This window comes from Nonomuraea sp. ZG12, from assembly GCF_052068115.1.
Classification (GTDB): Bacteria; Actinomycetota; Actinomycetes; order Streptosporangiales; family Streptosporangiaceae; genus Nonomuraea.
The window spans coordinates 1-112720 of record NZ_JBQHCW010000024.1 but is presented as its reverse complement, the minus strand read 5'-3'; the positions used below and the strand labels follow the sequence as shown (position 1 = coordinate 112720).

106 protein-coding genes (1 of these 106 cut by a window edge) are annotated in these 112720 nt (G+C 71.0%); 30 read left to right on the top strand and 76 right to left on the bottom strand.

Annotated features, from left to right (window positions below; genetic code table 11):
* The 5 genes in view from ACTMTF_RS39775 to ACTMTF_RS39755 are tightly spaced (at most 34 nt apart) and all read right to left on the bottom strand, a layout consistent with a single transcriptional unit that may run on beyond the window.
* A protein-coding gene (locus ACTMTF_RS39775; protein ID WP_441115283.1) for a sulfatase-like hydrolase/transferase crosses the window boundary here: on the bottom strand, window positions 1-822 show its 5' portion. 648 nt of this gene lie to the left of the window's left edge; only the first 822 of its 1470 coding nucleotides appear in the window; it begins with the start codon at window positions 820-822; the stop codon falls past the left edge of the window.
* Window positions 819-1787, bottom strand: coding sequence for an aliphatic sulfonate ABC transporter substrate-binding protein (locus tag ACTMTF_RS39770; protein WP_397016840.1), 969 nt, complete (start codon window positions 1785-1787; stop codon window positions 819-821). The genes ACTMTF_RS39775 and ACTMTF_RS39770 overlap by 4 nt, the downstream gene beginning before the upstream one ends.
* 34 nt (window positions 1788-1821) lie before the next feature.
* Entirely contained in the window at window positions 1822-2601 is a 780-nt protein-coding gene (locus tag ACTMTF_RS39765) for an ABC transporter ATP-binding protein (protein ID WP_397016838.1), read from the bottom strand.
* On the bottom strand, window positions 2598-3374 hold the full coding sequence (locus ACTMTF_RS39760; protein ID WP_441115282.1) for an ABC transporter permease: 777 nt from the start codon (window positions 3372-3374) through the stop codon (window positions 2598-2600). Before ACTMTF_RS39760 ends, ACTMTF_RS39765 begins: the two co-directional genes overlap by 4 nt.
* A 29-nt stretch (window positions 3375-3403) precedes the next feature.
* Complete coding sequence (locus tag ACTMTF_RS39755) at window positions 3404-4618, bottom strand: ROK family protein (RefSeq protein ID WP_441115281.1); 1215 nt, start codon at window positions 4616-4618, stop codon at window positions 3404-3406.
* Window positions 4619-4930: 312 nt separating this feature from the next.
* Between ACTMTF_RS39755 and ACTMTF_RS39750 the strand changes: the two genes are divergently transcribed.
* Entirely contained in the window at window positions 4931-6025 is a 1095-nt protein-coding gene (locus ACTMTF_RS39750) for a hypothetical protein (RefSeq protein WP_441115280.1), read from the top strand.
* 55 nt (window positions 6026-6080) lie between these two features.
* On the opposite strand, the gene ACTMTF_RS39745 is transcribed toward ACTMTF_RS39750, so the two are convergent.
* The gene (locus ACTMTF_RS39745; RefSeq protein WP_397016830.1) at window positions 6081-6314 is read right to left on the bottom strand and encodes a hypothetical protein; all 234 of its coding nucleotides are present in this window, start codon (window positions 6312-6314) and stop codon (window positions 6081-6083) included.
* Between the two features lie 91 nt (window positions 6315-6405).
* Between ACTMTF_RS39745 and ACTMTF_RS39740 the strand changes: the two genes are divergently transcribed.
* The gene (locus ACTMTF_RS39740) at window positions 6406-7011 is read left to right on the top strand and encodes a Uma2 family endonuclease (protein ID WP_441115279.1); all 606 of its coding nucleotides are present in this window, start codon (window positions 6406-6408) and stop codon (window positions 7009-7011) included.
* A gap of 54 nt (window positions 7012-7065) precedes the next feature.
* Here ACTMTF_RS39740 and ACTMTF_RS39735 read toward each other — a convergent pair whose 3' ends face one another.
* The 7 genes from ACTMTF_RS39735 to infC form a co-directional block, all read right to left on the bottom strand.
* Window positions 7066-9621: a phenylalanine--tRNA ligase subunit beta gene (locus ACTMTF_RS39735; protein ID WP_441115278.1), complete on the bottom strand. Its 2556-nt coding sequence runs from the start codon at window positions 9619-9621 to the stop codon at window positions 7066-7068.
* Entirely contained in the window at window positions 9621-10661 is a 1041-nt protein-coding gene (gene pheS / locus ACTMTF_RS39730; protein ID WP_397016888.1) for a phenylalanine--tRNA ligase subunit alpha, read from the bottom strand. Before pheS ends, ACTMTF_RS39735 begins: the two co-directional genes overlap by 1 nt.
* A 131-nt stretch (window positions 10662-10792) precedes the next feature.
* Window positions 10793-11875 (bottom strand): ATP-binding protein, encoded by a 1083-nt coding sequence (locus ACTMTF_RS39725; RefSeq protein WP_441115277.1) that lies wholly within the window; start codon window positions 11873-11875, stop codon window positions 10793-10795.
* 50 nt (window positions 11876-11925) lie between these two features.
* Window positions 11926-12729, bottom strand: a complete 804-nt coding sequence (locus ACTMTF_RS39720; protein WP_441115276.1) for a TrmH family RNA methyltransferase — start codon at window positions 12727-12729, stop codon at window positions 11926-11928.
* A 115-nt stretch (window positions 12730-12844) separates the two neighbouring features.
* The gene (rplT, locus tag ACTMTF_RS39715) at window positions 12845-13228 is read right to left on the bottom strand and encodes a 50S ribosomal protein L20 (RefSeq protein ID WP_336212696.1); all 384 of its coding nucleotides are present in this window, start codon (window positions 13226-13228) and stop codon (window positions 12845-12847) included.
* A 24-nt stretch (window positions 13229-13252) separates the two neighbouring features.
* Window positions 13253-13447: a 50S ribosomal protein L35 gene (gene rpmI, locus ACTMTF_RS39710; RefSeq protein ID WP_049568545.1), complete on the bottom strand. Its 195-nt coding sequence runs from the start codon at window positions 13445-13447 to the stop codon at window positions 13253-13255.
* A gap of 124 nt (window positions 13448-13571) precedes the next feature.
* The gene (infC, locus tag ACTMTF_RS39705; protein ID WP_441115275.1) at window positions 13572-14243 is read right to left on the bottom strand and encodes a translation initiation factor IF-3; all 672 of its coding nucleotides are present in this window, start codon (window positions 14241-14243) and stop codon (window positions 13572-13574) included.
* 241 nt (window positions 14244-14484) lie between these two features.
* On the opposite strand from infC, the gene ACTMTF_RS39700 reads away from it, so the two are divergent.
* Window positions 14485-14763: a type II toxin-antitoxin system Phd/YefM family antitoxin gene (locus tag ACTMTF_RS39700; protein WP_441115274.1), complete on the top strand. Its 279-nt coding sequence runs from the start codon at window positions 14485-14487 to the stop codon at window positions 14761-14763.
* Window positions 14760-15176: a type II toxin-antitoxin system VapC family toxin gene (locus tag ACTMTF_RS39695; protein WP_441115273.1), complete on the top strand. Its 417-nt coding sequence runs from the start codon at window positions 14760-14762 to the stop codon at window positions 15174-15176. Before ACTMTF_RS39700 ends, ACTMTF_RS39695 begins: the two co-directional genes overlap by 4 nt.
* On the opposite strand, the gene ACTMTF_RS39690 is transcribed toward ACTMTF_RS39695, so the two are convergent.
* From ACTMTF_RS39690 to ACTMTF_RS39650, 9 genes are all read right to left on the bottom strand, one after another.
* The gene (locus ACTMTF_RS39690; protein ID WP_441115272.1) at window positions 15151-16005 is read right to left on the bottom strand and encodes a shikimate dehydrogenase; all 855 of its coding nucleotides are present in this window, start codon (window positions 16003-16005) and stop codon (window positions 15151-15153) included. The genes ACTMTF_RS39695 and ACTMTF_RS39690 overlap by 26 nt on opposite strands.
* A 6-nt stretch (window positions 16006-16011) precedes the next feature.
* Window positions 16012-17160, bottom strand: coding sequence for an endolytic transglycosylase MltG (gene mltG, locus ACTMTF_RS39685; protein ID WP_441115271.1), 1149 nt, complete (start codon window positions 17158-17160; stop codon window positions 16012-16014).
* A 247-nt stretch (window positions 17161-17407) separates the two neighbouring features.
* The gene (mltG, locus tag ACTMTF_RS39680) at window positions 17408-18463 is read right to left on the bottom strand and encodes an endolytic transglycosylase MltG (RefSeq protein ID WP_441115270.1); all 1056 of its coding nucleotides are present in this window, start codon (window positions 18461-18463) and stop codon (window positions 17408-17410) included.
* The gene (gene ruvX, locus ACTMTF_RS39675; RefSeq protein WP_441115269.1) at window positions 18460-18942 is read right to left on the bottom strand and encodes a Holliday junction resolvase RuvX; all 483 of its coding nucleotides are present in this window, start codon (window positions 18940-18942) and stop codon (window positions 18460-18462) included. The genes mltG (ACTMTF_RS39680) and ruvX overlap by 4 nt, the downstream gene beginning before the upstream one ends.
* Window position 18943: 1 nt before the next feature.
* Window positions 18944-21616, bottom strand: a complete 2673-nt coding sequence (gene alaS / locus ACTMTF_RS39670) for an alanine--tRNA ligase (protein ID WP_441115268.1) — start codon at window positions 21614-21616, stop codon at window positions 18944-18946.
* A 17-nt stretch (window positions 21617-21633) separates the two neighbouring features.
* Entirely contained in the window at window positions 21634-21864 is a 231-nt protein-coding gene (locus tag ACTMTF_RS39665) for a hypothetical protein (RefSeq protein ID WP_397016804.1), read from the bottom strand.
* The gene (locus ACTMTF_RS39660; RefSeq protein ID WP_441115267.1) at window positions 21861-22223 is read right to left on the bottom strand and encodes a DUF948 domain-containing protein; all 363 of its coding nucleotides are present in this window, start codon (window positions 22221-22223) and stop codon (window positions 21861-21863) included. The genes ACTMTF_RS39665 and ACTMTF_RS39660 overlap by 4 nt, the downstream gene beginning before the upstream one ends.
* Before the next feature lie 158 nt (window positions 22224-22381).
* Window positions 22382-23683, bottom strand: a complete 1302-nt coding sequence (locus tag ACTMTF_RS39655) for a replication-associated recombination protein A (RefSeq protein WP_441115266.1) — start codon at window positions 23681-23683, stop codon at window positions 22382-22384.
* Window positions 23684-23692: 9 nt separating this feature from the next.
* On the bottom strand, window positions 23693-24151 hold the full coding sequence (locus tag ACTMTF_RS39650) for a DUF2231 domain-containing protein (protein WP_441115265.1): 459 nt from the start codon (window positions 24149-24151) through the stop codon (window positions 23693-23695).
* Window positions 24152-24318: 167 nt separating this feature from the next.
* Here ACTMTF_RS39650 and ACTMTF_RS39645 point away from each other — a divergent pair, with 167 nt between their 5' ends.
* Window positions 24319-25206 (top strand): peptidylprolyl isomerase, encoded by an 888-nt coding sequence (locus ACTMTF_RS39645; RefSeq protein WP_441115264.1) that lies wholly within the window; start codon window positions 24319-24321, stop codon window positions 25204-25206.
* Between the two features lie 63 nt (window positions 25207-25269).
* Here the strand turns inward: ACTMTF_RS39645 and aspS are convergent, their stop codons facing one another.
* Genes aspS through ACTMTF_RS39630 form a run of 3 tightly spaced genes read right to left on the bottom strand, consistent with a single transcriptional unit; the run spans window position 25270 to window position 28942 of the window.
* Window positions 25270-27006 carry an aspartate--tRNA ligase gene (gene aspS, locus ACTMTF_RS39640; protein WP_441115263.1) on the bottom strand — a complete coding sequence of 579 codons (1737 nt, stop codon included), beginning with the start codon at window positions 27004-27006 and terminating at the stop codon, window positions 25270-25272.
* Window positions 27003-28262, bottom strand: coding sequence for a histidine--tRNA ligase (hisS, locus tag ACTMTF_RS39635; protein ID WP_441115262.1), 1260 nt, complete (start codon window positions 28260-28262; stop codon window positions 27003-27005). Before hisS ends, aspS begins: the two co-directional genes overlap by 4 nt.
* The gene (locus ACTMTF_RS39630) at window positions 28262-28942 is read right to left on the bottom strand and encodes an MBL fold metallo-hydrolase (protein WP_397016790.1); all 681 of its coding nucleotides are present in this window, start codon (window positions 28940-28942) and stop codon (window positions 28262-28264) included. The genes hisS and ACTMTF_RS39630 overlap by 1 nt, the downstream gene beginning before the upstream one ends.
* Before the next feature lie 139 nt (window positions 28943-29081).
* On the opposite strand from ACTMTF_RS39630, the gene ACTMTF_RS39625 reads away from it, so the two are divergent.
* The 3 genes from ACTMTF_RS39625 to ACTMTF_RS39615 all read left to right on the top strand — a co-directional run bounded on the left by ACTMTF_RS39625 (window position 29082) and on the right by ACTMTF_RS39615 (window position 32544).
* Window positions 29082-29957, top strand: coding sequence for a peptidylprolyl isomerase (locus ACTMTF_RS39625; protein ID WP_441115261.1), 876 nt, complete (start codon window positions 29082-29084; stop codon window positions 29955-29957).
* Window positions 29958-30018: 61 nt separating this feature from the next.
* Window positions 30019-31248, top strand: a complete 1230-nt coding sequence (locus ACTMTF_RS39620) for a DUF349 domain-containing protein (protein WP_397016786.1) — start codon at window positions 30019-30021, stop codon at window positions 31246-31248.
* A 198-nt stretch (window positions 31249-31446) separates the two neighbouring features.
* Entirely contained in the window at window positions 31447-32544 is a 1098-nt protein-coding gene (locus tag ACTMTF_RS39615) for a cupin domain-containing protein (RefSeq protein ID WP_441115260.1), read from the top strand.
* A gap of 392 nt (window positions 32545-32936) precedes the next feature.
* On the opposite strand, the gene ACTMTF_RS39610 is transcribed toward ACTMTF_RS39615, so the two are convergent.
* From ACTMTF_RS39610 to pgsA, 19 genes are all read right to left on the bottom strand, one after another.
* Window positions 32937-35126: a RelA/SpoT family protein gene (locus tag ACTMTF_RS39610; RefSeq protein WP_397016782.1), complete on the bottom strand. Its 2190-nt coding sequence runs from the start codon at window positions 35124-35126 to the stop codon at window positions 32937-32939.
* A 174-nt stretch (window positions 35127-35300) separates the two neighbouring features.
* Window positions 35301-35822: an adenine phosphoribosyltransferase gene (locus ACTMTF_RS39605; protein WP_441115259.1), complete on the bottom strand. Its 522-nt coding sequence runs from the start codon at window positions 35820-35822 to the stop codon at window positions 35301-35303.
* A gap of 184 nt (window positions 35823-36006) precedes the next feature.
* Window positions 36007-37002 carry a protein translocase subunit SecF gene (gene secF, locus ACTMTF_RS39600; protein ID WP_441115258.1) on the bottom strand — a complete coding sequence of 332 codons (996 nt, stop codon included), beginning with the start codon at window positions 37000-37002 and terminating at the stop codon, window positions 36007-36009.
* 1 nt (window position 37003) lies between these two features.
* A complete protein-coding gene (secD, locus tag ACTMTF_RS39595) occupies window positions 37004-38794 on the bottom strand; it encodes a protein translocase subunit SecD (protein ID WP_441115257.1) in 1791 nt (596 codons plus the stop codon).
* 43 nt (window positions 38795-38837) lie between these two features.
* A complete protein-coding gene (gene yajC, locus ACTMTF_RS39590) occupies window positions 38838-39203 on the bottom strand; it encodes a preprotein translocase subunit YajC (RefSeq protein ID WP_441115256.1) in 366 nt (121 codons plus the stop codon).
* 212 nt (window positions 39204-39415) lie between these two features.
* Window positions 39416-40447 (bottom strand): Holliday junction branch migration DNA helicase RuvB, encoded by a 1032-nt coding sequence (ruvB, locus tag ACTMTF_RS39585; RefSeq protein ID WP_441115255.1) that lies wholly within the window; start codon window positions 40445-40447, stop codon window positions 39416-39418.
* 16 nt (window positions 40448-40463) lie between these two features.
* Window positions 40464-41084 (bottom strand): Holliday junction branch migration protein RuvA, encoded by a 621-nt coding sequence (ruvA, locus tag ACTMTF_RS39580; protein WP_441115254.1) that lies wholly within the window; start codon window positions 41082-41084, stop codon window positions 40464-40466.
* Entirely contained in the window at window positions 41081-41626 is a 546-nt protein-coding gene (ruvC, locus tag ACTMTF_RS39575; protein ID WP_441115302.1) for a crossover junction endodeoxyribonuclease RuvC, read from the bottom strand. The genes ruvA and ruvC overlap by 4 nt, the downstream gene beginning before the upstream one ends.
* Window positions 41627-41711: 85 nt before the next feature.
* Entirely contained in the window at window positions 41712-42866 is a 1155-nt protein-coding gene (locus ACTMTF_RS39570; protein WP_441115253.1) for a GNAT family N-acetyltransferase, read from the bottom strand.
* An 11-nt stretch (window positions 42867-42877) separates the two neighbouring features.
* Window positions 42878-44665 (bottom strand): carbohydrate ABC transporter permease, encoded by a 1788-nt coding sequence (locus ACTMTF_RS39565; protein ID WP_441115252.1) that lies wholly within the window; start codon window positions 44663-44665, stop codon window positions 42878-42880.
* Window positions 44666-44830: 165 nt separating this feature from the next.
* Window positions 44831-45583: a YebC/PmpR family DNA-binding transcriptional regulator gene (locus ACTMTF_RS39560; RefSeq protein ID WP_397016764.1), complete on the bottom strand. Its 753-nt coding sequence runs from the start codon at window positions 45581-45583 to the stop codon at window positions 44831-44833.
* A 3-nt stretch (window positions 45584-45586) separates the two neighbouring features.
* Window positions 45587-46177 carry a pyridoxal 5'-phosphate synthase glutaminase subunit PdxT gene (gene pdxT, locus ACTMTF_RS39555; protein WP_397016762.1) on the bottom strand — a complete coding sequence of 197 codons (591 nt, stop codon included), beginning with the start codon at window positions 46175-46177 and terminating at the stop codon, window positions 45587-45589.
* A gap of 129 nt (window positions 46178-46306) precedes the next feature.
* The gene (locus ACTMTF_RS39550) at window positions 46307-48001 is read right to left on the bottom strand and encodes an alkaline phosphatase D family protein (RefSeq protein WP_441115251.1); all 1695 of its coding nucleotides are present in this window, start codon (window positions 47999-48001) and stop codon (window positions 46307-46309) included.
* Between the two features lie 228 nt (window positions 48002-48229).
* On the bottom strand, window positions 48230-49150 hold the full coding sequence (pdxS, locus tag ACTMTF_RS39545) for a pyridoxal 5'-phosphate synthase lyase subunit PdxS (RefSeq protein WP_397016759.1): 921 nt from the start codon (window positions 49148-49150) through the stop codon (window positions 48230-48232).
* Window positions 49151-49262: 112 nt separating this feature from the next.
* Window positions 49263-50240 (bottom strand): DUF3048 domain-containing protein, encoded by a 978-nt coding sequence (locus ACTMTF_RS39540; RefSeq protein ID WP_441115250.1) that lies wholly within the window; start codon window positions 50238-50240, stop codon window positions 49263-49265.
* 100 nt (window positions 50241-50340) lie between these two features.
* A complete protein-coding gene (locus ACTMTF_RS39535) occupies window positions 50341-50883 on the bottom strand; it encodes a hypothetical protein (protein ID WP_397016755.1) in 543 nt (180 codons plus the stop codon).
* Window positions 50880-52010 carry a glycosyltransferase family 4 protein gene (locus ACTMTF_RS39530; protein ID WP_441115249.1) on the bottom strand — a complete coding sequence of 377 codons (1131 nt, stop codon included), beginning with the start codon at window positions 52008-52010 and terminating at the stop codon, window positions 50880-50882. The genes ACTMTF_RS39535 and ACTMTF_RS39530 overlap by 4 nt, the downstream gene beginning before the upstream one ends.
* A complete protein-coding gene (locus ACTMTF_RS39525) occupies window positions 52007-52915 on the bottom strand; it encodes a phosphatidylinositol mannoside acyltransferase (RefSeq protein ID WP_441115248.1) in 909 nt (302 codons plus the stop codon). The genes ACTMTF_RS39530 and ACTMTF_RS39525 overlap by 4 nt, the downstream gene beginning before the upstream one ends.
* Complete coding sequence (pgsA, locus tag ACTMTF_RS39520; RefSeq protein WP_397016749.1) at window positions 52912-53514, bottom strand: phosphatidylinositol phosphate synthase; 603 nt, start codon at window positions 53512-53514, stop codon at window positions 52912-52914. The genes ACTMTF_RS39525 and pgsA overlap by 4 nt, the downstream gene beginning before the upstream one ends.
* Window positions 53515-53680: 166 nt before the next feature.
* Between pgsA and ACTMTF_RS39515 the strand changes: the two genes are divergently transcribed.
* Both ACTMTF_RS39515 and ACTMTF_RS39510 read left to right on the top strand, forming a co-directional pair.
* Complete coding sequence (locus tag ACTMTF_RS39515; protein WP_441115247.1) at window positions 53681-55819, top strand: elongation factor G-like protein EF-G2; 2139 nt, start codon at window positions 53681-53683, stop codon at window positions 55817-55819.
* Between the two features lie 121 nt (window positions 55820-55940).
* A complete protein-coding gene (locus ACTMTF_RS39510) occupies window positions 55941-57506 on the top strand; it encodes a glycoside hydrolase family 10 protein (RefSeq protein ID WP_441115246.1) in 1566 nt (521 codons plus the stop codon).
* Window positions 57507-57519: 13 nt separating this feature from the next.
* On the opposite strand, the gene ACTMTF_RS39505 is transcribed toward ACTMTF_RS39510, so the two are convergent.
* Window positions 57520-58050, bottom strand: coding sequence for an HIT family protein (locus ACTMTF_RS39505; RefSeq protein WP_397016743.1), 531 nt, complete (start codon window positions 58048-58050; stop codon window positions 57520-57522).
* Between the two features lie 82 nt (window positions 58051-58132).
* On the opposite strand from ACTMTF_RS39505, the gene ACTMTF_RS39500 reads away from it, so the two are divergent.
* Entirely contained in the window at window positions 58133-58705 is a 573-nt protein-coding gene (locus ACTMTF_RS39500; RefSeq protein ID WP_441115245.1) for an Asp23/Gls24 family envelope stress response protein, read from the top strand.
* 25 nt (window positions 58706-58730) lie between these two features.
* Here ACTMTF_RS39500 and ACTMTF_RS39495 read toward each other — a convergent pair whose 3' ends face one another.
* Window positions 58731-59195, bottom strand: a complete 465-nt coding sequence (locus ACTMTF_RS39495) for a hypothetical protein (protein WP_441115244.1) — start codon at window positions 59193-59195, stop codon at window positions 58731-58733.
* A gap of 111 nt (window positions 59196-59306) precedes the next feature.
* A complete protein-coding gene (locus ACTMTF_RS39490; RefSeq protein WP_441115243.1) occupies window positions 59307-60332 on the bottom strand; it encodes an RNA polymerase subunit sigma-70 in 1026 nt (341 codons plus the stop codon).
* A 91-nt stretch (window positions 60333-60423) separates the two neighbouring features.
* Between ACTMTF_RS39490 and ACTMTF_RS39485 the strand changes: the two genes are divergently transcribed.
* Window positions 60424-61146: a PIG-L deacetylase family protein gene (locus ACTMTF_RS39485; protein ID WP_441115242.1), complete on the top strand. Its 723-nt coding sequence runs from the start codon at window positions 60424-60426 to the stop codon at window positions 61144-61146.
* A 120-nt stretch (window positions 61147-61266) separates the two neighbouring features.
* Here ACTMTF_RS39485 and thrS read toward each other — a convergent pair whose 3' ends face one another.
* From thrS to ACTMTF_RS39470, 3 genes are read right to left on the bottom strand one after another with little or no spacing between them, the layout of a single operon-like run.
* The gene (gene thrS, locus ACTMTF_RS39480; protein WP_441115241.1) at window positions 61267-63231 is read right to left on the bottom strand and encodes a threonine--tRNA ligase; all 1965 of its coding nucleotides are present in this window, start codon (window positions 63229-63231) and stop codon (window positions 61267-61269) included.
* Between the two features lie 38 nt (window positions 63232-63269).
* Window positions 63270-63875 carry a glycoside hydrolase family 25 protein gene (locus tag ACTMTF_RS39475; RefSeq protein WP_441115240.1) on the bottom strand — a complete coding sequence of 202 codons (606 nt, stop codon included), beginning with the start codon at window positions 63873-63875 and terminating at the stop codon, window positions 63270-63272.
* Window positions 63876-63905: 30 nt separating this feature from the next.
* Window positions 63906-64802 carry a TIGR03564 family F420-dependent LLM class oxidoreductase gene (locus ACTMTF_RS39470; RefSeq protein ID WP_441115239.1) on the bottom strand — a complete coding sequence of 299 codons (897 nt, stop codon included), beginning with the start codon at window positions 64800-64802 and terminating at the stop codon, window positions 63906-63908.
* Window positions 64803-64906: 104 nt separating this feature from the next.
* Between ACTMTF_RS39470 and pgm the strand changes: the two genes are divergently transcribed.
* Window positions 64907-66538: a phosphoglucomutase (alpha-D-glucose-1,6-bisphosphate-dependent) gene (gene pgm, locus ACTMTF_RS39465; RefSeq protein WP_441115238.1), complete on the top strand. Its 1632-nt coding sequence runs from the start codon at window positions 64907-64909 to the stop codon at window positions 66536-66538.
* 64 nt (window positions 66539-66602) lie between these two features.
* Here the strand turns inward: pgm and ACTMTF_RS39460 are convergent, their stop codons facing one another.
* Together ACTMTF_RS39460 and ACTMTF_RS39455 are read right to left on the bottom strand one after the other, a co-directional pair.
* Entirely contained in the window at window positions 66603-67292 is a 690-nt protein-coding gene (locus ACTMTF_RS39460) for a DUF2786 domain-containing protein (protein ID WP_441115237.1), read from the bottom strand.
* 25 nt (window positions 67293-67317) lie between these two features.
* Window positions 67318-68556: a hypothetical protein gene (locus ACTMTF_RS39455; protein WP_441115236.1), complete on the bottom strand. Its 1239-nt coding sequence runs from the start codon at window positions 68554-68556 to the stop codon at window positions 67318-67320.
* A gap of 232 nt (window positions 68557-68788) precedes the next feature.
* Here ACTMTF_RS39455 and ACTMTF_RS39450 point away from each other — a divergent pair, with 232 nt between their 5' ends.
* From ACTMTF_RS39450 to ACTMTF_RS39435, 4 genes are all read left to right on the top strand, one after another.
* Entirely contained in the window at window positions 68789-69076 is a 288-nt protein-coding gene (locus ACTMTF_RS39450) for a hypothetical protein (RefSeq protein WP_441115235.1), read from the top strand.
* A gap of 108 nt (window positions 69077-69184) precedes the next feature.
* Complete coding sequence (locus ACTMTF_RS39445) at window positions 69185-70354, top strand: cytochrome P450 (RefSeq protein WP_441115234.1); 1170 nt, start codon at window positions 69185-69187, stop codon at window positions 70352-70354.
* A gap of 18 nt (window positions 70355-70372) precedes the next feature.
* The gene (locus ACTMTF_RS39440) at window positions 70373-71191 is read left to right on the top strand and encodes an HAD family hydrolase (RefSeq protein WP_441115233.1); all 819 of its coding nucleotides are present in this window, start codon (window positions 70373-70375) and stop codon (window positions 71189-71191) included.
* A 34-nt stretch (window positions 71192-71225) separates the two neighbouring features.
* Complete coding sequence (locus tag ACTMTF_RS39435; protein ID WP_441115232.1) at window positions 71226-71501, top strand: DUF4031 domain-containing protein; 276 nt, start codon at window positions 71226-71228, stop codon at window positions 71499-71501.
* Window positions 71502-71733: 232 nt separating this feature from the next.
* Here the strand turns inward: ACTMTF_RS39435 and ACTMTF_RS39430 are convergent, their stop codons facing one another.
* Window positions 71734-72336, bottom strand: a complete 603-nt coding sequence (locus tag ACTMTF_RS39430; RefSeq protein ID WP_441115231.1) for an HD domain-containing protein — start codon at window positions 72334-72336, stop codon at window positions 71734-71736.
* Window positions 72337-72419: 83 nt separating this feature from the next.
* Here ACTMTF_RS39430 and ACTMTF_RS39425 point away from each other — a divergent pair, with 83 nt between their 5' ends.
* Window positions 72420-73655: an alpha-hydroxy acid oxidase gene (locus ACTMTF_RS39425; protein WP_441115230.1), complete on the top strand. Its 1236-nt coding sequence runs from the start codon at window positions 72420-72422 to the stop codon at window positions 73653-73655.
* 19 nt (window positions 73656-73674) lie between these two features.
* Here the strand turns inward: ACTMTF_RS39425 and ACTMTF_RS39420 are convergent, their stop codons facing one another.
* Genes ACTMTF_RS39420 through ACTMTF_RS39410 form a run of 3 tightly spaced genes read right to left on the bottom strand, consistent with a single transcriptional unit; the run spans window position 73675 to window position 75324 of the window.
* The gene (locus ACTMTF_RS39420) at window positions 73675-74394 is read right to left on the bottom strand and encodes a hemerythrin domain-containing protein (RefSeq protein WP_441115229.1); all 720 of its coding nucleotides are present in this window, start codon (window positions 74392-74394) and stop codon (window positions 73675-73677) included.
* The gene (locus tag ACTMTF_RS39415; protein WP_441115228.1) at window positions 74391-75194 is read right to left on the bottom strand and encodes a slipin family protein; all 804 of its coding nucleotides are present in this window, start codon (window positions 75192-75194) and stop codon (window positions 74391-74393) included. The genes ACTMTF_RS39420 and ACTMTF_RS39415 overlap by 4 nt, the downstream gene beginning before the upstream one ends.
* 1 nt (window position 75195) lies before the next feature.
* Window positions 75196-75324 (bottom strand): hypothetical protein, encoded by a 129-nt coding sequence (locus tag ACTMTF_RS39410; protein ID WP_441115227.1) that lies wholly within the window; start codon window positions 75322-75324, stop codon window positions 75196-75198.
* Window positions 75325-75423: 99 nt separating this feature from the next.
* Here ACTMTF_RS39410 and ACTMTF_RS39405 point away from each other — a divergent pair, with 99 nt between their 5' ends.
* From ACTMTF_RS39405 to ACTMTF_RS39390, 4 genes are all read left to right on the top strand, one after another.
* Window positions 75424-75861 (top strand): MarR family winged helix-turn-helix transcriptional regulator, encoded by a 438-nt coding sequence (locus ACTMTF_RS39405; protein ID WP_441115226.1) that lies wholly within the window; start codon window positions 75424-75426, stop codon window positions 75859-75861.
* A 48-nt stretch (window positions 75862-75909) separates the two neighbouring features.
* Window positions 75910-76479, top strand: coding sequence for an MFS transporter (locus ACTMTF_RS39400; protein WP_441115225.1), 570 nt, complete (start codon window positions 75910-75912; stop codon window positions 76477-76479).
* 95 nt (window positions 76480-76574) lie between these two features.
* Window positions 76575-78014 carry a PepSY-associated TM helix domain-containing protein gene (locus ACTMTF_RS39395; protein WP_441115224.1) on the top strand — a complete coding sequence of 480 codons (1440 nt, stop codon included), beginning with the start codon at window positions 76575-76577 and terminating at the stop codon, window positions 78012-78014.
* Between the two features lie 156 nt (window positions 78015-78170).
* Entirely contained in the window at window positions 78171-79892 is a 1722-nt protein-coding gene (locus ACTMTF_RS39390) for a S8 family serine peptidase (protein WP_441115223.1), read from the top strand.
* 55 nt (window positions 79893-79947) lie between these two features.
* Here the strand turns inward: ACTMTF_RS39390 and ACTMTF_RS39385 are convergent, their stop codons facing one another.
* From ACTMTF_RS39385 to ACTMTF_RS39370, 4 genes are all read right to left on the bottom strand, one after another.
* Complete coding sequence (locus tag ACTMTF_RS39385; RefSeq protein ID WP_441115222.1) at window positions 79948-80307, bottom strand: hypothetical protein; 360 nt, start codon at window positions 80305-80307, stop codon at window positions 79948-79950.
* Between the two features lie 109 nt (window positions 80308-80416).
* Complete coding sequence (locus ACTMTF_RS39380; RefSeq protein WP_441115221.1) at window positions 80417-81574, bottom strand: acetyl-CoA C-acetyltransferase; 1158 nt, start codon at window positions 81572-81574, stop codon at window positions 80417-80419.
* A gap of 10 nt (window positions 81575-81584) precedes the next feature.
* Window positions 81585-82202 (bottom strand): TetR/AcrR family transcriptional regulator, encoded by a 618-nt coding sequence (locus tag ACTMTF_RS39375; protein WP_397016693.1) that lies wholly within the window; start codon window positions 82200-82202, stop codon window positions 81585-81587.
* A 15-nt stretch (window positions 82203-82217) separates the two neighbouring features.
* On the bottom strand, window positions 82218-83009 hold the full coding sequence (locus ACTMTF_RS39370; protein WP_441115220.1) for an SDR family oxidoreductase: 792 nt from the start codon (window positions 83007-83009) through the stop codon (window positions 82218-82220).
* Between the two features lie 46 nt (window positions 83010-83055).
* On the opposite strand from ACTMTF_RS39370, the gene ACTMTF_RS39365 reads away from it, so the two are divergent.
* Genes ACTMTF_RS39365 through ACTMTF_RS39355 form a run of 3 tightly spaced genes read left to right on the top strand, consistent with a single transcriptional unit; the run spans window position 83056 to window position 86118 of the window.
* A complete protein-coding gene (locus ACTMTF_RS39365; RefSeq protein WP_441115219.1) occupies window positions 83056-83895 on the top strand; it encodes an enoyl-CoA hydratase in 840 nt (279 codons plus the stop codon).
* Entirely contained in the window at window positions 83885-85015 is a 1131-nt protein-coding gene (locus tag ACTMTF_RS39360; protein ID WP_441115218.1) for an acyl-CoA dehydrogenase family protein, read from the top strand. The genes ACTMTF_RS39365 and ACTMTF_RS39360 overlap by 11 nt, the downstream gene beginning before the upstream one ends.
* The gene (locus tag ACTMTF_RS39355) at window positions 85012-86118 is read left to right on the top strand and encodes an acyl-CoA dehydrogenase family protein (protein ID WP_441115217.1); all 1107 of its coding nucleotides are present in this window, start codon (window positions 85012-85014) and stop codon (window positions 86116-86118) included. Before ACTMTF_RS39360 ends, ACTMTF_RS39355 begins: the two co-directional genes overlap by 4 nt.
* Window positions 86119-86190: 72 nt before the next feature.
* On the opposite strand, the gene ACTMTF_RS39350 is transcribed toward ACTMTF_RS39355, so the two are convergent.
* The 4 genes from ACTMTF_RS39350 to ACTMTF_RS39335 all read right to left on the bottom strand — a co-directional run bounded on the left by ACTMTF_RS39350 (window position 86191) and on the right by ACTMTF_RS39335 (window position 89669).
* On the bottom strand, window positions 86191-87252 hold the full coding sequence (locus tag ACTMTF_RS39350) for an NAD(P)H-dependent flavin oxidoreductase (RefSeq protein WP_441115301.1): 1062 nt from the start codon (window positions 87250-87252) through the stop codon (window positions 86191-86193).
* Window positions 87253-87316: 64 nt separating this feature from the next.
* A complete protein-coding gene (locus tag ACTMTF_RS39345; protein ID WP_441115216.1) occupies window positions 87317-88069 on the bottom strand; it encodes a CoA-transferase subunit beta in 753 nt (250 codons plus the stop codon).
* Window positions 88066-88920: a CoA transferase subunit A gene (locus ACTMTF_RS39340; RefSeq protein ID WP_441115215.1), complete on the bottom strand. Its 855-nt coding sequence runs from the start codon at window positions 88918-88920 to the stop codon at window positions 88066-88068. Before ACTMTF_RS39340 ends, ACTMTF_RS39345 begins: the two co-directional genes overlap by 4 nt.
* Window positions 88920-89669 (bottom strand): enoyl-CoA hydratase family protein, encoded by a 750-nt coding sequence (locus ACTMTF_RS39335; protein WP_441115214.1) that lies wholly within the window; start codon window positions 89667-89669, stop codon window positions 88920-88922. Before ACTMTF_RS39335 ends, ACTMTF_RS39340 begins: the two co-directional genes overlap by 1 nt.
* A 72-nt stretch (window positions 89670-89741) precedes the next feature.
* Between ACTMTF_RS39335 and ACTMTF_RS39330 the strand changes: the two genes are divergently transcribed.
* Window positions 89742-90512, top strand: a complete 771-nt coding sequence (locus ACTMTF_RS39330; protein ID WP_441115213.1) for an SDR family oxidoreductase — start codon at window positions 89742-89744, stop codon at window positions 90510-90512.
* A gap of 9 nt (window positions 90513-90521) precedes the next feature.
* Here the strand turns inward: ACTMTF_RS39330 and ACTMTF_RS39325 are convergent, their stop codons facing one another.
* Window positions 90522-91664, bottom strand: coding sequence for an acyl-CoA dehydrogenase family protein (locus tag ACTMTF_RS39325; RefSeq protein WP_441115212.1), 1143 nt, complete (start codon window positions 91662-91664; stop codon window positions 90522-90524).
* 39 nt (window positions 91665-91703) lie between these two features.
* Here ACTMTF_RS39325 and ACTMTF_RS39320 point away from each other — a divergent pair, with 39 nt between their 5' ends.
* Window positions 91704-92846 (top strand): acyl-CoA dehydrogenase family protein, encoded by a 1143-nt coding sequence (locus ACTMTF_RS39320; protein WP_441115211.1) that lies wholly within the window; start codon window positions 91704-91706, stop codon window positions 92844-92846.
* Window positions 92847-92850: 4 nt separating this feature from the next.
* Here ACTMTF_RS39320 and ACTMTF_RS39315 read toward each other — a convergent pair whose 3' ends face one another.
* From ACTMTF_RS39315 to ACTMTF_RS39270, 10 genes are all read right to left on the bottom strand, one after another.
* Window positions 92851-93540, bottom strand: coding sequence for a 3-oxoacid CoA-transferase subunit B (locus ACTMTF_RS39315; RefSeq protein WP_441115210.1), 690 nt, complete (start codon window positions 93538-93540; stop codon window positions 92851-92853).
* Window positions 93537-94214, bottom strand: coding sequence for a 3-oxoacid CoA-transferase subunit A (locus ACTMTF_RS39310; RefSeq protein WP_441115209.1), 678 nt, complete (start codon window positions 94212-94214; stop codon window positions 93537-93539). Before ACTMTF_RS39310 ends, ACTMTF_RS39315 begins: the two co-directional genes overlap by 4 nt.
* Entirely contained in the window at window positions 94211-95398 is a 1188-nt protein-coding gene (locus ACTMTF_RS39305) for a thiolase family protein (protein WP_441115208.1), read from the bottom strand. The genes ACTMTF_RS39310 and ACTMTF_RS39305 overlap by 4 nt, the downstream gene beginning before the upstream one ends.
* 154 nt (window positions 95399-95552) lie before the next feature.
* Window positions 95553-96452 carry a hypothetical protein gene (locus ACTMTF_RS39300; RefSeq protein WP_441115207.1) on the bottom strand — a complete coding sequence of 300 codons (900 nt, stop codon included), beginning with the start codon at window positions 96450-96452 and terminating at the stop codon, window positions 95553-95555.
* A 7-nt stretch (window positions 96453-96459) separates the two neighbouring features.
* On the bottom strand, window positions 96460-97137 hold the full coding sequence (locus tag ACTMTF_RS39295) for a 4'-phosphopantetheinyl transferase family protein (RefSeq protein WP_441115206.1): 678 nt from the start codon (window positions 97135-97137) through the stop codon (window positions 96460-96462).
* A 34-nt stretch (window positions 97138-97171) separates the two neighbouring features.
* A complete protein-coding gene (locus tag ACTMTF_RS39290; RefSeq protein ID WP_441115205.1) occupies window positions 97172-97930 on the bottom strand; it encodes a thioesterase II family protein in 759 nt (252 codons plus the stop codon).
* A gap of 93 nt (window positions 97931-98023) precedes the next feature.
* Window positions 98024-98272 (bottom strand): biotin/lipoyl-binding carrier protein, encoded by a 249-nt coding sequence (locus tag ACTMTF_RS39285; protein ID WP_441115204.1) that lies wholly within the window; start codon window positions 98270-98272, stop codon window positions 98024-98026.
* Window positions 98272-98499 carry a DUF5988 family protein gene (locus tag ACTMTF_RS39280; protein WP_441115203.1) on the bottom strand — a complete coding sequence of 76 codons (228 nt, stop codon included), beginning with the start codon at window positions 98497-98499 and terminating at the stop codon, window positions 98272-98274. Before ACTMTF_RS39280 ends, ACTMTF_RS39285 begins: the two co-directional genes overlap by 1 nt.
* Before the next feature lie 47 nt (window positions 98500-98546).
* On the bottom strand, window positions 98547-100034 hold the full coding sequence (locus ACTMTF_RS39275) for an acyl-CoA carboxylase subunit beta (RefSeq protein ID WP_441115202.1): 1488 nt from the start codon (window positions 100032-100034) through the stop codon (window positions 98547-98549).
* A 170-nt stretch (window positions 100035-100204) separates the two neighbouring features.
* Complete coding sequence (locus tag ACTMTF_RS39270; RefSeq protein WP_441115201.1) at window positions 100205-100540, bottom strand: hypothetical protein; 336 nt, start codon at window positions 100538-100540, stop codon at window positions 100205-100207.
* 966 nt (window positions 100541-101506) lie between these two features.
* Between ACTMTF_RS39270 and ACTMTF_RS39265 the strand changes: the two genes are divergently transcribed.
* The 3 genes from ACTMTF_RS39265 (at window position 101507) to ACTMTF_RS39255 (ending at window position 105600) form a co-directional block, all read left to right on the top strand.
* A complete protein-coding gene (locus tag ACTMTF_RS39265; protein WP_441115200.1) occupies window positions 101507-102490 on the top strand; it encodes a ParB/RepB/Spo0J family partition protein in 984 nt (327 codons plus the stop codon).
* 151 nt (window positions 102491-102641) lie between these two features.
* Window positions 102642-104276: an alpha/beta fold hydrolase gene (locus ACTMTF_RS39260; protein ID WP_441115199.1), complete on the top strand. Its 1635-nt coding sequence runs from the start codon at window positions 102642-102644 to the stop codon at window positions 104274-104276.
* Window positions 104277-104418: 142 nt separating this feature from the next.
* Window positions 104419-105600, top strand: a complete 1182-nt coding sequence (locus ACTMTF_RS39255) for a cytochrome P450 (RefSeq protein WP_441115198.1) — start codon at window positions 104419-104421, stop codon at window positions 105598-105600.
* Between the two features lie 229 nt (window positions 105601-105829).
* Here ACTMTF_RS39255 and ACTMTF_RS39250 read toward each other — a convergent pair whose 3' ends face one another.
* Window positions 105830-112711 carry an SDR family NAD(P)-dependent oxidoreductase gene (locus tag ACTMTF_RS39250; RefSeq protein WP_441115197.1) on the bottom strand — a complete coding sequence of 2294 codons (6882 nt, stop codon included), beginning with the start codon at window positions 112709-112711 and terminating at the stop codon, window positions 105830-105832.
* Window positions 112712-112720: the final 9 nt, after the last annotated feature.

Sequence of the window (112720 nt, the reverse complement as noted above, 5' to 3'; positions counted from 1 at the left end):
CGTGACGTAACCCCAGTAGACCGCGATCAGCTTGCGGGTGACCTCGATCGGGATCGTGTCGAACGTCCAGTGCGCGCTGTAGTTGCGCTGCACGGGAGGCTTGCCCTCGAAGGTCTCCGCGATCGACGGCGGCAACTCGACCAGGGCGGGATCGTACCGGTCGAAGTACTCGTCCGGCAGCAGATAGGGCAGGTGCGGCCCGAAGAAGTGGGTGGCGAGGAAGAACGGCCGCCCGTCCTCGGCGTAGCGGTCCAGCTGCTCGATCGCCCGGGTCGCCAGATAGTGCTCGAACGTCGCCTCGACCGGCTGGTGCAGCCGGGCGGCCAGCAGGTTGCCGGGATTGCCGTTGGGCGTGGTGCCGCGGATCAGGTCGGAGATCCGGTACGGCGGCAGCCCCCGCTCGGCCAGGTAGGCCAGGTAGTCGGGGTGGTCGACGGGATTGTGCCAGCCCGGCAGGTCGGGACCGTCGAAGCCGTACGACGCGGCGTTGCGGTGGGTGCCGCCGTGCCACTTGCCGATCAGGCCCAGCTGGTAGTCCCGCTCCCGCAGCGCGTCGGGAAAGGTGAAGGCATCGGCCCGCAGGTCTTCGAGATAACCGACGTTGCGCTCGTAGTTCGCCAGGAGCCGGTGCCGGAACGGCGCCTGCCCGGTGAGCAGGCTGGCGCGCGCCGGCGTGCAGATGGCCGTCGGCGTGTAGAACCGATCGAATCGCGTACCGGTCGCGGCCAGCCTGTCGAGGTGCGGCGTGGCGACGTGCGGGTTGCCGTAGCAGCCCAGCGTGTCGACGCGATGCTGATCGGTCATCAGGAACAGCAGGTTCACTTGCTGAAGGCCTTCGTGTAGAGGTCACCGGTGTAGTAGGTGGCCGGGTCGGGGGCCGACGGGAGCTGGCCCGTGCTGACGAAGAAGTCACCCAGGCTGTTGAGCCATTTGCCGACGCTGCCGTCCTTGGTCTTGGCGACCAGGTCGGCGGTCGTCATGGTCTCCACGTTGGCCGCGTCCGCCTGGACCTTGGCCTTGTCGAGCTTGAGCAGGGCGGCGGCTTCGGCGATCGCCTCGTCCGGATGGGCGGCCCGCCAGTCGTTGGCGTCCTGCAGCACCTTGATCACCTTTTCGGTGAGCTCGGGCGCCACCTGGGTGCCGCCGACGAAAGCCGTCGGGAAGGAGTTGTCGGGGAACTCCTTGGTGCTGGCGAGCTCCACCGTCCCGGGCACCTTCGCCTTGATGTTGTCGATCAGGGGGTACCAGATACCGGCGCCGTCGATCTGGCCGGCGACGAACGCGGAGACGACGGTGGCCGGGTCCATGGGCACCTTCTCGATGTCCTCGGCCGTCATGCCCGCCTTGCGCAGGGCCAGGTTGAGCACCATGTCGCCGGAGGTCCCCTCGGGGACGCCGACCTTCTTGCCCTTGAGCTGCTGCATCGTGGTGATGCCGGGCCTGGCGATGACGCGGTCGGCGTACGCGAGCGTGTTGATCGCGACGACCTTGGCCTTGCCCGACGCGGGCAGCCACATGGCTCCGGGGCCGATGTAGCCGAAGTCGAGGTCGCCCGCGCCGAGCGCCTGGATCTGCAGCGGGCCGTTGGTGAAGACCTTGATGTCGGGAGTGAGCCCCTGCTTCTCCCACATGCCCTGCTTCTCGGCGATGGCGAGGAGGCTGGCGCCGTTGTAGTCGCTGATGTAGCCGAATCGGACCGTGGAGCCGTCGGAGGAGCAGGCGGTCACGGACAGCGAGAGCATGGTCACCGCTGCGGCGGTGGTCAGGGCGCGTCGAAGTACACGCATGGCGGTACGTCCTTTCTGGGGGGGTGGGTGGGCGTCAGGCCGCGGGGGCGGCCGGTGCCTGGTGGTAGACGGAGTGCCAGACCTCGTTACGGATCCGGCCGAACTCCTGGGAGAGCCGCATCTCCTCGGTCCGGGGGTAGGGCAGGTCCACGTCGACGATCTGCTGGACGCGGCCCGGCCTGGCGGCCATCACGATCACCCGGCTGGCGAGGTAGACGGCCTCGTCGACGTCGTGCGTGATGAACATGACCGTGCGCTGCTCCTGGCTCCAGGTGTGCAGCAGCTGGTCCTGCAGCTGCACCCGGGTCAGCGCGTCCAGCGCGCCGAACGGCTCGTCCATGAGCAGGACCTGCGGGTTGACCGCGTACGCGCGGGCGATGGCGCATCGCTGCTTCATCCCGCCCGACAGCGTCTTGGGCAGCGCGTCGGCGAAGTCGGTCAGCCCGACGAGCTCGATGGCCCGCTCGGCTCGCCGCCTGCGCTCCTCGGCGGAGATCGCGGTCAGCTTGAGCCCGAACTCGACGTTCTTGCGGACCGTCAGCCAGGGGAAGAGCGCGTACTGCTGGAAGATCACCCCGCGGTCGGGACCGGGGCCGGTGACCGGCACTCCGTCCACCAGCACCTCCCCCTCTGTGGGCCCGACGAGTCCGGCGGCCATGCTCATCAGCGTGCTCTTGCCGCAGCCCGAGGGGCCGACGACCGTGACGAACTCCTGGTCGGCGATGTCCAGGCGGACACGATCGAGGGCGACGAAGGTGCCGTCCCGCATCGGGTAGGTCTTGACCACGTCCCGGAACGAGATCTTGTTGTTCATCGGCGCTCCTGCCAGTCGGTGAGGCGTCGGTCGGCCAGCAGCAGCAGCCGGTCCATCAGCAGGCCGAGCACGCCGATGGCGATCAGCCCGACGAAGATCGTGGAGAGGTCGTAGTAGAGCTGGGCCTGCTGCATGCGGAAGCCGAGGCCCTCCTGCGCGGCGATCAGCTCGGCGGCGACCAGGGTCCCCCAGGCCGAGCCGAGCCCGACCCGCATGCCGACCAGGATGAACGGGGTGGACGCCGGCACCACGACCTTGAGGAAGATGGTCCGGTCGGAGGCCCCGAGCACGCGCGCGGCGTTGATCAGCGTCTTGTCCACGTCCACGACGCCCTGGAACGTGGCCACCACGCTGGACAGGAACGAGGCCAGGAAGATGACGAAGACCTTCGGCACCTCGCCGATGCCCAGCAGCACGATCGCCAGCGGGATGATCGCCAGCGGCGGGATCGTCCTGAAGAACTGCACGTACGGCTCCAGGAGCCCGCGGGCGGTGGCGTACCAGCCCATCAGGAACCCGACGGGGACGGCCAGCAGGGTGCCGAGGACGAAGCCGAGCAGCACCCGGCGCAGGCTGGCCGCCGCGTCCAGGAGCAGCGTGCCGTCGGCGATCAGCTCGCCGCCCTTCGCCGCCACCGCGAGCGGGCCCGGCAGGCCCTGCACGCCGATCGATGACAGCAGCGTCCAGAGGGCGAGGCCGAGGGCGACCGCGATCAGGTTGAGCACCACGGCACGCCGCGGCCGGTACGCGCCGGCGCGCCTGTCGGGCGGCATGGACGTCTTCTCTGACGTGATGATCGCGGTCATGGCCGTGCCAATCGGTTCATGTGGGGGTCCTCCGCTTGGTCCGGCTCCGCCGGATAGCGCGACAGCAGTGGTGACTCGTGCAGCACCAGCGCGATGCCGCCGAGGGCGCCGGCGACCTCGCCGAGCGTGGCCTGGCGCAGGCTCACCCGGTTCCGGGCGATCGGCATGATCTGCGCGCCCAGCGTCGCCTCGATCGGCTCCAGGAGTGCGGGGCCGGCCTCGGCCAGCTCACCGCCGATGACGATCATGCTGGGGCCGATCGCGTTGCAGAGCGCGGCGAGCACCGCGCCGATCCGCGACCCGACGTCCCCGAGCAGGTCGAGCGCGGCCCGGTCACCGGACCGGACCGCCTTCACCAGCTCGGCGACGTCGTCGGCGTGCCCGCCCGCGGCGCGATAGGCGTCGAGGACGGATCGGATCGAGGCCACGGTCTCCAGGCATCCCGTGCCACCGCAGTCGCATCGGGACCCGTGCGGATCGACCGTGATGTGCCCGAACTCGCCCGACAGCCCGTACGCGCCCCGGTGCAGGGCCCCGCCGACCACCAGGCCGCCGCCGACGCCGTGGGACAGGCGCAGGTAGAGCACGTCCGCGCCGCCCGCGGCCGCCCCCCAGATCGACTCGGCGAGCGCGGCCAGCCTGGTGTTGTTGTCGCTCATCACCGGCACGCCGAAGCGCTCACGCAGCAGGTCTTCGACCCGGTGGCGGTCCGCCTGCTCCTCTTCGGGGTCGCCGACCGGGCCCACCACACCCACGCCCATCGCGCTGAGCGCGCCCAGCCGCAGGATGCCGCCGGTGTGGTTGCCGGTCAGGCCGCCGACGAGCCGGCCGGCGAGCTCCACCTTGCCCTCCCAGGACAGGTCGGCCGGGTGCGGCTCGCTGGCCGAGCCGACGATCTCGTGGGCGACGTTGACGGCGGCCACGTGCACCGCGCGCCGGGCGAAGTCGATGCCGATCGCCTGGCCGGCGTCGGGGTTGAGCGTCAGCGTCTCGGCCGGGCGGCCTCGCCCGCGCGGAGCCTCCTGCGAGGTCGCGGTGACGACCGCGCCGCTGGTGACCAGCTCGGCGAGGATGTCGTACAGGGTCGTACGGGACAGCCCGCAGCGCTTGCCGAGCTCGCCGCGGCTGAGCGGGCCGTGTTTGCGCAGCAGCCCGAGCACGAGCTCTTCGTGCCCGCGCCGCAGTTGTGAGAGGGGACCGAGGTGACGCATGCCGCTGAGTCTGCCGACGGCCGGTCATTTTGGTCAATAACCCGGAAAAATGGCCGTCCGGGTGCCGATCACGGCTTTGACCAGGCAATACACGGCGATTAGGGCACTTGAGGGGGTCGTAACATTCGCGTAACGACAGCGGCGCGCCGTCCCTTCTCGCTCACCTGGTGTTTGACCTGCGGCCATGGACCGGCCAGACAGGAGTCTGTCAGGATCTCACCAGACACCCTAATGTCCTCCTTTATCACCAGAAATCCATGGAAGGTAAGAGAAGAACACATGCGGGTTGCATACGTGGTTGCTACGGCTTTGATGGCTTCTGCCCTGATTACCTCTCCTACGCACGCCTCCGGCAAGCCGGAGTTCCCGGCTGAGGTGTACGGCGGAGCGTGGCCGTCGGGCCATGTGCAGGGGATCGCGGTCGACGAGAAGAAGGGGTTCATGTACTTCTCCTTCACCAACCTCCTCGTCAAGACGGACCTGACCGGTCGCCCCGTGGGCTCCGTCACCGGCTTCACCGGCCACCTCGGTGACCTCGACTTCAACGCCAAGGACGGACGGGTCTACGGCTCCCTGGAGTACAAGGACGCGCAGGCCTTCTACATCGCCATCTTCGACGTCGACCGGATCACCAGCCTCGACATGAACGCCGAGACCTCCGAGGTGGTGACCGCCGTCTACCTCAAGGAGGTCGTGGCGGACTACAGCGCCGACATGAACGGCGACGGCAAGTTCGACGGCAACGTCGGCAACACCCCGGACCACCGCTACGGCTGCAGCGGCATCGACGGCGTCGCCTTCGGCCCCTCGTTCGGCAAGCGGCACGGCAAGCAGAAGCTGACCGTCGCCTACGGCGTCTACTCCAACACCGGCCGCCAGGACAACGACCACCAGGTGCTGCTGCAGTACGACATCACCAAGTGGCGCGGGTTCGAGCGCCCGCTCACCCAGGCCGACCCGCACACCTCCGGCCCCGCCCGCCCCGACGGCAAGTACTTCGCGCACACCGGCAACACCACCTACGGCGTGCAGAACCTGGAGTACGACGGCTACACCGGCAAGTGGCTCATGGCGGCCTACAAGGGCGTCAAGCCGCAGTTCCCCAACTACTCCCTCTTCACCGTCGACGGTTCCGAGCGTCCCACCCGGGGTCCCGTCAAGGGGCAGCCGCAGCCGGAGCAGGGCGACCTGCTCGCCCTCTCCCCCGAAGGCCTGCACCACCCGGAGAGCGGCGTCCGGGGCTGGGAGTCCGGCGGGCAGTACGGCCTGGCGTCACTGGACGACGGCCGCTTCTACGTGACGCAGGACGGCAAGATCGTCGAGGACGGCGTGACCAAGCAGACCGCCCACTCCCGGCTCCACCGCTGGACCGGCCAGACCCCGACCCCGTTCGAGCGCATCCAGTAGCCCTCCGGCCCTCGGCGTCGGACCGTGCCACTCCGGCATGCTCCGACGCCGGGGCTCAGCCCCGCTCGCGCCAGCCGTCGTAGCGCTCCACCAGCTCATCGACCTTCGCCAGGCCACCCTCGTCGAGCCCCTCGGCCACGACCAGCCACTGCGCGTCCTCGGCGTCGTCCTCCCCCGCCAGCGTCTCCCGGACCACCCGCGGCATCCCGAGCCCGGGAAACCATTCGGCCAACGTCTCGGCGACCTCCTCGGCATCGTCCCGCTCACCGAACACGAGTAGCTGCCTCATGGATCGGCATTCTGCCAGCCGTCCGCCGAGGCGCCGAACTGTACGGGATCGTTCACAGACAGTGAACGCGATAGCTTGCTATCGTACGACCATGACGGCCGAAGCGGTGAGTATTGACATGAGAGAGTCCTCGCTGCCCGACTGGATCTTCCCTCCGCCGGAGGGCTTCGTGGCGGAAGACCTCGATCACATTACGGATCTGCCTGCGCACACAGAGTTGATTGACGGAAGCTTGGTCTTCGTGAGTCCACAGGCTTCTTTCCATATGCGCATGGTCGACCTTCTGGTCCTCTCCCTGCGCCGCACCGTTCCGGATGATTTCCGGATACGTCGGGAAATGAGCGTCATCCTCGCCAAGGATCAGCGTCCTGAGCCGGACGTGTGCGTCATCCGCGCCGGCGCGGACCAGAGCCCGGAGCAGACCTACTACCATGCCCAGGACGTCACGCTCGTCGTCGAAGTGGTCTCCCCCGAGTCCAGGTCACGGGATCGCAAGCGGAAGCCGGCGCTCTACGCGGAGGCCGGGATCCCGCACTTCTGGCGCGTCGAGAGCAGCGCCGGCCGGCCCGTGGTCTACGTCCATGAGCTCGACCCGCCGACCTCCATCTACGTCCCCACCGGCATCCACCACGAACGCCTCAAGACCACCGTCCCCTTCGACATCGACCTCGACCTCACCGAGATCGACCGCCTCTGACACACGAGGAAAGGGCCGGTACGGAAGCCGTACCGGCCCTTGTCGTCGTGCTTGTCAGGCGCTGCGGAGCTGAGCCCCGACGCGGTCGGCCGCCAGGGCGACGGCGGCGTCGCGGGCGGCGGTCGTCTCCTCGGCCGTCAGCGTGCGGTCCGGCGCCCGGAAGCGCAGGGTGTACGCCAGGGACTTGTTGCCCTCGCCCACCTGCTCACCGGTGTAGACGTCGAACAGCCGGATGGACTCCAGCAGCTCTCCCGCGCCGTCGCGCAGCGCCGCCTCCACGTCGGCCACCGGTGTGAAGTCCGGCACGAGGAGCGCCACGTCCTGGGTCGCCACCGGGTAGCCGGAGATGGCCGGCGCCTGGACGGGGCCGGGCATGGCCGCCTGCAGGCGGGTCAACTCCAGCTCCATCGCGGCCGTGCGCGGCGGCAGGCCGTAGGCCTCGATGACACGCGGGTGGAGCTCGCCGGCGTGGCCGACGAGGGTGTCGCCGACGTACAGAGCGGCGCACCTGCCGGGGTGCCAGGGCTCGTGCTGGTCGGCGGAGATCGACAGCTCCAGCCGCGCCTCGCCCGCCACCAGCCGCGCGGCCTGCACCGCGTCGGCCCAGGAGGCCTGGCGGCCGGCGCCCCACCAGCCGGAGCGGTCGAACTCGCCGGCGAGCACGACGGCGACCCGGATCGGCTGGTCGGGCAGCGCCTCCTCGATCGAGGCCAGCTCCTCGGCCGTCGGCCTGCGCTCGACGCCGAGCACCGGCGCGGTCGCGGGGGCGCCCTCACGCGGCCGGTAGACGGCTCCGGTCTCGAACAGCGCCACGTCGGTGAAGCCGCGCCCAGCGTTGCGGACCAGGGTCTTGAGCAGCCCCGGCAGCAGCGTCGTGCGCATCAGCGGCTCGTCCTCGGCCATCGGGTTGGACAGCCGCATGGCGCGCCGCCGCGCGTCGTCGGCCGGCAACTGCAGGTGGTCGAAGTCGTCGGCGCTGATGAACGGGTAGGCGAGCACCTCGACGTAACCGGCCTCGGCGAGCGCCCGGCCGACCCGCCGATGCAGCCGCTGCCCTTCGGTGAGCCCGGCGCCGGCCGGGGCCTTGGGCAGGATCGAGGGCAGGTTCTCGTAGCCTTCGAGCCTGATGACCTCTTCGGCCAGGTCGCTGGGGTCGGTGATGTCCGGCCGCCACGAGGGCGGCGTCACCGTGATCATGTCGTCGCCGGCGACGGCCAGCCTGGCCGCCAGCTCGCCGCCCGTCACGACGCCGGTCGGGTCCACGCCGCCCCTGCGCACGGCGGGGTCGTCGCCGTCGACGACGGTGCAGCCGACCTGCTCCAGCCGCTGGACGACGGTCTCCTTGGAGTAGGGGACGCCGGCCACGTCGCCGGGATGGCTCGCCGGGATGGCGATGCGGGCCGGCTGGACGTCCACCTCCGCGTGCGTGACCCCGGGGTGGACGGTGGCGCCGCCCAGCTCGGCCAGCAGTTGCACGGCTCGCCACGAGGCGACCAGCGGCAGCTCCCTGTCGACGCCCCGCTCGAACCGCTTGGAGGCCTCCGACACCAGGTTGTGCCTGCGCGACTCGCGGGAGATGCCGGTCGCCGAGAAGTGCGCGGCCTCGATCACGATGTCGGTCGAGACGCCGGAGATCTCGGTCGCCAGGCCGCCCATGGTGCCGGCCATCGAGATCGGGCCCGAGTCGTCGGTGATCAGGATATCGTCGGGGTCGAGGTCGCGCACGACGTGGTCGAGCGTCTCCAGCCGCTCCCCCTGCCGGGCCCTGCGCACGACGATCTCGCCGGTCAGCCTGCCGGTGTCGAAGGCGTGCAGCGGCTGGCCGAGCTCCAGCATCAGGTAGTTGGTGATGTCGACGGCCAGCGACACCGGGCGCATGCCGGCCCGGGACAGGCGCACCCGCATCCACAGCGGGCTCTGCGCGTCAGGGTCGAATCCGCTCACCTGACGGAGCACGAACCTGTCGCACGCGGTCGGGTCGGCGATCGAGGCGGGCCACGAGGACTCCGCCGGCTCGGGCAGCTCGATGTCGGCGGGGTCGCGGAAGGGCACGCCGAAGCCGGTCGCGGCCTCGCGGGCCACTCCCCTGATCGACAGCGCGTAGCCGATGTCGGGGGTGATCTCCAGCTCGATGACGTCGTCACGCAGGCCGAGCAGCTCGACCACGTCGACGCCGATGGGCGTGCCGGGCGGCAGCACCATGATGCCGTTGTGGTCCTCGCCCAGCCCGAGCTCGCGCTCGGAGCAGATCATGCCCTCGGACAGACGGCCGTAGGTCTTACGCGCGCCGACCTCGAACCCGCCGGGCAGCACTCCGCCCGGGAGCACGACCGGCACCCGGTCGCCGACGGCGAAGTTGACGGCGCCGCAGACGATCTCGCGCGGCGTCGCCTCGCCCACCTCGACCTTGCAGTGCCGGATCGGCTTCTTGAACCCGGTCAGCTCCTCGATCTCCAGCACCTCGCCGACCACGACGTTCTTGACGTCGTAGCCGTGGGAGGTGATGGACTCCAGCTTGAGCCCTGCCGCGGTGAGCTTGTCGGCCACCTCGTGCGCGGTGACCGCCGGGAGATCGACACACTCCCGCAGCCAGGAAAGCGGGACCTTCATCAGATCTCCATTCCGAACGGGAGCGTGAAGCGCACGTCTCCCTCGATCATGTCGCGCATGTCCTCGGCGTTGTGGCGGAACATCAGCGTCCGCTCGATGCCCATGCCGAACGCGAACCCGGAGTAGACGGACGGGTCGACACCGCAGGCGACGAGCACCCGCGGGTTGACCATGCCGCAGCCGCCCCACTCGATCCAGCCCTCGCTCTTGCAGGTGCGGCAGGGCGGGCTGCCGGGCACGGCGGAGGCGCCGCGGCAGACGAAGCACTTGAGGTCCATCTCGGCCGACGGCTCGGTGAACGGGAAGTAGTTGGGCCGGAACCGGGTGGTGATGCCCTCGCCGAACATGACCTCGGCGAACCGGTCGAGCGTGCCCTTGAGGTGGGCCATCGTCAGGCCCTTGTCGACGGCCAGGCCCTCGGTCTGGTGGAAGACCGGGGTGTGGGTGGCGTCGAGCTCGTCGGTGCGGAAGGTCTTGCCGGGCGCGATCGCGTAGCAGGGGGCGCCCCGCTCCAGCAGCGCGCGGATCTGCAGCGGCGAGGTCTGGGTGCGCAGCACCATGCCCGAGTCCGCGGAGCCGACGAAGAACGTGTCGTGCTCGGAGCGGGCCGGGTGGTCCTTGGCGATGTTGAGCGCCTCGAAGTTGAACCATTCGGCTTCGAGCTCGGGGCCCTCGACCACCTCGTAGCCCATCGCGACGAAGCTGTCCTCGATGCGCTCCTGCATGGTGGTCAGCGGGTGGCGGGCGCCGCGGGGTCGCCGGTCCCAGGGCTGGGTGACGTCGACGGCCTCCTCGACGAGCACGCGGGCGTCGCGCTCGGCCTCCAGCTCGGCCTGGCGGGCGGCGAGCGCCTCGCTGATGGCCTTACGGGCACCGCCGACGCGCTTGCCCGCCTCGGCGCGGGCGGCCGGCGGCAGGGCGCCGATCTCGCGGTTGGCGAGCGCGATGGGCGAGCGGTCACCGGCGTGCGCCAGCCTGGCCTGCTTGAGTGCATCGAGGCTGTCGGCCGTCTTGATCGCCGCCAGGGCGTCGGCCTCCATGCGGGACACCTCGTCGGCGTGCAAGGGTGTGACCTCGACCGGGTCGTAGTCAGACAAGAGTGAGCTCCGTATTCAGGGCTTGAGCGGAAAAGTCTAGTGGGGCCCGGACGCCCCAGCCCACCGGTCCTGCTCTACGCGAAGTCAGGGGTGCCGGTGGGCATGGTAAATCGGAAATCCGCCCCGCCCTCGGGCGCCTGCTGCACGATGATGGTGCCGCCGTGGGCCTCGACCAGCCCCTTGACGATGAACAGACCGAGACCGGTGCCGCCGCGCCTGCGGCTGTTGCCCCGCCAGAACTGCCTGAAGACGCGCGGGGCCAACTCGGGCTTGACGCCCTCGCCCTGGTCGCGCACCGACACGGCAACTCCCCATCCCACGGATTCGATCTCTGTCGTCACGGTGCCGCGCCCATGGCGCACCGCATTTTCCACCAGATTAGCGAGGATCTGGTCAACCTTGTCCTGGTCGAGCCACATCTCGGGGAGATTGTCGCCCACGATCAGCTGGAAGCGCTCCTCCTGCTCACCGGCCGCGACCCGGCCCGCGATGATGCGCCGCACCCTGGCCGGCACGTCGACGATCTGCCGGTGCACCTCCATGCGGCCGGACTCGATCCGGGAGACGTCGAGCAGCTCGGTGATGAGCCGGGTGACGCGATCGGCGTCGTTGTTGACGGTCTCGAGCATGACGCGCTTCTGCTCGTCGGTGAAGCGGGTCCACTTCGCCAGCAGCGTCGCGGTGAAGCCCTTGACGCTGGTCAGCGGTGAGCGCAGCTCGTGGGCGACCGTGGAGACCAGGTCGGCGCGGCTGCGCTCCAGCCGGGCGCGGGCGCCGCCGTCGCGCAGGGTGATCGCCACCCGCTCGACGTCGCCGGACCGCTCGGGCTCGCGCACCAGCCTGGCCGCGACGTACAGCTCCTGACCGCCCGGCAGGTGGAGCGGACGCTCCGGCACTCTGGCGCGGGTGCGCAGGCCGCCCTCGGGATCGAGGGCCTTCCACCACTCGCGGCCGTCGTTGTCGCGCAGCGGGAACACGTCGTTCATGTCCCTGCCGATCGCGCGCTCCGCGGGCACCTTGGTGAGCCGGGCGGCGGCGCGATTGACGGCGAGCACGCGGCCGAACCGGTCGGTCACGATGAGGCCGTCGGGAAGGTCGTCGATGGCTATCGTGCACGCGGCGGCCACTACTCGCCCGTCGGTGTCCTCGCCGTGCACGACCTCGCCTCCTCCGCCTACAGGGCCGACAATAGCGGGTTTCACGCCGCCTAGGACACTCGCTGAGCCCTTGCGGACGAGTAAAGGCAGACCGCCGCGGCGGTCGCCAGGTTGAGGCTTTCGGCCCGGCCGTAGATGGGCACCCGGACCACCTCGTCGGCCTGTCCGAGCACCTCGTCGGGGAGCCCCCACGCCTCGTTGCCGAAGATCCACCCGGCGGGTCCGGAAAGATCCACGTCATCGAGGGTGTGCTTGCCCGCGCCGTCCGCGGCGAGCATCCGCAGGCCGCGCTCCCTGAGCACGCCGACCGCCCGCGCCACCGGGACGCCGATCACCACGGGCAGATGGAAGAGGCTGCCCGCGCTGGCCCGTACGCACTTGCCGTTGTACGGATCGACGGAGGCGTCGGTGAAGATGACGGCGTCCGCGCCGGCGGCGTCGGCGGCCCGCATCACGGTGCCCGCGTTGCCCGGATCGCGCACGTGCGCCAGCACGGCGACCAGGCGGGGCGCGGCGGGCAGGGCCTCGTCGAGAGACACGTGCACCAGCCGGCAGACGGCCAGCAGCCCCTGCGGGGTGACGGTCTGGGACAGCTGCGCCATGATCTCGCCGCTGGCGCGGTGGACCGGCACGCCCTGGAGCGTGGCCTCGGTGACGAGCTCGGGGTGGCGCAGCTCGGCCTCGGCGGTGACGAACAGCTCCAGCGTCACGCCGTCGAGCTTGAGCGCCTCGCGCACGGCCTGCGGGCCCTCGGCGAGGAACTTGCGGTCCTGCTCGCGGTAGGCGCGCTTGGTGAGCCTGCGCGCCGCCTTCACCCGCGGCGACCGCACGTTGGTCAGCTCGGTTCCGGCCATCTCTCCCCCTGCTCGCGCGTACGGGACGCCGCACGCCTGCCCTGCAACATGCCGAGGGGCCCACCTGAACGGTGGGCCCCTCGACTCACAAGCCCGGCCGGGCTTGTCGAACGGCTCAGCTCGCGGCCGGCGCGTTCACGTCCGCCGGCAGCGCCTTCTTGGCGGCCTCGACGAGCGTGGCGAAGGTCTGGCTGTCGTTGACCGCGAGGTCGGCCAGGATCTTACGGTCCACCTCGATGTTGGCCAGTCGAAGGCCCTGGATCAGGCGGTTGTAGGTCATGCCGTTCTGGCGGGCGGCGGCGTTGATCCGCTGGATCCAGAGACGACGGAAAGCGCCCTTACGGTCCTTGCGGTCCCTGTAGGCGTACGTCATCGAGTGGAGCATCTGCTCCTTGGCCTTGCGGTACAGCCGCGACCGCTGGCCACGGTAACCGCTCGCCCGATCGAGGACGACCTTGCGCTTCTTCTTGGCGTTGAGCGCCCGCTTCACGCGTGCCATGATTCTTCTCCCCGGGGGTTCGCGTTACTTGGCGAGCAGTTTCTTGATCTTCTTGGAGTCTGCGTCCGAAAGGACGACCTCGTTCTTGAGACGGCGCGTCAGCGTGGACGACTTCCACTCGTTGTAGTGCGCGCGGCTGGCGCGGCGGCGCATGACCTTGCCGGAGCCGGTAAGCCGGAACCGCTTCTTCGCACCGCTGTGCGTCTTCATCTTCGGCATGTCGCCGTCTCTCCTCAATTCGGTCGTGCCGGTGGCCGGGTCGGGGGTGGGCCGACCCGGTCGCGGCGTCTTCGTCGGGCGGTGGCTGCTCGGGATGCCCGGTAAGGCTAACCCGAACTGCGGGTCACGCTTCCTGTGGGGAAGGCTCCTCGCTGCCACTCTGTGCCTTGGCGGCGGCCTTCTCGGCCTTGGCCTCAGCCTTCTTCTTGTGCGGACCGATCACCATGATCATGTTTCGGCCGTCCTGCTTCGGCTGGGATTCGACGAACCCGAGCTCCTGGACGTCCTCGGCCAGCCGCTGCAGGAGCCGGAAACCGAGCTCCGGGCGGGACTGCTCGCGACCACGGAACATGATCGTGACTTTGACCTTGTCCCCCGCCTTGAGGAACCGCACCACGTGACCCTTCTTGGTCTCGTAGTCGTGCGGGTCGATCTTCGGCCGGAGCTTGATCTCCTTGATGATCGTGTGCGCTTGATTCTTGCGCGCCTCGCGCGCCTTCATCGCGGACTCGTACTTGAATTTGCCGTAGTCCATGAGCTTGCACACGGGCGGTCGAGCCGTCGCCGCGACCTCGACGAGGTCAAGGTCGGCTTCCTGGGCGAGCTTGAGCGCATCGTGAATCGACACGATGCCCACCTGCTCACCGTTCGGGCCCACAAGGCGAACCTCGGGAACTCGGATACGCTCGTTGATGCGGGGCTCAGTGCTGATGGGGCCTCCTAGGTTTGCGATCCCTACGTGCTCGTCGTGCCGGAGAGCTTTCGCAGAACGCGAAAAGCCCCGCACGTCGCGCATGCGGGGCCACTGAGCTCTTCGGCGTCGCGGCCTTAAGCTCCCCGGAGAGTCCGGCGTGATCCGTTACCCGGCCGCCTTTCGGCGACTCAGGTGGGAGGGAGACCTCCGCTTGCGCGTCCAGCAGTCATGCCGGACCGATCAGAGAGCTACATTACCACAACCACGAGACTTCCTCGAATCATCCCCGCAGGCCAGAATCCCTCGGCTAGAATTCTGTCCAGAATAGTCAGAAGGGGATCTTATGTCCGTAAATCAGGTGGAAGCCACGAAGTGGCAGCTCCAAGAGGCCAAACAGCGCTTCAGCGAGGTCGTCCGCCGGGCCCACGACGAAGGCCCGCAGATCGTCACCCGGCACGGGCAGGACGTCGCGGTGATCATCGACATGGAGGAGTACCGCCAGCTCAAAGGCGGAGAACCGGACTTCAAGGAGTTTCTGCTCAACGGTCCCGACCTCAGCGAGCTCGACCTGACCCGGGACAAGAGCACGATGCGGGAGATCGACCTGGGAGACGACTGGTGAGCTACGTCCTCGACACCAACATCGTCTCGGAGATGACCAAGCGCACGAGAGACCCCGGCGTGCAGGCATGGCTCGACACCATCACTGGGCCCAACCTGTACCTGAGCGTCATGGTCTTCGGTGAGATCCGCAAGGGCGTCGAACTCCTGCGCCGGCGCGATCCGACGCAGGCGTCAGGCTACGAGTCCTGGCTGGACCATCTCCTGCAGGAGTTCAGGACACGGATCCTTCCTGTCACCACCACCGTGGCCGAAGAATGGGGGCGGATGCACGCCAAGCGCCCGCTTCCGGCCGTCGATGGCCTCATCGCGGCCACCGCCCGCACCCAAGGGTGGATCCTCGTGACACGCAACGTGAAGGACTTCGCCGGGCTCGACGTCAAGATGGTCAACCCGTTCGACTGGCCCGTCTGAGGATCTCCGCCTCGCCGGCGGCGCGCATGGCCGCCACCGGCACGTCCGTCCGGCCCGTCATCAGCTCCACCTGCCGCACCGCCTGGTGCAGCAGCATCTCGAACCCGCCGACCACGGTGCCGCCCGCAGTTCGTACGGCCACCGCCGCGCTGGTCGGCCAGGGCGAGTAGACCACGTCGAAGAGCGCGGGCACCCCCGCCAGCCGGTCGGCGAACACGTCCGCCGCGCCACCCGGCAGCGTGGACACCACCAGGTCGACGTTCGTGAGCGCGTCGAGCTTGTCGAACGTCCGCACCGACAGCGCCACGCCGAGCCGCTCGGCCACCTCCGCCGTCTCCCCCGCCCTGGCCGGATCGCGCACGACCAGCGTCACGGCGAACAGCCCGAGGTCGCGCAGCGCAGCCACCGCCGAGCCGGCCGTCGCCCCGCCGCCCAGCACGGTCGCCGACCGTGGCGCCGGCACCCCGGCCTCCGACAGCGCCCGCCTGATGCCGTACACGTCGGTGTTCTCGCCGTGCGCGGCACCCTCCGCGAACACCACCGTGTTGGCGCCGCCCACCTCGACGGCGAGCTCCGAGACGGTGTCGAGCAGGGGCAGCACGGCTCGCTTGAGCGGCATGGTGAGCGACAGGCCCGCCCACGTGCCCGCCGTGTCCGGCCCCTCGCCCCGCACCGGACGCAGCTCGCGCAGCATCCCGGGCAGCCGCTCCTCGTCGCACTCGAACGACTCGTAGCTCCAGCCGGTCACCCCCATCTCCCGGTAGGCCGCCCGGTGCAGGAACGGCGAGAGGGAGTGGGCGATCGGCGATCCCAGCACGGCGGCACGCATCGGCGCTCAGCCTCCGTTGCGGCGGAGCTTGGCCTCCAGGACCTGGAACTCCGCTTCGGTGGTGGCGAACTCGGTGACGTTGCTCTTCGGGTCCGTCGCCACGAAGAAGAGCCAGGTGCCCTTGGCCGGGTTCAGCGCCGCCTCGATCGCGTGATCACCGGGGTTGGTGATCGGGCCGGGCGGCAGGCCGAGGTTCTTGTAGGTGTTGTACGGGGACTTGATCTCCAGCTCGGCGTGCGTGGCCGTGGTCCGGTAGCGCTTCCAGGCGTACATCACGGTGCTGTCCATCGACAGCGTCATCGGCGGCTTGCGGTTCAGCCGGTTGTAGATGACGCGGGCGATCTTGGGCATGTCCTCGTGGCGACCGGCTTCGGCCTGGATGATGCTGGCGATGGTGATGATCTCGTGCGGCGTGTGGCCGAGGCTCTTGGCTCCGCCCTCCAGGTCGACCTTCTCCGCCGCCTGGTGGAACCGCTGGACCATCCGCGACAGTATGTCGCCGGCCGTGGCCTTGGGCGGGAAGTCGTAGGTCGCGGGGAAGGCGTAGCCCTCGAGCTTGCCCCTGGCGTAGGCCGGCAGGTCGAGTTTGTCGGTGTTCTTGGCCGCGGCCTCGAACTTCTTGCGGTCCAGGCCGGTCTGCTCGGCGAGCTTGGTGTAGGTGTCGGACAGCCGCAGGCCCTCCGCGAGCCGCACCTTCGTGAGCACCCGCTGTTTCGGGTCGAGGAGCAGCTTCACCACGTCGGCGGCCGGCATCTGCTTGCGCACCTTGTACGTGCCGGGCTGGAGCGCGGCGCTCTTGCCGGCGTTGCCGATGGCGTTGGTGAAGGCTCTGGCGCTGGCCACGACCCCCTGCCGCTCCAGTTCCTGAGCCACGTCCGAGGCGATCTGGCCTTCCTTGACCTCGAAGACGATCTCTTCCGTGCCCTGGCCGGTGTAGTCGTCGGGCACGAGAGCGTCGTTGGCCCACCGGTAGCCGTAGTAGCCGCCGCCGCCGATGATGCCGGCCAGGATGATGAAGGCCAGCAGCGGGGCGAGCAGGCCGCCGCGGTTACGGCGCCTGCGCCGCCTGCGGCCGCCGCCGCCTCGCTTGCCGGAGCCTCTGGTGCGGCGTCCGCCCCGGCCGTCGTCGTCCTCGGCGCCGAGGAGGAAGTCCATGTCGAGATCGTTCATAGCTGAGCTGGCCAATCTCCCGGTACAGCGAACCCGGCGTCGATTGGATGCACCGGGCGGTGGGGGGGCACCGAGCGGACGAGGGGGCTGCGCCGGACGTGGCGTGACGGCCGGCGGGAGTCACTGTGGGTAGCCATGCTAGAGGACGGAAAGAGGGTGTGTGTCCCGGATCGGAAGTGCCGCACAGGGGCGACGGCGATCTCCCGCGCGGCGGTGAGCGGCCCGATGAGCATCAGTTCGTCCCGAGGTTCTCGTTCAACTCTTTCCGGTATCTCACGAACTCGCTCTCTTTGTTGGTGAATTTGGTGATTCTATGCACCGGATCCGTCGTAACGAACCAGCGCCAATCACCCTTCGCCGGGTACAGCGCCGCCATCAGCGCCCTCTCTCCCGGATTGGCGATAGGGCCCGGCGGCAGTCCCTTGCGGGCGAAGGTGTCGTACGGCGAGTCACTCCGCGTGACGTTGACGGCCCGGCCGTCCTGGGCGTACGCGAGGGTGCTGTCCAGCCGGAGCGGCAGGCCGCGCCTGAGCCGGTTGTAGATCACTCTAGCGATCTTCGGATAGTCCGGCTCCGCGCAGGCCTCAACCTGGACGATGCTCGCCACCGTGACGGCCTCCAACGGCGTGAGATGCACCCGCGCCGCCCGCTGCCGCAGCCGCAGCTGCCTGGCGGTGACGCCGAACCGCTCCACCATCGAAGCCAGCACGTCCACGCCCCTGGCCGCGGGCTCCACCTCGTACGTCGCCGGAAAGAGGAACCCCTCCAGCCCCGCGGCGTACGCCGGCAGCCCCACCAGGGCGGGATCGACCCCGCGCAGCTCGTCCAGCGGCAGCCCGGAATGCGCGGCGACCCGCCGCAGCGTCTCCGCCACCCGCAGACCTTCTGGTACGGTCACCCGCCGGACGACGCGTGAACCAGGAGCCAGCAGCAGGTCGAGCGCCGCCGCCGCGGCCATGCCCCGGCGCAGCCGGTAATGGCCCGGCCTGAGCCGGGAGGCCATCGAGCGCCGCTCGGCCACGTTGACGAAGGATCGCGCGCTGGCCACTACCCCGGCCCCGGCCAGCGTGGAGGCCACGTCGGCGGCGGTCGCGCCGGGCGCGATCCGCACGGTCACCGCCTCGCCGCCGCCACCGTCGAAGTCCTCGGGGTCGACGTACGGCTTGAGCACCGCGTAACCGCCGGCGCCCAGGGCGAGCACCGAGGCTGTCAGCCCCAGCGCGAGCGCCTTCGACCGGCGCCGCGCGGGCAGCGTGGGCAGGGTGGAGCCGACAGGGCCGCCGGTCATGAGCCGGAGCCGTCGGCCGCCTCGGATGGCGGGTCGACAGGCCTGCCCGGCGGCCGGTCCGTGACGCGTTCGGAGTCGAGGGCGTCCTGCAGCAGCACCACCGCGGCCGCCTGGTCGATGACGCCGCGCTGCTTCTTGGCCCGCACGCCGCTGGCCCGCAGGCTCTGCTGGGCGGCCACGGTGGTGAGCCGCTCGTCGAACAGCCGGACCGGCGTCGGCGCGAGCCGGCCGGCGAGGAGGACGGCGAACTCGCGCGCCAGCTCCGCGGCCCGCCCCTCCCTGCCGGACAGCGAGGTGGGCAGCCCCACCACCACCTCGATCGCCTCATGCTCCGCGGCGATCGCGGCGATGCGGTCAAGATCACCCTGACCCCGCCTGACCGTCTCCACCGGCGTGGCCAGCGTCCCCGAAGGGTCGCTGCGTGCCACGCCGATGCGTACGGACCCGACGTCGACGCCGAGGCGCGAACCGAACCTCATATCAGCCGAGCTGCTCCGTGACGGCCTGCTCGACCTGCCGCAACGCGTCGTCGATCGCATCCGGGCGGGTCCCGCCGCCCTGCGCGACGTCGTCCTTGCCGCCACCGCCACCCCCCAGCGCCTTGGCGGCGACGCCGACCAGTCTCCCGGCCTTGAGCCCCCGCTCACGCCCCGCCTCGTTCACCGCGGCAACCACCACGGGCCGGTCGGAGGGGACACCAGCGATCACGATCACCGCCGGTCGGTCGGCCGGGAACCTGCCACGCACGTCAAGCGCGAGCTTACGCAGGTCGTCGGCGGTGGTGCCATCAGGCGCGCGGTGTGTCACCGCGGAGACTCCGGCCAGGTCACGAGCCTGGGCGGCGAGCTCGCCCGCCACCTGGAGCACCTGCGCCGAGCGGATCTTGTCGAGATCCTTCTCGGCGGCGCGGAGCCGGGTGACGATGCCCTCGATGCGCTCGGGCAGCTCCTCGCGGCGCACCTTGAGCTGCTCGGTGAGCTGCGCGACCAGCAGGCTCTCGCGCGCCAGGAAGCGAAAGGCGTCGATGCCGACCAGCGCCTCGACCCGGCGCACGCCCGCGCCGACCGACTGCTCGCCGAGCACCTTGACCAGGCCGAGCTGACCGGAGCTGTGCACGTGGGTGCCGCCGCAGAGCTCGCGGGAGTAGTCGCCGATCTCGACCACGCGGACCTCGTCGCCGTACTTCTCGCCGAACATCGCCAGCGCGCCCATCGCCCTGGCCTCCGCCTGCGAGGTGTAGAAGGCGTTGACCTTGAGGTCGTTGATGAGGACCGCGTTGACCTCGTCCTCGACGTCACGCAGCACGCTCGGCGGGACCGCGCCCGCCGCGGTGAAGTCGAAGCGGAAGCGGCCGGGCGAGTTCTCCGAGCCCGCCTGCGCCGCCGACTCGCCCAGCGCGTTCTTGAAGCCGCGGTGGACCAGGTGGGTGGCGCTGTGGCTGCGCGAGATCGCGCGGCGGCGCTCCAGGTCGATCTCCGCGCGCGCCTCGTCGCCGACCTTGATCTCGCCGCTGCGGACCTTGCCGCGGTGCACGACCAGGCCGGCGAGCGGCGTCTGCACGTCGACGATCTCCACTTCGGCGCCCGCCGTGCGGATCACGCCCTGGTCGGCGAGCTGGCCGCCGCCCTCCGCGTAGAAGGGGGTGCGGCCGAGCACGACCTCGACCGTGCTGCCCGCACCCGCCGCAGGGACCGGCACCCCGTCGACCAGCACGCCGATCACGCTGGTGTCGGACTCGATCTCGTCGTAGCCGAGGAACTCGACCTTGCCCGCCTTCTCCAGCAGCTCACCGAAGACCGAGATGTCGGCGTTGCCGGTCTTCTTGGCCGCGGAGTCGGCCTTCGCCCGCTCGCGCTGCTCCTTCATCAACCGGCGGAAGCCCTCTTCGTCGACCTTGAGCCCCTGCTCGGACGCCATCTCAAGGGTGAGGTCGATCGGGAAGCCGTAGGTGTCGTGCAGCTGGAAGGCCTGCGCGCCCGAGATCGCGTGGTGGGACGAGCGCTTGGTCTCCTCGACCGCCACGTCGAAGATCGCGGTGCCGGTGCGGAGCGTGCCGAGGAAGGACGCTTCCTCGGCGTCGATGACCCCGTGGATCTGCGGCGCGTCGGCCTTGAGCTCGGGATACTGCTCGGCCATCACGCCGATCGCGACGTCGGTCAGCGTGTGCATGTGGCGCTCGTCGCCGGAGCCGAGCAGGCGCAGGTTACGCACCGAGCGGCGCAGGATGCGGCGCAGGACGTAGCCGCGGCCCTCGTTGCCGGGCATGACGCCGTCGGCGACCAGCATGGTGCCGGTGCGGACGTGGTCGGCGATGACGCGCAGGTTGACGTCGGTGCGCGGGTCGTGACCGTAGCGGGTCCCGGTGAGCTCCGCCGCCTTGTCCAGGATCTTGTAGGTGGTGTCGATCTCGTAGATGTTGTCGACGCCCTGCAGGATCGCCGCCATGCGCTCCAGGCCCATGCCGGTGTCGATGTTCTTGCTCGGCAGGTCTCCCGCGATGTCGAAGTCGACCTTGCTGCGCACCTGGCTGAGCTGGTACTGCATGAAGACGAGGTTCCACACCTCGAGGTAGCGGTCCTCGTCGGCGATCGGCCCGCCCTCGCGGCCGTACTCCGGGCCGCGGTCGTAGTAGATCTCCGAGCAGGGGCCGCCGGGGCCGGGCACGCCCATGTGCCAGTAGTTGTCCTCCAGGCCGCGACGCTGGATCCGCTCGGCGGGCAGGCCGACCTTGTTGCGCCAGATGTCGTAGCCCTCGTCGTCCTCGAGGTAGACCGTCGCCCAGAGCCGGTCCTCGGGGAAGCCGAAGCCGCCGTCGGACTCGGACCTGGTGAGCAGCTCCCAGGCGAACGGGATCACCTCGGCCTTGAAGTAGTCGCCGAAGGAGAAGTTGCCGAGCATCTGGAAGAAGGTGGCGTGCCGGGTGGTCTTGCCGACCTCTTCGATGTCGGGGGTCCGCACGCACTTCTGCGCGGTGGCCAGCCGTGACCCCGGAGGCCTGCGCTGCCCCAGGAAGTACGGCTTGAACGGCACCATACCCGCGTTGACCAGGAGAAGCGTTGGGTCCTCAGCGATCAGGCTGGCCGAGGGCACGATCTTGTGCCCACGCTCCTCGAAGAAGCGCAGGAAGCGGCGCGCGATCTCTGCCGACTCCATGGTGGCCATCCTTTGCTTTAGTCGTTGGTTTCAGCGTTGCCGAGGCCGAAGTGGGCCCGCAACTCGGTTTCGCGGCCGGCTGCCTCGCCGAGCGCGTCCGATGTAAAGTCTCTCACCCGCGTGAGCATGTCCGCCGCGCCGCCGACGGTCCGGCGGGCCACATGGGTCGGATGCAGCGCCTGGAGCCTGCGCATCACCCACAGGGTGAGGAGCGCGCCGAGCGACATGTAGAACAGCCGCCTGATCATCGCCGCACCGCCCTGCGGGCCTCGATGGCCCGGCGCACGCCGTGACCGAGGGCGGAGACCTTGATCAGCGGCCCGGTGAAGATGGTCTGCGTCACGGCGCTGAGCTTGGCGGCGTGCCCGCTGACCTGCTTGACGTCCCGCGCGATGGCCTCCACCGCGGCGAGTCGCCTGTTGGTCTCGTTGACCGTCACGCTCATGTCGTCGAGCAGCGGCGTCAGGCGTGCGTTGAGCTCGGAGACGGCCTTGGTGGTCTCGTTGAGCAGCCTGGCGAGCTTGACGAGCACCATGACGAGCACGCAGACCAGGACCACCCAGCCCGCGGCGGCGATCAGACCGGCGACCTCTCCAGCGGTAAGCATCCGCTCATCTCCCTCGTACGCTGGGCCGGAACGGCAAGACCCTATCGCGTCCTGGCGACAAGGTCGGTGAGGCCGACGCAAACTCGGCATCCCGCCACGCTCTTCTCCGGTGCGGCGGGTCACGGCGGCCCACCGCGGGTGTCACCTCGTGGGGGAGGTCAGGCGCCCCGGAGGAAATCGCGGATCTTCGCCCAGCGCTCGGCGACCGGGCCTTCCGCCCCGTGGGTGGTGGGCTCGTAGTAGCGCCGGTCACGGACCTGCTCGGGGGCGTAGTCCTGGCGCACCAGACCGTGGTCGAAGTCGTGCGGGTACTTGTAGCCGTCACCGTGGCCGAGCTTGGCCGCCCCCGGGTAGTGGCCGTCGCGCAGGTGGCCGGGGACCTGGCCGATGAGGCCCCGGCGCACGTCGCCGACGGCCGCCCCGATGGCCTTGACGACGGCGTTGGACTTGGGCGCCAGCGCGCAATGGATGACGGCGTGCGCGAGGTTGATCTGCCCCTCGGGCAGGCCGATGAGCTGCACCGCCTGGGCCGTGGCGACCGCGGTCTGCAGGCAGGTGGGGTCGGCCAGGCCGACGTCCTCGGAGGCGAAGATCACGATGCGGCGGGCGATAAAGCGGGGGTCCTCGCCCGCCTCGATCATGCGGGCGAGGTAGTGCAGGGCCGCGTCGGCGTCGGAGCCGCGCATCGACTTGATGAAGGCGCTGATCACGTCGTAGTGCTGGTCGCCCTGCCGGTCGTAGCGGACGGCCGCCTTGTCGACGGCCTTCTCCACCGCCTCGATCGTGATGTCGTCGGCGAGCAGGGCCGCCGCCTCCAGGTAGGTCAGCGATCGGCGGGCGTCCCCGCCGGCCAGCCGGACGAGGTGGTCGAGGGCCTCGGGGGCGAGGGTGCCGCGCCCGCCGAGCCCGCGCTCGTCCGACACCGCGCGCCGCAGGACGGCGCCGATGTCGTCGTCGGTCAGCGACTCCAGCGTGAGCAGCAGCGAGCGTGACAGCAGGGGCGAGATGACGGAGAAGAACGGGTTCTCGGTCGTGGCGCCGATGAAGGTGACCCAGCGGTTCTCGACGGCGGGCAGCAGGGCGTCCTGCTGGGCCTTGTTGAAGCGATGGACCTCGTCGACGAAGAGCACCGTCTGGCGGCCGCTCATGCCGAGCTCGCGCCGGGCGTTGTCGATGGCGGCCCGGACGTCCTTGACGCCCGCCGAGACGGCGGAGATCTCGACGAAGCGGCGCTTGGTCACGTTGGACACCACGTAGGCGAGTGTCGTCTTGCCGGTGCCCGGAGGCCCCCACAGGAAGAGCGACATCGGCGCCTCGCTCTCGACCAGCCGGCGCAGCGGGGTGCCGGGGCCGAGCAGGTGCCGCTGGCCGATCACCTCGTCGAGCGTGCGGGGGCGCATGCGGACGGCCAGCGGCTGCGGTGTGGCGTCCTCAGCCGCCGCGTCGAACAAACTCTCCACAACGTGAGGCTACCCCCACACGGCCCTTGCTCCGGAGTCGCCGGCGCGGAAGACGTAGTAGGCGGCGGCCAGGGCCAGCACCACGGTCACGCCCGACAGCACCGTCGTGCCGGACTTGCCGAAGCGGTCGCCGCGCGAGGCGTACACCAGAATCAGCGAGGCGGCGCCGAGCCCGAGGACCGACAGCAGCAGCGGGACGGCGAAGGACGCGTGCGTGGCGATGTTCCCGGCCAGCGTTCCCTCGGCGGTGGCGAAGCGCGCCTCCAGCAGCCTGGGACCGCTCGCGAAGGAGGCGAAGACCGCCACGGGCGAGGCCAGCGCGAGCAGGATCACCGCCCATGCCGTGGACGGGCGCCAGCGGGGCACGAGGGCGTACGCTACGGCCACCGCGACGAGTAATGGGGTCAGCACCACCGCGAAGTGGACGACCAGTGCGTGGACCGGCAGACCGAAGATCTCATCGAACATGTCGGGGCTCCTTAGTTTCAATTTGAACTAGTCTCCCCGAACCTTACGGCTCCCGAGCGGTCTCGCCACAATGGTCACTTTCTGTCACTTACGTGCAGCACATTTCAGGGCCGGTAGCATTCCCGTGTTGTTCGGGTCATGTGTAGGCAAAGATGGAGGACATACCGGTGAGCGGCGACGACGACCGCCAGAGCGAATTGGCGCGGGAGCACAAGGAACGGCAGGCGCAGCGCGCCACCGAACAGGCCGCCAAAGCGAGGCGCAACACCTTCATCGGCGCGGGCGTGGCCGTAGCGGTGGTGGCAGGCGGGATCTTCGCCGTCACCACGATGGTCGGCGGCGAGCCGTCCAAGCCCGTGGCCGCCGAGACCTCGGCCTCCGCCACACCTTCGGCCCCGCTGCCGGCCGCGACGACCCCGGCGCCCACGAAGACCGGCCCGGTGACGTGCACGTACAAGCGGGACACCTCGGACGTGCCGATGAAGTACGTCGGCATGCCGCCGAAGAAGCCCAACATGAAGCTCAAGAAGATGACCATCACCACCAACCATGGTGACATCGTCATCGACGTCGACCCGGCCGTCTCCCCGTGTTCGGTGAACTCGATGGCCTTCCTGGCCAAGAAGAAGTTCTACGACAACACGAAGTGCCACCGCCTGGCCAAGCCCGAGACGACGGGGCTGTACCTGCTGCAGTGCGGCGACCCGAAGGCCAAGGCCGACGGCAAGAACCCCACCGACGGCCAGGGCACGGCCGGCTACGTCTTCGGCGACGAGGCCGTCGGCATCGTCCCCTACGCGCGCGGCGTGGTGTTCCTGACGCAGGCCCCGGACGCGGTCGGGCAGAACAGCAGCCAGTTCGCCATCTCCATGTCGGACGAGAACACCCAGATCGATCCGGCGTACTCGGTGCTCGGCATGGTCAGCAAGGGCCTGGAGATCATCGACAAGGTCGCCGAGAACGGCGTGATCGTCAACGAGGACGACATCACCGGCGACGGCGGCTCCTCGCCCCCGAAGACCCCCATCATCATCAAGAAGGTCACGCTCTCCTGACGAGTACGGCAGGCGTCCCGTGGACGCCTGCCGTAGCCCTGACCGCTTCGACCGGGGAAGCCGTTACGCCTCCGTCTTCGGCCGGGCGTCGACGCCCGCCTCCTTGCGCTGGCCCGCCGTGATCGGCGTGGGCGCGCCGGTGAGCGGGTCGAATCCCGAAGCCGTCTTCGGGAACGCGATCACGTCACGGATGGACTCGCCGTCCGACAGCAGCATGCAGATCCGGTCCCAGCCGTAGGCGATGCCTCCGTGCGGGGGCGGGCCGTAGTTGAACGCCTCCAGCAGGAAGCCGAACTTGCTCTCCGCCTCCTCCTTGGAGATGCCGAGCACGTCGAAGACGCGCTGCTGCATCTCGGCGCGGTGGATACGGATCGAGCCGCCGCCGATCTCCATGCCGTTGCAGACCATGTCGTAGGCGTAGGCCAGCGCCTCGCCCGGATGGTCCTGGAAGGTGTCGGCCCACTCGGGCTTGGGACCGGTGAACGGGTGGTGCACGGCGGTCCAGCCGCCCTCCCCGTCCTCCTCGAACATCGGCGCGTCGACCACCCACAGGAACGACCACTGCGAGAAGTCGATGAGGCCGCAGCGGCGGCCGATCTCCAGCCTGGCCGCGCCCAGCAGGTCGCGCGAGGCGCTCCTGGCCCCGGCGGCGAAGAACACCGCGTCGCCCGGCTGGGCGCCGACCTTGGCCGCCAGACCCGAGGTCTCCGTCTCCGACAGGTTCTTGGCCACCGGGCCGCCGAGTGTGCCGTCCTGCTGGACCAGCACGTAAGCCAGGCCCTTGGCGCCGCGGCTGCGCGCCCACTCCTGCCAGCCGTCGAGCTCCTTACGGGTCTGCGACGCCCCGCCGGGCATCACCACGGCCCCCACGTAGTCGGCCTGGAAGACGCGGAAGGAGGTCTCGGCGAAGTAGTCCGTCATCTCCACGAGCTCCTGGCCGAAGCGCAGGTCGGGCTTGTCGGAGCCGTAACGGGCCATCGCGTCGGCGTAGGTCATGCGCGGCAGCGGCAGCGGGATCTCGTAGCCGAGGATCTCCCGCCAGAGCCGCCCGATCAGCTTCTCGCCGACCTCGATGACGTCCTCCTGGTCGACGAAGGACATCTCCACGTCGATCTGGGTGAACTCCGGCTGGCGGTCGGCCCGCAGGTCCTCGTCGCGGTAGCACTTGGCCAGCTGGTAGTAGCGCTCCAGGCCGCCCACCTGCAGCAACTGCTTGAACAGCTGCGGCGACTGCGGCAGGGCGTACCAGCTGCCGGGCTGCAGCCGGACGGGCACCAGGAAGTCGCGGGCGCCCTCGGGCGTCGAGCGGGTCAGCGTCGGCGTCTCGACGTAGACGAAGTCGAGCTCGTGCATCACCTCGTTGGCCAGGTAGGTGGCCTTGGACCGGGTGCGCATCGCCTGGGCCACCTGCTGGCGGCGGATGTCGAGGTAGCGGTACTTCAGCCGCGCCTCCTCCGACACGCCCACATTCCCCTCGATCGGGAACGGCAGCGGCGCCGACTCGCTGAGCACCTCGACCGTGTCGGCCACGACCTCGATCGCGCCGGTGGCCAGCTCGGGGTTCTCGTTGCCCTCGGGTCGCACCCGGACCTGGCCGACGACCTTCACGCAGTACTCGGCGCGCAGGTCGTGGGCGTGGTCCTCCTCGCGGAAGACCACCTGCGCCGAGCCCGAGGCGTCGCGCAGGTCGATGAAGACCACGCCGCCATGGTCACGGCGGCGGGCCACCCATCCTGCGAGCGTCACCTGCTGCCCGGCGTGCTCCTTGCGGAGCGACCCGGCCGTATGCGTGCGGATCACTGCACTTTCCCCTTCAAGACGTCAACGACCTGGGCCAGCGGCACCTCGGTCTGCTCAGCGGTGGTCAGGTCCTTCAGCTGTACGGCTCGCGCCGCCAGGTCACGCTCGCCCAGGATCAGCGCGAACCGCGCCCCGGAGCGGTCAGCGCCCTTCATCGCGCCCTTGAGCCCCTTGCCGCCGAAGGCCATGTCGGCGCTGACACCCGCCTGGCGCAGCTCGTGAACGAGCAGGAACATCCGGCGGCGGGCGTCCTCACCCAGCGCGACACCGTACACCTGGACGCGGCCAGGTGTGGCTTCGGCGATCAGCCCCTCGGCCTCCATGGCCAGGAACGTGCGGTCGACGCCGAGCGCCCAGCCGACGCTGGGCAGCGGCGGCCCGCCCAGCATCTCGCTCAGCCCGTCGTAGCGGCCGCCACCGCCGATGGCCGACTGGGAGCCGAGCCCGCCGTGCAGGAACTCGAACGTGGTGCGGGTGTAGTAATCCAGGCCGCGCACGAGCCGCGGGTCGTCCTCGAAGGTGACGCCGGCGGCGGTCAGCAGGGCGCGGACCTCCTCGTGGTAGCTCTTGCAGGCGGCGCAGAGGTGGTCGACCACCAGGGGCGCGCCGCCGAGCTGGGCCTGCACCTCGGGCCGCTTGTCGTCGAGCACCCGCAACGGGTTGATCTCGATTCGGGCCCTGGTGTCCTCGTCGAGGTCGAGGGCGCGCAGGAACTCCTGGAGCGCCGCCCGGTAGGCGGGGCGGCAGGTCCGGTCGCCGAGCGAGTTGAGCAGCAGCCGTACGTCCTTCAGGCCGAGCGCGGCGAAGCCCTGGGCGGCGAGCACGATGAGCTCCGCGTCGAGCGCCGGGTCCTCGGAGCCGAGCGCCTCGGCTCCGACCTGCCAGAAGTGGCGGTAGCGGCCCTTCTGGGCACGCTCGTAGCGGAACTGGCTGCCTGAGTACCACAGCTTCACCGGGAGCTGCCCGTTGTGCAGGTTGTGCTGGAGCACGGCGCGCACCACGGACGCGGTGCCCTCGGGGCGCAGGGTCAGCGAACGGCCGGCCTTGTCGGGGAAGGTGTACATCTCCTTGGAGACGATGTCGGTCGACTCCCCCACGCCTCTGGCGAACAGCTGCGTGTCCTCGAAGACGGGCGTCTCGATGTAGCCGTAGCCCGCTCGCCGTACCGGGGCGACGAGAGCCTCGCGGACGGCGAGGACCTGCTCGGAGCGGGGTGGCAGCCAGTCGAAGGTGCCCTTGGGTGCTTGGAAGCTCATTAGATCCCTCGTGTGGGACCGGCGTGCGGCGCGGCCTCCTTGAGATAAGGATTGGTGGCGCGCTCGTGGCCGATCGTGGTCTGTGGTCCGTGGCCCGGTAGGACGACCGTATCGTCCGGCAGCGGCAGACACTTGGCCGCCAGGCTGCGCAGGATCGTCGGGAAGTCGCCGCCCGGCAGGTCGGTGCGGCCGATGGAGCCGGCGAACAGCAGGTCACCCGCGAACATGATGTCCTCGGCGGGCAGCCGGAAGCTCACCGACCCCCTGGTATGGCCGGGCGTGTGATCGACCACCAGCTCCATCCCGGCGAGCCGCAGCGTGGCCCCGTCGGAGAGCTCGCGCACGTCGTCGGGCTCACTGAGGGTGAGACCGCCGAACATCGAGGCGCTGCCCGGCGACAGTCCCGCGGAGGGATCGCTCAGCAGGTGGCGGTCGTCGGGGTGGATCCAGGCGGGGATGTCGCGCGCGCCGCAGACGGGCGCCACCGACCAGACGTGGTCGAGGTGGCCGTGCGTCAGCAGGACCGCGACCGGCTTGAGCCGGTGCTCCCGCACCATCTCCTCAATCCCCTCCACGGCGTCCTGACCAGGGTCGACGATCACGCACTCCTCGCCCGCGGCGGGCGCGACGGCGTAACAATTGGTCTGGAAGGCCCCTGCGGGGAAGCCTGCGATGAGCATCTGCCTCAGCTGATCTCGTCAAAAAAGCCAATGGGAATGTAACCGAAGGGTACCGGTGCGGGTCGCCGGGCTGCGAATCATTACCCGTTGGCCGATACGATTCGCCCACCTCAGTTGATTCACTATGGGAGGCAAAGCGGTGGCCACGGGGAAGGACCGGCAGAAGCAGCTGGCACGCGAGCACCATGAGCGGCAGCTCCAGCGCCGTCTCGAGCGCGAGCAGCGTAACAAGCGCACGGCCATCATCGGCTCCACGGTGGGAGTCGTCGTGGTGGTGGGCGGCATCGTCGCCGCGGTCGCGCTGCTGGGCGGCGGCGACGAGCCGACCGACGCGGCCGCCTCGCCGACGGCCTCGGTGCCACAGGACACCGCCTCGGCGGCGCCTGCGGCCCAGCCCAAGCCGTACGATGCCGCGACCGGCACCTGCGGGTACGTCGCCGACACCACGGGCGGCAACGTCAAGGACGTCGGCATGCCGCCGGCGAAGGTCAAGCTCAAGCCCGCCACGAAGACCATGACGCTCGACACCAACCTCGGCGACATCGTGGTGGAGCTCGACAACGCCAAGGCGCCCTGCACGGTCAACTCGCTGCAGCACCTGGCGGCCAAGAAGTTCTACGACGGCAGCAAGTGCCACCGGCTGGGCAACGCCAAGTTCCCGATGCTGCAGTGCGGCGACCCGACGGCCAAGGCCGACGGCAAGGGCGCGCAGGACGGCTCCGGCGGCCCCGGCTACGTGATGGTCGAGGAGAACCTCAAGGGCGCCGCCTACAAGCGCGGGGTGATGGCCATGGCCAAGACCTCAGCGCCGGGCTCGACAGGAAGCCAGTTCTTCCTGGTATATGGCGACATCGGGCTCACCCCCGATTACACGCCGGTGGGTACGATCACCAAGGGACTCGACATCCTGGACAAGGTAAACAAGGCGGGCGTCATCGGCGATTCGGGCGATGGCACCGGAGCACCGAAGGAAACCGTCGAAATCAAAGACGTGACAATCAGCGGCAAGAGCTGACGTAATACAAACTAGGGGCGAGTAGTCCCGAAGGGTCTGATGGAAAGTGCGGGAGGACACGGTGAGCACCGACCCGTGGGGCCGGGTAGACGACGACGGCACCGTCTACGTGCGTACGGCTGAGGGAGAGCGGGCCGTCGGGTCCTGGCAGGCCGGTGAGCCCGAAGAGGCACTGGCCTATTTCCATCGCAAGTACGACGAGTTGGCCGGACAGGTCCAACTGCTGGAGCAGCGGGTCAAGGGCACCGACCTGGCTCCGGCGCAGGCGGAGGCCAGCATCGTCAAGCTGCGCGAAGCCGTGGCCGACGCGCACGCCATCGGCGACCTGGCGGCTCTGACAGCACGTCTCGACGGGCTGACGGAGCTGGTCGCCAAGCGCCGCGAGGAGGTCAAGGCCGCCCGCGAGCAGGCACGCGCCGAGGCCAGGACGATAAAGGAAGGCATCGTCGCCGAGGCCGAGCGCATCGCCGAGGAGACCACCCACTGGAAGTCGGGTGGCGAGCGGCTGCGCCAGCTGGTCGAGGAGTGGAAGGCCGCCGACCGCATCGACCGGGTCACCGAGGCCGCGCTCTGGAAGCGGCTGTCGGCCGCCCGCACCGCCTTCGCCAAGCGGCGCAAGGTCTACTTCGCGGGCCTCGACGAGCAGCGTGAGGGGATTCGGGCCGCCAAGGAGGCGATCGTCGCCGAGGCGGAGGCGATCGCGGACTCCACCGACTGGGCGCAGACGGCGGCCGTCTACCGGGACCTCATGCAGCGCTGGAAGACGGCGGGCAGGGCCTCGCGCGAGGTGGAGGACGAGCTGTGGGCGCGCTTCAAGGGCGCCCAGGACCAGTTCTTCCAGGCACGCTCGGCCGTCTTCGCCGAGCGTGACGCCTCGCTCGCGGCCAACGCCGAGGTGAAGGAGGAGCTGCTGATCGAGGCCGAGAAGCTGCTGCCCGTCACCGACGCGCGCACCGCCAGGGCGACGCTGCGCAACCTCCTGGAGCGCTGGGAGGCCGCCGGGCCGGTGCCGCGCGAGCAGCGTGACCGGCTCGAAGGCGGGCTCCGCAAGGTGGACGAGGCCGTGCGCAAGGCCGAGGACGCCGAGTGGAAGCGCTCCAACCCCGAGGCCAGGGCCCGCGCGCAGAGCACGGTCGACCAGCTCCGCACCTCGATCGAGCAGCTGGAGAAGCGCCGGGCCAAGGCGGAGGCCGCCGGCCGGGCCAAGGACGTCAAGGAGGCCGAGGAGGCCATCACGGCCCGCCTCTCCTGGCTCCAGGAGGCCGAGCGCACCCTGGCGGAGTTCAGCTGACGCCTGACGGGCCGGTGTCCGCCGGGCGCCGCCGTAAGGGCCGGTGTCCGGCCCCGTGATCGGGGACGGACACCGGCCCTGACGATCTGCGGGACGGGCGGCCCGCGGGTTCGGCGTGCGTTTCGGGCCGCAGCGGGTCGGCGTCGGCGTGGGCTTCGGGCTGCGGCGGACGGGCGTCGGCGTGTCTAGGGTGGTCGTATGGATGCCGTGACAGACGCGCGAGCCCTCGTCGACGAGCTGTTCCCGGACGCGCTGTACGCCTTTCTGGGCGGCAGCGTGGTGAACGGGCGCCGCACCGCCACCTCGGACCTGGACGTGGTGGTCGTGCTCGACGGCCTCGTCCGGCCGCAGCGGGAGTCACGCCGGTGGCGGGACTGGCCGGTGGAGCTGTTCACGCACAGCCAGACCAGCCTCACCGCCTACCTGGATCAGGACGCCGAGCGCCGCCGGCCGACACTTCTGCGCATGTGCGCGGACGGGGTCGTGCTCGTCGACCGGGGCGGCGGCCGCGCCACCGCGCTCCAGCAGGAACTACGCGCCCGCCTGACCGCCGGGCCGGCCGCTCAGGAGCCGGCGGAGCTGGACCGGGCCCGCTACGTCCTGACGGACCTCCTGGACGACCTGTCGGGGGCGACGGATCCGGGCGAGCGGGCGTTCATCGGCTGGAACGCCGTCCAGGAGACCGCCAAACTGGCGCTGTCCCTGGCGGGCGGCTGGCACGGCAGCGGCAAGTGGCTGCTGCGCGAGCTGCGTGCCCACGATCCCGTGCTCGCCGAAGAGCTCCTCGCCGCACGTGAGAACCCCGGGGCGTTGGCCGCCGTGGCCTCCCGTGTCCTCGATCGGGCGGGCGGCCGCCTGTGGGAGGGCTACCAGGTCACCGGGGACGCCTTCCACCGGCCGCTGCGCCACATCACCGCAGCCCAGCTGTCGGGCCGGACGGCGCAGACGTCGGGCATGCGCAGGCTGGCCGCGATCGGCCGGAGCACGACGGGCGCGCGGCGACTCTGGATGGGCCAGACCCATGTCGCTCCCGCCTCCCGATCCGCCGACCACCATCACGGCAGATCGGAGACCGCGATCTACGTGGTGGACGGGACCCCGTCGTTCGTCTTCCTGGACCCGGACAGCGGACAGGAGACGCGGATCGACACCGAGCCGGGCGACTACATCTTCGTACCGCCCTATGTCCCCCATCGGGAGGAAAATCCGGACCCGTCTCGAGAAGCGGTCGTCGTCATCGCCCGCAGCACCCAAGAGGCCATCGTCATCAACCTCCCCGACCTCAGACACCACTGACCCCAAACACCGACCAGCCCCCCGTAAGGCCGACGGATTGACGGCAGCACGGGCTGACGGTGGACGAAACTGACGGGCTGACGGGCTGGACCTTGGTGCTGGACGGATGACAAGTCACCCGGTGCGTGGGCAACCATGGGCTCGCGTTACGGCGGCCCGCCGTCATCCGGTCAGCGGCCGTTCCCCTGGAGGCCCTCAGCCCCGTGCGTCGGGCGGCCGAACCAGGCCCGCCGTACAAGAAAGAAGACGCACCCGACCAGCCGGCCGCGACAAGCCCTCAACCCTGTACGGCGAGCGCCCGAACCAAGCCGGCGGCGAACAAGCAGACCCACGACAGGTCCGGCGGCCGTTCGTACGGCGAGCGGCCGAACCGGCCGGAAAAGGCGGCTCGCTCAGCTGCCGGCGCCGCTCACCCGGTAGACGTCGAAGACGCCCTGGATGCCGCGCACGGCCTTGAGGACGTGCCCCAGGTGCTTCGGGTCGCCCATCTCGAAGGTGAACTTGCTGATCGCCACCCGGTCGCGCGAGGTGGTGACCGACGCGCTCAGGATGTTGACGTGCTGGTCGGACAGGGTGCGGGTGACGTCGGACAGCAGGCGGGGCCGGTCGAGCGCCTCCACCTGGATCGCCACCAGGAACACGCTGTCGTCCCCGGGCGACCAGCTCACCTCCACCAGCCGGTCCGGCTGCTCCCTGAGCTGCTCCACGTTGGTGCAGTCGGCGCGGTGCACGGACACGCCGTGGCCGCGGGTGACGAAGCCGACGATCTCGTCGCCCGGCACCGGGGTGCAGCACTTGGACAGGCGTACCCACACGTCGGCGTCGCCCGCCACCACGACTCCCGCGCCGCCGCCCCGGGGGCGGCCACGCAGGCGGGTCGGCAGCGAGGTCTCGGCGATGTCCTCCTCGGCGCTGTCGACCCCGCCGATGGACGCCACGAGCTTCTGGACGACCGTCTGCGCGGCCGTGTGGCCCTCGCCCACGGCGGCGTACAGGGCCGACACGTCGGGGTAGCGCAGGTCGCGCGCCAGCGCCAGCAGCGCCTCACCGGACATCAGCCGCTGCAGCGGCAGGCCCTGCTTGCGCATGGCCCGGCCGATGGCCTCCTTGCCCGCCTCGATCGCGGTCTCGCGGCGCTCCTTGGAGAACCACTGGCGGATCTTGTTACGGGCGCGGCCGGACTTGACGAACTTCAGCCAGTCCCGTGAGGGGCCCGCGTCGGGCGACTTGGAGGTGAAGATCTCCACGGTGTCGCCGTTGCCGAGCCGCGACTCCAGCGGCACCAGCCGGCCGTTGACGCGGGCACCGATGCAGCGGTGGCCGACCTCGGTGTGCACGGCGTAGGCGAAGTCGACCGGCGTGCCGCCCTCGGGCAGGGCGATGACCTGGCCCTTCGGGGTGAAGACGTAGACCTCCGACACCGACAGGTCGAAGCGCAGCGACTCCAGGAACTCGCCGGGGTCGGACGTCTCCTTCTGCCAGTCGAGCAGCTGGCGCAGCCAGGCCATGTCACTGCCCGGCTTGACCTTGCCCGTGGGGCCGGGCCCGCCGACCTCCTCTTTGTACTTCCAGTGGGCGGCCACGCCGTACTCGGCCCGGTGGTGCATGCCGTGGGTGCGGATCTGCAGCTCCACCGGCTTGCCCTCGGGACCGATCACCGTCGTGTGCAGCGACTGGTACATGTTGAACTTGGGCATCGCGATGTAGTCCTTGAACCGGCCGGGGACCGGATTCCAGCGCGCGTGGATCGTGCCGAGCGCCGCGTAGCAGTCGCGCACGCTGTCGACGAGGACCCGGATGCCCACCAGGTCGTAGATGTCGTCGAAGGCCACGTCGCGGGCGATCATCTTCTGGTAGACCGAGTAGTAGTGCTTGGGCCTGCCCTTGACCACGGCGCGGATCTTCGCCTCGCGCAGGTCGCCGGACACCTTCTCGATGACCTCCTGCAGGAACAGGTCCCGGCGCGGGGCCCGCTCCGACACCATCCGGGCGATCTCGTCGTAGCGCTTGGGGTAGAGCATGGCGAAGGCCAGGTCCTCGAGCTCCCACTTGATCGTGTTCATGCCGAGGCGGTGGGCCAGCGGCGCGAAGATCTCCAGGGTCTCGCGGGACTTCTGGTGGCGCTTGTGCTCGGGCAGGTAGCGCATGGTGCGCATGTTGTGCAGCCGGTCGGCCAGCTTGATGATGAGCACCCGGATGTCGCGCGACATGGCGACGACCATCTTGCGCACCGTCTCGGCCTGCGCCGCGTCGCCGAACTTGACCTTGTCCAGCTTGGTGACGCCGTCGACCAGCGACATGATCGTGTCGCCGAAGTCGGCGCGGAGCTCGTCGAGGCTGTAGGCGGTGTCCTCGACCGTGTCGTGCAGCAGGGCGGCGCAGAGCGTCTCGTCGTCGGTGCCGAGCTCGGCCAGGATCGTCGCCACGGCCAGCGGGTGCGTGATGTACGGGTCGCCGCTCTTACGCTTCTGGTCGCGGTGGTGGTAGGCCGCCACGTCGTAGGCGCGCTCGATCAGCCGCAGGTCGGCCTTGGGGTGAGTGGCCCGGACCGTCCTGAAGAGCGGCTCCAGCACCGGATTCATGGCCCCACCCCCAAAGCGCCTGCGACGTGCGGTGGGCGCGCCGGAGACCGTCTCGGCACTGCCTGCGTCCGTTACGTCGGGCACGACCACATCACGGGGCACACAGACTCCTTACGTTCGAGTCCAGATCCCCCAGTGTATCCAGGCGGCGAACCTGGCCCGCCGCGGGCCCGCTCAGACGATCACCAGGGAGTGGATCTCCACTCCTGTCAGCCGCTCGCGCCCCTTGAGGAAGGCGAGTTCCATCAGCACCGCGAAGCACACCACCTCCGCGCCGGCCCTGCGCACCAGCTCCACGGTCGCCGCCGCGGTGCCGCCCGTGGCGAGCACGTCGTCGATGATCAGCACTCGTTCGCCCGGCTCGAAGGCGTCGTGGTGCACCTCGATGGTGGCGGAGCCGTACTCCAGATCGTAGGACTCCGCCAGGGTCGCGGCAGGAAGTTTGCCCTTCTTCCTGACCGGCACGAATCCGGCGCCGCTGCGGTAGGCGACCGGGGCGGCCAGGATGAACCCGCGTGCCTCGATTCCCACGATCTTGTCCACCTCGTGCAGCCCGGCCAGCTCGTCCACCACGGCCGCGAACGCCACGGGGTCGCCGAGCAGGGGGGTGATGTCCTTGAACAGCACTCCCGGCTGGGGGTAGTCCGGCACGTCCCGGATGCGCTCCAGGATCGTCGTGCTCAGCTCGCTCATCACCGTTTCTCCTCGGGCAGGTCCCACGCCTGACGGGCTCCATGATGGCCCATGACGGCCCTTGCTCCGACCACCTGCCCCGATTCCCCGTCCCGGGCCGCCAGGGGCGCACACGCCCGCTGAGGGGCGGCCGGGCATGACGACGCCCCCGCCCTGGACCTGGACGGGGGCGTCGGTGCGGAACAGGTCAGCCCTTGGCCGCCGCGGCGCTCTTGGAGCCCTTGGCTCCCTTGGCGCCGCTGGTGGAGGCGATCCTCCTGGCGATGGCCTGATACTTCGGCTCCCGCTCCTTGAGCGTCACCAGCAACGGGGTGGCGACGCACAGGGAGGAGTAGGTGCCGACGATCATGCCGACGAACAGGGCCAGCGACAGGTCCTTCAGCGTCCCCGCGCCCAGCACCGTGGTGCCGATGAACAGGATCGCCGCGACCGGCAGGATCGCGACCAGCGAGGTGTTCAGCGATCGGATCAGGGTGTGGTTGAGGGCGTCGTTGGCCGCCATCGAGTACGTCTGCTTCGAGGTGGCGCCCAGCTTGGCCGTGACTTCCTTGATCATGTCGAACACCACGACCGCGTCGTAGAGCGAGTAACCGAGGATGGTCAGGAAGCCCAGCAGGGTCGCCGGCGTGACCTCGAAGCCCGACCAGGCGTAGACGCCCGCGGTGATGACGAGGTCGTGCACGAGCGCGACGATCGCCGCCACGGCCATCTTCGGCTCGAACGCCATCGACAGGTACAGGATGATCGCCAGCATGAACACGCCCAGGCCGATCCAGGCCTTCTCCGAGACCTCACCGCCCCAGGACGCGCCGATCGACTGGATGTTGACGTCCTTGACCGGGACGCCGTACTCCTTCGCGATCACATCCTGCATCTTGAGCGTGGTGCTCTCGGAGAGGGTCTCGGTGGTGACCCGGTAGCGCACTCCCGCGGTCTGCACGATCGGCTGGTGCACGCCCTGCTCGCTGAAGGTGCTGCGCACCTCCTCGACGCTGACGCTGGACTGCGGCTGGAAGGAGAAGACCGACCCGCCCTTGAACTCGACGCCCAGGTTGAGGCCGTTGACCAGCAAGCCCGCGAGCGAGATCACCAGCAGCAGGCCGGAGAGGCTGTACCACAGCTTCCACTGGCCGACGAAGTCGACATCGATCTCGCCGCGGTAGAGGCGACGCCCTAGTCCCATCTCAGGCCTCCTGCGGGGTGGTCTTGCGGCCGGCGGCGCCGGACGACGGGCTGACGCTCATGCGCTCGGCGTCGAGGCCGGACAGCGGATGCCCCTTGGCGAAGAACTTCATTCTCGCCAGCAGCGCGATGAACGGCTTCGTGAACATGAACACCACCACGATGTCGATCAGTGTGGTCAGGCCCATCGCGAACGCGAACCCGGCCACACCGCCCACGGCCAGGACGTAGAGCACGACCGCGGCGATGAACATGACGGCGTCGGCGATCAGGATCGTGCGCCGGGCGCGGACCCAGGCCACCTCGACGGCCGCGCGCAGTGTCCGCCGGCCTTCCTTCATCTCGTCACGGATGCGCTCGAAGTAGACGATGAAGGAGTCGGCGGTGATGCCGATGGACACCACCAGGCCGATGATGTGCGGCAGCGACAGCCGGAATCCGGCGTTCTGGCCGAGCACCACCACGGCCGTGTAGGTGAGGATCGAGGCGACCACGAGGCTCAGCACGGCCACGATGCCCAGGCCGCGGTAGTAGAGCAGTGAGTAGACGACCACGAGCGCCAGGCCGATGATGCCGGAGATCAGGCCGCCTCGGAGCTGGTCCTGGCCGAGGGTCGAGGAGACCGTCTCGATGGAGCTGCGCTCGAACTTCAGCGGCAGCGCACCGTACTTGAGCTGCTCGGCCAGCTCACCCGCGCTCTTCTGGTTGAAGCCGCCGGTGATCTCGGCGCGCCCGCCGGGGATCGGGCTGATGATGTTGGGGGCGGTGATCACGACGCCGTCGAGGACGACCGCGACCTTGTTGCGCGGCTCCTGCGAGTTGAACGCCGTGGAGGTCAGCTTGCTCCACTCGGTGGCGCCCTTGCTCTTGAAGTCGAGCTGGACGACCCACTCGGTGCTGCCCTGCTGGACGCCCGAGGAGGCGGTGTCGATGTCGGTGCCGACCACCTTGGCCACGTCGAGGACGTACTTGAAGGTGCCGTCGGACTCGCATCCGGCGTACTGCTTGTTGGGGTCGTCCTGGACGCCCTGGCCGCGCTTCTTCGGGTCGGTGCAGTCAAGCTCGTGGAACTGCTTGAGCACCGCCGGGTCGATGCCCGTGGTGTCGATGCCGGCGTTGGGGTCCTGCTCGGGTTGAGCGGACGGGCTCGGCGTCGGCGTCGCCTTCCTGCCGTTGTCGCCCTTGTTGGGCTGCTTCTTCGTCTCGGTCGCCGTCGGGGCCGGGGCGGGCGAGGTCAGGGCCGACGACAGCGCCTTGCCCGTGGGAGAGGTCGAGGGCCGCGCGGCCGGTGACGCGCTCGACTGGGGCTGGACCGACTTCGTCGGCGTGGACGACGAGGAGGAGCTCGGCGCGGCGGACGGCGAGGTGCCGGGTGTCGGAGCCTCGGTCGCCAGCTGATCCTGCAGCAGCTGCGTCGCCTCCATGGCCATCACCTGACGGAAGCGGAGCTCCGCGGTGGTGGCGACCAGCGCGATGGCCTCGCTCTGCCCGACGCCGGGGATGGAGATGATGATGTTGTCGCCTGATTTGGCGACTTCCGCGTCGGAGATGCCGGTCCCGTTGACCCGGGTCCGGATGATGTTGACCGCGCGGTCCAAAATCTCCTCAGGTGGAGCCGCACCGTTCTGGGTGACGGGAGAGAGTGTCACCGTCGTGCCACCGGCGAGGTCTAGCCCCAGCTTCGGCGTGAACGCCTGCTGCAGGAACATCGTCCCGCCCAGGGCGAGGATGAGCGCCAGGAGCAGCAGGAGCGTGCGCCCCGGCTTGCTGTGGCTGCTGGTCGGTCGGGCCACTGGTCGTCAGTTCTTTCAGATAGGAGTCGGGTGGAGAGCCTAGTCAGGATTGCTTACTGCTGGAGTCCTGATCGCCGTTGGGCTCCACACTTGTATCCTTCTCGTCGTCCGTGTCGCTGTCGACCTTGTCCACGGGCTCGTCACCGGGGGTGACGACCCGACCGATGGCCGCCTTGACCCAGCGGGTCTCGATGCCGGGCGCCACTTCCAGGATGACGTCCTCGTTCTCTACGGCGACCACGGTGGCGAACAGGCCCGTCGTCGTCATGACGCGAGCGCCGGGCGCCAGGGAGTTCTGCATCTTGAGCGCTTCCTGCTGCCGCTTGCGCTGAGGACGGATCAGCAGGAAGTAGAACACCACCACCAGCAGAATCAGCGGCAGGATGCTGCTGAGTTGTCCCATGTCCATAAGAGGGCGACCTTCCATCGTCGTACAAGAAGTTGACACCGGCCTCGCGCCGGAAATTCCGTGCGTTGCTTCGGGCCGCGCCGCTCAGCCCGTCAGCCTACACAGCCAGCCAAGGCACGGAGTGTAGGCGGTTGTTGCGAAACGCGGCAACGAAGCAGCGTTTCGGCGCGCGGGGAAGTTCCCGATTTGAAATGGTTGCAACCATTCTGTAATCAGTCGAAAAGTGTAGCTCCGAACGCATCCGGCGGAGCCGTCAAGCCCAGGTGCGCCCACGCCGCGGCGGTCGCGACCCGGCCGCGCGGGGTGCGCGCGAGCAGGCCCTGACGCACCAGGAACGGCTCGGCCACCACCTCAACGGTCTCCGGCTCCTCCCCCACGGCCACGGCCAGGGTGGACAGCCCGACGGGCCCGCCGCCGAACTTGCGCAGCAGCGCGTCGAGCACCGCCCGGTCGAGCCGGTCGAGCCCTTCGGCGTCGACTTCATAAAGATTGAGCGCCGCCGCCGCGATTTCACGATTTATCACGCCATCGGCCCGCACATCGGCGAAGTCACGCACGCGGCGCAGCAGCCGGTTGGCGATGCGGGGCGTGCCACGCGAGCGCCTGGCGACCTCGTGCGCCCCCTCCGCGGGCAGCGTCACGCCCAGCAGTCTGGCGGAGCGCTCCAGCACCCGCTCGAGCTCCTCGACGTCGTAGAAGTCCATGTGCGCGGTGAAGCCGAACCGGTCGCGCAGCGGCGCGGGCAGCAGCCCCGCCCTGGTGGTGGCGCCCACCAGGGTGAACGGCGCGATCTCGAGCGGGATGGCGGTGGCGCCCGGCCCCTTGCCGACGATGATGTCGACCCGGAAGTCCTCCATCGCGAGATAGAGCATCTCCTCGGCGGGCCTGGCCATCCGATGGATCTCGTCGATGAACAGCACCTCGCCCTCGGCCAGCGTGGACAGGATGGCGGCGAGGTCGCCGGCGCGCTCCAGGGCGGGCCCCGAGGTGATGCGCAGCGGCGCGTTCAGCTCGGCTGCGATGATCATGGCCAGGGTGGTCTTGCCGAGCCCCGGCGAGCCGTTCATCAGCACGTGGTCGGGCGGCCGCTGCCGGCGCAGCGCGCTCTCCAGGACCAGCGAGAGCTGCTCGCGCACCCGCGCCTGCCCGATGAACTCCGCCAGCCGCTTGGGCCGCAGGGCCGCCTCGATCTGCAGATCGTCGCTCTCGGCGGCCGGCGACACCAGCTCACGTTCGTAGCTCACCCGCCCACCCGCGCTCTCATCGGACGCTCAGCGCACGCAGCGCGGCCTTCAGCAGGCTCGCCACCTGAGGCTGGCGGCCTGCGGCGAGATCGGCCTCGGCCTCCGGCTCCACCACGGCGATCGCCTCGTCGGCGTCCTTGCTGGAGTAGCCGAGCCCGACCAGCCCGGAGTGCACCTGATCGCGCCAGACGGCGACCCGCCGGCCGCCGTTGAGCGCGGCGTTGACCGCCTCCTCGGGCGTGCCGAGCCGGTCCTTGAGCTCCAGCACGATCCGCTGGGCGCCCTTCTGGCCGATGCCGGGGACCCGGGTGAGCGCCTTGAGGTCCGCGCCGGCGACGGCGACCCGAAGGGCCTGGGGCGAGTGCACGGCGAGCATGGCCAAGGCCAGCTTGGGGCCGACGCCGCTGGCCGTCTGCAGCAGCTCGAACACGGTCCGCTCGTCGTCGGTGGCGAAGCCGTACAGCGTGAGCGACTCCTCGCGCACCACCAGGCTGGTGGCCAGGCGCGTCTGCTCCCCCACCTTGAGCGTGGCCAGCGTGCCGGGGGTGCAGTGGGTCAGGATGCCGATCCCGCCGACCTCCACGACCGCCCCGTCAGGGGCGATCGCGATCACCCGTCCGGTCACCGACGCGATCACAGCCGCGGGTCCTTTCGTGCGCGGGCGTCCGTCTTGGCGCGGGCCACGGCCTCGGCCAGGCGGTGCTGGACGCCGCCGCGCCAGACGTGGCAGATGGCCAGCGCCAGGGCGTCGGCGGCGTCGGCGGGCTTGGGCATCTCGGTCAGCCGCAGCAGCCGGGTCACCATGGCGCCGATCTGCTTCTTGTCGGCGGTGCCGCTGCCGGTGACGGCGGCCTTGACCTCGGAGGGCGTGTGCAGCGCGACCGGCAGGCCGCGCCGGGCGGCGCACAGAACGGCGATGCCGGCGGCCTGCGCGGTGCCCATCACGGTGCGGACGTTGTGCTGGCTGAAAACCCGCTCCACCGCGACCGCGTCGGGCCGCACGTCGTCGAGCCACTGCTCGATGCCGGCCTCGATGCCGACGAGCCGGGCGCCGAGCTCCTCGTCGGCCCCGGTGCGGACCACTCCGACGGCCACCAGGCTGAGCGGCGCGCCGGGGCGCCCCTCGACGGCGCCGAGGCCGCACCGGGTCAGTCCTGGATCGACGCCCATCACCCGCACCCGCATGCCTCCCCGCGCCCGCCGAACACCTGTTCGGCACGAGACTCTACCCCTGCCCGCGCGGTCTCGCATCGGGAAACGCCCGTCAGAAGTGGTCGAGCATGTACGGCCTGGCAGCGAAGGCAGCGTCGAGCACCTCGTCGTATCGCTCATCGCCCGACATGAGCCCGCCGCCGCGCAGCGTGGCCGTGGGAATCCCGGCGTACAGCGCGGAGAAGGCATTGACGGTGAGCACCGGCCCCGCCGCGTCCCCCTCCAGGGCGGTCGCCGAGCCCGCGCCCTCGGCGAACTCCAGCCGCCAACGGCCGGTGTTGCCCTCCAGCAGCGGATCGTCCACCTGGACGACCGCGGTCGCGGTCACGACCTCCGGATAGCCCCTGCGCCGCACGGCCGCGGGCAGGTCGAGCACCCGGAACATCCACGGATCGCGGGTGATCTGATCCTTGGTCCGCTCACGCAGCAGCCACAGCACCGGGTCGTCGGGGGCGACGGTGGCGGTGATCCGCTTGGCGACCGAGGAGGAGCTGCCGACGATCGACCACAGCGCCCTGGCGGTATCGGCGGAGCCCGCGACGAGGTTGTCCACCTCCATGTCGGGGCCGTCCCAGCGGTAGACGAGGAAGCCGTCGTCGGCCAGGTAGAGGAAGTCGTCCTTGTCGGCGAGCCAGAGCCGCCAGATGTCCTCGCCCCAGGACATCGGCCCGCTGGCGCGGGTCGCGGCGTGCACCCGGTGGAGCACGGAGACGACCTCCGCGGCGTCGCCGGGGCCCATCCTGCGCAGCTTGACCTGCTGGGACGGCACCACGGCGCGCAGCGCCTCCGCCGGCAGGCTCACCTGGTAGCGGGCCCCGGCGTGCTCGAAGCCGAGCGAGCGGTAGATCGGCGTGGTGGCCGGGAAGAGCGCCGACACGGCGTCGCCGAACGACACGGCCCGCGCCACCGCCGCGCGCATGATCGTGGTGCCGAGGCCGCGCCCCCTGTCCTCGGGGCTGACGGTGACGCCCGCCACGCCGGCCATCGGCTGCGGCCTGCCGTGCCACCACTGGGTGAACGGCCGCAGCCGCGCGGTCGCCACCAGCCGGTCGCCGTCGAAGGCGCCCAGGTAGCGGCCCTGCGCCAGGGTCGGCAGCACCGAGGCGCGCCAGGTCTCCGCGTCAGCGACCGCCAGCAGGCCGAAGGAACGCTTGCGAATGTCGAGTACGGCGTCCAGATCGTCGGCCGTCAGGTCACGAATTTCCACAATGACCAAACTTACGCAGGTGGCGCGGGCACTCGCGACCGGGTGTCGCCGCCGACCGTGATGGCCAGCCGGTCCAGGTAGAGCAGTTGCGCGGCGACCACGGCGGCCAGCGCGAGCCCGACCACGACCAGCGGGGTGGTGACGCCCACCTCGGCGGCCCCGCCGCCGAACCCGTTGAGCGGCATCAGCTGGGCGACGGGGGCGGTGGCCAGCTCTCTGTCCTGCGCGACCAGCAGGGGCCAGAGCAGGTCCTGGGCGTTCACCAGCGTCACGGCGCCGGCCAGGATGCCCGCCATGGGCAGCGAGGGCAGGACCACGCCGCTCAGGAAGTCCCGGTCGGTCCGCGTGGCCAGTCCCTTGCACAACAGGGTCAGGACGAACAGCGCGGGCACGCTGATCAGCAGCGGCGGGATCAGCGCCACGAAGGTGTCGATCAGGCCGAGGCCGCGCAGATTGTTCCAGTTGGCGACGCTCAGCGGGCCGGCGCCGACCAGCAGCCAGGGGGCGAACGGGAGCAGCAGCCACTCGCTGCGGCGGCCCAGCGGGCGCAGGCCGCCGATGCCGAGCGCTCCCAGGTAGGCGACGCCCACGGAGACCAGGGCGCCCAGAAGGGCGGGCACCCACGTGTTCAGCTGGACGCGCAACCCGGAAGGCGCCGGGGAGGCCTCCCCGGAAGGCGTGAACAGGGCCGCCAGCCACGGCCAGGCCCAGATGACCATGATCACGGCGACGACCAGCAGCGCCAGCACCCCGACCACGACCGCCACAGCCGAGGGCCGCCGCGCGGAACCGGCGGACGCCCCGCCGTCCGCCTGCCCGCCCGGCGGGTGGGCCTGCCCGGCCTGCGGGTACGCCTGCCCGCCCTGAGCCGGCCACCCGGCCGGAGGGTGCTGACCGGCCGGAGGCTGCTGACCGACGTGCGCGTACGCCTGCTTTCCGTACGACGGCGCCTGGTCCGTCGCGGGCGGTGCGGTGAGGGCGATCCGCATGCCGCTGATCACCACGATGAGCGCGGCGGCGATGCCCAGCGCGCCGAGGATCACCCCCGTCGCGGTCGCGATGGTGGCGCCCACCCCGAGCCGGGCCACCTGGAAGACGACGGTGTACTGCAGGAGCGCGAGCGTCATCGTCGAGTCGAGCGGGCCACCACGGGTGAGCGCCAGGCTCAGCGTGAACATCTGCAGGCCGGTGGCGACGGCGGCCAGCGCGACGACGCCCGCCACCGCGAACATGGCCCCGGTCACGGTGCCGCCGCGCAGGGCGGGCAGGAAGGCCAGCACGGCCAGGGCGCACACCAGCCCGAACGTCGTGGCGGCGACGACCAGCCGGAAGGTGCCCGGAGCCGAATCCGGCTCGGTGAACGCGCGCACCATCGTGGCCAGGCCGCCCACCGCAGGATCGAGCCCGCGCAGCCACGACACGGCCACGGCGGCCGGCGAGAAGGTCACCAGGGACAGCGACAGCACGATCCGGCCGGCCCGTCTGGGCCAGGTGCCGGCCCGGTCGAGCGCCAGCGCCAGCAGCGGGCCGACCACCAGGGCGACGAGCAGCGGCATGATCGTGAGCGACAGGGTGAAGCCCAGCGCGGGCCAGAGCGAGCCGGCCGCGCCCAGGACTGTGTCGTAGTTCTTCAGGCCTACCGACTCCGACGGGCCGACGAGCCCGCCCGACCTGAAGCTGAACGCGATCGTCTGCACGGTGGGCAGGACCAGCGTGATCAGGGTGCCGAACACGGCCGGCATGAGGAGCAGCCAGCCGAGCGCCGGCGAGGGGGTCTGGGGTGCTGTGCGGGAGGTCACGACGCCCGACCTTACGCCGACTCCTGTGTACCCGGCCAACTGGAAGCCGGGAACGGTGAAACCCTCAGATGCCGCCAGATCGGCCCCACGGCAGGAGGAGGCCCGGATCAACGGGCACCTGCCTGTACTCGCCGTACCGGCGCTCTGAGAAGCGCCTGGAGGGCGTCAGACGTCGAGCTTCTCCATGACGTCGTCCGACACGTCGAAGTTCGCCCACACGTTCTGCACGTCGTCGCTGTCCTCGAGCGCGTCGATGAGGCGGAACACCTTCTTGGCCGCCTCCTCGTCCAGCGGCACGCTCATCGTCGGCAGGAAGCTGGACTCGGCCGAGTCGTAGTCGATGCCGGCCTCCTGCAGCGCCTTGCGGACCGGCACCAGGTCGCCGGCCTCGGAGACGACCTCGAAGGAGTCGCCGAGGTCGTTGACCTCCTCGGCGCCCGCGTCGAGGACGGCCATCAGGACGGTGTCCTCGTCGAGGCCGCCCTTGGGCACGAGCACGACGCCCTTGCGGTTGAACATGTAGGACACCGAGCCGGGGTCGGCCAGCGAGCCGCCGTTACGGGTGAGCGCGACGCGCACCTCCGAGGCGGCGCGGTTGCGGTTGTCGGTCAGACACTCGATGAGCACCGCGACGCCGCCGGGCGCGTAGCCCTCGTAGGTGATGGTCTGCCAGTCGGCGCCGCCGGCCTCCAGGCCGCCGCCGCGCTTGCGGGCGCGCTCGATGTTGTCGTTGGGCACGGAGCTCTTCTTGGCCTTGAAGATGGCGTCGAAGAGGGTGGGGTTGGCATCCGGGTCAGGGCCACCGGTCCGGGCCGCCACCTCGATGTTCTTGATGAGCTTCGCGAAAAGCTTGCCGCGCTTGGCATCGACCACGGCCTTCTTGTGCTTCGTCGTCGCCCATTTGGAGTGGCCGGACATTGGCTACTGATCCCTCACTGTGTTGACAACCATGTCTACGAAGTAACGGTGCACCCGCGGGTCCCCGGTCAGCTCCGGGTGGAACGAGGTCGCGAGCAACGGTCCTTGGCGAACCGCGACGATCCTATCGCCAGGCTCGGCCGTGCCCAGCACATCGACGTCCGCGCCGACCGATTCGACCCACGGCGCGCGGATGAACACGGCGTGCAGCGGCGAGCCGGCGAAGTCGAGGTCGGCCTCGAAGGAGTCGATCTGGCGGCCGAAGGCGTTGCGCCTGACGACCATGTCGATGCCGCCGATGGTTTGCTGACCGGCGGCGCCGTCCTCGATCCGGTCGGCCAGCATGATCATGCCGGCGCAGGATCCGTAGGCGGGCATGCCTTCCTTGATCCGCATGCGCAGCGGCTGGAGCAGGTCGAAGGTCTCGGCGAGTTTCCCCATGGTGGTCGACTCACCGCCGGGGATGACCAGCCCGTCGACCGCGTCGAGCTCGCCGGGCCGGCGAATGGCCGTGGCCGAGGCGCCTGCCTCCTGGAGCATGCGCACATGCTCGCGCACGTCTCCCTGCAGCGCGAGTACACCGATCGCGGGCAACGTTCATCCTTCCGTCAGGTTGCGGGTGCAGTCGATTCAACACCACGTCCGCCTGACATCTTCCTACAGACCCGCGGAAAGACGAGAAAGGCGGCACCCGTCCGGATGCCGCCCCGCCGTCGTCCGGGGTCAGGGACGCTCGGTCTCCAGGCGTACGGTCTCCTCCACGGTCATCTCGGTGCGCAGGCGCAGCGTCGGGTCGATCGGGCGCAGGTAGGTCTGCTTCACGCCCGGCACCCGGTCCTCGATCACGAACGTGGCCTTGGTGTGCGCCTCCGCGCCGGGCTCACGTACCTGGGGCACCACCTTGAAGTCGGCGGTGAGCAGGTCGCGATCGATCTTCGTCAGCACGTAGCCGCGCTGGTTGTTGTAGAACTTCAGGTGCGGGTTGACCTGCAGGAACGGGTGGGCGGCCGGGTCGGAGTCGCCGCCGTCGCCGCCGGTGGAGATCGAGCTCGCCACCAGCTCCGAGCCGACCGACGGCCCGGTGGGGTCGTCGTAGTCGAGCTTGAGGTCGCTGGCCCAGTGCGCGTGCACGTCGCCGGTGAGCACGACGGGGTTGCGCACCTCGGCGTCGATCCAGCCCTGGGTGATGCGGCGGCGGGAGGCGACGTAGCCGTCCCAGGCGTCCTGGCTGGTGATCTTCGCGGGGCCGGCGTTGTTGTCACGCTGGGCGAAGAAGACCTGCTGGCCGATGATGTCCCATTGGGCCTGCGAGCGGCGGAAGCCGTCGAGCAGCCACGCCTCCTGCTCCGCCCCGGTGATCGACCGGGTCGGGTCGACGGCGGCCGGGCAGTCCCGGTAGCCGTCGCCGCAGCCCTGGTCGTCACGGTACTGGCGGGTGTCGAGCATGTGGAAGGTGGCCGTCCGGCCCCACCGGACCCGCCGGTAGAGCTGCATGTCGATGCCGCGCGGGATGGAGGTGCGGCGCAGCGGCATGTTCTCGTAGTACGCCCGGAAGGCGGCCTCACGCCGGGACAGGAAGCCCGGCTGCGGCACCTCGGGCTTCTCCGGCACCTCGTCGGCCCAGTTGTTGTCGAGCTCGTGGTCGTCCCACACGACCAGCCACGGCGCGGCGGCGTGCGCGGCCTGCAGGTCGGGGTCGGCCTTGTACTGGGCGTGGCGCTGGCGGTAGTTGGCCAGCGTCTCGGTCTCCGGCCCCTCGTGGTGGCGGATGTTGCCGCCGGGGCTGTTGTAGGTGTTCTTGGTGTACTCGTAGGTGTAGTCGCCCAGGTGCAGGACGACGTCCGGGTGCTCCTCGGCCAGCCTGCGGTAGGAGGTGAAGTAGCCGTGCTCGTACTGCGCGCACGAGACGAAGGCCATCGCCAGCGGCCCGCCGTACGAGCGCGGGTGCGGCGCGGTGAGCGCCCTTCCCACCGGGGAGATGTACGGGCCGACGCGGAAGCGGTACCAGTATTCGCGGCCCGCGCTCAGGTGGTCCACCTCGACATGCACGCTGTGGCCCCACTGCGGCGCCGCCACGGTCACGCCGGAGCGGACCAGGCGGCGGCAGCGCTCGTCGGCGTAGATCTGCCACAGCACCGGGAACGGGCGCTGCGGCATGCCGCCGAGGCCGTCCTCGGCCAGCGGCTCCTGGGCCAGCCTGGTCCACAGGACGAAGCCGCGGTGGTCCGGGTCGCCGGAGGCGACGCCGAGGGTGAAGGGGTCGGCGCGCAGCCCGCGCGAGGCCAGGCTCTGCGCGGTCTCGGCGGCGGGGTCGGCGGCAGGGCCGGGGTCCGCGTGCGCGGCGCCGGTCGGGACGGTCGCGGCGGCGCCTGCCGCTAACCCGGTGACGAGGAAGTGCCGGCGGTTGAGCTCGGGCATGGGTGCTCCTGGGACGATCATGGCCGGGGGACGATCGACAGCCTGACTCGGCACCATGACCACGGAGTTAACTCCACCCAACACGAAAAAGGCGACATCCTTCGTGGATGTCGCCTTCTTCGGAAATTTCTACCGTCACACCACGACGCCCCCGCCAGACGGCCTGGGCCGCCCACCGCGGACGATCATGTCATGCGGCGTGACGGGCCCCCGGACGGGACGCGCCGATCACCAGCCGCGCTCGGCCAGGCGGTGGGGCTGCGGGATCTCGTCGACGTTGATGCCGACCATGGCCTCGCCCAGGCCGCGCGACACCTTGGCGATGACGTCGGGGTCGTCGTAGAAGGTGGTGGCCTTGACGATGGCGGCGGCGCGCTTGGCCGGGTCACCGGACTTGAAGATGCCGGAGCCGACGAACACGCCCTCGGCGCCGAGGTGCATCATCATCGCGGCGTCGGCCGGGGTGGCGATGCCGCCCGCGGTGAACAGCACGACCGGGAGCTTGCCGGCGCGGGCCACCTCGACGACCAGCTCGTAGGGCGCCTGCAGCTCCTTGGCCGCGACGTACAGCTCGTCCTCGGGCAGCGAGGACAGCCGCTTGAGCTCGGCGCGGATGGTGCGCATGTGGGTGACGGCGTTGGAGACGTCGCCGGTGCCGGCCTCACCCTTGGAGCGGATCATGGCCGCGCCCTCGGTGATGCGGCGCAGCGCCTCGCCCAGGTTGGTCGCGCCGCACACGAAGGGCACCGTGAACTGCCACTTGTCGATGTGGTTGGCGTAGTCGGCCGGGGTGAGCACCTCGGACTCGTCGACGTAGTCCACGCCGAGCGCCTGCAGCACGCGGGCCTCGACGAAGTGACCGATGCGGGCCTTGGCCATGACCGGGATCGAGACGGCGGCCACGATGCCGTCGATCATGTCAGGGTCGCTCATCCTGGAGACGCCGCCCTGCGCGCGGATGTCGGCGGGCACCCGCTCCAGAGCCATGACGGCGACCGCCCCGGCGTCCTCGGCGATCTTGGCCTGCTCCGCGGTGACGACGTCCATGATGACGCCGCCCTTGAGCATCTCGGCCATGCCTCGCTTGACCCGGGCGGTGCCGGTGACGGGGCCGGTGGTTGAAGCGGTTTCGGGCGTGCTGCTGGACACGGTCTTCCTTCACGAGCTCTGGGGGGACGGTACGTTATCAAACCCATCGTAGGTCCTGAGGCGCTCATTCCCCGCATATCACCATGTCAGCGATGGCGAGGAATTTCGTACGTCAAGGAATCACGGGCTTGCGGCTGGCGAGCGCCACCCACACCTGGCCGGGCGCGAAGTTCATCGGCTCGCCGCTCTGTGTGGTGAACGTCGTGCCCCCGTCCTCGGATTCCCGCTCCCACTTCGCCTTGTACGCCTGGCCGTCGCGCAGCACGATCGCCGAGCCCTTGCCGGTGGTGTGCACCAGGGGGGTGTAGCTCTGGTTGCTGTCGTGGAACTCGGAGCGCTCGGTCTTGGTGTACTGGATGACGATCGTGGGCGCGCCCAGCTGGCCGCCCTCGGCGGCCATGTCCTTCTTGCCGTCCTGCCAGATCAGCCACTGCTTCTTGGCCTCGGACCAGGTGAAAGTGAAGCGGGCGGCGGGCCATTTGACCGTGTACGACTTCCGCGCGACCCCGCCCTCGGCCGGCGGGTCGCCGAAGGTGAAGCCCACGTCCTTGGCCTTGCTCGCCTTGGGCGCGGCGGATATCAGCTTCTTGGTGTCGGCGAACAGGTTGTAGGGGGCGAAGCGGCCGGGCTGGCGGAAGTAGGCGCCCGGCACCCTGCTGTCGGAGACGTCGAACAGCGACGCCTCGGCGATGAACGGCAGCATCTTGGTCTGCGCGCCGGAGTAGGCGAACGCGGGCTTGCCGAACATCGGCGCGATGTGCAGGTCGGAGATGCGGGCGCTGCGGACCGGGCCCACCTTGGGCGGGATCTTCGAGGAGAAGATCGCCATCAGGCGGGTCAGACCGGCCTCGACCTGTTCGATGTAGACGATGTCGGCGCTTTTGAGCCCGAGCTGCGGCTTGCCCGCCGCGGTGTTCTCGATCTTCACGGCGACCACGCGTTTGGCCGCGGTGTAGGGCTTGCCGGTGAAGGGGTGCAGCTTCTCCGGCGTCGGCTCCTCGATCGGGCCGGTGGAGACGCTGGCCTCAGGCGCCTGACCGGCGGCGGGCTCGTCGGACGAGCAGGCCGCGGTGGGTATCAAGATAGCCACTCCGGCAAGCGTCACCGTGATCATCCGGGGTAGCCGCACGTGTCCACTCCTCCGCTTTTGCCCAGAACGGATGGAAGCTTACCGGTCTATACAAATCGGGTCATTCAGTTGCCATGGCCACAGGTGGATTGTCATCAATCTCGAAGAATTGGGGATATTCGGTGTGGCCGGCCAACCGCAGCGTCCGAGCCAGCCACCGGCGCTGCGCCGTACGCGTGACCCCCACCGCGTTGTTGTAGAAGCGGCGCGAGTAGACGACCTTGGCCACGGCCGCGTCGAGTTCCTCCAGCAGATCCTGGCCGCCGGGCGACTCCGACAGCTTCTCCCGGAACCGCTCCTGGTCCACCGCCGCGCGCAGCGCGCCCGACAGATCGCTCTCGGCGTGCTCGCGCTCCTCCGGGCCCGCCATCCTGGCCTCGTGCGCCGCCGCCGCGAGCACCAGCGAGGTCGCCGGGTCGAGCAGCCGCGAGCCCGCCAGCTCCAGCACCACCGCCCGGCGCCGCACCAGCGCCGCCTCCAGCGCCTCGCGGGCCAGCTCCAGCCTGATGTGCAGCCGGTCCAGGCGGCCGGCCCGCCAGGAGATGTAGACGGCCGTGAGCACCACGACGATGCCCACGATCAGGAAGATCATGGTGGATGTCACAGGTCTTCCTCCACCCTCCCGGCGCCACCGGCCGTCACGGTCTCGTACACCCGCACCACGTCACGCGCCACCGTCGACCAGTCGTACTTCATCACCGCGACCAGCGCCTCCTCCGCCAGCTTGGCCCGCCGCTCCGGCGCGTCGAGCAGTGCTCCCGCCTCGCGCGCGAGCGAGGCGGGGTCGCCGTTGGCGAACAGCGCGCCCGCCTGGCCGTCGCCGAGCACCCGCCGGAACGCGGGGATGTCACTGGCCAGCACCGTTGCGCCCGAGGCCATCGCCTCGGCCAGCACGATGCCGAAGCTCTCGCCCCGCGTGTTGGGCGCGCAGAAGACGTCGACCGAATGGTAGGCGCGGATCTTGTCGGCCTCGCTCACCATGCCGAGCACCGTGACCCGGTCATGGAAACGCTTGGGCACCCGGTCGTAGACGTCCTTGGCGTCACCCGGCCCGGCGATCAGCAGCTTGAGCTCCGGCCGGTCGGCGGCCAGCAGTTTGTACGCCTCCAGCAGGATCGGCAGGCCCTTGCGCTCCTCGTCCATCCGGCCCAGGAAACCGATCGTCGCGCCGTCGGCCCCCCAGCCGTCGAGCGGCTCGGCGCTGGTGTAGCGGCCGACCGTCACCCCGTTGGGAATCAGCACCGTGTCGCCGCCGAACTGCTCGACCAGGCTCTTCCTGGCCGCGTCGGAGACCGCGATGCGCCCGCTCAGCTTCTCCAGCGCGCTGCGCAGTAACGGCTCGGCCACCGCGATCGCCCGCGAGCGCACCCACGAGGCGTGGAAGGTCGCCACGATCGGCCCCTTGGCCGCCCAGCAGGCCAGCACGCCCAGGCTCGGCACCAGCGGCTCGTGGATGTGCAGCACGTCGAAGCCGCCGTCGCGCACCCAGCGCCGCACCCGCGCGGCCGAGATGAACCCGAACGACATCCTGGCCACCGACCCGTTGTAGGGCACCGGCACCGCCCGGCCGGCTCCGGTCACGTACGGGGGCAGGTCGTCGTCCTCGCTGGCCGGCGCGATCACCGAGACGTCGTGCCCGTGCGCGATCAGTGCCTGGGCCAGGTCGTCGACGTGCTGCTTGACGCCGCCCGGCATGTCCCAGGAATACGGGCAGACGATGCCGACCTTCATGGGCGCAGGTCCTCCAGCCACAGCCGCTGCAGCATGTGCCAGTCCTCAGGGTGCTCGGCGATGCCCTTCTCGAACACGCCGACCAGCCCCTGCGCCACGGCCGTGACCTTCTCCTGCCGGGTGCCCTCGGCCGGGACCGGGACCTCCTCGTGGATGTGGATCCCCCAGTCGTCGCCGACGGAGTAGACGATGGCCGGCAGCAGCGCCGCGCCCGTCTGCACGGCCAGCAGCGGCGGCCCGGCGGGCACCTTGGTGGTCGCGCCGAAGAACTCCACCTCTACGCCGCTCTTGGTCAGGTCGCGCTCGGCCGGCAGGCAGACCACGCCGCCCTTGCGCACGCGGGTGGCCAGGGTGCCGAAGTTGTGCCCGTCGCCGCCGGTCAGCGGCAGCACCTCCATGCCGAGGCTCTCGCGGAAGCGCACGTAGCGGCGGAACAGCGACTCCGGCTTGAGCCGCTCGGCGACCGTGGTGAACGGGTGTCCCACTCCCACCAGCCAGGCGCCCGCCTGGTCCCAGTTGCCCATGTGCGGCAGCGCGAGCACCACGCCGCGGCCCGCGGCCACGTTGTCGTGCACGTGCTCGGCACCGATCACGTGGCTGCGCCGGACGATCTCCTCGGTGCTCATCTTCGGCAACCGGAAGATTTCATGAAAATAACGGAAATAAGAGCGCATGCCGGCTTTACTCAGCTCGCGGAGCTCACGACTGCCGGGCGCCAGCCCCGTCACCCTGGCGAGGTTGGTCTCCAGCCGGCTCACGGATCTGCCGCCCTTGCGCCACACCCGATCGGCCATGAACCTGAACACCGCGGCCGTCGGCCGCTCGGGCAGCAGCGGGACCAGCGTCCAGCCGGCCGCGAACCCCGCGGCCACGACGCGATCGCTGACTGACGGCTTGTCGCTCATCGCTCCCTCGCCTGCCGGTAGACATGGACAACACGCTGTACAACGGTGACGCCACTGGCCACCGCGAGCAACCACATGCCGGCCGCCAGGATGTAGGGCACGCCCAGCCCGCCGAAGCAGGTGGCGACCAGCACCACCACCAGCCGCTCCGGCCGCTCGGCCAGGCCCACGTCACAGGTGAGCCCGAGCCCCTCGGCCCGCGCCTTCGCATACGACACCAGCAGGCCGGCCACCAGGCAGAACAGCGTCACCGCGGTCAGCAGCCCGTCACCGGTGGACACGAAGTAGAGGATCAGCCCGGCGAAGATGGCCGCGTCGGCCACCCGGTCGAGCGTGGAGTCCAGGAACGCGCCCCAGGTGCTGCCCCCTCCCCCGCCCATCCGCGCCACCAGGCCGTCGAGCAGGTCGAACAGCACGAAGACCGTGATCACGACAGCGCCCACGGGCAGCTGTCCCAACGGGAAGAAGAGCAGGGCGGAGACGACGGTGCCCAGGGTGCCGATCGCCGTGACGGCGTTCGGGCCGATCCCGCGGCGGACCAGTGCCCTGCCCAGCGGGGTGAGTATCCGGGTCATGGCCGGGCGCAGGAGTTTCAGCATCGCGCTGTCGATCGTAGGCCATCCGGCGGCCGACGACTTTCTTTGCTTCACCCCTCTTGTGATATCCGCCACAGGGGTATTTGGTGAACACACCGCGTCCATGCGGTCCTGATCCCCTCCGTGCGGGCGCGGCGTTGGCACGCACAACGACGACGCGGGAGGCGATGTGGCGGACAAGAACGCAACCAGTGCCATGGGAGCCGCGGGCAGGGCACCAGCGGCCGACAAGGCGGACGCGATACGCAATGTCGTCCTGGTCGGCCACTCAGGATCGGGCAAGACCACCCTGGTCGAGCAGCTCCTGGCCGCCACCGGCACCATCCAGCGGCCCGGCCGGGTGGAGGACGGCAACACCGTCAGCGACTTCGACGAGGTCGAGGTCCGCCAGCAGCGCTCGGTCAACCTCACGCTGGCACCGATCACGCACACCGGCATCAAGATCAATCTGCTGGACACCCCCGGTTACGCCGACTTCGTCGGAGACCTGCGCGCCGGGCTGCGCGCCGCCGACGCAGCCCTGTTCGTCGTGTCCGCCTGCGACGGCGTCGACGGCCTGACACAGATGCTGTGGGAGGAGTGCGCCCAGGTCGGCATGCCCCGGGCCGTCGTGATCACCAAGATCGACCACCAGCGGGCGGACTTCGACGACGTGCTCGCCACCTGCCAGGATATCTTCGGCGACGGCGTCGCCCCTCTCTACCTGCCGGTGATCACCAACGGGCATGTGAACGGGCTGATCGGGCTGCTGACGCAGAAGTTCTACAACTACGCCACCGGCTCCCGCACCGAGAAGGAGCCGGGCACGGAGTACCAGACCCAGATCGAGGAGCACCGCGGCGTCCTGCTCGAAGGCATCATCCAGGAGAGCGAGGACGAGTCGCTCATGGAGCGCTACCTCGAAGGTGAGGACATCGACACCGGCGTCCTCATCGACGACCTGGAGAAGGCCGTCGCCCGGGGCAGCTTCTACCCCGTGCTCTGCACCGGGCTCGGCGTCGGCGCCACCGAGCTGCTGGAGCTCATCACCCAGGGCTTCCCCTCCCCGCTCGAACACCCGATGCCCGAGATCACCACCCTCGACGGCAAGCCGGTCCAGGGCATCGCCTGCGACGCCGACGGCCCGCTGGTCGCCGAGGTCGTCAAGACCACCAGCGACCCGTACGTGGGCCGCATCAGCCTGGTCCGCGTCTTCTCCGGCACCCTGCGGCCGGACATGACCGTGCACGTCTCCGGCCACGGCCTGGCCGACCGCGGGCACGAGGACCATGACCTCGACGAGCGCATCGGCGCCCTGACCTGCCCTCTGGGCAAGCAGCAGCGCGGCGCCGCCAAGGGCGTGGCCGGCGACATCGTCGCCGTCGCCAAGCTGTCCAGGGCCGAGACCGGCGACACGCTCTCCGACGTCGACCGGCCCCTGCTGATGACCCCCTGGAGCATGCCCGAGCCGCTGCTGCCGATCGCGATCCGCGCCCGATCCAAGGCCGACGAGGACAAGCTGTCCCAGGCGCTGGGCCGCCTGGTGGCCGAGGACCCGACCCTGCGCCTGGAGAACAACCCCGAGACCCGGCAGCTCGTGCTGTGGTGCATGGGCGAGGCCCACACCGACGTGCTGCTGGACCGCCTGTCCAAGCGCCACGGCGTCGAGGTCGAGCGGGTCGAGCTGCGCGTGCCGCTGCGCGAGACGTTCGGCGGCAAATGCCAGGCGATGGGCCGCAACGTCAAACAGACCGGCGGCCACGGCCAGTACGCCATCTGCCACCTGGAGGTCGAGCCACTGCCGTCCGGCGGCGGGTTCCAGTTCGTCGACAAGATCGTCGGCGGCGTGGTGCCCAGGCAGTTCATCCCGTCGGTGGAGAAGGGCGTGCGAGCGCAGATGGAGCGGGGCGTCGTCGCCGGCTACCCGATGGTCGACGTGCGCGTCACCCTGTACGACGGCAAGGCGCACTCGGTGGACTCCTCCGACATGGCCTTCCAGATCGCCGGTCAGCTCGCGCTGAAGGAGGCCGCCGCGAAGGTGCCGACGCTGCTGCTGGAGCCGGTGGACGAGCTGTCGGTGCTGGTCGCCGACGACCACGTCGGCGCGGTGATGTCCGACCTCTCCGCACGCCGCGGGCGGGTGCTCGGGACCGAGCCGGTCGGCACCGGCCGCACGCTGGTCAAGGCCGAGGTGCCGGAGCTGGAGCTCACCCGCTACGCGATCGACCTGCGGTCCATGTCGCACGGCACCGGGACCTTCCACCGCGCGTTCCTGCGCTACGAGCCGCTGCCGCCGCATCTGGTGGGCAAGGTCGCGGAGACGGAGTGAGGCGGGGCCGGGAGATTCGCCCCTCCCGGCACAGCGCCACCGTTCATCACAATGGCATCACAAGTCGATTTCCTTTTTCCGTACGGAGCACGCCGGAGCTGATGTCACACTGGGTAGCATTATGCGAACCGGACGCCCACTCCTAGCCGTTGCCGCCCTCGCGATCGTCTCCACCGGTGCCGCCTACACCTTCGGCCCCGGAGCTGACCAGAGCACGGCGGCCACCGCGGCCAAGAAGAAGACGACCGAGACGGTCGAGACCGCCGCCTGCACGGCCGACGCCCGATATCCCAAGCGGCAGCTGCGCGGTGTGTGGATCGCCACCGTCCAGAACATCGACTGGCCCTCCCGCACGGGCCTGACGGTCGAGCGCCAGAAGGCCGAGTACGTCAAGCTGCTCGACGCCGCCGCCAAGCGCAGGCTCAACGCGGTCTTCGTCCAGGTGCGGCCGGCCGCCGACGCGATCTACAAGTCGTCGATCGAGCCGTGGTCGCGCTTCCTCACCGGCACCGCGGGCAAGGACCCGGGCTGGGACCCGCTGCCGTTCCTCATCCAGGAGTCGCACAAGCGGGGCATGGAGTTTCACGCCTGGTTCAACCCGTACCGCGCCTCCTACGACGCGAACGTCTCCAAGCTCCCGTCGAACCACCCCGCGCGCCGCCATCCGGCCTGGACCGTCAAGTACGGCGACCGCGTCTACTTCAACCCCGGCCTGCCCCAGGTCCGCGACCATGTCACCAAGGTCGTCACCGACGTGGTGAAGCGCTACGACATCGACGGCGTGCACTTCGACGACTACTTCTACCCCTACCCGGGTGGGGGCGGCACGTTCGACGACGCCGCCGCCTTTACAAAGTATGGCAAGGGCAAGAAGCTGGCCGACTGGCGCCGCCAGAACGTCAACAAGCTGATCGCCGAGGTCGACGAGGCCGTCCACGCCACCAAGGGGCACGTCAAGTTCGGCGTCAGCCCGTTCGGCATCTGGCGCAACAAGTCCAACGACCCGAGCGGCTCCAACACCGGCGGCATGTCCGCCTACGACTCGATCTACGCCGACGCCCGCGCCTGGATCAAGTCCGGCACCGTCGACTACGTGATGCCCCAGCTCTACTGGTCGCGCAGCCACAAGACGGCCAACTACAAGGCGCTGGCGCCCTGGTGGGCCGGTGCCGTCAAGGGGACCGACGTCCACCTCTACATCGGCCAGGCCCTCTACCGGGTCGGCGCCAAGGACGAGGCCGCCTGGACCAAGCCGGGCGAGCTGTCGGCCCACCTGACGCTCAACCGCAAGCACGAGCAGATCGACGGAGACGTCTACTTCAGCGGCAAGCAACTGCTGACCAACCCGCTGGGAGCCATCGACCGGGTCGCCAAGGCGCACTACAGCCACCCGGCCCTGCTTCCCCTGATGAAGGAGCGCGGCGGCCAGGCCCCGGCCGCGCCGTCGGACGTCAAGGCCGCCGGCACGGCCGTGACGTGGACGGCCATGCCGGGAGCACGCTCGTACGCCGTCTACCAGGTGCCGAAGTCGGGCGACGACTGCCACACCACCGACGCCCGCACCCTCGTCGCCGTGACGAACGGCCCGTCGTTCACCGCCCCGTCCGCCGGCACCTACCTGGTGACGTCGCTGGACCGCCTGCACAACGAGAGCAAGGCGGTCAAGATCAAGGTGAAGGCGTCCTGATCGGGCCGCCCGCTCACCGCCAGGTGTCGGCGAGCAGCTGACGGGTGTCGCGCAGGAGCTCCGGCAGGACCTTGGTCCGGGCGACCACCGGCATGAAGTTGGTGTCGCCGCCCCATCTCGGCACCACATGCTGGTGCAGGTGGGCGGCGATGCCCGCGCCCGCGACGTGGCCCAGGTTCATGCCGACGTTGAAGCCCTGCGCGCCACTGGCCGTGCGCAGCGCCCGCACCGCCCGCTGGGTGAACTCCCCCAGCTCGCAGAGCTCGGCGGCGTCGAGCTCGTCGTAGTCCGACACGTGGCGATAGGGCACGACCATCAGGTGGCCGGAGTTGTAGGGGTAGAGGTTGAGCACCGCGTAGACCACCTCGCCCCTGGCGACGACCAGGCCGTCCTCGTCGCTCATCTTGGGGATCGCGTCGAACGGGCAGCCGTCGTCAGGCCCCGACCCCGTCGGCTTGTTCTCACCCTTGATGTAGGCCATGCGATGCGGAGTCCACAGACGCTGGAAGTTGTCCGGCTCCCCGGCTCCTGCCTGATCGTGCATATCTAGCAGCATAGGGCCACGGGTCAGCGGACAAACGGGGTGCGCATCCGGCACAATCCAGACACGCCCGAAGGAGGCTGCCATGAGCGACGCCCTAGCCGTGCACACCGCCCCGACCGAGCCCACCGCCGACGACGACCTCCCCTCCGACAGCGCGCTCACCACCGCGCCCAACGGCTCCGCCGACCCCTCAGCCCCGCCCGGCGACCACGCGCCAGGCTCCCCGCCGTACGGCGACACCTCGCCGGCCCCCCACGCCCCCGTCGTCAAGGGACGGATCACGGTGGCCGACGAGGTGGTGGAGAAGGTCGCCGCGCTGGCCGCCCTGGAGGTGGCGGGCGTCGCCGACCTCGGCGGCGACCTCGCGCGCGCCATCGAGTCCGTACGCGACCGCATCGGCATCGGATCCCGGCGCGGCACCCAGGGGGTGAGCGCCCAGATCCAGGACCGCCAGGTCGGCATCGACCTGACGATCGTGGTCGAGTACGGCCATGTCGTAATGGAGGTCGCCGCCGAGGTCAAGGCCAACGTCGCCAGGAGCGTGAGCCGGATGCTGGGCATGCGGGTCGTGGAGGTGAACGTCACGGTCGACGACGTCCGCCTCCCGGGCGAGGCCAGACCGAGCCCGGACCCCCAGGAGGAGGACCCGTTCTAGAACTCGCGGCCGCACCCCGCCCGCGTCACCCCAGCCGGGTCATCCGGGAGTCGTAGCCGCCACCGCCCGGGTACACCCAGGCGCCGGTGGCGGTGTCGCCGTCCGGGCTGAAGGTGCCCCGGTAGTAGGCGGGTGAGCCCTTCTCGCCGCCCCAGATGGTGAGCGTGTCGCCGTCGAGTTCGTACACGTAGTCGAAGGTGTTGCCCTGGCTGTCGTAGAAGCGGGACTTGATGTCCTCGCCGGGGCGGTCGGCGCCGAAGGGCCGCTCCCGGCCGATCACCTCCACCCCCTTGATCCGCTGGCCGTACTGCTCGAGGTCGACCTCCTGGATGAGGAAGAAGCCGCCGTCGAGCCAGCGGAAGGTGACGGTGCCCTCGGCGCCGCCGGCCACCCGCCAGGTGCCCACCAGCCGGTCCAGGGCCTTGAGCTGGGCGTCGGGCCCAACGGTGTCGGTGTCGGTGCCGGTGTCGATGTCGGTGTGCTCGGTCATGTCGTGATCCCTCTGGTTCGTCGTTTCAACCGGTGTTGCCCATATGACCGGAGGACGCGGCGAAAGGAATCGGTCCAGAGGATTTAATCTGGAAATTTCCCTTTCGGCTGGTCAGAGGGTGTCAGGGAGGCCGAAGGAGCCGAGCACGTCCGGGCCGAACGTGGTGATCTCCGCGATCAGGCCGTCCTCGACGCGCAGCACGTCGAGGTTGACGGCCGTGAACGAGGTCTCGCCGTCGCGCCGGACGTAGTTGGCCACCGCGGGCCGCCGGTTGGCGAAGGTGAGGATCGAGCGCCACTCGCCCCACGCCTGCGGCCCCGCCATGACCGGACGCCACATGTCCAGGATCGCCTCGCGCCCGACGTACAGCAGGACGGCGGGCGGCATCGCCTGGCGGGCGTCCTCGCGGAGCAGTGCGGCCAGGCTCACCAGGTCGCCCTCCTCCGAGGCGCGCATGTAACGCCGCAGCACCGCCCGCTCCTCCTCGCTGGGCTCGCTCGCGGGGCCCCACCGGGAGCGCCGCTCGGGCAGGTGGAGGCGGAGGGTCGCCCTGGCTCGCTGCAGGGCGCTCTTGACCGCCGGCACGCTGATCTCCAGCGCCCCCGCGGTCTCCTCGGCCGGCCAGCCCGCCACGTCACGCAGGATGAGCACCGCCCGCTGGCGCGGCGGCAGGTGCTGGATCGCGGCCAGGTAGGCGAGCTCGATCGTCTCCCTGGCCACCACGAGCGCGTCCGGCTCCCCCTCACCCGGCCCCGCCAGGTCCAGCAGCCGATCGGGGTACGGCTGCAGCCACGGCACCTCCGCCGGCGCCGACCGCTCGCCCGCCTGCATGGTCACCACGACCTCCCGCGAGCGGGCCGGGCCGGACAGCGCGTCGAGGCACACGTTCGTGGCGATCCGGTAGAGCCACGCCCTGAACGTCGAACGCCCCTCGAACGTCTCCCGCCCGCGCCACGCCTTCAGCAACGCCTCCTGCACCATGTCCTCGGCATCGGTGTAGGACCCGAGCATGCGGTAGCAGTGCACCTGCAGCTCATGCCGATAGCGCTCGGCCGATTCGGCGAACGCCGCCTGATCGCCCGCCCGGATCGCCTCGACGACCTCGCTCGCCTGCGCCGCCCGCTGTGGCCCCGTCACCGCACTCGCCCCCCGGCTCGCCCGTTCACGCGGGTCATCGTAGACCTCGGGACCGACGGTTTCTGGCCTTGACCGGTTTAGGGTGACGATTATGGCTGAGCAGCTGAACCCCATGCCCACCGACTGGCGGCGCGCCCTGGCCGTGGTGGCACACCCCGACGATCTGGAGTACGGCTGCGCGGCGGCCGTGGCGACCTGGACCGGCGAAGGGCGGGAGGTCGCCTACCTCCTCGCCACCCGGGGAGAGGCCGGCATCGACACACTCGAACCGGCCAAGGCCGGTCCGGTGCGCGAGCGGGAGCAGCGCGCCAGTGCCGCGGTGGTCGGCGTGCCGAGCGTCGAGTTCCTCGACCACGCCGACGGCGTGATCGAATACGGTACGACGCTGCGCCGGGACCTCACGGCCGCCATCCGCAGGCACCGCCCCGAGCTGGTGATCACGCTCAACTTCGACGACACCTGGGGCGGCACGGTGTGGAACACCCCCGACCACAAGGCGGTCGGCAGGGCCACGCTGGACGCCGCCGCCGACGCCGGAAACAGATGGATATTTCCGGACATCGACGCTGAGCCGTGGGACGGCGTGCGCTGGGTGGCCGTCGCGGGCACCGACTCCCCCACCCACGCCGTGGACGTCACCGACGGCCTGGAGGCAGGCGTACGTTCGCTGATCGAGCACCGCGCCTACATCGAGGCCCTCACCGACGAGGACCCGGAGACCTACGCCCGCACCTTCATCGAGGACAGCGTCCGCCAGGCGGCCGAGCGCTTCGCCGGGCGTCCCGCCGTGACCTTCCGCCTCTATCCCCGCTGACCGACCACCCCGCCGCCCGAACAGGTCGGTGAGCGAACAGGTCGGTCGCCGGACGGTCACGGCCTGGCTCGCTCGGCTCCCGAGGGAAGCCGTGCGCGCCAGGCCGGGCGGGTGCTTCGTTCAGACCTGGACGCGACGCTCCACGGCGTTGACGATCTCGGCGATCGCCTCGTCCACCGGGACGCCGTTCTTCTGCTCGCCGTTGCGGTAGCGGAAGGACACCGCGCCGTTGGCGATGTCGTCGTCGCCCGCGAGCAGCATGAACGGCACCTTGGCCTTCTGCGCGTTGCGGATCTTCTTCTGCATGCGGTCGTCGGCCACGTCCACCTCGACCCGGATGCCGCGCTCGCGCAACCGCTTGGCGATGTCCTGAAGGTAGGGGGCGTGGGCGTCGGCGATCGGGATGCCGACCGCCTGGACCGGGGACAGCCAGGGCGGGAACGCGCCCGCGTAGTGCTCGGTGAGGACGCCGAGGAAGCGCTCGATCGAGCCGAACAGCGCCCGGTGGATCATGACGGGCGTCTGGCGGCTGCCGTCGGCGGCCTGGTATTCGAGCTCGAACCGCTTGGGCTGGTTGAGGTCGAGCTGGATGGTGGACAGCTGCCAGGTGCGGCCGATCGCGTCCTTGGCCTGGACGGAGATCTTGGGGCCGTAGAAGGCGGCGCCGCCCGGGTCGTCGACCAGCTCCAGCCCCGACTCCTCGGCCGTCTGGCGCAGCGCCGCGGTGGCCTCGTCCCAGTCGGCCGGGTCGCCGATGAACTTGTCGGAGTCGTCGCGGGTGGACAGCTCCAGGTAGAACTCCGCCAGGCCGAAGTCGCGCAGCACGCTCAGCACGAAGGTGAGCAGGCTCTTGATCTCGCCGACCATCTGCTCACGGGTGCAGTAGATGTGCGAGTCGTCCTGCGTCATGCCGCGCACCCGGGTCAGGCCGTGCACGACGCCCGACTTCTCGTAGCGGTAGACCGAGCCGAACTCGCACAGCCGCAGCGGCAGCTCACGGTAGGAGCGCCCGCGCGCCCGGAAGATCAGGTTGTGCATCGGGCAGTTCATCGGCTTGACGCGGTATTCGATGCCCTCCAGCTCGAAGGGCGGGAACATGTCCTCGGCATACCACGGCAGGTGGCCGGAGGTCTCGAACAGCGTCGACTTGGTGATGTGCGGGGTGTTGACGAACTCGTAGCCCGCCTCGCCCTGCCGCCTGCGCATGTAATCTTCCATCTCCTTGCGGATGATCCCGCCCTTGGGATGGAAGATCGGCAGTCCGCTGCCCAGCTCCGGCGGGAAGCTGAACAGGTCCAGCTCCGCACCGAGCTTGCGGTGGTCGCGCTTCTCGGCCTCCTCCAGCAGCTTGAGGTATTCGTCCTGCTTGTCGCGGGACTCCCAGGCGGTGCCGTAGATGCGCTGGAGCTGCGGGTTCTTCTCGCTGCCTCGCCAGTAGGCGCCGCCGGAGCGCATGAGCTTGAAGGCGGGGATGGACCGGGTCGACGGCACGTGCGGGCCGCGGCACAGGTCCTTCCAGCGCAGGTCGCCGGTCTTGGCGTCGAGGTTGTCGTAGATGGTCAGCTGCCCCGCGCCGACCTCCACCGACTCCTCGTCCGCGGCGCCGCCCTTGAGCCCGATGAGCTCCAGTTTGTACGGCTCGCCGGCGAGCTCCTGGCGGGCCTCGTCGTCGCTGACGGCCCGGCGGGAGAACAGCTGGCCCTGCTTGACGATCTCGCGCATGCGCTTCTCGATGCGCTTGATGTCGTCGGGGTGGAAGGCCTGGGCGACGTCGAAGTCGTAGTAGAAGCCGTTGTCGACCGGCGGGCCGATGCCCAGCTTGGCCTCGGGGAACAGCTCCTGCACCGCCTGCGCCATGACGTGGGCGGTGGAGTGGCGGACGATCGCCCTGCCCTGCTCGCTGGAGACGTCGATGGGCTCGACCACGTCGCCCTGCTCCAGCGGCCAGGCGAGGTCCCGGGCCTCGCCGTTGACCTGGGCGGCGATGACGGTGCGGCCGTCGGCCTCCAGCGCCTCGCCGGCCGTCGTGCCGGCCGCGACCACACGCTCGGCTCCGGCGAGGGTGATGCGTAGCTCGGCTGACACGATGACTCCCTTGGGTGGCGCGAGATGGTGATCCGATGCTATCGCGGGTCGTACCCCAGCCTGGTCAGGTCCCGGCGGCTGCCGTAGAACACGTTACGGTCGACGGGGCTGTTGGCGTGCTGGTGGATCGTCCAGTCCTGCCAGGGCCGGGGCACCGTGGGCCGGCCGCGCGGGCTGTGCGGGCTGGCGATCCAGAGCGGATACTCGTCCAGGCCGGCACAGTGACCCGCGGCCGCGAAGGAGTGGTAGGTGTAGATGAACGGGCGTACGCCCGAGCGGCGTTCGACGACGCGGCACCAGCGGCGGGCGTAGCGGGCGACCTCCTCCGGCCGCTGGCCGTCGGCGGTCTCCAGGTCGAGCGCGATCAGGTCGCCCCGGCGCAGCCCGCCCGCCGTCCCGACGGTGCGCAGGAAGTGGCGCGCCTGCTCGGCGGGGTCACCCTTGGGACGGGCGAAGTGGTAGGCGCCGCAGACGATCCAGCTCTCCCGCATGCCGTCCCAGTTGCGGGCGAACCACCGGTCGGTGAAGTCGCCTCCCTCGGTGGCCTTGGCGAAGGCGAACGCCACCCCCGATCTGGCGTGCGAGCCCCAGTCGACGGAGCCCTGCCAGTTGGACACGTCTATGCCGTGCAGCAAGCCCTTCATCGTGCCGGAGTTTAGGGGGACACCTCCTGGTCAGCCCTTCGACGCGCCGATCAGCACCGCGCGAGTGCGCCTGCGGTCACCGAACACGGCGGCCCCGAAGTCGGTCACACCGGCCTCGGCGAGCTGCTCGATCTGGGCGCGGACGGAGGACTCGTCGCCGACGATCGCCACGTCCCCGGGCCCGGCCGCGCCCTCGCGGTCCAGCATGGCCCGGTAGGAGGGGAGCTGGCCGTACACCTCGAACATCTCGTCGGCGCGCGCCCGGGCGGCGGCGGGGTCGTCGGTGACGCTGACGGGCAGCGAGCAGACGATGCGCGGGCGCTCGCGGCCGGCCTCGGCGGCGGCCGCGTTGATCGTGGGCGCGATGTGGTCGGCGACGGTCTTGGGGCCGGTCATCCAGAGCGCGGTGCCGTCGGCCACGGCGCCCGCCAGCTTCAGCATGCGCGGGCCGAGCGCGGCGACGAGCACCGGGAAGCCCGCGCCGGGCGCGCCGAGCCGGATGTTGGCCTTCACGGTCTCGCCGGTGTAGTCGACCTGGTCGCCGCGGGAGGCGGGCAGCAGGACCTCCAGATACTCCTTCATCTGCCTGGCCGGCTTGTCGAAGCTGTAGCCGTACATGTCCTCGATCACGATCCGGTGGGAGAGCCCGATGCCGAGCGTCAGCCGCCCGCCCAGGGCGGCGTTGACGGTCATGGCCTGCTGGGCGAGCGCGGCCGGGTGGCGCGGGTAGATCGGCACCACGGCGGTGCCGAGCTCGATCGCGTGCCCGCGGCCGGCGACGGCGAGCGCGGTGAGCGCGTCGAGGCCGAAGATGTGCGACATCCAGGCCGAGTCGAAGCCGTCGTCGGCCGCCCTCGCGATCTCCTCGCTCAGCTCGGCGAACGGATCTTGGCCGGTGGGCTCGTTGAGGAGCAGTCCGAATCGCATGGCTCCAGAACTCCATTCTGTTGGCTGAGGCGAGTGTAACTCCGATCTTGAACGCGGACGGGTGTCGACCCGGCTGTTTCAGCAGCCCTTTGTAAAGTGGCCACATGACCGACGAACGCGCGGGACAGCCCGCTCAGCCCGCCGACCTGGTCGACGTCTCCAGGCTGGTGACCGCCTACTACGCGCTCCATCCGGACCCCGGTGAGGTGGCCCAGCGGGTGGCGTTCGGCACGTCGGGGCATCGCGGTTCGTCGCTGAAGGCCGCGTTCAACGAGGACCACATCCTGGCCACCAGCCAGGCCATCTGCGAGTACCGGCGGGACCAGGGCACCGACGGGCCGCTGTACCTGGGCATCGACACGCACGCGCTGTCGGAGCCCGCGCGGGTGTCGGCGCTGGAGGTGCTCGCGGCCAACGGGGTGCGGGTGCTGATCGACTCCCGCGACGGCTACACACCGACGCCCGCGGTCTCGCACGCGATCCTCACCTACAACCGGGGCCGCACGTCGGGCCTGGCCGACGGCGTGGTGATCACGCCGTCGCACAACCCGCCGGCCGACGGCGGCTTCAAGTACAACCCGCCGGACGGCGGGCCCGCCGGCACCGGCATCACCTCGTGGATCCAGGACCGCGCCAACGAGCTGCTGGCGCAGGGCCTCAAGGGGGTCCGCCGCGTCTCGTACGCCAAGGCCCTGGAGGCGGCGGGCCGGCACGACTTCATCGGCGCGTACGTGGACGACCTGCCGAACGTCGTGGACTTGGACGCGATCCGGGCCTCCGGCGTGCGGATCGGCGCCGACCCGCTGGGCGGCGCGAGCGTCGCCTACTGGGGGGAGATCGCCGAGCGTCACCGGCTCGACCTGACCGTGGTCAACCCGCTGGTCGATCCGACGTGGCGGTTCATGACGCTCGACTGGGACGGCAAGATCCGGATGGACTGCTCGTCACCGCATGCCATGGCCTCGCTCATCGCGAATCGGGATAAATACGATATTTCCACGGGGAACGATGCCGACTCGGACCGGCACGGCATCGTCACTCCGGACGGCGGCCTGCTGAACCCCAACCACTACCTGGCCGTGGTCATCTCCTACCTGTACGAGCACCGCGACGGCTGGCCGCGCGAGGCCGGGGTGGGCAAGACGATGGTCAGCAGCGGCATCATCGACCGGGTCGCCGACTCGCTGGGGCGACGCCTGTACGAGGTGCCGGTGGGCTTCAAGTGGTTCGTGCCCGGCCTGCTGGACGGCTCGCTCGGCTTCGGCGGCGAGGAGAGCGCGGGGGCGTCGTTCCTGCGCCGTGACGGCTCGGTGTGGACGACGGACAAGGACGGGATCATCCTGGCGCTGCTGGCGTCCGAGATCCAGGCCGTCACCGGCCGCTCGCCCAGCGAGCACTACCGGTCGCTGACGTCGCGGTACGGCGAGCCCGCGTACGCCCGGGTGGACGCCCCGGCGACGCGGGAGGAGAAGGCGGTGCTGGCCAAACTGTCGGCCGACCAGGTGACCGCCTCCAGCCTGGCCGGCGAGCCGATCACCTCGGTGCGGACCTCGGCGCCCGGCAACGAGGCGGCCCTGGGCGGGGTCAAGGTCTCGACGGCGAGCGCCTGGTTCGCCGCCCGCCCGTCCGGCACCGAGGACGTCTACAAGATCTACGCCGAGTCGTTCCAGGGCCCGGACCACCTCGCGAAAGTCCAGCAGGAGGCCCGCACACTGGTCTCCTCGGCCCTGAGCTGAGCTGAGCGGGCCGGTCCCCCGGCCTGGGCCCGGGGAGGCTGGTGCGAGGTCGGTCCTGGGTCGGTCAGGTCAGTTCGCGGGTCGATTCGCCGGGGACGCGGGTGCGGCCCAGGTCGGCCCGGCGGCCGGCCGCCACGCCGTCGCCGTAGCCACTGCCGCTGGTGCGGGGGACGCTGAGGCGGATGCGCGGGTAGGCCGCCGCCACCGCGCGCTCGACCTCGGCGTGCCGGTCCGCGAGCACGAGCGCGGTGCCCACCGAGGGCGCCTCCGCCTCGGCCCGGTTCTCGGCCTCGCGCAGCAGCCGGTAGACCTCGTCGGTGAAGCCGAGCAGCCACGACCGCCGGTAGGCCCGCACGGCCGTCACCTCGCCCGGCGGCCGGACGCGGGCCAGGCCGGAGGCCATCTGCAGCAGCAGCGACGTGGCCAGCAGCTCCGCGCGCTCCAGGTCGGCGGCGAGGCCGAACACGTGCACCCGGTGCCCGCCGTCGGCGCGCCCGATGAGCAGCGGGCGGCAGCGCAGCGCCTGGGCTACCAGGCTGACCAGCCGGGCCTTCTCCCTGGCCCAGGGGCCGGGCACGGTGACGATCCGGTCGCCGGGAGCCTGGCGGGGCCGCTCCGGATCGAGGGAGTCGATGCCGTACTTGGCCATGAGCGCGGACGCCGCCGCCATGAAGGCGGCCCGCTCGTGCTCGTTGTCCGTACGCTCGGCCTTGGCCAGCAGTTTCCTGACCCGCTCCAGCGTGCGTCCGCGCACCCCGCTCCCTCGTTCCTCTGACCTTTTACGACTTGGTCAGCACCCGCCCGTCGGCGGCGATGACGGGGAAGGCGCCGGTGTCGACGATGCCGTGCTGGTGGTAGAGCGCCTCGATGAGGGCGTGCGCCTGCGGCTCCAGCTTCCACAGGGAACGATACTCGCGCGCCGTGGTCAGCGAGATGCCGATCTCCTGGGCGATGTCGACCGTGCGGGGCACGATGCCCTTGGCGATCTGCCGGTCCCAGAACTCCCTGGCCGCCCTCATCAGCGCCGCCCGCTGGGCGGTGTCGACGACCTGCGGGGTGGAGTCGAGCATCACGATGTCCTCGTCCTCCTCGTCGACGAGCTCGGCCAGCGCCGGTGGCAGCGCGGGGCGGGCGGGCACCGGGTGGTGGTCGGCGTGCGGCTCCCACGGCACGCGCGGGTCGGCGTCGATGAGGGCGGAGGTGTTGTACAGGGCGGCGATCTGGGCGAGCAGCGCCTCCTGGCGGGTGGCGTCGACGGCCAGGCCGGTGTGCTCGACGGCCTGGTCCATGGCCTTGTCCAGCTTGGCCAGCGCGGCGCGGACCTTGCGCTCGGAGGCGCCGCCCTCGCGCAGCGCCTTGGCCCGCTTGGCGGCCAGCGCGACGCGGGTCAGCCTGCGGTGCGCGTCGACCTCGCTGGCCGTGCGGTCGCTGACCTCGGCGATGCCCATCCTGACCAGCAGCCGCTCGGGGGTGAGGCGCCAGTTGATCCGCCCGGTGCCGCGGATGCGGTGGCGCTCGATGGCCATGCCGCGCTCCCACAGCCAGGCGGCCACCAGCGGCGCGGCGAGCCTGAAGACCGCCTCGGGCAGGCTGCGCGCGTCCATGCTGGACAGCACCGCGGTCAGGCAGGTCAGCGCCCAGACGGCGATGCCGTCGATGCCGGCGGAGAAGTTCTCGCGCATGTTGCGGCGGGCCCGCACGGCGGAGGTGATGATGGCCACTTCGATGAAGGCGAACAGCAGCAGCCGGAGGGGGCCGTCCAGGCCCAGCACGTCACCGGAGAAGCGCCACATGCCCTGCGCGGAGACGCCGGTCGCGATGGACGCGGCGACGACGGTCAGCACGTCCTCGATGGGGCGGGGGGCGACGTAACGGGCGACCAGCCAGGTCAGGGCGCGCCAGGCGACTCTGAGCACCAGATAGGCCAGCACCAGGCCGGCCAGGCTCAGTAGGGTGATGACAGCGGTCGCGAGCGGCTTGTCTGTGATGAAGGCAGTGATTTCCTCGAATGTGGGCATCAGTCACTATCCGTGAGGCTCAGTCTCGGGCTCTAAACGACGAGATCATCGCAGAATGTCGCCATCTTGTACGCCAAACGCCGCCTGCTGCCCCACTTTGCCCCTCTTTCCCCATACGTCCCACCTGCATGATCAACGCGCGGGAACGTACCAAAATCACATCATGAGGACCGTCGCGCTCCCGGGGTTCGAGACTCACAATGGAGGGGCCGAATCGGCCTTAGGAGGGCTTGTGAGCAAGCGATCCCGTAAGCGCCGCGCTTTCCCCAGTGGCGCGCTCGGCCCGCGGCCCGGCTTCGGGCCGGGCGAGGCGCACGATCCCGGCGCGGACGACCCGCCGTTCGACGACCCGCCGTTCGACGACCCCTCCGACGGTGGCGGCGTACGCGAGCCGCGCAGGCCCAAGCCGGCGCCGCCGTCCATGACGGCGGAGGCGCCGCCGCCCGAGCCGCCGCTGCGGGCCCGCGACCGTACCCTGCCGCCGCCCGAGGAGATGACCAGCGTGCTCGCGCCAGGTTGAGATGAAATCTCGTCCTTCTGGAGGGGGTACGCCCTGCCTACGGATGGGACCATTCATCGAGGGATTTATCCCAACATGGTGTGATGCATCCCAATAGGACGGATTGCGATGACTGACTCAGAGTTCCCCCTCGTCCAGTTCATGCGCGACGGGTTCGATCCCGACGCCGAGCTCGCGCGCATCCGCGCCGAGCACCCGGTCTACCCCATGGCCATTCCCGGCGGGCAGACGGTGTATCTGGTCACGCGGTGGGACGACGTGCGCAACGTGCTCGGCGACCATGAGCGCTTCAGCAACGACTTCGCCGGCGTGATCGGCCTGGGCTCCAACCAGGAGGACCCCGGCGGCCTCGGCTTCCGCGACCCGCCCGAGCACACGCGGCTGCGCAGGTTTCTGACGCCCGAGTTCACCATGCGCCGCCTGCGCCGGCTGGAGCCGCGCATCGAGGCCATGGTCGAGGAGCACCTGGACCGGATGGAGGCCAAGGGCTCCCCCGTGGACCTGATGGAGGAGTTCGCGCTGCCACTCCCGTCGCTGGTCGTCTCCGAGTTGCTCGGCGTTCCGCACGAGGACCGCGCCGACTTCGTGAAGATCAGCACGAACCGCTTCGACTTCACCGCCGGCCCGGAGGCGTCGCTGCAGGCGGTCAACGACGCGATGTCGTACCTGACGGAGCTGGTGGCCCGCGAGCGGCTGAACCCCGGCGAGGGGCTGCTCGGCCAGCTGCTCCGTGACCACGGCGACGAGCTCGACGACCGGACGCTGGCCAGCATGGCCGACGGCCTGCTGACCGGCGGCCACGACACCAGCACCAGCATGCTCGCGCTCGGCACCCTGTGGCTGCTGGAGAACCCCGAGCAGGCCGCCAAGGTGCGCGAGGTCGACGGCTACGTCCACGACGTGGTCGAGGAGCTGCTGCGCTACATGACCGTCGTGCAGGTGGCCTTCCCCCGCTTCGCCCGCGACGACATGGAGCTGCACGGGCAGCTGATCAAGAAGGGCGAGCTGGTGCTCTGCTCGCTGGCCGCCGCCAACCGCGACCCGAACCTGGGCGAGGACATGGACCAGGTCAGGCCCGGGCGCGCGACCGCTGGCTCGCACCTGTCGTTCGGGCACGGCATCCACCGGTGCCTCGGCGCGCCGCTGGCCCAGATGGAGATGCGCATCGCCTATCGGGGACTGCTGCGCCGCTTCCCCGGCCTGCACGTCGCCGGTGAGGTCCCGTGGCGCAAACTGGCCATCGTCTACGGCGTGGATGAGCTACCCGTCGCCTGGTAGCCGGGTTACCTTCGCGGTGTGGACGAGAAAGTCATCGACCTGGCCGCGATCAGCGCCGTCGTGTTCGACACCGACGGCGTGGTGACCGACACCGGCCGGGGGCACGCCGCCGCCTGGAAGCACGTGTTCGACACCTTCCTGCGCGGCCGCTCGACGCCCTTCGACATCCAGGCGGACTACCTGCGCCATGTCGACGGCCGGCCGCGCCTGGACGGCGTCCGCACCTTCCTGGCCTCGCGCGGCATCACGCTGCCCGAAGGCGCGCCGGACGACGAGCCCGGCGCGCCCACGGTGCACGGGCTCGGCCTCGCCAAGGACGCGCACTTCCTGGCGCAGGTGGACAAGTACGGCGTGGCCGCCTTCCCGTCCACCGTGGCGCTGCTGCACGAACTGCGCCACCGGGGCGCGCGGACGGCGGCGGTCTCGGCCAGCCTGCACGGCCGCAAGCTGGTGGGCTCGGCGGGCGTGACGCACCTGTTCGACGTCCTGGTCGACGGCAGCGACGCGGCCCTGATGAACCTCCCGGGCAAACCGGACCCGGCACTGTTCCTGGAGGCGGTACGCCGCCTGGCCCTGCCCGCGAGCCGGGCCGCGGTGGTGGAGGCGGCGCTGCCCGGCATCGAGGCGGGCCGCAAGGGCGGCTTCGGCCAGGTGATCGCGGTCGACAGGGACGGCCGCACCACGAATCTGGGCGACCTCGGTCCGGGACTGGGTGACCACGCCACGGACCTGGGCGACCTCCGCGCGGGGCTGGGTGACCTCGGCGCGGACCTGGTGGTGAGCGACCTCGGCGAGCTGACCGTGCACGGCAGGGTCCTGCCGGTCGCCTCCCCCTGAGCCTCCTGCTCACGAGCGCCCTATCCTTGGCGTCGTGACCGTGCTCATCGACCCTCCCCACTGGCCCGGCCCACGTGGCCTGATGTGGTCGCACCTGGTCAGCGACACCTCCCACGCCGAGCTGCACGACTTCGCCGTCCGACTGGGCGTGCCGGCGCGGGCGTTCGACCGGGACCACTACGACGTGCCGGAAAGCGTGCACGCACGGGCGGTGTCGCTGGGCGCGCACGCGGTCAGCTCCCGCGAGCTGCTCCGCCGCCTGATCGACGCGGGTCTGCGCCGCCGCAAGGTCCACGGCCCACCAACCTGACGCGCCCGTCCACCACCCCAGCCGTCACCGCCCCGCCCCGCCTCGTTCCCCGCCCCAGGCTTCGCCCCGCCGGGCTCACCGCACCGCCGGGATAACGCCGGTGATCTGCTCGGCGAGCGCGGCGAGGTGCGCGAGCACGGCGACTGAGGCTCCAACGTCTCGACATCCGCCGCGCGGCGGACTGAAACGCTTCCTCATCTCCACAAGGCGCGGCTCCACGACGCCAGCGCGCCTACCCCAGGGTCGCGAGCTCGGCGCTCATGTTGGCGCGCGCTCGTCCCTCCCACAGCTCTCGCGCCTGCGGGGTCCTGTAGAGCTGCGGTACGGCCAGCAGCCGGCGCAGGATCTGGGCCCGGCCCTGGCGGAAGAGGTCGTCGGGCACGTGGGCGTACTCCTGACGGATGCGCGCCGCGTACTCCTCGTAGCCGTCGCCGCCGAGCACGGCCAGGTCGGCGTCGCACAGGACGGCGCCGTTGCGGTCGGTCCCGGTGAGCGTGTCGTGCGCGGCGGTCAGCCGTACCAGCCGGGCGACCTCGGCGATCCGCGCGGGCGGCACGCCGCAGCGCGGCAGCCTGGACTGGGCGAGCTGGGCGCTGCGCTCCTCGTCCCAGCCGGGCCTGCCGTCGTAGACGGCGTCGTGGAACCAGGCGGCCAGCCGTACGGCGCGCGGGTCGTCGGCCACGTCGGCGAGCCGGTCGACGGCGGCGAGCACGGCGGTGAGGTGAGTGAGCGTGTGATAGCGGCGATGCGCCTCCGACCAGCGGGCCACCAGCTCAGCGCCGACAGCCTCAGCCGCCGGCGACTCCCCTACCTCAGCCAGCCACCCCGTCAGCATGGCCCCACCACCCGTCGGTCGGTCAGCATGGGTCCACGATAGGTGCGTGCGGCCGGGAGACGAGCGGCGGGCGGGTTGCTAACGTGTCGGGCATCGACGCGACATCGGATGATCCCCGGCGCCTGCCCCGCTGGCGGGAGCTGCGGGCGTTCATGCCCGGCCGGCCGCGGCCGTTGGCGTCGCGGGCGCGGCGGCTGGCGGCGGCGGCCGACGTGGCCGACCTGCGGCGGCTGGCGCTGCGCAGGGCCCCGCGCATGGTGTTCGACTACGTGGACGGGGGCGCCGAGGGCGAGGTGTCGCTGGCCAGGTCGGTGGAGGCGTTCGCGCGGGTGGAGTTCAGGCCACGGGTGCTGCGCGACGTCGCGGAGGCGCCTACCTCGGTGGAGGTGCTGGGCAGGCGGATCGGGATGCCGGTGGTGCTGGCGCCGACGGGTTTCACCCGGATGATGCACCGTGAGGGTGAGCGCGCGGTGGCTCGGGCGGCGGCCAGAGCCTCGGTGCCGTACACCCTGTCCACGATGGGCACCACGACGGCCGCCGACGTCGCGGCGGCGGCGCCCGGTGGCTGGAACTGGTTCCAGCTCTACGTGGTGCGCGATCGGGGCCGCACCCGTGAGTCGCTGCGCCTGGCCCGCGCGGCGGGCATGGACGTGCTGGTGGTGACCGTGGACGTGCCGGTGGCGGGGGCGCGGCTGCGCGACGTGCGGCACGGCATGACGATGCCGCCCTCCCTGCGCTGGGGCAGCGTCCTGCGGGCGGTGGGCCGGCCGGCCTGGTGGTTCGACTTCCTCACCAGTGAGCCGCTGCGGTTCGCCACCGTCGTGGGGGCGCCCGACGACCTGGCGGGGATCACGAACCTGCTGTTCGACCCGACGGTGACGATGCGGGATCTGTCGTGGATCCGTTCGGAGTGGAAGGGTCCGCTGCTGGTGAAGGGCGTGCAGCGGGTCGACGACGCCAAGGAGCTGGCGGCTCTGGGGGTGGACGGCGTGGTGGTCTCCAACCACGGCGGCCGTCAGCTCGACCGTTCCCCCACGCCGCTGGAGCTGCTGCCGGAGGTGGTGGCGGCGGTGGGCGACCGCACCGAGGTGTTCCTGGACGGCGGCGTCCGCTGTGGCGCCGACGTGGCGGCCGCGGTCGCGCTGGGGGCCAGGGCCTGCTTCGTCGGCAGGGCCTACCTGTACGGTCTCATGGCGGGCGGTGAGCCGGGCGTGGACCGGGTGCTGCAGCTCCTCCACGGCGAGCTGGTGCGCACGCTGCAGTTGCTGGGCGTCGGTGGGGTGGGCAGGCTGGACGCGGACGTGGTACGCCTGCGCTGAGCGCGAACCGCCCTGCCCGCTACCGGCGGCGCGTCACCCGCACGCACCACTGGTCCGGCCCTTCGCGCAGGTAGGCGAAGCCGTAGTCGCCGCGCCCGGACGCCGACAGCCACCAGCACAGTGAGTTCAGGTCGTGGCTGGAGCGCAGCTCGATCTCCTCGTCGCGGCGCAGCCGGCGCAACCGGTCGGTGACAGCCTCGGTCGCCTTGGCGGCCGGCAGGGAGTCCAGGTCGACCACCGGTCCCTCGGTGAGGGCGTACCAGCGATGCGGGTGAGCCCCCAGCGCGGCGGTCGCCGCCGCCGGGGCGCCGAGCCCGGACAGGAGGCGTTCCTCGGTGGTGAAGTGGTCGCTGAGCTGGGTGATCAGGTCGCGGGTCATCGTGGCCAGCCGCGTCACCGAGCAGCGGCGCTTGCCGCCGGCCGCGCTGACCATCGCGTCGACGGCGGCGCGGAGCCGGGCGTGGTCGCGAGCCAGCCAGGCGAGGACGGGCGCCGTGCCGTAGGTGGGGAGGAGCAGCCGTTCCTCGTCGCTGATCTGCCGGATGACCTCCGCGCGCAGGTAGGCGGCCAGCGCTTGGAGCTCGCGCTCGGGCCAGCGGCTCTGGGCGGCCACCGCGAGCAGGTCCCTGGCGCGGGCGGTGACCTGGGCGAGCAGCTGGGCGTGTTCGCCGGCCAGGGAGTCGCCGCTCTGGCGCGTCGCTACATCGCCGCTCTGGCGCGTCGGCATGTCCCCGTTCACCGCAGGACGCTCGGCTCGTAGGCGGCACGCTCCTCGGGCTCGGCGGGGGTGGACCGTTCGAGGAAGCGGAGCAGCTCGACGGGGAAGGGCAGCACGAGGGTGGAGTTCTTCTCGGCGGCGACCTCGACGACGGTCTGGAGCAGGCGCAGCTGGAGGGCGGCCGGGTGGGCTGCCATGGTCTCGGCGGCCTGGGCCAGCTTCTCCGAGGCCTGCAGCTCCCCCTCTGCGGTGATCACGCGGGAGCGCCGCTCCCGCTCCGCCTCCGCCTGTCGTGACATGGATCGCTTCATCGTCTCGGGCAGCACGACGTCCTTGATCTCGACGCGGTCGATGTGCACGCCCCAGTCGACGGCCGGACTGTCCATCATCAGTTCCAGGCCCTGGTTGAGCCGTTCCCGGTTGGACAGCAGGTCGTCGAGCTCGCTCTTGCCGATGATCGATCGCAGGGAGGCCAGCGCGACCTGGCAGATGGCGGACTCGTAGTCCTGGACGTCGACGATCACGCGTACCGGGTCGACGACACGGAAGTAGATGACGGCGTCCACCCGGACCGTCACGTTGTCGCGGGTTATGCCGTCCTGCGCGGGGATGGGCAGGGTGACGATCTGCATGCTGACCTTGTGCAGGCGGTCGGCGATCGGCAGGAGCACGGCGAGTCCGGGGCCGAAGGTGTCCGGACGGACCCGGCCGAACCGGAAGACCACGCCCCGCTCGAACTGCTTGACGACCCGCACACTCAGGCAGGCCCAGAGCGCGGTCAGCGCCAGGACTCCGATGAGCACAGTGACAATGGCGTTCATTTCATCCTCCGATGTCCGGCGCCGCCCGCGCGGAGCCGGAGTCCCCACCGATCACGCTGAGCATGAGCGGGGTGGTGTAGGTGGACCGGGGCAGATGGGACGGCGTGCGGTCCGGAGGGCGTCGTCTCATCTGTGCCACCCGAGCATTTGTATCGTAACACGATAGATATGGGATGAACATGACCTGAGGAGACCCGCCGGATATGTCGCATCGCGATAGACTGAAACCGTGTCGGACCCAGAGAACGCGCAGACCGAGCCGCTGACCAAGCAGGATTTCGAGGCGCTGGCCAGGTTCCGGTTCGGGATCCGCCGCTATCTGCGATTCAGCGAGGAGACGGTGCGCGAGGACGGCCTCACCCCGCAGCAGTACCAACTGCTGCTGGCGCTGAAGGGCTTTCCCGGCCGCGAGTGGGCGACCGTGCGAGAGCTCGCCGAGCGGCTCCAGCTCCGCCACCACAGCGTCGTCGAGCTGGTCAACCGGGCCCAGGCTCAGGACCTGGTCAGTCGGGGGGCGCACCCGGACGACGGCCGGGCGGTGCGCGTGCTGCTGACGCCGAAGGGCGAGCAGGTGCTGGCCCGCCTGAGCGCGCTGCACCGCGACGAGCTACGCCGCATGCATACGGTGCTCACTCTTCCGGTCTGGAACAGCACACCACCCCAATGATAGACAAGGCGGGTGAACCGCCGCCGCCGTCGCGACGTATCCCTCTCTGTGAGCGGTGATCGTGTGCACGCCGGCCGGCCGATCCCGCGCGCCCTGCGTGCCGCCGTGTTCGCCGTCGTCTGCGTGTACACCGCGCTGGGCATGCACATGCTGGCCGGCGGCGGTGGCGCCCGGCTGCACGTCGTCGCCGCCGCCACCGCGATCACCGGGGCGGGGGCGTTCGTCCTGGCCGCCCGCCGCCCCTCCATGGGGACGCTGCTGGCCGCCGCCTTCGCCGCCCAGTACGGCATGCACCACCTCTTCGGCGCGGGCGTCACGTCGGCGCCCGTCGCCGGCCACCATGACGCCACCGGGCTCTCCCCCGGGCTCGGGATGCTGGTGGCGCACGTGCTCGTCGCGACGCTGTCCGCTTGGTGGCTGGAGCGCGGCGACTCGGCGCTGGTCACGCTCCTGCGCCTGCTCGGCTGCGCACTGCGCGACCTGTGGCGTCCGCTGCCCCGCGGGTTCGCCCCGCTCGCCGCGCCACGCCCCGCGCCGCCCGTCGCGGCGCCGGCTCCCGCTCTTCGCACGGCCCAGACGCTGTCCTCGGCGCTCTCCCGCCGAGGACCGCCGCGCTAGCAGGAGGCATCCGCTCCGCACCGCCGCCGCGCCCCTGCGCGGCCGGCCGGTCATGCCTGCCCTGCCCCTCCTCGCGTGCCGTTCGGAGAACGCCCATGACCTCTGTCCACGTACAGCCGGAAACCACCCAACCGATCACCGCCACCTCGTCCCAGCGCTACCGCGCCGTCTGGCGCTGGCATTTCTACGCCGGTCTGTTAGTCGCCCCCATCCTGCTGGTCCTCGCCGTGACCGGGGCCATCTACCTGTTCAAGGAGCCGTTCGAGGAGTGGCGCTACCAGGACGTGCGCACCCTCTCCTCCCCCGTCACCGCCGCCCGCCCGCTGTCGGAGCAGATCGCCGCCGCCCAGCAGGTCCGTCCGGGCGCGGAGGTGATGTCCGTGATCCCGCCCACCGCCCCGGACCGCACCACCCGAGTCATCCTCCAGGGCGCCGACACCGGGCCGTTCGCGGAGGGAGTGTCGGTGTACGTGAACCCGGCGACCGCCACGGTGACCGGCCAGATCGACGACTCCGCCACGTTCATGCGCGTCGTACGCACCATCCACGGTGAGCTGATGGCGGGCGTCGCCGGGGACCGGGTGGTGGAGATCGCCGCGTGCTGGGCGCTCATCCTCGTCGCCACCGGCGCCTACCTGTGGTGGAGCGGCCCCCGCAAGCGCCGTGCCACCTCGGCCCGCGGCCGGCTGCGCCGCGTGCACGCGTACACGGGGGTCGTGGCGGGCGCGGCCGTGGTGTTCCTCGTCCTGTCCGGGCTGCCCTGGTCGGGCGTCTGGGGCGCGGGGCTCCAGCGTCTCCAGGAGACCACCGGCTCCACGACACCGAGCGCGGACGCCTACCCTGACACCTCCACCGTGCCCACCCTGTCGGGCGAGCTGTCCCACCACCCCGACGCCAAGGTGCCCTGGGCCGCCGAGCGGCTTCCGGTGCCCCCCTCGCAGGACGACGAGCACGCCGCCCACTCCGGCACCGGCGGCGTCCTGCAGCCCGGGGCGCTCCCTCTGGAGCGCGCCCTGGCCGCCACCAGGCCGGCCATCCGGCGCTGCCCGGCCGCCGAGTGCGACCTCAAGATCCTGCTCCCCAGCGACCCGACGGGCGTCTACACGATCGTGACCGCCCCGCGCCGTGATCCGGCGGACGCGCAGACCCTGCACGTCGACCAGTACAGCGGGCGGGTGCTGGTCTCCTACGGCTGGGCCGAGTACGGGCTGATGGCCAAGGCGGTCGAGCAGGGCATCGCGCTGCACGAGGGCCGCCGCTACGGCGTCGCCAACCTGATCGTGATGCTCGGCGCCTGCCTGGCCCTCATCACGCTGGTCGTCACGGGGGTGTGGATGTGGTGGAAGCGCCGCCCCCGAGGCCGCGTCGGCGCCCCGGCCCGCGTCACCAGCCGGCGGACGGCGTACGGGGTGATCGCCATCATGGCAGTGCTCGGCGTGCTGTTCCCGTTGGCGGGCGTCACCATGGTGGCGGTGCTGGCGCTGGACCTGCTGGTGCTGCGGCGCGTCCCCAGGCTGTCCCGCGTGTTCGGCTGACGCTCTTCTCCCGCGCACGCGTCCGAGTACCACAAAGTTCTTCACAATGAGAAAGCGATCACATAACACATGAGCGGCGAATCCCCGAAGATCTGGACGTGCGCCATGAGTATCTCCAGATTGATGAACGGGATTCGCCAAAATGTGGAGGTATATGTGAAACGCGTTGCCGTCATCTCAGCCGCACTTCTGCTCACCGCGGCACTGGTGACCCCCGCGCAGGCCGCGCTGAAAGTGTCTGACGGCCCTCCGACCGAGTACGTCGTCCTCTACAAGGAAGGGGCCGACGCGCAAGCCACCCGGCAGGCCGTCGAGGCCGCGGGCGGGAGCCTGCTCAAGGAGAACACCGCGGTGGGCGTCGCCACGATCTCCACGACGAACACCGGCTTCGCGGCGGCACTCGCCGGTAGCGACGTGATCGAGGGAGTCGCCCACAACCGGTCCATCGGCAGCGTGCCCACGACCGCCCGCTCCACCGCCGCCGTACGCAAGGCCATCGAGGCCAGAGCGGTGGAGCGGGCCGCGACCGGCGCTCCCGCCACCACCACCTTCGGCAAGCCGGGCCGGGGCGCCGAGCCGCTGGCGGAGCTGCAGTGGGACATGAAGCAGATCAACGCCACGGCGAGCGGCTCGCACCGCTACAACCAGGGCGACCACGGCGTGCTCGTCGGGGTCCTCGACACCGGCGTGGACGGCTCGCACCCCGACATCGCGCCCAACTTCAACCGCGAACTCAGCCGTAACTTCACCGTCGACATCCCCGTCGACGCCAACGGCGCGGAGGTCGACGGCCCCTGCGAGGCGGAGCCCGACAAGTCCTGCGAGGACCCCGCGGACGTGGACGAGAGTGATCACGGCACCCACGTGGCCTCCGCCATCGCCTCCCCGATCAACCGGCTGGGCGTGGCGGGCGTGGCGCCGAAGGTGTCGATCGTGAACCTGCGGGTCGGCCAGGACTCGGGCTACTTCTTCCTCCAGCCGAGCATCGACGCGCTGACCTACGCCGGCGACCACGGCATCGACGTGGTCAACATGAGCTACTACATCGACCCGTGGCTGTTCAACTGCACCGACAACCCGGCGGACTCGCCGGCCGACCGGGCCGAGCAGGCCACCATCATCAAGGCCACCCAGCGGGCCCTCGACTACGCGCACCGCAGAGGCGTGACGTTGATCTCGGCCGCGGGCAACGGCGCCACCGACTACACCAAGGAGCTCGTCGACGCCTCCAGCCCCGACTTCGCCAGTGTGCCGGGCGAGGCGCCGTACAGCAGGACCATCCCGCCGAGCTGCGTGTCGATGCCGAGCGAGGGTGAGCACGTGATCTCAGTCTCCTCCACCGGCTTCAGCAAGCGCAAGTCGTACTTCTCCGACTACGGCAACGGCTACGTCGACGTGGCGGCTCCCGGCGGTGACGCCTACGACACGCCGGACAACAACCGTGACCTGGCCAGGGCGACCCTGGGCGCCTACCCGAAGGCGCTCGCCGAGGAGCGCGGCGAGCTCAACCCCGACGGCACGCCGAACGTCACCCATGTCGTGCGTGACTGCAAGGGCTCGACCTGCGCCTACTACACCTATCTTCAGGGCACCTCGATGGCCTCACCGCGCGCCGTCGGAGTCGCCGCGCTGATCGTGAGCAGGTTCGGCAACCGCGACCGCGTCCACGGCGGCAAGACGCTCAGCCCCCGCGTGGTGGAGAGCGTGCTGAAGAGCTCCGCGACCAGGACGGCCTGCCCGAACCCGCCCGCCTACACCTACACCCGCCACCTGCCCAACGGCACCACGGTGACGGACACGCACACCTGCGAGGGGAACAGGGGGAACAACGGCTTCTACGGCCGCGGCATCGTCGACGCTCTCGACGCGGTCCGCTGACGCGTGAGGCCGGCCCCCGCTCCGGGGCCGGCCTCCTCCGCGATCGGGTACGGGCTCAGCGGCGGGCCTTCAGCCTGAGCACCGCCTTCTTGCCGGACAACGAGCTGATCGTGAACTGGATGCCGTTGACCGTCGTCGCGCCTCCCTTGCTGAACCCTCCCCCGGCCGCGACGCCGGGACCGGTGCCCCGGACCTGGACCTGCCGGGAGTTGAAGGAGATGGTCAGCCGGGTGATGCCGAAGCGCGGGTGGATCCGGAACGACGTCTTCTTCGTCAGGGTGATCTTGCACGTGCCGTCATAGCAGGCCCGGTATTTCGGCGCCGCGACGGCGGAGGCGGGTAACTGGGCCGCCGGGGTCAGCGCACCGGCGGTCATCGAGGCGGCGATCAGGATCGCGGCGAACGCGTGGGGCATGACCCTCCGTACTGGCGTTTTCGCGGACGGTTCTGCTGATCTACTATGCGTGGCGAGCCGCGCACGAGTCCAGCGACTCTGGATGAATCGTCATATTTCTTGTCAGGGCTCACAGCCGCTCGATGACCGTGACGTTGGCCTGACCGCCTCCCTCGCACATGGTCTGCAGGCCGTAGCGGCCGCCGGTGCGCTCCAGCTCGTGCAGCAGGGTGATCATGAGCCGGGCGCCGGTCGCGCCGAGCGGGTGGCCGAGCGCGATGGCGCCGCCGTTCGGGTTGACCCGTGCCGGGTCGGCGCCGGTCTCCTTCAGCCAGGCCAGCACGACCGGGGCGAACGCCTCGTTGATCTCCACCACGGACATGTCGCCGATCGACATGCCGCTCCTCTTCAGCGCGTAGGCCGTCGCGGGGATCGGGGCGGACAGCATCCTGATGGGGTCCTCGCCACGGGCGGAGACGTGGTGGACCCGGGCCCGGGGCCGCAGGCCGTGCGCCTTCACCGCCGCCTCGGAGGCGAGGAGCAGGGCGGCGGCGCCGTCGGAGATCTGCGAGGCGAGCGCGGCGGTGAGCCGCCCGCCCTCCAGCAGGGGCTTCAGGGCGGCCATCCGCTCCCGGGTGGTGTCGCGGCGCGGGCCCTCGTCGGTCGTGACGCCCTCGATCGGGGCGATCTCGCGGGCGAAACGCCCCTCGTCGATCGCCCGGACGGCGCGCCGGTGCGACTCGAAGGCGAAGGCCTCCATCTCCTCGCGGGAGATGTCCCAGTCGCGGGCGATCATCTCCGCGCCGCGGAACTGGGAGACCTCCTGGTCGCCGTAGCGGGCCCGCCAGCCGCGCGAGCCGGCGAACGGGCCCTCGGTGAGGCCGAGCGCGTCGGTGGCGCCCTGGGAGGCGTACGCGATCGGGATCCGCGACATGTTCTGCACGCCGCCGGCCACCACGAGATCGCAGGTGCCCGACAGCACCGCCTGGGCGGCGAAGTGGACGGCCTGCTGGGAGGAGCCGCACTGGCGGTCGACGGTGACGCCCGGCACCGCCTCGGGCAGCCCGGCCGCCAGCCAGCAGGTGCGCGCGATGTCGCCCGCCTGCGGGCCGACCGTGTCCACGCAGCCGAAGATCACGTCCTCGACCGCCGCCGGGTCCACGCCGGAGCGGGCCATGAGCTCGCTCAGCGCGTGCGCGCCGAGGTCGGCCGGGTGCACGCCGGCCAGGCCGCCGCCGCGCCTGCCCACGGGCGTGCGGACCGCTTCGACGAGGTACGCCTCCGCCATCGCGAACTCCTCAGGTCGTCAGGATGCCTTCCAGGACCATGGCTATGTACTGCCGGGCGATCTCGTCGGCGGGCAGCGGGCCGTCGCTGCGGTACCAGCTCGCGGCCAGCCAGACGGTGTCGCGGATGAAGCGGTAGATCAGTCCGGTGTCGAGGTCGGCGCGCAGGACCCCGTCGGTGACGCCCCGGTCCAGCACCGACAGCCACATCTCGCGGAACCGCCGCTGCGAATCCAGCAAGTACGAGAAACGCGGATTTGTCACGAGATGCTTGGATTCGTTCTGATAAATCACGACGGCCGGCCGGTAGCGCTCGATGCACCGGAACGACTCGACGATCAGCGCCTCGAACGTCTCCCGCGCGCCCAGCTCCCCCGCGAGCACCGCGTCGTAGGCCGACCACAGGTCGGTGAGGAAGACGGACAGGATCTCGTCGACCATCGACTCCTTGGAGTCGAAGTGGTAGTAGAGGCTGCCGCCGAGGATGTCCGCCGCGTCGGCCACCTCGCGGACCGTCGTGGCCGCGTATCCCCGGGACGCGAACACCTCGGCGGCGGTCGCGAGCAGCTCCGCCCGCCGCCCGGCGCGGGCGGCGGCGGTGCTCTGGGAATCTCGGCGTCGTGCGCTCATGGGAAGGTGGACCTCTCAGGGATGCCGGCTGGAGACCGAGACGACCTCTCCGGTCATGTAGGAGGAGTAGTCGCTCGCCAGGAAGACGATAACGTTGGCGACCTCCCAGGGCTCCGCGGAGCGGCCGAAGGCCTCCTGGCCGGTCAGCTCGTCCAGCAGCTCCCGCGTCGTCACCTTCGCCAGGTGCGGGTGCAGGGCCAATGAGGGGGCCACCGCGTTGACCCGCACGCCGTGCGGCGCGGCCTCGATCGCCGCGCACCTGGTCAGCGCCATCACGCCCGCCTTGGCCGCGGCGTAGTGCGCCTGGCCCTCCTGGGCCCGCCAGCCGACCACCGACGCGTTGTTGACGATCACGCCGCGCCCGCGCGGCAGCATGCGCGTCAGCGCGGCGCGGGTGCAGCGCATGGTGCCGTTGAGCGTCACGTCCAGCACCCGGCCCCACTGCTCGTCGGTCATCTCCACGAGCCTGGCCGTGCCGCCGAGCCCGGCGTTGTTGACCACCACGTCGACCGGGCCGAGCCGCTCCTCGGCGGCCGCGAACAGGCCCTGCACCTGCTCCTCCGAGGTGACGTCACACGGCACCCCGGTCACCGCGCCGCCGAACTCGCGCGCCAGCCCCGCCACGCTCTCGGCGAGCCGGCGCTCGTGGGCGTCGCTGACGACCACCCGCGCGCCCTCCTCCAGCATCCGGCGGGCGCACGCGCCCCCGATGCCGGTGCCGGCCGCGGCCGTGACCACCGCCACCCGGTCGCGCAGCAGGCCGTGCCCGGGAACGTAGAGCGGCCGAGCCTCCTCGCTGAGCTTCACATGAGTTACCCTACCAAATACTTGTTAGAAAGAATGCGAGGGCCCCATGACCGTGGTGAACTACGAACGGCGCGGCCCCGTGGCGCTAGTCACCATGAACCGCCCGGACTACCGCAACGCCCAGAACTCCGCCATGACGTACGCCCTGGACGAGGCCCTCTACCGGGCCGCGGCCGACGACGAGGTCAAGGTGATCGTGCTGGCCGGCGCGGGCGAGCACTTCAGCGCCGGGCACGACATCGGCACCCCGGAGCGCGACGCGCACCTGTCCTTCGAGCGCAGGGCCGGCCTGTGGTGGGACCACGTGGGCAAGGACGGCGCGGACAGCCGCCTCGCCCGCGAGTCGGAGGTCTACCTCGGCATGTGCCGGCGCTGGCGGGAGCTGCCGAAGCCGACGATCGCGATGGTGCAGGGGGCGTGCATCGCGGGCGGGCTGATGCTGGCCTGGGTGTGCGACCTGATCGTCGCCGCCGACGACGCGTTCTTCGCCGACCCGGTGGTGCGGATGGGCATTCCGGGCGTCGAGTACTTCGCCCATCCGTGGGCGATGCCGCCGCGCATCGCCAAGGAGTTCCTCTTCACCGGTGACCGGATGCCCGCGCGGCGCGCGTACGAGGTGGGGATGGTCAACCAGGTGGTGCCGCGCGAGGAGCTGCGGGCGCAGGTCCTCGCGCTCGCCGAGCGGATCGCGGCCATGCCGCGGCTGGGGCTGGCGCTGGCGAAGAAGGCGGTCAACCAGGCGGAGGACCTGCAGGGCCTGCACGCCGGCCTGGACTCCGTCTTCGGCCTGCACCACCTCGCCCACGCGCACAACGCCGAGACCGCGGCCGACCCCCTGGCCGGGATGGACGCCAGGAGCATGAAGGCGGCCGCCGATGGATCTTGACCTGTCGGCCGTGGAGCCGTTCCGGGCCGACGTGCGCGCGTGGCTGCGGGCCCACGTCCCCGCCACCGCTCTGCCGTCGCTGGAGACGGAGGCGGGGTTCGCCGCGCACCGCGCCTGGGAGCGCGAGCTGTACGCGGCCCGCCTGTCGGTGGTGTCCTGGCCACGTGAGTACGGCGGGCGGGCCGCGACGCCGCTGGAGTGGCTGGTCTTCGAGGAGGAGTACCACGCGGCCGGCGCGCCGGCGCGGGTCAGCCAGAACGGCGTCAACCTGCTGGCCCCGACCCTGTTCCGGCACGGCACCCCCGAGCAGCTCGCCCGCGTCCTGCCGCCGATGGCCTCGGGCGAGGCGATCTGGGCGCAGGCCTGGTCGGAGCCGGAGGCGGGCAGCGACCTGGCGTCCCTGCGCGCCACCGCGACCCGGACCGAGGGCGGCTGGCTGCTGAACGGGCAGAAGACGTGGAGCTCGCGCGCGGCCTTCGCCGACCGGGGCTTCGGCCCGTTCCGCGCCGATCCCGGCTCGCTGCGGCACCACGGCCTGATCTACCTGATGTTCGCGCTGGACGCCGAGGGGATCACCCGCAGGCCGATCGGCCGCCTCGACGGCAAGCCGGCCTTCGCCGAACTGTTCTTCGACGACGTGTTCGTGCCCGACCGCGACGTCATCGGGCGGCCCGGTGAGGGCTGGCGGGTGGCGATGAGCACCACGGGCAACGAGCGGGGGCTCATCCTGCGCAGCCCGGGGCGGTTCCTGGCCGCCGCCGACCGGCTGGTCGGGCTCTGGCGCGAGCACGGCGACCCCGCCGACACCGCACTGCGGGACCGGGTGGCCGACGCGTGGATCCGGGCACGCGCGTACCGGCTCAAGGGCTTCGAGACGATCTCCCGGGGCGAGGACGTGGGCGCGGAGTCCAGCGTCAACAAGCTCTTCTGGTCGGAGCTGGACGTGGCCCTGCACGAGACCGCCCTGGACCTGCTCGGCCCGGCCGGGGAGCTGGCGGGCGAGTGGCTGGAGGGGTACGTCTTCTCCCTCGCGGGCCCGATCTACGCCGGCACCAACGAGATCCAGCGCGACATCGTCGCCGACCGGGTGCTCGGCCTGCCGAGAGCGGGGCGGTCGTGAAGTTCGTCCTGGACGCCGAGCAGAGGCTGTTCGGCGAGACGGTGGACAAGCTGCTGGCTCAGGCGGCGGTGCCCGGCGCCGTCCGGTCATGGGCGGCCGGGGATCCGGAGCCCGGCCTGGCGCTGTGGCGGTCGCTGGCCGGGGCGGGGGTGTTCGCGGTCGCGGTGCCGGAGAAGGCGGGGGGCGCCGGTGTGCTCCCGGTCGAGCTCGTGACCGCCTTCCACGAACTCGGCCGGCACGGCGTGCCCGGCCCCTGCGCCGAGACGGTCGCGGTGGCCGTGCTACTGGACCGGCTGGCTCTGGACTCCTCGCGGCTGGCGGGCATCGCGGACGGGACGGTCGTCGCCACGCTGGCGCTCCCCCGCACGCCGGACACCACCGCCACGCTGGCGCTCCCCTGCACGCCGGACACCACCGCCACGCTGGCGCTCCCCTGCACGCCGGACACCACCGCCACGCGGGAGCCGCCGGGCACGCTCGGCACCGCCACCACGCCGATACCCCCGTACGCGCTGGATGCCGACATAGCGGCCCCGGTGCTGATGGTGACGGGGGCGCAGCTGCGGGCCGGAGTTCCTGGGGGCGTCCTCACCTCTCTGGATCCGGCTCGCCGGCTGTTTCCCGTCACGCCGGGTGACGTGCTCGCCGCCGGCCCCGAGGTGGTGGCCGCCGCCGGCGAGGCTCGCGATCTGGGCACGCTGGCATGCGCCGCCCAGCTCACGGGACTGGGCCGCCGCCTGCTGGAGGTGTCGGTGGAGTACGCCAGGACGCGGCGGCAGTTCGGGCGGCCGATCGGCGAGTTCCAGGCGGTCCGGCACCATCTGGCGAACGCGCTGGTCGAGCTGGAGTACGCCCGTCCCCTGGTGCACGGCGCGGCCCTCGCCCACGGCACCCCGGACTTCGCCCGTGAGGTGTCGGCGGCCAAGGTCATGGCGTCGGAGGCCGCGTACCGGACTGCCAGGATCGCCCTTCAGGTGCACGGCGCGATCGGCTACACCGACGCGTACGACCTCAGTCTGCTGATCCGCAAGGCGCGCGCCCTGCGCGCCGCATGGGGCTCCCCCGCCGAGCACCGGGCCCGCCTGATGTCCGCACTGAGCTGACCCTGAGCTGACCCTGAGCCGACGCTGAGCCGAAACCCGCGCCCGGCACGCCTCGCCGGGGCCGTGCGGCGCTCAGGGGGGCAGGTCGGCGCCAAGGCGGCCGAGCACGTGGGCGGCGCGGGTGACGACGGCGTCGATCAGGGCCTCGCAGGAGGGCAGGTCGTCGATGACCGCCACGGCCTGCCCGGAGGCCAGCACCCCCAGGTCGGCGCGGCCGTCCACCATGGCGGCCTTGAGCAGCACGGGGGTGCTGGCCGCCATCAGCACCTGCGACCAGGTGAGCTCCTTGCCGTGCTTCATGGCCAGCCCGTCGCGGATCAGCTCCGGCCAGGACATCCGGGAGATCGACTTGAACCGAGCGGCGTTGCGCAGCGCCCGGATCGTCCGGGTCACCGGGCCTGACCGTTCCAGGCCGTCGACCAGCGGCGTGCGCAGGACGCGGTGCGGCATGCCGTCCACCTGGCGGGTGACCACGGTTTCGGTCCCGGCGAGGTAGGCCCGTTTGACCGCGTCGGGGACCGTACTGTCGGAGGTCAGCAGGAACCGCGTGCCCATCGCGATGCCCGCCGCGCCGTAGGCGAGGGCGGCGGCGAGCCCGCGCCCGTCGAAGAAGCCGCCGGCCGCGATGACCGGGATGTCGACCGCGTCGACGACCTGGGGCAGCAGCAGCGTGGTGGCGATCGGGCCGGTGTGCCCGCCGCCCTCGCCGCCCTGGACCAGCACGGCGTCGGCCCCCCAGGCGGCGACCTTCTCGGCGTGCCGCCGCGCGCCCACCGACGGGATCACCACGACTCCGGCGTCCTTCAGCTTGGCGATCAGCTCCCGGCGCGGGGCCAGCGCGAACGAGGCGACCCTGACCTGCTCGCTGATCAGCAGGTCGATCCGGTCGCCCGCGTCGGAGGCGTCGGCGCGCAGGTTGACCCCGAAGGGCTCACCGGTGCGCGCGCGAACCGCCCTGATCGCGGCGGCGAGCTCGTCCAGGCTCATGGTGGCCGAGCCGAGGACGCCGAGCCCACCGGCCCGCGCCACGGCGGTCACCAGCCGGGGCCCGGCCACCCAGCCCATCCCGGTCTGCACGACGGGGTGCCGAACCCCCGTGAGCCGGGTCAGCGACGTCTCCAGCACCTGACCCATCACCCGCGGACCACCGGCCACGTCACCACACCAGGACCCAACTCCGCGCCGACCGGTCGCCTCGTCATGCGCGTACCTCCCGATCGCGTTGCGACCGTGGGTCGAGCACCTCGCGGATCAGGCGCAGCTCCGCACCGGTCGGCTGCCGTGTCTCCGGTACGTCGCCGTCGGTGACGAGCTCGAAGCCGGTGGCGGCCAGGACCTGCTCGACGTGCACGCCCGGATGGGTGGAGACCAGCCGCATCGCCCCGTCCGGCGTGCGGAAGTCGAGGACCGCGAGGTCGGTCACCACCCGCCGCAGGTCGTGGAAGCGCGCCGCCTCGGGGCCGAGCGCGGCGGCGCGGTCGGTGCCGACGCCGCTGACCAGGTCGACCTTCGGCACGAAGACACGGGTGGAGTGACGGGGGATCCAGTAACTCGTCGGGTTGCCGATCGTGTTGCCGGGGGCGCCGCGCACGCCGAGGAGCTGCGAGGTGGGGCGCTCCCAGGAGCCGATGGCGGAGATGTTGGTGTTGCCGTGCCGGTCGATCTGTGAGGCGCCCATCATCACGTGCCGCCGGCCGTTCTGCACCAGCCACAGGTGCTCGCGGAACGGCAGCCACCCTTCGGCCGGGCCCGCGGGCGCGCCGATCGGCACCGGCTCGGCGGTGAGCAGCGCGCCGCCGTCCGTCGTCAGCAGGCCGGGCTCGAACGTCAGCCGGGCCAGCCTGGCCCCCAGGACCGAGCAGGTGCCCATCGCCGCGGCCAGCACCTCGCCGTCGCCGCGCCACGCCTCGGCGCAGGCCACCACGCAGACCTCCGCCCGGCTCGCGCTCATCGCGCCTCCTGTTCCTGGTGCCATCGGCGTACGGCCTCCTGGTAGGCCCGCTCGTCGCCGGACAGGAACCGGGCCGCGAAGGCGGCCCACCGCCCGGGGTCGGCCGCCGAGGTGGCGTAGTGCCGCTGGAACGCCTCGTCCCGTCCGGTGCCGGAGTCGGTGAAGTGGCCGCCGCCGGGCGTCTCGACCACCCCGGCGACGTGCATGCGGCTGATCAGCAGCGTCTGCGGCGGGCCGCCCAGCTCGCCCAGCCGCACCAGCCGCTCGCACGACAGGTAGCAGCGGGCGGCGGCCTTGGCGAACAGGTCGTCCATGAAAGGGTCCGGGCCGAGGTAGCGGCCGTTGCCGCGGGTGTCGGCCAGGTCCAGGTGCACGAGCGCGGCGTCCAGGGTGAGCGCGGGCACCGCGACCAGCTCCTCCTGGTCCGCGTACGGCGAGCGTACGGTGCGCAGGCCGGGGTTGACCCGCATGACGTCGGAGCCCAGCCCGGCCCGCGTCGGCAGGAACGGCAGCCGGTGCGCCCCCGCGAGCAGGCCGAACATGAACATGCCCTCGTCGTACTCGGTGAACTCGACGGCCCCGCTCTGCCGGGCGGCGCGGAAGTGCGGTTCGAGGGCGATCGAGTCGAGCGTCACGAACGGCGCGACGACCCGGCGGACCTTGCCCGCCGCGCACAGCAGGCCCACGTCCGGCCCGCCGTACGACACGATGGTCAGGTCCTTCAGGTTCGACCGGCACACCGCCCGGACCAGCGCCATCGGCTTGCGCCGCGAGCCCCAGCCGCCGATCCCGATCGTCATGCCGCTCGCCAGCGAGGCGACGACCTCCTCGGCCGACAGCACGCCGCCCATCACCGCTCTCCCTCGGCGAGGAAGGCGTCACGGTGGCGCTCACCGGCGCCCATCAGGTTGAGCTCGTAGGTGAAGCCCTGCTCGTAGCGGTAGCTGCGGTTGACGTCGATCGGGTCGATGCCGTTCAGCGACTCCTTCGCGCGGCGGATGACGTACGGATCCTTGGCGGCGATCGTGGCGGCCACCTCCAGCGCGGTCGGGCGGAGCCGGTCGCGGGAGGTCACGTGCAGGACGGAGCCGAAGGCGTGCAGCTCGGCCGCGGTGACGTCGCGGCAGGTGTAGACCATGGCGCGCATCAGGTGCTGGGGCACCAGCCGGGCCAGGTGGGTGGCGGCGCCGAGCGCGCCCCGTTCGACCTCGGGCAGCCCGAAGTAGGCGTCGTCGGAGGCGATCACGATGTCGGCGTTGCCGGCCAGCCCGACGCCGCCGCCCAGGCAGAACCCGTGCACGGCGGCGATCACCGGCACCTCGCACTCATAGACGGCGGCGAACGCGGCGTAGCAGCCCCGGTTGGCTCCCACCAGCGCTTCGAAGCCTCGGGCGGCCTGCATCTCCTTGAGGTCGACGCCGGCGTTGAAGCCGCGGCCCTCGGCGCGCAGCACCACGACGCGGGTCGCGGGGTCGCGCCCGGCGTCCCGCACGGCGCCGGCCAGGTCGAACCAGTCCCGCACGGTGAGCGCGTTGACCGGCGGCACGTCCATGACGACCTCGGCGATGCCCTGGCCGGGGTCGCCGGTGGAGATTCCCATGAGCCACCTTTCGACCTAACATTTGTTAGAAACAATAGCTCGTCGACGACGACAGCGCGAGGAGAGCCCGGCATGAGCATCGACTACGCCGGCCGTGCGGTGCTGGTGACCGGCGGCACCAAGGGCATCGGCCAGGTGATCGCACGGACGTTCCTCGCCGCCGGCGCCGACGTGCTGGTGTGCGGAAGGAACTCACCGGACACCCCAGCGACCACGGACGGAACCGTCTTACCGACCGCCAGCGGCAGGACGGCCCGTTTCGTCGCGGCCGACGTCCGGGACCCGGCGGCGGCCGTCCGCCTGGTGGAGCAGGCCGTCGAGTTGCTCGGGCGGCTCGACGTGCTGGTCAACAATGCCGGCGGCTCCCCGGACGCGGACGCGGCGACCGTCTCGCCCAGGTTCGTCGAGCGGGTCGTGGCGCTCAACCTGCTCGCCCCCTTCTACGTGGCCCAGCCCGCCAACCGGGTCATGCGGTCCCAGGCCACCGGCGGGTCGATCATCAACATCGGCAGCGTCTCCGGCGTGCACCCCCAACCGGGCACCGCCGCCTACTCGGCGGCCAAGGCCGGGCTGCTCACCCTGACCAGGGCGCTGGCGCTGGAGTGGTCGCCCAAGGTGCGGGTCAATCACATCACCGCAGGCCCGATGGCCTCCGCCTACGGCGAGGACGGCGGCGCGGCCGTGGCCGGGGTGATCCCGATGGGACGGACGGCGGTCCCGGCCGACGTCGCGAACGCCTGCCTCTTCCTGGCGAGCGACCTGGCCTCCTACCTCACCGGCGCGGACCTCGCGGTGCACGGCGGCGGCGAATACCCGGCCCGGTACTTGGTGACGCAACCGTGAGCCCCGAGGTCAGGGACGCGCCTCACGGGGCAGCCCCAGAACCCGCTCGGCGATGATCCCGCGCTGGATCTCGTTCGACCCGGCGTAGATCGTGTCGGCGCGCGAGAACAGGTAGAGCCGCTGCGCGTCGCTCAGCTCGTACGGCGGGCCGTCGGCGATCATCCCGGCGGCCCCGAGCACGTCCACGGCGAGCTCCCCCAGCTCCCGATGCCACACGCCCCAGACGAGCTTGGAGATGGACGACCCGGCCCCCGGCGCGCCCTCCATGGTGCGGATCGCGTTGAGCCGCATCACCCGTAGGCCGATCCAGGACCGCACGAGCCGGTCGCGCAACAGCGGATCGTCGATCGCGCCCGTCCTGCGGGCGGCCTCGATCACGGCCTCCAGCTCGCGCCGGAAGCCCACCTGCTGGCCGAGGGTGGCCACGCCGCGTTCGAAGCCGAGGGTGGCCATGGCGATCCGCCAGCCGTCACCGGGCGCGCCCACGATGTCGGCCGCCCCGGTCACGGCGTCGTCGAAGAAGACCTCGTTGAACTCGCTCGTCCCGGTCAGCTGGACGATCGGCCTGACCTCCACGCCGTCCTGCCGCATCGGCACCAGCAGGTAGGACAGGCCGTGGTGGCGGGTGGAGCCGGGCTCGGTGCGGCAGAGCGCGAAGCACCAGTCGGCCTCCACGGCCAGGGAGGTCCACACCTTCTGCCCGGTGATGCGCCACCGGTCGCCGTCGAGCTCGGCGCGGGTCCGCACGGCGGCCAGGTCGGAGCCGGCGCCGGGCTCGGAGTAGCCCTGGCACCACAGCTCCCGCACGGCCACGATCGGCGGCAGGAACCGCTCGCGCTGTTCGCCGGTGCCGAACGCGATGATGGTCGGGCCGAGCAGGTTCTCGCCGATGTGGTTCACCCGGGCGGGTGCCCTGGCCAGCGCGTACTCCTCGTGGAAGGCGACCTGGTCGGCGATGCCGGCGCCGCGCCCGCCGTGCTCCTGCGACCACCCCAGGCAGGTCCAGCCGGCGGCGGCCAGGCGCCGCTCCCAGGCCAGCCGGAGGTCGAACGCCTCGTGCTCGCGCCCCGGCCCGCCCAGCCCGCGCGCCTCGGCGAACTCGCCCGTCAGGTTGTCCCGCAGCCAGGCGCGAACCTCAGCCCTGAACGTCACACTGGCACTCTACCAAACACTTGTTAGATAATTCCGGGCGTGATCACTACCGACGAGCACGAGGAGCTGCGGAGCACCGTGCGCGCTCTCCTGGCCCGCACTCCCCCGTCCCGGCCCGCGCCCGACGCCGAGGCCGGCTACGACGAGGCCGTCTGGCGGCTGCTCGCGGACCAGGTGGGCGCGTTCGGCCTCGCCGTGCCCGAGGAGCACGGTGGCGCGGGCTGCACCCTGGCCGAGACCCAGGTGGTGTGCGAAGAGCTGGGCCGGGCCGTGGCCACGCTGCCCTACCTGGGCTCCGCCGTACTCGCCACGCAGGCCCTGCTCGCGTGCGGCGAGACCGCCGCGCTGCCCGGCCTCGCCGACGGCAGCCGGATCGGCGCGCTGGCCTGGGCCGAGCGCGGCAGCTGGGACCCGGCGGCGATCCGCGCACAGGTGGTGAACGGACGCCTGACCGGCGTCAAGGAGCACGTCCTCGACGGCGCCCACGCCGACCTCCTCATCGTGCCCGCCCGATCCCCCGACGGCGACCCCGCTTCCGGCCCCCCGGCCGACGACCTCGCGCCCGGTGCGGGCGGCGGCCTCGGGGCCAGGGCGGAGGGTGGTCTGGGGGTTTATGTCGTGGACCCCGGCGGGCCCGGTGTCCGGGTGGAGCCGCTGGTCACGATGGATCGCACCAGGCCGCAGGCGCGGGTGCATTTCGACGCCGCGCCCGCGCGGCTGATCGCCGCCGACGGGCGGCGCGTGCTGGAACGGCTGCTCGCCGTGGCGGCGACCGCGCTCAGCGCGGAACAGCTCGGCGGCAGCGCCCGTTGCCTGGAGATGACGCTCGCGTACGTACGGGTCAGGGAGCAGTTCGGCAGGCCGATCGGCTCGTTCCAGGCGATCAAGCACCGGCTGGCCGACCTGTACGTGCTGGTCGAATCCGCCCGGTCGGTCAGTGACGACGCCGCCCGCGCGCTCGCCGGCGACGCGCCCGACCTCGAGGTACGGGCGGCCACGGCGCAGGCGTACTGCGCGGAGGCGTACTCGGCGGTGGCGGCCGAGACCATCCAGTTGCACGGCGGCATCGGCTTCACCTGGGAGCACGAGGCCCACCTGCACTTCAAGCGGGCCCATTCGGCGGCCGCCCTGTTCGGCTCGCCCGCCTGGCACCGCGCCCGCCTGGCCGCCCACGTGCTCTGAGTCATCAGCTGTCGAGCCGGCGCACTGTCACGTCGAGCCGGGCGGCCAGCTCTTCGACGGTCGTGCCGTACGTCTCGACCACCGTGACCCCGCCGGGGCCCAGGTGGAAGAGCGCCTGGTCGGTGTAGAGGCGGCTCACGCAGGCCAGGCCGGTGAGCGGATAGGTGCACTTCTGGACGAGCTTGGGCGAGCCGTCCCTGGCGAACAGCGTCATCATGACGAACACGTCCTTGGCCCCGATGGCCAGGTCCATGGCGCCGCCGACGGCGGGGATCGCGTCGGGGGCGCCGGTGTGCCAGTTCGCCAGGTCGCCCCGCTCGGACACCTGGTACGCGCCGAGCACGCAGACGTCGAGGTGGCCGCCTCGCATCATGGCGAAGGAGTCGGCGTGGTGGAAGTACGCCGCGCCGGGCGGCTCGGTGACCGGGATCTTGCCGGCGTTGATCAGGTCGGGGTCCACGTCCTCGGGCGACGCGGCGGGCCCCATGCCGAGCATGCCGTTCTCGGTGTGCAGGATGACGCCGGAGTCGGCCGCGAGATGGTCGGCCACCGTCGTCGGCTGGCCGATGCCGAGGTTGACGAAGGAGTCGCGCGGGATGTCGCGGGCGACCACGGCGGCGAGCTCGTCGCGGCCGAGCGGACCGCGGCCCAGGTGCTCGACGGTCCGGCCCGCCGGGGGGATGGCGAACGTCATGAGGTGGCCTCCGCTGCGCTCAGGTCCAGGATCCGGTCCACGTAGATGCAGGGGGTGACGATGCTCTCGGGGTCCAGCTCACCGATCTCGACGACCCGGCGGACCTCGGCGATCGTCAGCGTGGCCGCCGTCGCCATGACGGGTCCGAAGTTGCGGGCGGTCTTGCGGTAGACGAGGTTGCCCCTCCGGTCGCCGGTGTGGGCGCCGATGAGCGCGACGTCGCCCTTGATCGGATACTCCAGGACGTACTCCCGGCCGTCGATGGTGCGCCGCTCCTTGCCCTCGGCCAGCAGCGTGCCGACCCCGGTGGGGCTGAAGAACGCGCCGATGCCGGCGCCGGCCGCGCGCATCCGCTCGGCGAGGTTGCCCTGCGGGACGACCTCCAGCTCGACCCGCCCCTCCCGATACAGGGAGTCGAAGACCCAGGAGTCGGTCTGGCGCGGGAACGAGCAGATCATCTTGCGTACCCGGCCGGCGGCGAGCAGGGCGGCCAGGCCGGTGTCGCCGTTGCCCGCGTTGTTGCTGACCACGGTCAGATCCGTGGCGCCCTGCCGGATCAGCGCCTCGATCAACGTGACCGGCATGCCCGCCATGCCGAACCCGCCGATGAGCACGGTGGCACCGTCGGCGATCCCGGCCACGGCCTCGTCGGGATCGCGGGTGACGGCCGTCATGAGGCGTTCACGTTCTCGAGGACGACGGCCAGCCCCTGGCCGACGCCGATGCAGATGGCGGCGACGCCCCACCGCTCGCGCCGTTCGGCGAGCACGCGGGCGAGGGTGCCGAGGACGCGCCCTCCGGAGGCGCCGAGGGGGTGGCCGATGGCGATGGCGCCGCCCTTGGTGTTGACGATCTCCGGGTCGACCTTCCACGCGTCCACGCACACCAACGACTGCACGGCGAACGCCTCGTTCAGCTCCACGGCCCCCACGTCGTCCCAGCCGATGCCGGCCCGGCGCAGCGCCTGGTCGGCGGCGGCGACGGGCGCGTACCCGAACAGGTGGGGTTCGAGCGCCGAGGCGGCGCGGCCCGCCACGCGGGCGACCGGGTCGGCGCCGATCCGGCTCGCGGCCGCCTCCGAGCCGAGCACGACCGCCGAGGCGCCGTCGTTGAGCGGCGAGGCGTTGCCGGCCGTGATGGTGCCGTCGGGGCGGAAGGCCGGCTTGAGCCCGGCGAGCGTCTCCGGGGTGGAGCCGGGTCTGATCCCCTCGTCGCGCGCCAGGTCCACGCCCTCGACCGGCACCACCAGATCGTCGTAGAACCCCGCGTTCCAGGCGGCGTCGGCCAGCGCGTGCGAGCGGGCCGCGAAGGCGTCCTGCCGTTCGCGGGAGATGCCGTACCTCTCCTGCAGTTGCTCGTTCGCCTCGCCGAGTGAGACCGTCCACTCCTTGGGCATCCTCGGGTTCACCAGGCGCCAGCCGAGCGTGGTGGAGACGGCGGTCGTGTCGCCGGCCGGGAACGCCCGCGAGGGCTTGGGGAGCACCCACGGGGCCCGCGTCATCGACTCGACGCCTCCGGCCACCACCACGTCGGCGTCGCCGCTCTCGATCGTCCGCGACGCCATCATGGCGGCGTCCAGGCTGGAGCCGCACAGCCGGTTGACCGTGGTGGCCGGCACGCTCACCGGCAGCCCGGCGAGCAGCACGGCCATCCGGCCGACGTTGCGATTGTCCTCACCGGCGCCGTTGGCGTTGCCCCAGACGACGTCGCCGATCGCGGCCGGGTCCAGCGCCGGGACCTTGGCCAGCGCGCCCCGCAGGGCGGTGGCCGCCAGGTCGTCGGGGCGGACGCCGGCGAGCGCGCCGTTGAACCTGCCGAAGGGTGTACGCGCCGCGGCGTAGACGAAGGCGGAGCCCATACCGTCCTCCAACTGTTCGCTATGCGAACACTTGTCCTCTTTATGAACATCTGCAGCGTAGCTCACCCGCAGGAGGACGGACCCGGGCATCGAGCACCGGCCGGCTCGTCGGCCCGGCCAGCTCGTCGACTCGGCCGGCTCGGCCGGCTCGCGGTCAGCCGATGATGTCGACCGCGCCGACGTCGGTGACCGGGATCGGGGCGAGGAAGGTGGTGGCGGGGTCCTGCGGCCAGAAGACGCCGCTGTGGGGGAAGACCAGCAGCTCGCCGTCGCCGCCGACCGCGAGCAGGTCGAACAGCCCGTCGCCGCTGACGTCGGCCGCGGCGATCACCACGGTGCCGTCGAAGTCGGCGCCCAGGTCGTGAAAGAGCCCGGCGCCCGGGGCCGCGGGGAACTCCCACGCGCCGACCCCGCCGTCCGGGCGGCGCAGCAGCAGGTCCGATCGGCCTGTGCCGGTGACGTCCCCCATCCCGAGCAGCACCGTGCCCGGCTCGATCGTGGCCAGCGGCTTCGCCCGGTCCGGGGCGGACGCCTCGGCCAGCCGGACGGTCCCGTCCGGACCGGCCCGCAGCACCTGCTCCGGCCGGCCCCTGACACCGCGCACCACGACAAGTTGCGTGGCCGCCACCGACGCCGGCTCCACGGGCGGCAGGTCGGCGGCGGTGAAGGATCCCGCCATCGACGGGAGGTCAGTCGCATTGAAGGATCGGGCCGCGGGCAGGAGGATCTCGCGGCCGTCGGGGAGGCCGCAGAGGAGTGTCAGGCCGCCGTCGCCATAGAAGTCGCCGGCGGCCAGCACCGGGGACACCTCGGGCAGGAAGCCGGTGCCGATCCGGATCGGGGCGCCGTAGCTGGCGGGGCCGATGGCTCCGGGGCGGTGCGGATAGGCGAACAGCTCGCCGGTGGACCGGTCGCGCACGTACAACGCGTCGCCGGCGCCGGGCCGCTGGGTGGACGTCGCCGTCCCGGTAAGCGTGTGCATCAAGGTCTCCAACCCGTTGTCGTACGGGGCGTACCCGTACCGATCCTCGGCGCCGTGCCCGCCGATGCGCATCCCAGCGTCACCCCTGGGCGGGGACGGCGATCGCGGTGATCACCAGGCCGTCGCGGTGGATCCAGCGACCGGTGAACCCGGTCAGCGGGCCGATGACGGTCATCGGCGGCGCCACCAGCAGCGTCGCGGTGAATCCGCCGGCCGGGTCCAGCTCGATCCGGGCCTGGTCGAACTCCAGGAACCGGCGGGTGAGCGGGAACCAGGCCTTGTAGACGGACTCCTTGGCGCTGAACAGCAGCCGGTCCCAGGGGATGTCCGATCCCAGGCGCCGGATGCCGGCCCGCTCCTCCGGCAGCGCGATCGCGTCCAGGACGCCGTCGGGCAGCGGCGCGGCCGGCTCGGCGTCGAGGCCGATCGTGCTCAGGTGGGTGGCGTGCGCGACCGCGCAGCCGCGGAAACCGGCGCAGTGGGTCATGCTGCCGACGACCCCCTCCGGCCAGCGCGGCGCGCCACGCTCTCCGGGCAGGATCGGGCCGGGCGGCACCCCGAGTCGTTCGAGCGCGGCGCGGGCGCAGTGCCGGACGGTGGCGAACTCGCGGCGGCGGGTCTCCACCGCCCGCGCGATCACCGCCTCCTCGTCCGGGTAGAGCATGACACCGGGCGGATCGGCGTACGCCTCGGCGGTCAGCGCGTGCGCCGGCAGGACCCGCGCGAGCAGTCCGGTCGTCGACAGCAGGTCGTTCATCGCGCGGCGGTGGGGGTCGAAGCCATGACCGTCCTCAGAGTTTCAGGGAGAGCAGTTGGTCGCTGATCAGATCGACCACCGCGCGCTGGTGCTGGGCGAGGTAGAAGTGGCCGCCGCTGAACGTGCGCAGCTCGAACCCGGCGGTGGTGTGGTCGGCCCAGGACTCGACCTCGTCCACGGTCACCTTCGGGTCGCTCTCCCCGGCCAGCCCGATGATCGGGCAGTCCAGCGCCGGGCCGGGCTCGTACCGGTAGGTCTCGGCGGCGGTGTAGTCGCCGCGGATCGCCGGCAGGACCATCCGGAGCAGCTCCAGGTCGCCGAGGATGCGGGCGTCGGTGCCGCTGACCTTCTTCAACTCGGCGACGATTCCGTCGTCGTCGAGCAGGTGCACGGTCTCCGCCCGGTGCCGGGAGGGGGCGCGGCGGCCGGAGGCGAACAACGTGACCGGGCCGTCGATCAGCTCGCGCTTCATCCGTACGGCGACCTCGAACGCCAAGGTGGCGCCCATGCTGTGCCCGAAGAAGGCCAGCGGCCGGTCCATGAGGGGGCGCAGCGCGGCGAAGGACTCGTCGGCCAGTTCGGCGATCGTGGTCAGCGGCCGTTCCAGACGCCGGTCCTGCCGTCCCGGGTACTGCAGCGCCACCACCTGCATCGTGGCCTGCAAGGCGTCGGAGACCGGGTAGAAGAAGCTGGCCGAGCCGCCGGCGTACGGGAAGCAGACCAGGGTGACCCGGCTGTTCGGCTCGTGGTGGAACCGGCGGATCCACGGGTTGTCGTCGGCGGGGATGCTCATCGGGTCATCACTTTCTGCTCAGGGGGAGAGATACGCGGTAAGCGGAGTAGGGGCGGGCGGGAAGGACCATACCCGCAGCCGTTTCCGCCTGTCTCACCCACAGCCGGAGCCGATCACCGCGAGCAGATCTCCCTCCTGCACCCTGTCGCCGGGCGCGACCGGAACCCGCAGGATCCGGCCGTGGTCCTCGGCGAGGACCGGGATCTCCATCTTCATCGATTCGAGGATGACCAGCGGGTCGCCCACGGCGACATCGTCTCCGGCCGCCGTGAGAACCTGGCTCACGACCGCGACGATCTCCGCCCGTACCTCTTGCGCCGCCGCCTGTGTCTCTGCGCTCATCACTCAGCCACGTACGTGCGGCGGGTCCACACGAAGACCCGCAGTTCGCGCTCGTCGACGAGCGTCGTGTCGGTGCTGGCCTCGAAGTGCTCGTAGCGATTGCCGCACAGGACCTTGACCTTGGTCACGTCGGGATCCGGCAGGTAGCGCAGCCGCTCCTCGTCGGCGAGTGCCGTGCGAGAGCCGCCGCCGCTGAGGAACACGTTGGGAGCGCCAGTGTCGTCCATAATCATCCTCACTCTCAGGACCTGCGAATCCAGCATGTGCCCGACTCTCACAGCGGGATGTTCCCGTGCGTCCCGCGCCGGTAGGCCGCGGCGGCGAGGACCTCCGCCACCGCCGCGCGGGTCTGCGACGGGTCGATGACCTCATCGATCACCCCGAGCGCGACGCCGCGGTGGACACCGCCGGCGAGTCGTTTCTGTTCGTCGATGAACCGTGCGCGCAGCGCTTCCCGCTCCGCTTCGGGCGCGGCGGCGAGCGCCTTCCTGTGCAGGATGCCCACGGCCGACTCGGCGCCCATCACGGCGACCTCGGCGTCGGGCCAGGTGAACACCTTGGTGGCGCCCAGGGCACGCGAGTTCATCGCGATGTAGGCGCCGCCGTAGGACTTGCGGGTGACGACCGAGACGCGCGGGACCACCGCCTCGGCGAAGGCGTACAGCAACTTCGCGCCACGCCTGACGACGCCGCCCCATTCCTGGGCGACGCCGGGCAGGTAGCCGGGCACGTCGATCAGGGTGACCAGCGGCACCCCCATGGAGTCGCACATCCGTACGAAACGCGCGGCCTTCTCCGCGCTCAGCGAGTCCAGGCAGCCGCCCTTGCGCAGCGGGTTGTTCGCCACGACGCCCACGGTCTGGCCGGCCAGCCGGCCGAGGCCGGTGACGACGTTCGGCGCCCACTTCGCGTGGAACTCCTGGAAATGACCGCTGTCGCCGCCGGGGTGGACGGCCTCGGCGTCGAGGAGCCCGGTCACCAGCGGCCGTACGTCGTAGGCCCGCCGGGGTGAGGCGGGCAGCAGCGCGCGCAGGTCCCTGGCGGGGCCCACCGCGTCCGGGTCCACCTTGCCGGGCACGGCGAGCAGGGAGGTCACGTGGCGGGCGCGCGAGCAGGCATCCTCCTCGGAGTCGGCCACGATGTGCGCCACGCCGGACTTGCGGCCGTGGGCTTCCGTCCCGCCCAGGCCCTCCATGTCGATCAGCTCGCCGGTGACGCTGCGCACCACTTCCGGGCCGGTGATGAAGACCCGGCCGGCCGGTGCCATGATCACCACGTCCGTCAGCGCGGGCCCGTACGCGGCGCCGCCGGCGGCCGGGCCGAGCACCACGGAGATCTGGGGGATCTTGCCGGACGCACGGACCGTCGCCGCGAAGATCCGGCCGATCCCGTCCATCGCCTCGATCCCCTCGGCGAGCTTGGCGCCGCCGGAGTGCCACAGGCCGATGACCGGGCGATTCTTCCGGAGCGCCAGGTCGATGGCGTCCGCGATGCGGCGGCACTCAGCGGCCCCCACGGCTCCGCCCATCACCCGCGCGTCCGTGCAGAAGGCGATGACCTCCACGCCGTGGACCTGGCCGAGCGCCACCGTCGTCCTGATCACGTCGCTCTCGTGCAGGACGGTGAGGGTTCCCTGGTCCAGCAACCTCGCCAGCCGGCCCCGGGGGTCGCGCGGGTTCTCCTCGGCGACGGGTCGGTGACCGTCCGGCTCGCCCCCGGTGCCCGCCGGCCCCGGCGGGGCGGATGTGGGCAGCTCCGTCATGGCAATCCCCTTCTTCATGGGCTGACTGGCGGCTGGATACCGATCACGGCGGGCCGTTTCCCGCGTGGCGCGGGAAACGGTCCACCGTCGGCGCGGACCGTCGGCGCGGACAGGGGCCGGGTGTCTCCCCAGCGGCCTCACACGGCCGCTGGGGCCTCCGATGCGGCGCTCTACCCCGCCTCGACGACCTCGCCGACCAGCACGCCCGACTCCGCGTCGGCACCGGCGTCGGACTCCGCGTCCGGCGCCTTCGGCACGGCGGGAACCGTGAGCCCGGGAACGGACAGCTCCGGCACCTTCTTCACCGCTTCGAGGGCCGACTCGATCGCCTCGGCCAGCGACGGGGAAACGGTGTCATCGAAATCCATCTTCGTGACCGTGACGTCGGCGTTGGTCGGCAGTGAATCGGTCCCGAAAACAGCTTCGGCGCAGCCTGCTTCCCGCAGGATCGCCGATTCTTCGTCAGTAATCTCCCGGCTGAGAACAAGCGAGAACACATGCCCCACCGCTCGCCACCCCTTAAATTCGATGTCGGCTGAAATTCTGCCGCGGATTCACGCCGACGGCGGATTGGCAACGGTGACGGATCTCACCGGCCAGCAGCACGGTACCCAGACCGCTCGGCGCGATACAACCTCGGCCCGCACGGTCGACGTTCGACTGCTGAACCGCAGCAGTTGAACGGACGGAGGCGCACCGCTAATCGTCGCCGAAGGCTTGAAATACGCCACGCGGAGCGATACTGCAATAGCCTGGAGTACCGTCGGCGACTGCGCGACTTCCAGGAATTCCGGGCGATGACGCCGTCCGTTCACGAAGGCGCCGGCGGACGCGGAATCCCAGACGTGGCAGGGCCTGTGGCCCGGAGACCGAATCCCGTCGGACGAGAACAACGCCATGGCGTGTCGTCCTGCTGCCGGACGGTGACATTCCCTCGAAGAGGGCCGCCAGAGCCCTTCGGTGAATGTTCAACTGCCGCGCGTCCGCAGTTGAACAACCGAACGGAATTCGATGAGGGCCCAGAGCAGGCAAGATCGCCTATGGAGCGATCCAGGCGCAGGTACGGCCAGATGAAGCCTGTGCTACGCCTGGTGGAATTATCAGAAAATCTCATTGTCAGATCATTGTGGCCAGAGTTATATGGAAATCGCTCAGGTGAGCGCCCTGGGCTGGCACACGGCCAAGCACTTTTCGCAGTCAGCCGCTCACCACCTGCTATTCCATGAAACTTATCTCGGGTTCATTGCCAGCAATACCGCACCAGTGTGTTGAGGATCACATCTTCGCCGCCCGTCATCTCAAGCTGAAATACTTAGCATTGCATGACTGAACGCCTGCTGCTAATTCCTTAAAGAAAGCACACCGCGATGACCCTGAACACCGCATCGTCCTACCAAGCCCCAGATCCCGCTATATCCCGAAAGCGGATTTTCGACTCGGCCGACGCAATCGATCAGTTACCGGTCCAGTACATGCCGCTGAGCAGACTGGAGCCGGGGGTCTTCGTCCGCGGCATCGGCACGGACCCCACCCATGTGCAGATGCTGGCGGAAGCCGCGAGTTCGTGCGCTTTGCCGGCCATCCTGGTGCAGGAGAGCAGTTCACGCATCGTCGACGGGATGCACCGCTTCGAGGCGGCGAAACTCCGCGGCGAGGAGACCATTCCGGTACGGCTGATCAGTTGCTCGGACGAGGACGCGTTCATTCTCGCGGTGAAGGCGAACACCTGGCACGGATTGCCGTTGAGCCGGGCCGACCGGATGGCCGGGGCCAGACAGATCGTCGAGTGGCATCCGGACTGGTCCGACCGGGCGATCGGAGCGGCCACCGGGCTGAGCGCGAAGACGATCGCGGGGATCCGCCGCCATTGCGCCGATGACGGTCAGCAGCTGGGCAAGCGCCTGGGCCGGGACGGCAAACGCCGTCCGCTGACGGCCGCCGAAGGCCGGCGACGGGCCGCGGACTACATCGCCGTCCACCCGGACGCCTCGCTGCGGGAGATCGCTCGCGAGGCCGACGTGGCGCCGGCCACGGCCCAGGACGTGCGGGCCCGGATCCGGCGCGGCGCGGATCCGGTCGCGCCCCGCAGGAACGCGACGCCCCTGAACGACGGCACCGGCGGCACCGGACGTTCCGCCACCTTGTCGCCGATGCAACCGTGGCCGCCCACCGAGTCGAACCTCTCCTCCTCCACGATGCGGTCCCTTCCCCAGCCGACGTGGTCGTCGCTGTCGCCGAAGCTGGCCAACGACCCGTCGCTGAAGTACACCGAACGCGGCCGGGCCTTCATCGGCTGGATGGTGCTGCACGTCATCAATTCAGGGGAATGGAAAGAATTCATCGACGCAATTCCGGTGCACTGGTCACGCGACCTGAGTCTCGTCGCCGACCGGACCGGCCAGGATTGGATGGCGTTCGCCGAGGAGCTTCGCCGGCGACAAGAAGTATTCGACTGAGCCGCACCGCTCAAGACTTTGTGCGTGCCGTGCCACGTGTTCCTCTGATAGAAGAGTGTCCGTTCTCCCAGATTGTTTCCAGATCTGCGGGACGAAACAATCCGACGGACCGGAAGCCGTAAAAGAAGCGGCAGAACGAATGGAAATCCTCATGAAAAGACTTGTGAAAGCCGTGGCCGTGATCGGCGGCCTCGCGATGAGTTGTGCGTATCTCTCCCCCTTATCGGCACAGGCTGCGACGGCGCCGGTGAGCGCGTCGGTCACCCCCGGCAAGCCCAGCCACGGCAAGCCCACCGAGCGGCCGTACACCCCCCCGCCGATCACGTGGTCGCCGTGCACCAACGGGCTGCAGGTCCTCGGCGGTGAGTGCGGCCATCTGGAGGTGCCGCTCGACTACTCCCGCCCGACCGGCACGAAGATCAAGGTCGCGGTGTCCCGGATCAAGCACACCTCCGCCGAGAGCGAGTACCAGGGCGCCCTCGTGGTGAACCTGACCTGGCCCGGCGGCTCCGCCCTGGGCCAGGCCTCGGTGGGCAAGCTGCTGCCGGAGGCCGTCAGCGGTGACTACGACTGGATCGGCTTCGACCCGCGAGGCGTCGGCGCCAGCCAGCCCACCCTGAGCTGTGACCCGGGCATCCACGGTTACAACCGCCTGCCCTACGTGCCGGCCACGGGCAAGCAGCTCGCCGCGCAGATAAAGATCGCACAGGACTACTCCGCCGCCTGCGCGCGGACCAACAGCGGCCTGCTCAAGCACGCCACCACCGTGGACTCGGCCAAGGACCTGGAGAGCCTGCGCAAGGCTCTCGGACAGGAGCAGATCAACTTCTACGGCTACGTCTGGGGCGCCTACCTCGGCGAGGTCTACAGCACGATGTACCCGCAGCGGGTGCGCCGGATGGTCCTCGACAGCAGCGTCGACCCCAAGGAAGCCTGGTTCGGTTACAACCGCAACCAGAACGGTCCGCTGAACCAGAACTTCTCGGCGTTCGCCGCGTGGGTGGCCAAGTACGACAGCCTCTACCACCTCGGCACCACCGAGGCCGCCGTCAAGAAGCAGTACTACGACACGCTGGCCAAGCTGACGAAGCAGCCGGCCGAAGGCACCTACGGACCGACCGTCTGGACCGACGTCTTCCTGCTCGCGTACAACACGAGCCACTGGAAGGAACTGGCCGAGGTCTTCTCGGCCTATGTCAACAGGGGCGAGACCGCGTCGATGAAGACGCTGTACGACGCCAACTACCCGACGACCACCGACAACCTCCAGGCCATGGCGCTCTCCACCATGTGCACCGACGCCCCGTGGCCGAAGAACTGGAACACCTGGATTCGCACCACCGAGAAGGATTACCGGAAGTGGCCGTTCGCGTCCTGGAACAACACCTGGTTCGTCGCCTCGTGCCAGTCCTGGAGCGTGCCGCCGCGCAAGCCGGCCCCCGTCGGCGGGTTGAAGACGCCGCCGATGCTGATGGTGCTCGACTCGACCATCGAAGCGAACTCGACCTACGAGGGCAGCCTGGCGGTGCGCAAGCGGTTCCCGAAGGCAGTGCTGGTGCAGAGCGGCGTCACCCCGGCCGACTCGGCCACCCCTGAGTCCTGCTCCCCCGGCAGGTCGATCACCGAGTACCTGCACGACGGCACCCTGCCGAGCCGGGTGCGTGGCAACACCTCGGATCTGAAGTGCCCGGCGAACGCGCTGCCGGACCCGACCACCTCGCCCGCGACCACGTCGGCATCCCCGCTCGCGGGAGTCATGGCGACGGCCGGCGCGGCTGACCAGTAGGTCCCGATGTAAGCACTGCAGGCAGCTGGGGTCACCGGAACACGGTGCCCCAGCTGTTCGCGTTCGGACAGGACCTCGCCGCCTCCCAGTGGGGGCTACGGACGCCGGTTCTGTCCAGCCTTCGAGATTGGTGGGTAGACAAATGACTGCTTCGTGTCCGTTCGAAGCTACTCGTGACGACCGCAAGTCGGCGGCGCTGGCCGCCGAACGGATCACCGTGGAGCCCGGCACGCGCGTCGTCGGCAGCCTGGCCTTCGCCCGTGAGCTCCTGCGCGGCACCGCGACCCGGCAAGCCGGGGCCGGCGCCACGGGCGAGGTCACCGGCGATCCGGCCTTCACCTCCGTGTTCTTCCTGGACGGCGAGCCGCACAAGCGCAAGCGGCAGGCGATCGTCCGCTTCTTCACCCCCAAGGCGATCAGCACCCGGTACCGCGCGGTCATGGAGACGACCACCTACGACCTGCTGGCGCGGATGCGGGCCCGTGGGGAGGGGCAGCTGGACCGGATGAGCTTCGAACTCGCGGTGACCGTGGCCGCCGAGATCGTCGGGCTGACCGACAGCGTCCAGAGCGCGATGGCCCAGCGGATCCAGGCCACCCTGATCGGCCTGCGCCTGCCGCGGATGAGCCGCTGGCAGCGCCCTTTCGGGCAGTTGCTGGCGACCTTCCACGGTGTGCGCTTCCTGATGCTCGACGTACGGCCGGCCATCCGGGCCAGGCGGGCGCAGCGCCGCGAGGACGTGATCTCGCACCTGCTCGACGAGGGTTACCCGGACAAGGCGATCCTCGTCGAGTGCATGACGTACGCCGTCGCGGGGATGATCACCACCCGGGAGTTCATCGTCATGGCGGCCTGGCACCTGTTCGGGGACGACGCGCTGCGCGAGCGCTTCCTGACCGGCGAGGACGCCGACCAGATCGCCATCCTGGAGGAGATCATGCGGCTGGACCCGGTGGTCAACATGATCGCCCGCCGGGTCACCGCCGACACGGTGACCGCCTCCGGGTCGGTCACCAGCGGTGAGAACCTCGTCCTCGACATCCGCGCCGCCAACCTCGACGAGGCCGGCGTGGGCGAGTGCCCCCACGCCCTGGACCCGGACCGGGCGCGGCGGACGAAGACGGCCGGCTCCTATCTGAGCTTCGGCGACGGCAGCCACCGGTGCCCGGGCGCGCAGGTGGCCCTCACCGAGACCCGAATCTTCCTCGACCGCCTCCTGCGCGTGCCGGGCATCCGACTGCGGCGCGAGCCGGACCTGTGCTGGGCCGACGAACTGATGGGGTACGAACTCCGCAACGCCGTCGTCACCTGCGACCGCTCCTGACCCACCGCGCCAGGCGATTCCGCCCCAACGCAGGCCGGGCCACCCATCAGGGTGACCCGGCCTGCGTGCTCGGACTTCAGGGGACGGGCTGCGCTCCGCCGGCGCCGATCCCGCCCGGGACCACATCGACGCGGGATCGCCCGGATCTGGTCTTCCGCCCGCGGCGATGGAGGCCCACCGAACAGAGCCGAAGAGCGGCCGGGGTCACCGGCCGCTCCTTTTTCGTCCCTCAGATCCCCAGCTCCCGGTCGATCAGGTCGAACATCTCGTCGTCGCTCGCCACGGACAGGTCTCGGTAGGCCGTCGAGTTCTCCGCGGTCCCGGTCCGGAAGTCCGCGATCATGCCTTCCAGGCGCGTGATGATCTCCGACCGCCGGTCGCTGTCCTGGTCCACCGCGGAGAGCAGGGAGGCGAGCCGGTCGAGCCCGTCGAGGACGGGCAGCGCCGTCTCGGCGGGGACGATGCCGGCGCACAGGTGCCCGGCCAGTGCGGCCGGCGTCGGGTAGTCGAAGATCACGCTGGCCGGCAGGGGCAGGCCGACGCCGCTGCTCAACAGGTTGCGCAGCTCCAGCGCGGTCAGGGACGTCAGCCCGAGCTCCAGGAAGGACCGGCCGGGATCGACCGCGTCAGGGCCGGGCAGACCGAGGACCTGGGCAGACTGGGCGCGGACCAGATCGTGCACGGCGCGTTCGCGGGCGGCCGGAGGGAGCGTGGCCAGGCGGGCGGCCGGGGCGTTCTCCTCGGGCGCGCCGGCCGGGCCGACGACGCGCCGAACCGGGCCGGCGGTGGTACCGCCGACCAGGCCGGACAGCAACGGCGGCAGTCCCGCCCCGGTGTGCCGGCGAAGGACACCGAGATCCAGGTGAACCGGGACGAGCAGCGCCGGGACCGTGCCCGGCTCGCGCGGGCCCCGCTCGATCATCGCTTCCAGCCGGGCCAGCCCGTCGGCGCTGCTGAGGAGCCGCAGGCCGTGCCTGGCCATACGCCGCCGGTCAGCGTCCTCCATCCGCCCGGCCATCCCCCCTGCCGCGCCGGCCTCGTCGATCTGCCCGGCCTTCCCCCCAGCCGTGTCGGTCTCGTCGATCTGCCACGGTCCCCACGCCAGGGAGGTGGCCGGGAGTCCGGCCCGGTGCCGGTGCGCGGCCAGGGCGTCCAGGAAGGTGTTGGCCGCGGCGTAACCGCCCTGACCGGCGTTGCCCCAGATCCCGGCCATCGACGAGAACAGGACGAAGTCGTCGAGTTCGAGGGTCTTGGTCAGCTCGTGCAGGTTCCAGGCGCCGTCCACCTTCGGCCGCATGACGGCCTCCACCCGCGCCGGGGTCAGCGATTCGATGATCCCGTCGTCCAGGACCCCGGCGGCGTGGATCACTCCACGCAGCGGCGTCCCGGCGGGGACGGCCGCGATCAGCGCGGCGACGCCGTCCCGGTCGGCCGCGTCGCAGGCGGTCACCCGCGCCGTGGCACCCATCCCGGCGAGCTCGGCCGCCAGGGCGCCCATTCCCCGAGCCTGGGGGCCGCGCCGGGAGAGCAACTCGACCCGCTCAGCCCTTCCGGCGCCGGCCAGGCCTCGGGCGACGAGCCGCCCGAGCGCTCCGGACGCGCCGGTGACCAGCAGCGTTCCCCGCCGGCCGGCGTTCGCCCCGTCGGGGGTCATCGCCTTCACCGTCGCCGGAACCAGTCTCGGGACCATCAGCCGACCGGCTCGGACGGCGACCTGAGGCTGTCCCGTCGTCATGGCGGCCGGGAGTGCCTGGTCGATGGCCGCCGGGGTGTCCACGTCGAGCAGGACGATCCGGCCCGGGTACTCGGACTGGGCCACCCGGATCAGGCCCCAGACCGCCGCGTCGGCGACGTCGACCGGCCCCGGCCCGGCATCGACGGCCCGGCGGGTGAGCACGATCAGCCGCGTCCCGGCGAGGTCCCGAGCCGCCAGCCATTCCTGCAGCAGGGCCAGCGTGGCCTGAACCCCAGCCCGGGCCACGGCCGCGACATCACCGTCCGAGCCCGCGGCCGGGCCCGCGGCCGAGTCGTGGGCCAGGTCCTCGGCCTCGGCTGGGGCCTCAGCCGGCCGGCCGCTGATGACGATCGCGTCCGGGACGGGTATACCCGGTGCCGCCAGGTCGCTCATCGCGGCGTGACGCCATACCTCCGGCCATCCGTGGCCGACGCTTTCGAGGCCGGGCCCGACCAGGGCCCATCGGTCCGGGGCGGGGTGCGCACCGGCGTCGGCCGGGATCCACTCGAGCTCGAACAGCGAATCAGGGCTTGCGGCGGGCAGTTCCTCGGCCGTGAGCGGGCGCCGGGCCACGGATCCCACCGAGGCCACCGGCCGGCCGGTGTCGTCGTACAGGGTCACCGCCATCGCCTCGGCGCCGGGGACGGGCGCCAGCCGGGCGCGCACGCTGGCGGCGCCGGTGGCGTGTACGACCACGTCGGTCCAGGCGGCGGCCAGCATCGGCGCGTCCCCGGCCGGCCCGGTCAGCGGCAGGACTGCGTCCAAAAGGGCAGGGTGGAGGCCGAAACCGGAGACATCCAGGTTCTCGTCAAGGACGATCTCGGCGAAAACCTCCGCACCACGCCGCCACACGCCCTTGACGTGCCGCAAGGTCGACGCCCCCTCCGGCTGCGCACCGACCGGCGGCCACTCCACCAGGTCATCCCGGACCGTCGATACCGGCTGCGGCTGCGCACCGGCCGGTGGGCGCTTGGCCGTCGGCTCGTCGGGGGTGGCGGCGGGCGTGAGGATGGCGGTGACGTGGCGGGTCCAGGGGCCGTGCGGCGCCTCGTTCTCGGGGCGGGAGTGGATGGCCAGTTCGCGGTGGCCGTCGTCGTCCGGCCGGTTGAGCATGACCTGGACCTGAAGGGCGCCGGGGCTGGGGAGGACCGGTGGGACGTGGATCTGGAGTTCGCTCAGGTGGGTGTGCCCGGTCTCGTCGCCGGCCCGTACCGCCATCTCGATCAGGGCCGTTTCCGGGACGAGGATCCGGCCCGCCGTCCGGTGGTCCGCGAGCCAGGGCTGCGCGGCCAGGGACAGCCGCCCGGTCAGGACCAGGCCGCCGTTGTCCGGCAGGTCCACCGCCGCGCCCAGCAGCGGATGCCCGGCCACGGACTGCCCCAGCTCGGCCACATCCAGCCGGACCGAGCTGTTGCTCAGCCAGTAGCGCTGCCTGGTGAAGGCGTAGGTGGGCAGGTCCACCCGCCGCGCCCCGGTCCCGGCGTAGAAGCGGGGCCAATCGACGGTCCCGCCCCGGGCGTACAACCGGCCGACAGCCGTCACCAGGGTCGCGGGCTCGTCCCGGTCCCGGCGAAGGACCGGAATCCAGTCCTCGGCATCCGCCGGACTCGGGGTCGGGCTCGGGATCGAAGTCGGATCCGCCGGACTCGGGGTCGTACCCGAGACGGCGACGGTCTGCGGGCCGAGGGCGGAGAGGACGGCGTCCGGGCCGAGCTCGACGAACGTGCGGACGCCCGCATCCCGCAGGCTGGTGACGGCGTCCGCGAACCGGACCGGCTCGCGCACCTGACGCACCCAGTACGCCGGATCCGTCACCTCGTCCGTCACCGGCGACCCGGTCACCGTGGACACCAGCGGGATCTGCGGCGTGCTGTACGACACCGACGCGGTGACCCGCGCGAACTCCGCCAGCATCGGCTCCATCAGCGGCGAGTGGAACGCGTGTGACACCCGGAGGTCACGCACCCGTACGCCACGGCTCGTGAACTCCCCCGCCACCTCGGCCACGGCCCGGTCCGACCCCGACACCACCACCGCGGCCGGACCGTTGACCGCCGCGACATCGCCCCCGGTCAGGCCCGCGAGCACCTCCCGGACCTCGGCTTCACCGGCCTGGACGGCGAGCATCGCGCCGCCGGGGGGCAGCGCCTCCATCAACCGGCCCCGCGCGCCGACCACGGCGCACGCGTCCGAGAGAGACCAGACCCCGGCCACGTAAGCGGCGGCCAGCTCGCCGATGGAGTGACCGGCCACCATCGCCGGGGTCACGCCCCACGATTCCAGCAACCGGAACAGGGCGACCTCGACAGCGAACAGCCCCGCCTGGGCCCAGACCGTCCGGTCCAGGAGGCCGTCCTCCGAACCGTCGCCCCGAATGATCTCCCGCAGGGACCGGCCGGGCTGATCGAGATGCTCCTCCAGCCCCGCACACACGGCGTCGAAGGCCTGGGCGAACACGGGATAGGCCATGTAGAGGCTCTCCCCCATCGTCACCCGTTGCGCACCCTGCCCGGTGAACACGAATCCGACCTTGCCCACCGAACCGGTCACCGCCGACGGCGACCGCCGGCCGGACGCCAGTTGGTCCAGCCCGTCCAGCAGTTCCTCCCGGTTCGCGCCGACCACCACCGCCCGCTGGGGCAGCGCCGTCCGCGTGGTCGCGAGGGACCAGCCGACATCACGGGGATCGTGCTGCGAGCCGATGAACTCCTTCAGCCGCCGCGCCTGTGCGGCCAGCCCGGCAGCACTGCGGGCGGAGATCACCCAGGGAACGACCGGCAGCGTCTCGGTGTCGTCCTGGTTGAGGGGGATTTCTGCGGGTTGCTCGATGATGACGTGCGCGTTCGTACCGGAGAAACCGAACGACGAGATCGCGGCCCGGCGCGGGCGATCCGTCTCGGGCCAGGGGATCGCCTCGGTCACCAGCTCGACCGCGCCCGACTCCCAGTCCACCTGCGACGACGGAGCGTCCACATGCAGCGTCGCCGGGACGACGCCGTGGGCCATCGCCTGCACCATCTTGATGATCCCGGCCACCCCGGCCGCAGCCTGGGTATGACCGATGTTCGACTTCACCGAACCCAGCAGCACCGGACTCCCGGCGTCCCGGCCCTGACCATAGGTGGCCAGCACCGCCTGCGCCTCGATCGGATCACCCAGCCGAGTACCCGTCCCATGCCCCTCGACCACATCCACCTCACCGGCCGACAACCCGGCGTTGGCCAGCGCCGCCCGGATCACCCGCTGCTGCGACGGACCATTCGGTGCCGTCAAACCATTCGACGCACCATCCTGATTGACCGCCGACCCCCGAACCACCGCCAGCACCCGATGCCCAAGCCGACGCGCATCCGAAAGCCGCTCAACCACCAGAACCCCGACACCCTCCCCCCAACCCGTCCCGTCAGCCGCATCCGCATACGCCTTGCACCGCCCATCCGCAGCCAACCCCCGCTGCCGCGAGAAGTCGACGAAAATACCGGGGGTGGCCATCACGGTCACTCCCCCAGCCAGGGCCAGCGTGCATTCCCCGGACCGCAGCGCCTGAACCGCCAGATGCAAGGCCACCAGCGACGACGAACACGCCGTGTCCACCGTCACCGCCGGACCCTCCAGACCGAGCGCGTACGCCACCCGCCCGGACGCCACCCCACCGGACATCCCGGTGCTGACATAGCCTTCGACGTCGCCGGGCACGACACCACCGGCGCTGTAGTCGTGATAGATCAGCCCGGTGAACACCCCGGTCGAGCTGCCGCTCAGGGTGCCGATGTCGATCCCGGCGTCCTCCAGGGCCTCCCAGGACGTCTCCAGCAGCAGCCGCTGCTGCGGATCCATCGCCAGCGCCTCACGCGGCGAAATCCCGAAGAACCGCGCGTCGAAGTCGGCCGCATCGCCGAGGAACGCGCCCTCGCGGGCGTAGCTCTTGCCCACCGCCGCCGGGTCCGGGTCGAAGACCCTCTCCCATTCCGGGCCGCGATCGGCTGGGAAACCGGACACCGCGTCGGCGCCGGAGGCGAGGAGGCTCCAGAAGTCCCCGGCGGAGGACACGCCGCCGGGGAAGCGGCAGCCCATCCCGACGATCACCACCGGATCGTCACCGTCCTGAGCCCGCGCCGTGGGCAGCGCCACCGCAGTGACATCACCGAGCAACCCGGTCAGCACGAACCCCACCAACGCCGACGGCGTCGGATAGTCGAACACCAGCGTGGCCGGCAACCGCAGACCGGTCACCTCACCCAGCCGATTACGCAACTCCACAGCCGTCAACGAATCAAAACCCAGCTCACGGAACGACCGACCGGCATCCATCGACTCCGGCCCGGCCATCCCCAGCACGAGCGCCGCCTGGGTCAGCACCAGGTCGCGGACCGTCGACTCCCGCTCGGCCGGAGACAGGCCGGTCAGGCGAGCGGCGAGCCCTGCCGGACCGGCCGTGCCGGCCAGGCCGGCGGTTCGCCGGGTGGCTCGGGCGGTCGGCGTCAGCGAGGCCAGGCCAGACAGCAGAGCCGGTACGTCGAGACCACGGCGCCGGAACGGGGACGGGTCGAGCCGGGCCGGCACCAGCAGAGCGCCCGCTCCGTCGAGCGGCTGACCGCCGGGCTCACCCACGCCCCGGACGGCGTCGAGCAGAGCCAGACCGTCGGCCCCGGTCAGCGGCCGCAGGCCCTGCGCGGCCAGGCGCTGCCAGTCGGCCCCGCTGAGCTGCCCGGCCATCCCGCCGGCCCCGGACTGGGTGCCGGTGAGCTGCCACAGTCCCCAGGCCAGAGAAGTGGCGGGCAGGCCGGCTCCTCGGCGATGCGCCGCCAGGGCGTCCAGGAAGGTGTTCGCCGCCGCGTATCCGCCCTGGCCGGGGTTGCCCCAGATCCCGGCGATCGAGGAGAACACCGCGAACAGGCTCAGATCATGGGTCCTGGTCAGCTCGTGCAGGTGCCAGGCGCCGTCCACCTTGGGCCGCATCACGGTGTCAAGGGCGGCCGGGGTGAGCGACGTGATCACGCCGTCGTCCAGGACCCCGGCCGCGTGCACCACTCCCCGCAGCGGCGTCCCGGCGGGCACGGCGGCGATGACCTGCGCCAGCGCGGCCCGATCGGCGACATCGCCGGCGACGACGTCGACCCCGACGCCATGAGCGGCGAGTTCGGCCGCGAGCCGGGCGGTGCCGGGCACGGCCGGTCCCCGCCGGGAGACCAGCACGAGGCGCTCGGCTTGCCGGTTCGCGGCCAGATGACGGGCGACGAGTCCGCCGAGGGCTCCCGAGGCGCCGGTCAGCAGCACGGTCCCCTGGGAATCGGCGGTGCGGGGCATGGTCAGGACGACCTTGCCGACGTTGCGGGCCTGACTCAGGTACCGGAACGCCTCCGGAGCCCGGCGCACATCCCAGCA

Coding starts and splice junctions, on each gene's coding strand:
- ACTMTF_RS39770 (WP_397016840.1), bottom strand. CDS start 1,787: ATGCGTGTACTTCGACGCGCCCTGACCACCGCCGCAGCGGTGACCATG.
- ACTMTF_RS39765 (WP_397016838.1), bottom strand. CDS start 2,601: ATGAACAACAAGATCTCGTTCCGGGACGTGGTCAAGACCTACCCGATG.
- ACTMTF_RS39760 (WP_441115282.1), bottom strand. CDS start 3,374: ATGCCGCCCGACAGGCGCGCCGGCGCGTACCGGCCGCGGCGTGCCGTG.
- ACTMTF_RS39755 (WP_441115281.1), bottom strand. CDS start 4,618: ATGCGTCACCTCGGTCCCCTCTCACAACTGCGGCGCGGGCACGAAGAG.
- ACTMTF_RS39750 (WP_441115280.1), top strand. CDS start 4,931: ATGGCTTCTGCCCTGATTACCTCTCCTACGCACGCCTCCGGCAAGCCG.
- ACTMTF_RS39745 (WP_397016830.1), bottom strand. CDS start 6,314: ATGAGGCAGCTACTCGTGTTCGGTGAGCGGGACGATGCCGAGGAGGTC.
- ACTMTF_RS39740 (WP_441115279.1), top strand. CDS start 6,406: ATGACGGCCGAAGCGGTGAGTATTGACATGAGAGAGTCCTCGCTGCCC.
- ACTMTF_RS39735 (WP_441115278.1), bottom strand. CDS start 9,621: ATGAAGGTCCCGCTTTCCTGGCTGCGGGAGTGTGTCGATCTCCCGGCG.
- pheS (WP_397016888.1), bottom strand. CDS start 10,661: ATGGAGGCCGACGCCCTGGCGGCGATCAAGACGGCCGACAGCCTCGAT.
- ACTMTF_RS39720 (WP_441115276.1), bottom strand. CDS start 12,729: ATGGCCGGAACCGAGCTGACCAACGTGCGGTCGCCGCGGGTGAAGGCG.
- rplT (WP_336212696.1), bottom strand. CDS start 13,228: ATGGCACGCGTGAAGCGGGCGCTCAACGCCAAGAAGAAGCGCAAGGTC.
- rpmI (WP_049568545.1), bottom strand. CDS start 13,447: ATGCCGAAGATGAAGACGCACAGCGGTGCGAAGAAGCGGTTCCGGCTT.
- infC (WP_441115275.1), bottom strand. CDS start 14,243: ATGCGCGACGTGCGGGGCTTTTCGCGTTCTGCGAAAGCTCTCCGGCAC.
- ACTMTF_RS39700 (WP_441115274.1), top strand. CDS start 14,485: ATGTCCGTAAATCAGGTGGAAGCCACGAAGTGGCAGCTCCAAGAGGCC.
- ACTMTF_RS39690 (WP_441115272.1), bottom strand. CDS start 16,005: ATGCGTGCCGCCGTGCTGGGATCGCCGATCGCCCACTCCCTCTCGCCG.
- mltG (WP_441115271.1), bottom strand. CDS start 17,160: ATGGACTTCCTCCTCGGCGCCGAGGACGACGACGGCCGGGGCGGACGC.
- mltG (WP_441115270.1), bottom strand. CDS start 18,463: ATGACCGGCGGCCCTGTCGGCTCCACCCTGCCCACGCTGCCCGCGCGG.
- ruvX (WP_441115269.1), bottom strand. CDS start 18,942: ATGAGGTTCGGTTCGCGCCTCGGCGTCGACGTCGGGTCCGTACGCATC.
- alaS (WP_441115268.1), bottom strand. CDS start 21,616: ATGGAGTCGGCAGAGATCGCGCGCCGCTTCCTGCGCTTCTTCGAGGAG.
- ACTMTF_RS39665 (WP_397016804.1), bottom strand. CDS start 21,864: ATGATCAGGCGGCTGTTCTACATGTCGCTCGGCGCGCTCCTCACCCTG.
- ACTMTF_RS39660 (WP_441115267.1), bottom strand. CDS start 22,223: ATGCTTACCGCTGGAGAGGTCGCCGGTCTGATCGCCGCCGCGGGCTGG.
- ACTMTF_RS39650 (WP_441115265.1), bottom strand. CDS start 24,151: ATGTTCGATGAGATCTTCGGTCTGCCGGTCCACGCACTGGTCGTCCAC.
- hisS (WP_441115262.1), bottom strand. CDS start 28,262: ATGAGCTTCCAAGCACCCAAGGGCACCTTCGACTGGCTGCCACCCCGC.
- ACTMTF_RS39630 (WP_397016790.1), bottom strand. CDS start 28,942: ATGCTCATCGCAGGCTTCCCCGCAGGGGCCTTCCAGACCAATTGTTAC.
- ACTMTF_RS39615 (WP_441115260.1), top strand. CDS start 31,447: ATGGATGCCGTGACAGACGCGCGAGCCCTCGTCGACGAGCTGTTCCCG.
- ACTMTF_RS39610 (WP_397016782.1), bottom strand. CDS start 35,126: ATGAATCCGGTGCTGGAGCCGCTCTTCAGGACGGTCCGGGCCACTCAC.
- secF (WP_441115258.1), bottom strand. CDS start 37,002: ATGGGACTAGGGCGTCGCCTCTACCGCGGCGAGATCGATGTCGACTTC.
- yajC (WP_441115256.1), bottom strand. CDS start 39,203: ATGGACATGGGACAACTCAGCAGCATCCTGCCGCTGATTCTGCTGGTG.
- ACTMTF_RS39560 (WP_397016764.1), bottom strand. CDS start 45,583: ATGTCCGGCCACTCCAAATGGGCGACGACGAAGCACAAGAAGGCCGTG.
- ACTMTF_RS39550 (WP_441115251.1), bottom strand. CDS start 48,001: ATGCCCGAGCTCAACCGCCGGCACTTCCTCGTCACCGGGTTAGCGGCA.
- ACTMTF_RS39530 (WP_441115249.1), bottom strand. CDS start 52,010: ATGAAGGTCGGCATCGTCTGCCCGTATTCCTGGGACATGCCGGGCGGC.
- ACTMTF_RS39525 (WP_441115248.1), bottom strand. CDS start 52,915: ATGAGCGACAAGCCGTCAGTCAGCGATCGCGTCGTGGCCGCGGGGTTC.
- pgsA (WP_397016749.1), bottom strand. CDS start 53,514: ATGCTGAAACTCCTGCGCCCGGCCATGACCCGGATACTCACCCCGCTG.
- ACTMTF_RS39510 (WP_441115246.1), top strand. CDS start 55,941: ATGCGAACCGGACGCCCACTCCTAGCCGTTGCCGCCCTCGCGATCGTC.
- ACTMTF_RS39505 (WP_397016743.1), bottom strand. CDS start 58,050: ATGCACGATCAGGCAGGAGCCGGGGAGCCGGACAACTTCCAGCGTCTG.
- ACTMTF_RS39500 (WP_441115245.1), top strand. CDS start 58,133: ATGAGCGACGCCCTAGCCGTGCACACCGCCCCGACCGAGCCCACCGCC.
- ACTMTF_RS39495 (WP_441115244.1), bottom strand. CDS start 59,195: ATGACCGAGCACACCGACATCGACACCGGCACCGACACCGACACCGTT.
- ACTMTF_RS39485 (WP_441115242.1), top strand. CDS start 60,424: ATGGCTGAGCAGCTGAACCCCATGCCCACCGACTGGCGGCGCGCCCTG.
- ACTMTF_RS39475 (WP_441115240.1), bottom strand. CDS start 63,875: ATGAAGGGCTTGCTGCACGGCATAGACGTGTCCAACTGGCAGGGCTCC.
- ACTMTF_RS39470 (WP_441115239.1), bottom strand. CDS start 64,802: ATGCGATTCGGACTGCTCCTCAACGAGCCCACCGGCCAAGATCCGTTC.
- pgm (WP_441115238.1), top strand. CDS start 64,907: ATGACCGACGAACGCGCGGGACAGCCCGCTCAGCCCGCCGACCTGGTC.
- ACTMTF_RS39455 (WP_441115236.1), bottom strand. CDS start 68,556: ATGCCCACATTCGAGGAAATCACTGCCTTCATCACAGACAAGCCGCTC.
- ACTMTF_RS39445 (WP_441115234.1), top strand. CDS start 69,185: ATGACTGACTCAGAGTTCCCCCTCGTCCAGTTCATGCGCGACGGGTTC.
- ACTMTF_RS39430 (WP_441115231.1), bottom strand. CDS start 72,336: ATGCTGACGGGGTGGCTGGCTGAGGTAGGGGAGTCGCCGGCGGCTGAG.
- ACTMTF_RS39415 (WP_441115228.1), bottom strand. CDS start 75,194: ATGAACGCCATTGTCACTGTGCTCATCGGAGTCCTGGCGCTGACCGCG.
- ACTMTF_RS39410 (WP_441115227.1), bottom strand. CDS start 75,324: ATGAGACGACGCCCTCCGGACCGCACGCCGTCCCATCTGCCCCGGTCC.
- ACTMTF_RS39395 (WP_441115224.1), top strand. CDS start 76,575: ATGACCTCTGTCCACGTACAGCCGGAAACCACCCAACCGATCACCGCC.
- ACTMTF_RS39385 (WP_441115222.1), bottom strand. CDS start 80,307: ATGCCCCACGCGTTCGCCGCGATCCTGATCGCCGCCTCGATGACCGCC.
- ACTMTF_RS39380 (WP_441115221.1), bottom strand. CDS start 81,574: ATGGCGGAGGCGTACCTCGTCGAAGCGGTCCGCACGCCCGTGGGCAGG.
- ACTMTF_RS39375 (WP_397016693.1), bottom strand. CDS start 82,202: ATGAGCGCACGACGCCGAGATTCCCAGAGCACCGCCGCCGCCCGCGCC.
- ACTMTF_RS39365 (WP_441115219.1), top strand. CDS start 83,056: ATGACCGTGGTGAACTACGAACGGCGCGGCCCCGTGGCGCTAGTCACC.
- ACTMTF_RS39360 (WP_441115218.1), top strand. CDS start 83,885: ATGGATCTTGACCTGTCGGCCGTGGAGCCGTTCCGGGCCGACGTGCGC.
- ACTMTF_RS39350 (WP_441115301.1), bottom strand. CDS start 87,252: ATGGGTCAGGTGCTGGAGACGTCGCTGACCCGGCTCACGGGGGTTCGG.
- ACTMTF_RS39345 (WP_441115216.1), bottom strand. CDS start 88,069: ATGAGCGCGAGCCGGGCGGAGGTCTGCGTGGTGGCCTGCGCCGAGGCG.
- ACTMTF_RS39340 (WP_441115215.1), bottom strand. CDS start 88,920: ATGGGCGGCGTGCTGTCGGCCGAGGAGGTCGTCGCCTCGCTGGCGAGC.
- ACTMTF_RS39335 (WP_441115214.1), bottom strand. CDS start 89,669: ATGGGAATCTCCACCGGCGACCCCGGCCAGGGCATCGCCGAGGTCGTC.
- ACTMTF_RS39330 (WP_441115213.1), top strand. CDS start 89,742: ATGAGCATCGACTACGCCGGCCGTGCGGTGCTGGTGACCGGCGGCACC.
- ACTMTF_RS39315 (WP_441115210.1), bottom strand. CDS start 93,540: ATGACGTTCGCCATCCCCCCGGCGGGCCGGACCGTCGAGCACCTGGGC.
- ACTMTF_RS39310 (WP_441115209.1), bottom strand. CDS start 94,214: ATGACGGCCGTCACCCGCGATCCCGACGAGGCCGTGGCCGGGATCGCC.
- ACTMTF_RS39305 (WP_441115208.1), bottom strand. CDS start 95,398: ATGGGCTCCGCCTTCGTCTACGCCGCGGCGCGTACACCCTTCGGCAGG.
- ACTMTF_RS39300 (WP_441115207.1), bottom strand. CDS start 96,452: ATGCGCATCGGCGGGCACGGCGCCGAGGATCGGTACGGGTACGCCCCG.
- ACTMTF_RS39295 (WP_441115206.1), bottom strand. CDS start 97,137: ATGAACGACCTGCTGTCGACGACCGGACTGCTCGCGCGGGTCCTGCCG.
- ACTMTF_RS39290 (WP_441115205.1), bottom strand. CDS start 97,930: ATGAGCATCCCCGCCGACGACAACCCGTGGATCCGCCGGTTCCACCAC.
- ACTMTF_RS39285 (WP_441115204.1), bottom strand. CDS start 98,272: ATGAGCGCAGAGACACAGGCGGCGGCGCAAGAGGTACGGGCGGAGATC.
- ACTMTF_RS39280 (WP_441115203.1), bottom strand. CDS start 98,499: ATGGACGACACTGGCGCTCCCAACGTGTTCCTCAGCGGCGGCGGCTCT.
- ACTMTF_RS39275 (WP_441115202.1), bottom strand. CDS start 100,034: ATGACGGAGCTGCCCACATCCGCCCCGCCGGGGCCGGCGGGCACCGGG.
- ACTMTF_RS39265 (WP_441115200.1), top strand. CDS start 101,507: ATGCCGCTGAGCAGACTGGAGCCGGGGGTCTTCGTCCGCGGCATCGGC.
- ACTMTF_RS39260 (WP_441115199.1), top strand. CDS start 102,642: ATGAAAAGACTTGTGAAAGCCGTGGCCGTGATCGGCGGCCTCGCGATG.
- ACTMTF_RS39255 (WP_441115198.1), top strand. CDS start 104,419: ATGACTGCTTCGTGTCCGTTCGAAGCTACTCGTGACGACCGCAAGTCG.